The sequence below is a fragment of the Streptomyces sp. NPDC058373 genome (genome assembly GCF_042723275.1).
Classification (GTDB): domain Bacteria; phylum Actinomycetota; class Actinomycetes; order Streptomycetales; family Streptomycetaceae; genus Streptomyces.
Genome location: NZ_JBHXJE010000028.1, coordinates 1 through 84,395, shown reverse-complemented (window position 1 = coordinate 84,395; position 84,395 = coordinate 1). Strand labels below are relative to the sequence as shown.

73 protein-coding genes, 1 tRNA gene and 3 pseudogenes are annotated in these 84,395 nt (G+C 73.1%); 41 read left to right on the top strand and 36 right to left on the bottom strand.

Annotated features, from left to right (window positions below):
- The first annotated feature begins 322 nt into the window (after positions 1-322).
- Positions 323-1,195: an esterase/lipase family protein gene (locus ACFWMZ_RS17490; protein ID WP_383202447.1), complete on the top strand. Its 873-nt coding sequence runs from the start codon at positions 323-325 to the stop codon at positions 1,193-1,195.
- A 101-nt stretch (positions 1,196-1,296) separates the two neighbouring features.
- Here the strand turns inward: ACFWMZ_RS17490 and ACFWMZ_RS17485 are convergent, their stop codons facing one another.
- The 3 genes from ACFWMZ_RS17485 to ACFWMZ_RS17475 form a co-directional block, all read right to left on the bottom strand.
- Entirely contained in the window at positions 1,297-2,319 is a 1,023-nt protein-coding gene (locus ACFWMZ_RS17485; protein ID WP_383202444.1) for a lytic polysaccharide monooxygenase, read from the bottom strand.
- Between the two features lie 189 nt (positions 2,320-2,508).
- Positions 2,509-3,018, bottom strand: a complete 510-nt coding sequence (locus ACFWMZ_RS17480; RefSeq protein WP_383202441.1) for a DUF402 domain-containing protein — start codon at positions 3,016-3,018, stop codon at positions 2,509-2,511.
- Complete coding sequence (locus ACFWMZ_RS17475) at positions 2,999-3,916, bottom strand: GNAT family N-acetyltransferase (RefSeq protein WP_383182678.1); 918 nt, start codon at positions 3,914-3,916, stop codon at positions 2,999-3,001. The genes ACFWMZ_RS17480 and ACFWMZ_RS17475 overlap by 20 nt, the downstream gene beginning before the upstream one ends.
- A 173-nt stretch (positions 3,917-4,089) precedes the next feature.
- Here ACFWMZ_RS17475 and ACFWMZ_RS17470 point away from each other — a divergent pair, with 173 nt between their 5' ends.
- Positions 4,090-4,476 (top strand): GntR family transcriptional regulator, encoded by a 387-nt coding sequence (locus tag ACFWMZ_RS17470; protein ID WP_383182676.1) that lies wholly within the window; start codon positions 4,090-4,092, stop codon positions 4,474-4,476.
- A gap of 69 nt (positions 4,477-4,545) precedes the next feature.
- On the opposite strand, the gene ACFWMZ_RS17465 is transcribed toward ACFWMZ_RS17470, so the two are convergent.
- Positions 4,546-5,718, bottom strand: a complete 1,173-nt coding sequence (locus ACFWMZ_RS17465) for a DUF5925 domain-containing protein (RefSeq protein ID WP_383182674.1) — start codon at positions 5,716-5,718, stop codon at positions 4,546-4,548.
- A gap of 167 nt (positions 5,719-5,885) precedes the next feature.
- Between ACFWMZ_RS17465 and ACFWMZ_RS17460 the strand changes: the two genes are divergently transcribed.
- On the top strand, positions 5,886-7,007 hold the full coding sequence (locus ACFWMZ_RS17460; RefSeq protein WP_383202438.1) for a hypothetical protein: 1,122 nt from the start codon (positions 5,886-5,888) through the stop codon (positions 7,005-7,007).
- A gap of 316 nt (positions 7,008-7,323) precedes the next feature.
- On the opposite strand, the pseudogene ACFWMZ_RS17455 reads toward ACFWMZ_RS17460, so the two are convergent.
- Positions 7,324-7,889, bottom strand: a pseudogene (locus ACFWMZ_RS17455) (GNAT family N-acetyltransferase).
- Entirely contained in the window at positions 7,841-8,419 is a 579-nt protein-coding gene (locus tag ACFWMZ_RS17450; RefSeq protein ID WP_383202435.1) for a hypothetical protein, read from the bottom strand. Before ACFWMZ_RS17450 ends, ACFWMZ_RS17455 begins: the two are co-directional and overlap by 49 nt.
- A gap of 406 nt (positions 8,420-8,825) precedes the next feature.
- On the opposite strand from ACFWMZ_RS17450, the gene ACFWMZ_RS17445 reads away from it, so the two are divergent.
- Complete coding sequence (locus tag ACFWMZ_RS17445; protein ID WP_383182662.1) at positions 8,826-9,635, top strand: SGNH/GDSL hydrolase family protein; 810 nt, start codon at positions 8,826-8,828, stop codon at positions 9,633-9,635.
- Positions 9,636-9,832: 197 nt separating this feature from the next.
- Here the strand turns inward: ACFWMZ_RS17445 and ACFWMZ_RS17440 are convergent, their stop codons facing one another.
- Positions 9,833-10,969, bottom strand: coding sequence for a serine/threonine-protein kinase (locus ACFWMZ_RS17440; RefSeq protein ID WP_383202433.1), 1,137 nt, complete (start codon positions 10,967-10,969; stop codon positions 9,833-9,835).
- A 311-nt stretch (positions 10,970-11,280) separates the two neighbouring features.
- Here ACFWMZ_RS17440 and ACFWMZ_RS17435 point away from each other — a divergent pair, with 311 nt between their 5' ends.
- Entirely contained in the window at positions 11,281-11,550 is a 270-nt protein-coding gene (locus ACFWMZ_RS17435; protein ID WP_383202430.1) for a hypothetical protein, read from the top strand.
- A 175-nt stretch (positions 11,551-11,725) separates the two neighbouring features.
- Here the strand turns inward: ACFWMZ_RS17435 and ACFWMZ_RS17430 are convergent, their stop codons facing one another.
- From ACFWMZ_RS17430 to hmgA, 4 genes are all read right to left on the bottom strand, one after another.
- On the bottom strand, positions 11,726-12,874 hold the full coding sequence (locus ACFWMZ_RS17430; RefSeq protein WP_383202455.1) for a type ISP restriction/modification enzyme: 1,149 nt from the start codon (positions 12,872-12,874) through the stop codon (positions 11,726-11,728).
- 115 nt (positions 12,875-12,989) lie between these two features.
- A complete protein-coding gene (gene helR, locus ACFWMZ_RS17425; protein ID WP_383202426.1) occupies positions 12,990-15,167 on the bottom strand; it encodes an RNA polymerase recycling motor ATPase HelR in 2,178 nt (725 codons plus the stop codon).
- 296 nt (positions 15,168-15,463) lie between these two features.
- Positions 15,464-16,210 carry a GntR family transcriptional regulator gene (locus ACFWMZ_RS17420; protein WP_383182654.1) on the bottom strand — a complete coding sequence of 249 codons (747 nt, stop codon included), beginning with the start codon at positions 16,208-16,210 and terminating at the stop codon, positions 15,464-15,466.
- A 74-nt stretch (positions 16,211-16,284) separates the two neighbouring features.
- Positions 16,285-17,610: a homogentisate 1,2-dioxygenase gene (gene hmgA / locus ACFWMZ_RS17415; protein ID WP_383182652.1), complete on the bottom strand. Its 1,326-nt coding sequence runs from the start codon at positions 17,608-17,610 to the stop codon at positions 16,285-16,287.
- Positions 17,611-17,779: 169 nt separating this feature from the next.
- Between hmgA and ACFWMZ_RS17410 the strand changes: the two are divergent.
- The 3 genes and pseudogenes from ACFWMZ_RS17410 to ACFWMZ_RS17400 form a co-directional block, all read left to right on the top strand.
- A pseudogene (locus tag ACFWMZ_RS17410) lies at positions 17,780-18,301 on the top strand (hypothetical protein); the annotation flags it as partial.
- A gap of 62 nt (positions 18,302-18,363) precedes the next feature.
- Positions 18,364-19,005 carry a TetR family transcriptional regulator gene (locus ACFWMZ_RS17405; protein WP_383182650.1) on the top strand — a complete coding sequence of 214 codons (642 nt, stop codon included), beginning with the start codon at positions 18,364-18,366 and terminating at the stop codon, positions 19,003-19,005.
- 81 nt (positions 19,006-19,086) lie between these two features.
- Positions 19,087-20,166 (top strand): zinc-binding dehydrogenase, encoded by a 1,080-nt coding sequence (locus ACFWMZ_RS17400; protein ID WP_383202453.1) that lies wholly within the window; start codon positions 19,087-19,089, stop codon positions 20,164-20,166.
- Between the two features lie 152 nt (positions 20,167-20,318).
- Here the strand turns inward: ACFWMZ_RS17400 and ACFWMZ_RS17395 are convergent, their stop codons facing one another.
- On the bottom strand, positions 20,319-20,987 hold the full coding sequence (locus ACFWMZ_RS17395; RefSeq protein ID WP_383202423.1) for a PepSY domain-containing protein: 669 nt from the start codon (positions 20,985-20,987) through the stop codon (positions 20,319-20,321).
- Positions 20,988-21,283: 296 nt separating this feature from the next.
- On the opposite strand from ACFWMZ_RS17395, the gene ACFWMZ_RS17390 reads away from it, so the two are divergent.
- Complete coding sequence (locus tag ACFWMZ_RS17390) at positions 21,284-21,967, top strand: TetR/AcrR family transcriptional regulator (protein WP_383202420.1); 684 nt, start codon at positions 21,284-21,286, stop codon at positions 21,965-21,967.
- A gap of 72 nt (positions 21,968-22,039) precedes the next feature.
- Here ACFWMZ_RS17390 and ACFWMZ_RS17385 read toward each other — a convergent pair whose 3' ends face one another.
- Positions 22,040-22,501 carry a MaoC family dehydratase gene (locus ACFWMZ_RS17385; protein WP_383182644.1) on the bottom strand — a complete coding sequence of 154 codons (462 nt, stop codon included), beginning with the start codon at positions 22,499-22,501 and terminating at the stop codon, positions 22,040-22,042.
- Between the two features lie 155 nt (positions 22,502-22,656).
- On the opposite strand from ACFWMZ_RS17385, the gene soxR reads away from it, so the two are divergent.
- The 3 genes from soxR to ACFWMZ_RS17370 all read left to right on the top strand — a co-directional run bounded on the left by soxR (position 22,657) and on the right by ACFWMZ_RS17370 (position 24,863).
- The gene (gene soxR / locus ACFWMZ_RS17380) at positions 22,657-23,133 is read left to right on the top strand and encodes a redox-sensitive transcriptional activator SoxR (protein ID WP_383202417.1); all 477 of its coding nucleotides are present in this window, start codon (positions 22,657-22,659) and stop codon (positions 23,131-23,133) included.
- A gap of 76 nt (positions 23,134-23,209) precedes the next feature.
- Positions 23,210-24,175 (top strand): serine hydrolase domain-containing protein, encoded by a 966-nt coding sequence (locus ACFWMZ_RS17375; RefSeq protein ID WP_383202414.1) that lies wholly within the window; start codon positions 23,210-23,212, stop codon positions 24,173-24,175.
- Positions 24,176-24,359: 184 nt separating this feature from the next.
- Positions 24,360-24,863 carry a hypothetical protein gene (locus tag ACFWMZ_RS17370; RefSeq protein ID WP_383182638.1) on the top strand — a complete coding sequence of 168 codons (504 nt, stop codon included), beginning with the start codon at positions 24,360-24,362 and terminating at the stop codon, positions 24,861-24,863.
- Between the two features lie 51 nt (positions 24,864-24,914).
- Here ACFWMZ_RS17370 and ACFWMZ_RS17365 read toward each other — a convergent pair whose 3' ends face one another.
- Positions 24,915-25,493 (bottom strand): hypothetical protein, encoded by a 579-nt coding sequence (locus ACFWMZ_RS17365; RefSeq protein ID WP_383182636.1) that lies wholly within the window; start codon positions 25,491-25,493, stop codon positions 24,915-24,917.
- 295 nt (positions 25,494-25,788) lie between these two features.
- On the opposite strand from ACFWMZ_RS17365, the gene ACFWMZ_RS17360 reads away from it, so the two are divergent.
- A complete protein-coding gene (locus ACFWMZ_RS17360) occupies positions 25,789-28,623 on the top strand; it encodes a penicillin acylase family protein (RefSeq protein ID WP_383202412.1) in 2,835 nt (944 codons plus the stop codon).
- A gap of 74 nt (positions 28,624-28,697) precedes the next feature.
- Here the strand turns inward: ACFWMZ_RS17360 and ACFWMZ_RS17355 are convergent, their stop codons facing one another.
- Positions 28,698-29,957: an exo-beta-N-acetylmuramidase NamZ domain-containing protein gene (locus ACFWMZ_RS17355; RefSeq protein WP_383182632.1), complete on the bottom strand. Its 1,260-nt coding sequence runs from the start codon at positions 29,955-29,957 to the stop codon at positions 28,698-28,700.
- 121 nt (positions 29,958-30,078) lie between these two features.
- The gene (locus ACFWMZ_RS17350; RefSeq protein WP_383182630.1) at positions 30,079-30,720 is read right to left on the bottom strand and encodes a TetR/AcrR family transcriptional regulator; all 642 of its coding nucleotides are present in this window, start codon (positions 30,718-30,720) and stop codon (positions 30,079-30,081) included.
- Positions 30,721-30,887: 167 nt separating this feature from the next.
- Between ACFWMZ_RS17350 and abc-f the strand changes: the two genes are divergently transcribed.
- From abc-f to ACFWMZ_RS17325, 5 genes are all read left to right on the top strand, one after another.
- Entirely contained in the window at positions 30,888-32,507 is a 1,620-nt protein-coding gene (gene abc-f, locus ACFWMZ_RS17345; RefSeq protein ID WP_383182628.1) for a ribosomal protection-like ABC-F family protein, read from the top strand.
- A 45-nt stretch (positions 32,508-32,552) separates the two neighbouring features.
- Entirely contained in the window at positions 32,553-33,209 is a 657-nt protein-coding gene (locus ACFWMZ_RS17340; protein ID WP_383182626.1) for a CatB-related O-acetyltransferase, read from the top strand.
- 244 nt (positions 33,210-33,453) lie between these two features.
- Positions 33,454-34,227 (top strand): SDR family oxidoreductase, encoded by a 774-nt coding sequence (locus tag ACFWMZ_RS17335; protein WP_383182624.1) that lies wholly within the window; start codon positions 33,454-33,456, stop codon positions 34,225-34,227.
- The gene (locus ACFWMZ_RS17330; protein WP_383202409.1) at positions 34,224-35,921 is read left to right on the top strand and encodes a class I adenylate-forming enzyme family protein; all 1,698 of its coding nucleotides are present in this window, start codon (positions 34,224-34,226) and stop codon (positions 35,919-35,921) included. The genes ACFWMZ_RS17335 and ACFWMZ_RS17330 overlap by 4 nt, the downstream gene beginning before the upstream one ends.
- A 33-nt stretch (positions 35,922-35,954) precedes the next feature.
- The gene (locus ACFWMZ_RS17325; protein WP_383182620.1) at positions 35,955-36,569 is read left to right on the top strand and encodes a TetR/AcrR family transcriptional regulator; all 615 of its coding nucleotides are present in this window, start codon (positions 35,955-35,957) and stop codon (positions 36,567-36,569) included.
- An 83-nt stretch (positions 36,570-36,652) separates the two neighbouring features.
- Here the strand turns inward: ACFWMZ_RS17325 and ACFWMZ_RS17320 are convergent, their stop codons facing one another.
- Both ACFWMZ_RS17320 and ACFWMZ_RS17315 read right to left on the bottom strand, forming a co-directional pair.
- A complete protein-coding gene (locus ACFWMZ_RS17320; protein WP_383182221.1) occupies positions 36,653-37,867 on the bottom strand; it encodes an acyl-CoA dehydrogenase family protein in 1,215 nt (404 codons plus the stop codon).
- Between the two features lie 2 nt (positions 37,868-37,869).
- On the bottom strand, positions 37,870-38,934 hold the full coding sequence (locus ACFWMZ_RS17315; RefSeq protein WP_383182219.1) for a phosphotransferase family protein: 1,065 nt from the start codon (positions 38,932-38,934) through the stop codon (positions 37,870-37,872).
- A 192-nt stretch (positions 38,935-39,126) separates the two neighbouring features.
- On the opposite strand from ACFWMZ_RS17315, the gene ACFWMZ_RS17310 reads away from it, so the two are divergent.
- Complete coding sequence (locus tag ACFWMZ_RS17310; protein WP_383182217.1) at positions 39,127-40,062, top strand: NADP-dependent oxidoreductase; 936 nt, start codon at positions 39,127-39,129, stop codon at positions 40,060-40,062.
- 12 nt (positions 40,063-40,074) lie between these two features.
- On the opposite strand, the gene ACFWMZ_RS17305 is transcribed toward ACFWMZ_RS17310, so the two are convergent.
- The 4 genes and pseudogenes from ACFWMZ_RS17305 to ACFWMZ_RS17290 all read right to left on the bottom strand — a co-directional run.
- A complete protein-coding gene (locus ACFWMZ_RS17305) occupies positions 40,075-40,398 on the bottom strand; it encodes a DUF202 domain-containing protein (protein ID WP_383182215.1) in 324 nt (107 codons plus the stop codon).
- The gene (locus tag ACFWMZ_RS17300) at positions 40,395-40,784 is read right to left on the bottom strand and encodes a YidH family protein (RefSeq protein ID WP_383182213.1); all 390 of its coding nucleotides are present in this window, start codon (positions 40,782-40,784) and stop codon (positions 40,395-40,397) included. Before ACFWMZ_RS17300 ends, ACFWMZ_RS17305 begins: the two co-directional genes overlap by 4 nt.
- Entirely contained in the window at positions 40,781-41,323 is a 543-nt protein-coding gene (locus ACFWMZ_RS17295) for an NUDIX domain-containing protein (protein WP_383202406.1), read from the bottom strand. Before ACFWMZ_RS17295 ends, ACFWMZ_RS17300 begins: the two co-directional genes overlap by 4 nt.
- Positions 41,324-41,361: 38 nt before the next feature.
- A pseudogene (locus tag ACFWMZ_RS17290) lies at positions 41,362-41,511 on the bottom strand (SDR family oxidoreductase); the annotation flags it as partial.
- Positions 41,512-41,670: 159 nt separating this feature from the next.
- Here ACFWMZ_RS17290 and ACFWMZ_RS17285 point away from each other — a divergent pair.
- The 3 genes from ACFWMZ_RS17285 (at position 41,671) to ACFWMZ_RS17275 (ending at position 46,645) form a co-directional block, all read left to right on the top strand.
- A complete protein-coding gene (locus ACFWMZ_RS17285; RefSeq protein WP_383202403.1) occupies positions 41,671-43,326 on the top strand; it encodes an FAD-binding dehydrogenase in 1,656 nt (551 codons plus the stop codon).
- Between the two features lie 777 nt (positions 43,327-44,103).
- The gene (locus ACFWMZ_RS17280) at positions 44,104-45,057 is read left to right on the top strand and encodes a hypothetical protein (RefSeq protein WP_383182207.1); all 954 of its coding nucleotides are present in this window, start codon (positions 44,104-44,106) and stop codon (positions 45,055-45,057) included.
- A 43-nt stretch (positions 45,058-45,100) separates the two neighbouring features.
- On the top strand, positions 45,101-46,645 hold the full coding sequence (locus ACFWMZ_RS17275; RefSeq protein WP_383182206.1) for an APC family permease: 1,545 nt from the start codon (positions 45,101-45,103) through the stop codon (positions 46,643-46,645).
- Positions 46,646-46,740: 95 nt separating this feature from the next.
- Here the strand turns inward: ACFWMZ_RS17275 and ACFWMZ_RS17270 are convergent, their stop codons facing one another.
- A complete protein-coding gene (locus ACFWMZ_RS17270; RefSeq protein WP_383182205.1) occupies positions 46,741-48,138 on the bottom strand; it encodes a gluconate:H+ symporter in 1,398 nt (465 codons plus the stop codon).
- A gap of 111 nt (positions 48,139-48,249) precedes the next feature.
- Complete coding sequence (locus ACFWMZ_RS17265) at positions 48,250-48,777, bottom strand: gluconokinase (RefSeq protein WP_383182203.1); 528 nt, start codon at positions 48,775-48,777, stop codon at positions 48,250-48,252.
- Between the two features lie 165 nt (positions 48,778-48,942).
- Between ACFWMZ_RS17265 and ACFWMZ_RS17260 the strand changes: the two genes are divergently transcribed.
- Positions 48,943-49,665, top strand: a complete 723-nt coding sequence (locus ACFWMZ_RS17260; RefSeq protein WP_383182202.1) for a FadR/GntR family transcriptional regulator — start codon at positions 48,943-48,945, stop codon at positions 49,663-49,665.
- A gap of 34 nt (positions 49,666-49,699) precedes the next feature.
- Here ACFWMZ_RS17260 and ACFWMZ_RS17255 read toward each other — a convergent pair whose 3' ends face one another.
- Entirely contained in the window at positions 49,700-50,152 is a 453-nt protein-coding gene (locus tag ACFWMZ_RS17255; protein ID WP_383182200.1) for a YchJ family protein, read from the bottom strand.
- A gap of 139 nt (positions 50,153-50,291) precedes the next feature.
- Between ACFWMZ_RS17255 and ACFWMZ_RS17250 the strand changes: the two genes are divergently transcribed.
- Positions 50,292-50,648 carry a DUF488 domain-containing protein gene (locus ACFWMZ_RS17250; protein WP_383202400.1) on the top strand — a complete coding sequence of 119 codons (357 nt, stop codon included), beginning with the start codon at positions 50,292-50,294 and terminating at the stop codon, positions 50,646-50,648.
- Positions 50,649-50,722: 74 nt separating this feature from the next.
- On the opposite strand, the gene ACFWMZ_RS17245 is transcribed toward ACFWMZ_RS17250, so the two are convergent.
- Positions 50,723-50,810: transfer RNA gene (locus tag ACFWMZ_RS17245), tRNA-Leu, on the bottom strand.
- Positions 50,811-51,037: 227 nt separating this feature from the next.
- Between ACFWMZ_RS17245 and ACFWMZ_RS17240 the strand changes: the two genes are divergently transcribed.
- From ACFWMZ_RS17240 to ACFWMZ_RS17230, 3 genes are all read left to right on the top strand, one after another.
- The gene (locus ACFWMZ_RS17240) at positions 51,038-52,372 is read left to right on the top strand and encodes a M20/M25/M40 family metallo-hydrolase (protein WP_383182196.1); all 1,335 of its coding nucleotides are present in this window, start codon (positions 51,038-51,040) and stop codon (positions 52,370-52,372) included.
- Between the two features lie 235 nt (positions 52,373-52,607).
- Entirely contained in the window at positions 52,608-52,841 is a 234-nt protein-coding gene (gene chpH, locus ACFWMZ_RS17235; RefSeq protein WP_030696532.1) for a chaplin ChpH, read from the top strand.
- Positions 52,842-52,984: 143 nt separating this feature from the next.
- Entirely contained in the window at positions 52,985-53,728 is a 744-nt protein-coding gene (locus ACFWMZ_RS17230) for a chaplin (RefSeq protein ID WP_383202396.1), read from the top strand.
- A gap of 105 nt (positions 53,729-53,833) precedes the next feature.
- Here ACFWMZ_RS17230 and ACFWMZ_RS17225 read toward each other — a convergent pair whose 3' ends face one another.
- Positions 53,834-54,022 carry a DUF5703 family protein gene (locus ACFWMZ_RS17225; protein WP_003947232.1) on the bottom strand — a complete coding sequence of 63 codons (189 nt, stop codon included), beginning with the start codon at positions 54,020-54,022 and terminating at the stop codon, positions 53,834-53,836.
- Between the two features lie 47 nt (positions 54,023-54,069).
- Here ACFWMZ_RS17225 and ACFWMZ_RS17220 point away from each other — a divergent pair, with 47 nt between their 5' ends.
- A complete protein-coding gene (locus tag ACFWMZ_RS17220; RefSeq protein ID WP_383182191.1) occupies positions 54,070-54,813 on the top strand; it encodes a hypothetical protein in 744 nt (247 codons plus the stop codon).
- A 209-nt stretch (positions 54,814-55,022) separates the two neighbouring features.
- Here the strand turns inward: ACFWMZ_RS17220 and ACFWMZ_RS17215 are convergent, their stop codons facing one another.
- A complete protein-coding gene (locus ACFWMZ_RS17215; protein ID WP_383202392.1) occupies positions 55,023-57,341 on the bottom strand; it encodes a helix-hairpin-helix domain-containing protein in 2,319 nt (772 codons plus the stop codon).
- Positions 57,342-57,399: 58 nt separating this feature from the next.
- Between ACFWMZ_RS17215 and ACFWMZ_RS17210 the strand changes: the two genes are divergently transcribed.
- From ACFWMZ_RS17210 to ACFWMZ_RS17195, 4 genes are all read left to right on the top strand, one after another.
- The gene (locus ACFWMZ_RS17210) at positions 57,400-59,097 is read left to right on the top strand and encodes a recombinase family protein (RefSeq protein WP_383202388.1); all 1,698 of its coding nucleotides are present in this window, start codon (positions 57,400-57,402) and stop codon (positions 59,095-59,097) included.
- Between the two features lie 31 nt (positions 59,098-59,128).
- Positions 59,129-59,404 (top strand): hypothetical protein, encoded by a 276-nt coding sequence (locus ACFWMZ_RS17205; protein WP_383202385.1) that lies wholly within the window; start codon positions 59,129-59,131, stop codon positions 59,402-59,404.
- A gap of 757 nt (positions 59,405-60,161) precedes the next feature.
- Positions 60,162-60,887, top strand: a complete 726-nt coding sequence (locus tag ACFWMZ_RS17200; RefSeq protein ID WP_383202450.1) for a helix-turn-helix domain-containing protein — start codon at positions 60,162-60,164, stop codon at positions 60,885-60,887.
- Positions 60,874-61,344 (top strand): NUDIX domain-containing protein, encoded by a 471-nt coding sequence (locus tag ACFWMZ_RS17195; RefSeq protein ID WP_383202382.1) that lies wholly within the window; start codon positions 60,874-60,876, stop codon positions 61,342-61,344. Before ACFWMZ_RS17200 ends, ACFWMZ_RS17195 begins: the two co-directional genes overlap by 14 nt.
- Positions 61,345-61,351: 7 nt before the next feature.
- Here ACFWMZ_RS17195 and ACFWMZ_RS17190 read toward each other — a convergent pair whose 3' ends face one another.
- Positions 61,352-62,383 carry an aldo/keto reductase gene (locus ACFWMZ_RS17190; RefSeq protein WP_383202379.1) on the bottom strand — a complete coding sequence of 344 codons (1,032 nt, stop codon included), beginning with the start codon at positions 62,381-62,383 and terminating at the stop codon, positions 61,352-61,354.
- A gap of 179 nt (positions 62,384-62,562) precedes the next feature.
- Here ACFWMZ_RS17190 and ACFWMZ_RS17185 point away from each other — a divergent pair, with 179 nt between their 5' ends.
- Both ACFWMZ_RS17185 and ACFWMZ_RS17180 read left to right on the top strand, forming a co-directional pair.
- Positions 62,563-63,612: an LLM class F420-dependent oxidoreductase gene (locus ACFWMZ_RS17185; protein ID WP_383182185.1), complete on the top strand. Its 1,050-nt coding sequence runs from the start codon at positions 62,563-62,565 to the stop codon at positions 63,610-63,612.
- 287 nt (positions 63,613-63,899) lie between these two features.
- Complete coding sequence (locus ACFWMZ_RS17180) at positions 63,900-64,688, top strand: ferritin-like domain-containing protein (protein WP_383182183.1); 789 nt, start codon at positions 63,900-63,902, stop codon at positions 64,686-64,688.
- A gap of 20 nt (positions 64,689-64,708) precedes the next feature.
- Here the strand turns inward: ACFWMZ_RS17180 and ACFWMZ_RS17175 are convergent, their stop codons facing one another.
- A complete protein-coding gene (locus ACFWMZ_RS17175; RefSeq protein WP_383182181.1) occupies positions 64,709-65,707 on the bottom strand; it encodes a magnesium and cobalt transport protein CorA in 999 nt (332 codons plus the stop codon).
- An 88-nt stretch (positions 65,708-65,795) separates the two neighbouring features.
- On the opposite strand from ACFWMZ_RS17175, the gene ACFWMZ_RS17170 reads away from it, so the two are divergent.
- From ACFWMZ_RS17170 to mshC, 4 genes are all read left to right on the top strand, one after another.
- A complete protein-coding gene (locus ACFWMZ_RS17170) occupies positions 65,796-66,488 on the top strand; it encodes an MSMEG_4193 family putative phosphomutase (RefSeq protein ID WP_383182179.1) in 693 nt (230 codons plus the stop codon).
- A gap of 129 nt (positions 66,489-66,617) precedes the next feature.
- Complete coding sequence (locus tag ACFWMZ_RS17165) at positions 66,618-67,208, top strand: DUF3090 domain-containing protein (RefSeq protein ID WP_383182223.1); 591 nt, start codon at positions 66,618-66,620, stop codon at positions 67,206-67,208.
- Positions 67,172-68,149 (top strand): SCO1664 family protein, encoded by a 978-nt coding sequence (locus ACFWMZ_RS17160; RefSeq protein WP_383182177.1) that lies wholly within the window; start codon positions 67,172-67,174, stop codon positions 68,147-68,149. Before ACFWMZ_RS17165 ends, ACFWMZ_RS17160 begins: the two co-directional genes overlap by 37 nt.
- A 113-nt stretch (positions 68,150-68,262) precedes the next feature.
- A complete protein-coding gene (gene mshC / locus ACFWMZ_RS17155) occupies positions 68,263-69,492 on the top strand; it encodes a cysteine--1-D-myo-inosityl 2-amino-2-deoxy-alpha-D-glucopyranoside ligase (RefSeq protein ID WP_383182175.1) in 1,230 nt (409 codons plus the stop codon).
- 125 nt (positions 69,493-69,617) lie between these two features.
- Here the strand turns inward: mshC and ACFWMZ_RS17150 are convergent, their stop codons facing one another.
- The 6 genes from ACFWMZ_RS17150 to ACFWMZ_RS17125 form a co-directional block, all read right to left on the bottom strand.
- On the bottom strand, positions 69,618-70,805 hold the full coding sequence (locus ACFWMZ_RS17150) for a PAC2 family protein (RefSeq protein ID WP_383182173.1): 1,188 nt from the start codon (positions 70,803-70,805) through the stop codon (positions 69,618-69,620).
- A gap of 178 nt (positions 70,806-70,983) precedes the next feature.
- Positions 70,984-72,042: an LLM class flavin-dependent oxidoreductase gene (locus ACFWMZ_RS17145; RefSeq protein WP_383202376.1), complete on the bottom strand. Its 1,059-nt coding sequence runs from the start codon at positions 72,040-72,042 to the stop codon at positions 70,984-70,986.
- Positions 72,043-72,127: 85 nt separating this feature from the next.
- Positions 72,128-73,738: an FAD-dependent oxidoreductase gene (locus ACFWMZ_RS17140; protein ID WP_383182169.1), complete on the bottom strand. Its 1,611-nt coding sequence runs from the start codon at positions 73,736-73,738 to the stop codon at positions 72,128-72,130.
- A 62-nt stretch (positions 73,739-73,800) separates the two neighbouring features.
- Complete coding sequence (gene glpK / locus ACFWMZ_RS17135; protein WP_383182167.1) at positions 73,801-75,342, bottom strand: glycerol kinase GlpK; 1,542 nt, start codon at positions 75,340-75,342, stop codon at positions 73,801-73,803.
- A gap of 88 nt (positions 75,343-75,430) precedes the next feature.
- Positions 75,431-76,201 carry an MIP/aquaporin family protein gene (locus ACFWMZ_RS17130; RefSeq protein ID WP_383182165.1) on the bottom strand — a complete coding sequence of 257 codons (771 nt, stop codon included), beginning with the start codon at positions 76,199-76,201 and terminating at the stop codon, positions 75,431-75,433.
- Positions 76,202-76,609: 408 nt separating this feature from the next.
- Complete coding sequence (locus ACFWMZ_RS17125; protein ID WP_383182163.1) at positions 76,610-77,374, bottom strand: IclR family transcriptional regulator; 765 nt, start codon at positions 77,372-77,374, stop codon at positions 76,610-76,612.
- 414 nt (positions 77,375-77,788) lie between these two features.
- Here ACFWMZ_RS17125 and metH point away from each other — a divergent pair, with 414 nt between their 5' ends.
- The 3 genes from metH (at position 77,789) to ACFWMZ_RS17110 (ending at position 84,285) form a co-directional block, all read left to right on the top strand.
- Complete coding sequence (gene metH / locus ACFWMZ_RS17120; protein ID WP_383182161.1) at positions 77,789-81,313, top strand: methionine synthase; 3,525 nt, start codon at positions 77,789-77,791, stop codon at positions 81,311-81,313.
- A 162-nt stretch (positions 81,314-81,475) separates the two neighbouring features.
- A complete protein-coding gene (locus ACFWMZ_RS17115; RefSeq protein WP_383202373.1) occupies positions 81,476-82,177 on the top strand; it encodes an HAD family hydrolase in 702 nt (233 codons plus the stop codon).
- Between the two features lie 503 nt (positions 82,178-82,680).
- Positions 82,681-84,285: an ABC transporter substrate-binding protein gene (locus ACFWMZ_RS17110; protein ID WP_383182157.1), complete on the top strand. Its 1,605-nt coding sequence runs from the start codon at positions 82,681-82,683 to the stop codon at positions 84,283-84,285.
- Positions 84,286-84,395 lie beyond the last annotated feature (110 nt).

The following is an 84,395-nucleotide window of genomic DNA, read 5'->3' as shown; positions in this document are numbered from 1 at the left end:
GGCCGACACCCCAGCCCGGCCGGCGTTTGAGGCCCTCTTGTACCGGCGGGCGGAATCCGGGGCGGCGGCCTCGCTCTCAGCCCGGCCGGCGCTTGAGGCCATCCTTGACCGGCGGCCGGGAGCCGGACCGCACCCCACGTATCAAGCCCGGCCGGCGCTTGAGGCCACCCCGCCCAGCGCGCAAGGGGCGCGACTTTTTACCGGCACGTAACTTCCCCCGGAGGGCTACCCCTGCGTAACTTGACGGGAGCACGACACCTAGTGATCCGGATCACAGGGCTTTCCCGACCCGAACCCCACCGAGTCGCAAGGAGTCCGTCCGATGCTGCCCTGGAAGAGATGGCTGCGCCCCCTCGCCGCCCTCACCCTCACCGCCGCCGCGGTGCTGACCCCCGCCGCCACCGCCTCCGCCGCCCCCACCGCGCAGGCCGCGGTCAGCAGCGGCTGGAACGACTACAGCTGCAAACCGTCCGCCGCCCACCCCCGGCCGGTCGTCCTGGTCCACGGCACCTTCGCCAACTCCGTCGACAACTGGCTGGTGCTGGCGCCCTACCTGGTCAACCGCGGCTACTGCGTCTTCTCCCTCGACTACGGGCAACTGCCCGGCGTGCCCTTCATCCACGGCCTCGGCCCGATCGACAAGTCGGCCGAGCAGCTCCGTGACTTCGTCGACAAGGTGCTCGCCGCCACCGGCGCCCCCGAGGCCGACCTCGTCGGCCACTCCCAGGGCGGCATGATGCCGCGCCACTACCTGGAGTTCCTCGGCGGCGCCGACAAGGTGAACGCCCTGGTCGGCATCGCCCCCGACAACCACGGCACCACCCTGCTCGGGCTGACCGAGCTCCTGCCGTACTTCCCCGGCGCCGAGCAGTTCCTCAGCGACAAGACCCCGGCGCTGGCCGACCAGATCGCCGGCTCCCCCTTCCTCGACCGGCTCAACGAGGGCGGCGACACGGTCCCCGGTGTCCAGTACACCGTCATCGCCACCCGGTACGACCAGGTCGTCACGCCCTACCGCAGCCAGTACCTGGACGGCCCGAACGTCCGCAACGTCCTCGTCCAGGACCTGTGCCCGGTCAACATCTCCGAGCACGTCGCCATCGGCACCATCGACCGGATAGCCTTCCACGAGGTGGCCAACGCCCTCGACCCGGCCAACGCCACCCCCACCACCTGCGGCTCCGTCATCAACTGACCCGCACCCCGCGCACCCCGAAGGGCCGCCACCGCTCCCCGGCCAGGGAGACGGCGACGGCCCTTCGGCCCGTCAGGGCAGAGGGGGGGAGCCCGGTGAGGTCAGTGACGGGAGCCGACCGCGCGGCGGCGGGCGGAGGCGAAGAGGAAGGCGGCACCGAGCGCGAGCGCGCCCGCCCCGCCGATCGCCACGTAGGGAGTGGCGCTGTCGCCGCCGGTCTCGGCGAGGTTCTCGCCGCCCGCGGGCTTCTCCTCGACGGCGGCGCCGGCCGCGCCCTTCACCTCGGGGGCGTTGCCCTCACCGGCGGTCTCGTGCCCCTCGTGGCCTTCTCCGCGCTCGGCGTCGGCCGCCTTCTCCTCGGCGGTGTCCCCGCCGTGGCCCTCGTGGGAGACGGTGGACTTCTCCGCGCCCGCCTCGATCTGCTCCTCGGACGGAGCCTCCGCGGCCGGGGCGCCCGCCTGCTCGCCGGAGGGCGCCCCGCCGCCCGAGCCCCCGCCGAAGACCACGTCCGAGCAGGTGTAGAAGGCCTCGGGGCTGTCGGAGCGCTGCCACACGCTGTAGACGAGGTGGCGGCCGGACCGCTCGGGGACGGTGCCCTCGAAGACGTACTCGCCGCCGGTCGCCTGCGGCTGCTCGGCGGTGGCGAACGGCTTCTCCTCCAGGTCCGACCAGGCGAGCGGCTTCGTCGGGTCGTACCCCTCCTTCGTCAGGTACAGCTCGATGGTGCCCGCGTGCGGGGCCGTCGCCCGGTAGTGGAAGGTGTGCTTGCCCGCGCTCAGCGGCGAGGAGGGCCAGTCGGCGCGCGGCAGGTCCAGCCCCTGGTACTTCTCGCGGCCCGCGCTGCACAGCTTGCCGTCCGGGACGACCTCGCGGTGGCGGCCGGCCACGTCCGGGAGGTTGACCTCGTTCCAGTCGTAGAACGCCTGCGAACCGCCGGCCGCGACGGCGGCCTTGCAGGCGTCCGACGACGGGCTCTCCGGGCCCTCCGCGTAGCAGGCCGAGATCCGGCTGACCGGGTCGGTCATCGTGCCGTGCGCAGCGGCCGGGGAGGTACCGAGCGCGGTCAGCGCCAGCGGGACGGCGAGCAGGGCGGCGGTCCTGGCGGCGGTGCGGCGAACGGTCATGGGCGGGCTCCTAGCGGGTCGTCGATCGGGTGCGGCGCGGATCCGAGGACCGCGGCCGCCACCGAAAACTAGCCTCCCGGCCAGCCCGTTCCGCCCGGGAATCCGTGCTGGGGGCGATCTTTAGGGTGCCCTTAAGACCGCGCTAAGCGACCCATCGGACGCGGCCGCCCAAGCGCTCCCCGGACGGCCTCAACGAGCCGTCAGCTCCTCCAGCCGCCCCGCCCGCGCCCGCTCCTCCAGCGCGTCCAGCGCCGCCGACGCCGCCGCGGCCGCCGCCGGGTCGGTCCGCTCCAGGCCGCTCGCGGCGAACTCGTCCTCGTCCAGCCGCAGCACCTCGCTGCCATCGGCCGAGACCCACAGGTCCAGGTCGAGGTCGTCCACCACCAGCACGCCGTCCGCCACCTGCGCCGGGCGGGTCACGTCGCAGTACCAGCCCTTCAGCACGCCCGCGCCGTCCCGTACCTCCTTCACCGCGAACCAGCGGCCGCGCCAGAAGTGCTCGGTGAAGACGTCGCCCGGCTCGAACCGGACGAACCCGAAGTCGCGGACCCCCTCGCCGGCCCACGGCGCCCGCACGGTGACCCGCTCCCCGTCGTCGGCCAGCAGCCGCGCCGGGTACGTGATCTTCGTACGCCCGTGCTTGACCAGCCGTACGGCCACCTCGCCGATGCCCGGCGCCTCAGCCCAGTTCGCGGACATGCCGCACCTCCGTCGCACAGACCTCGTAGCCGAACTTCGCGTTCACCGCGAGCATCGGGGCGTTCTCCGCGTCGTTCCCCGTGAACGCCTCGCGCAGCCCCGCCGCCCGGGCCCGGTGCAGCGTGGCGGTCTTCACCAGGCGCGCCAGACCCTTTCCCCGGTGCTCCCGCAGGACGCCGGTCATCGCCGACGACATCCGGCTCACCCCGTCGGTCACCACCGCGCTGAACGCCACCGGCCGCCCGTCCACCACGGCGAAGGTGGCCAGTTCACGGGAGTTGCAGGGATGGCTCCAGGTCGTCCCCAGCCAGTGCGCGTAGTCGTCCAGTTCGGCGCCGACGTCGCTCGGCTCGTCGCGGGTCACCGCCGCGTCCAGCTCGAAGACCGCCCGCGGATCGTCCGCGAACGCCGTGCCCGGCACCAGCCCCACCCCCGCCGGGGGCTCCTGGAGCGGCGGCAGCGGCGCCGTCAGGTCCAGCCGCAGGAAGTGCGCCGAGCGGCGCGCCGCGTAGCCGTGGCGCGCGGCGAAGGGGAGGCCCGACCCGTCGTCCAGCACCCAGGAGTAGACGTGCCGCGCCCCCAGCTCCCGCAGGTACGCCTCGGCCGCGCCCAGCAGCGCCGCACCGGTGCCCCGGCCGCGGCGGTCCGGGCGGACGTAGAGGTTGGCGTAGGCGTTGCCCGGGGTCGGGCTCTCGTGGGCCAGCCCCACCTGGCAGCGGGCGACGACCTCCCCGTCCTCCTCGGCCACCAGCAGCCGGTGGCGGGCCGCCTCGGCGGCGTGCGCCGTCTCCCACACCTGCGCCTCGGCGGTGGTGAGCAGCGGCGGAACGGCCTCCCGCAGGACACGGACGACATCCTCGGCGTCGCCGGGCCGGAAATCTCTCACGGTCACAGTCACCTGCGCGACGCTAAGTGATCCCACCTTTGAAGTCGCGTCAATTTCCGTACGCCGGGAGCCCCCCGCACGCCCCTGCCGCTCCGCACCGCTCCGGCCCGAGCGTGCCCGCACCGGCCCGGTTCCGCCCGCCCGCGCCGTCCGCCCGGACGCCGCCGGTACGGGACAATCGCCGCGTGACAGCCGACGACATCAGCATCGAGATCGACCCCAGCGACCCCACCGCCCCCTACGAGCAGGTACGGGCCCGCCTTTCCGAACTGGCCCGCTCCGGCGCCCTGCCCGTCGGGCACCGGCTGCCGACCGTGCGCGGCCTCGCCGAACGCCTCGGGATCGCCGCCAACACCGCCGCCAAGGCGTACCGGGCGCTGGAGGCCGACGGGGTGATCGAGACCCGCGGCCGCAACGGCACCTTCGTGGCCGCCGCCGGGGAGGCCGCCGACAAGGAGGCCGCCGCGGCCGCCGCCGCCTACGCGCAGCGGGCGCGGCGGCTCGGGCTGGACGCCGAGACCGCCCGCACCACCGTCGAGGAGGCGCTGCGGGCGGCCTACCGCAGCCGCTGACGCGCCGGGGCGCCCACCACCCGACGGCCCGTCAGCACGGGTGGTACGTCAGGACCGGGCGCCCCGGCCTCACAAGTACAGCCCCGAGTCGGCCGCCGCACGCTGGTCGGGCAGGTCGGTGGGAGTGTTGCCGCGCCGCAGCGCGAACAGCTCCGCGAGGGTCGCCCCCTCCCGGCCGACGCCCTCGGAGGTGCCGAGCCAGGAGACCGCCTCGTCCCGGGTCAGCGCGCCGACCTCGATCCGGGCCAGGCACCGGCCGGGCCGCACCACGGCGGGGTGCAGCCGCTCCAGCGGCTCGTTGGTGGTGACGCCGACCAGGACGTTGCGGCCCTGGCCCAGCAGGCCGTCGGTGAGGTTGAGCAGCCGCGACAGGGCCTGGCCCGTCGAGCTCTTCGCCTCGCCGCGGATCAGCTCGTCGCAGTCCTCCAGGAGCAGCAGGCGCCACCGGGCCTCGCCCTCGTCGCCGTCCTCGCCGATGGCGATGTCCATCAGGTAGCCGACGTCGGTGAAGAGCCGCTCCGGGTCGAGGACGCAGTCGACCTGGCACCAGTCGCGCCAGGACCGGGCCAGGGTGCGCAGCGCCGAGGTCTTGCCGGTGCCGGGCGGGCCGTGCAGCAGGAGCAGCCGCCCCGACACCTCGTCCGGCGTGGTCTTCATCAGCCCGTCCATCGCCTCGGCCACCGGCGCCGTGTAGTTGCCCCGGACCTCCTCCCAGGTCCCGGCGCTGATCTGCCGGGTGGTGCGGTACGGGCCGCGCCGCGGCGAGAGGTACCAGAACCCCATCGACACGTCGTCCGGCTGCGGGTCCGGCTCGTCCTCCGCGCCGTCGAGGGTCTTCCTGACCAGTTCCTCCGCCAGCTCGGGACTGGTCGCGGTGACGGTCAGCTCGCAGCCCCGGGTCCACCGGGAGACGAGCATGGTCCAGCTGTCGCCCTCGGCCAGCACCCGGCCCCGGTCGCCGTCCTTGACGGTACGGACCACGGTGGCGCCCTCGGGCAGCGCGGGGGCGCCGGGCTTCAGCTTCTCCACCGTCCCGCTGTGGGCGTACGGCTGCTCCCCGGTGGCGAACCGGGAGAGGAACAGGGCGTCCACCACGTCGGTGGTCGCGCAGTCGCCGTCGAGGTTCAGCCGGGTCTCCAGCAGCCCGGCCAGCGGGGCGGGGACCGCGTCGGCCGCGGGTGAGGTGGGGGCGGGTGTCGTCGTCTCGATCGGGATCTCCTGGTGCTCGGCCATGTCCGCCATGGTCGGCGAGCGGAGGCCCGGAGCGCACACGGTTTTCCCCGCACCCCGCCCCACCTCGGCCGCGACGGCGTGTCGGCGTGTCGTCCTCCGGCCGCTTTCCGCCCCCGCCCGGCCACTTCGCGGCGGAACCTGTGCCACCACCCCTCCGGCTGCCTACTCTGAGGGCGATGCGACACCACGGCGGGCAGCACAGGCCGGCCGGCCGGGTGCGCCCCGCCCTCCTCGTCGCCGTGGCCGCCCTCGCCCTCGCGCTCCTCGCCGCCCTGCTCGCCGCCCGCTCCGGCGGACAGCCCGCTCCCCTGGCCCCGCCCGCCGAGGTCGGCTGGGGCTTCACCCACACGCAGTACAGCGCCGACGCGGGCGAGGACCGGGCGGTCCGCCGGGCCCGCGAGACCCTGAAGGGGACGGGCCTGCCGCAGGTCCAGCACCTGATGGGATGGGGCGCCGCCAACCCCGAACCCCGGCCCGGGCAGTACGACTTCGCCGCCATGGACCGCCGGATCGCCCTCGCCGCCGAGACCGGCGCCACCCCCGCCGTCACCCTGTGCTGCGCGCCCGACTGGATGAAGGGCGGCGACCAGGAGTCCGGACGCACCGACTGGAGCGCCGCGTCCCTGGAGCGCGCCCCCGCCCCGGAGCACTACGCCGACTTCGCCCGGCTCGCCGCGACCACCGCCCGCCGCTACCCGCAGGTCCGCCACTTCATCGTCTGGAACGAGTTCAAGGGCTTCTGGAACGAGGCCGAGGGCCGCTGGGACCACGAGGGCTACACGGAGCTGTACAACCAGGTCCGCCGCGCCCTCAAGGAGGTCGACCCCGCCCTCCGCGTCGGCGGCCCCTACCTCGTCATGGACAGCTTCGCCCCCGGCCGCACCGACGGCGCCTCCCGCGAGGTGCGCGGCGCCTGGGGCGCGCTGGACCGGCGGACCGTCGACGCCTTCCGCCACTGGAAGTATCCAGTCGGGCAGCGTCTTGAACAGGTAGGGCAGGTTCTCCGCCTCGTTCATGGCCGGAATGACCACGCTCACCGGCGGGGTGATCGCGAGATGCGAGGAGATACGGCGATAGGCGCCCGGAACGCGGGCGGTGGCGCTGTGCTCTGTGGAACCGTTGGGCGACGGTACGGTCAGCGGATTCCGGCCAGGTACTGCCGGCTGAAGAAAAGTCACGGGTCCGTTCCCTCTCGTCCGGCGGGCCGCCCGGCCGGGCGGCCCGGCACTGTGTCCGGTGCGAAAGGGGGCGTGGCCCACGCCGCCGTGCCCGTGGCGGACCGCGGACATCGTGCGTGAGCTGGTGATTCCGGCCGCGCGGCCCGCGACCGCCCCGTTCTCGGGACCGGCCGCGGCACCCCCCTGCCGCGCTCCGCCCCGATCCTCCACGACCGTGGGCCCTCCCCAGGAGCCCTGCGGCCGCCGACCGGCGCGGTGGTGCTTTCTGTCGGTGTCGACCTGTGCGTGAACGTGGGCGTGAACGTGTCGGTGCTCGCGCTACTTTATGGCAGGAACGGGACGCTATTCGGCTTTTCGGTATCCAGTCGGATGATTCGGTGGGAATGACGCGTTCTCTTCGCGGGTGGGCCTCCGGGATTGCGGCGGAATGAATTCCTCATCCGCCGTTACGGAGTTGGCCCATCCGTTTCAGCAGGGTGTCGGCGGGCCGGAAGAGCTCCGGCCGCCCCTGCACCGTGTTGCGCAGCGCGCGGACCGGTGCCCGCCGCATCCGGTGCCCCAGCGCCACCGGGTGCCGCCGCGTCATCCACGCCTCGGCCACGGCAAGTTCCGGTGTCTTCAGGGAGTCCTTGTACTCCTTGCGCCCCCGCCCGAGGTCGAGCAGGGCCATCCCGTCCTCCGCCGCGCCCCGGGCCATCCCCAGGTGCAGCACGAGCCCGGGGGAGTACTTGGCGTACGCCGGGTCGTACCCGGGAACCAGCAGGCCGGCACCGCCGGCGAGCGCAGCCCGAAGCGGGCGGCGACCGGCCGCTCGCCCGCGTACAGCACGGAGAGCAGGCCGCGCACCGGTCCCGGCCCGGTGTGGAAGAGGTGCTCCACCAGGCGGGTGATCCACGGCTTGGCGAAGCGGTCGCCGCGTCCGGTGCGCCGGTACTGCGCCGACTTCCACTCCATCAGCCTGCGCAGTACCTCCGGGTCGCGCTCGTCGTGGACGTACCGCAGCGGGCCGTGGTCCCGTTCGAGGCGGCGCTCCTTGGCCAGGGTGGTGCGGGTGAACTTCGATGAGCGCTATCCCGCAGACCGGCCAGGTAGTGGTCGTAACCCTCCGCCACGTCCATCACCGGCGAGCCGAAGCGGGCGGCGGCCCACCCCTCGAAGAGCGGCTGGCCGGCCGCGAGATGGTCGAACTCCCAGAGGGCGAGGCCCGAGGCGCGCAGCAGCTCGGCGGCATCGCCCGCGAACCGCGGCCCGTGGGCCAGCCCCTGGCAGTCGGAGAGGCCGAGGCCGACGGCGCGGCCGACCCCGGCGGGGGTGCGCTGGTGCGGGAAGAAGGCGGTCGGGACGCCGTCCTCGCGGACCACGGAGATCCGCACGTCCCTGCGGCAGGCGCCCACGGCGAGAGTGAACTCCGGCGCCAGGAAAGGGTTGTGGAGCCGCGGGGCCTCGGCGGCCGGGGTGGCGGTCTGGAGCGCGGACCAGGCGGCCCGGTCGGCCGCGGTCAGCTCGCCCGGGCGGTGCACGGTGATGTCCACCTCAGCCGCCCCGCTCTCGCGGGGCGCCGCGCCGGACCAGCCGCCCGGCGAGCGCGCAGCCCAGGACGAGGCAGCCGGTGGCGCCCACCGCGGCGTGGGCGGCTTTGCCCCCCAGCGCGCCGAATGCCGGACTTCAATGTGGCGCAGTGCCGCCGAGCCGTCAAGATGCGGAGAGAGTGTGCAGATGCTTCACCGCGCCAGGGGCGCCGAAGGGCACGCGTTCACGAACGAGTGATCTGTGTAAGGGGAATGACCAGCCGTCACTTCGCGATCACGCCTATTGCTTTCGCAAAGAGCGCAGCGCAGGCGTATCTCTCCGCGCGTAGATGTTTTGGCATGAACACTTCCGAGCCGCCTTCGGCCCGTGCTACCAAGTGCACGCCGACCCCCCGCTGATGGAGGCTTCATGAAACTGCGTAGAACCGCGACATACGTGACCTCGCTCCTCGCCGCCGCGGCCCTCGCCCTCACCGGGGCAGGCGCCGCGACCGCCGCCGACACCCAGGCCGCGGGCGGCTACGTGGCTCTCGGCGACTCCTACTCCTCCGGAGTCGGCGCCGGCGACTACGACAGCGGCAGCGGCGACTGCCGGCGCACCCCCAAGGCCTACCCCGCGCTCTGGGCCGCCGCCAACTCGCCCGCCAGCTTCGACTTCGTAGCCTGTTCCGGCGCCAAGACCGGCGACGTCCTGGCCAACCAGCTCGCTCCGCTGAACGCCTCCACCAGCCTCGTCTCCCTCACCATCGGCGGCAACGACGCCGGGTTCGCCGACGTCATGACCACCTGCGTCCTCCAGTCCGAGGCGACCTGCGTCAACCGCGTCAACGAGGCCAAAGCCTTCGTCGAGAGCACGCTGCCCGGCCAGCTCGACTCGGTCTACTCGCAGGTCCGCTCGAAGGCCCCCTCGGCCAACGTCGTCGTCCTCGGCTACCCGCGCTTCTACCAGCTCAACGGCACCTGCGTCGCCGGGCTGACCGAGGGTGAGCGCAGCGCCATCAACGGCGCCGCCGACCTCCTCAACTCCGTCATCTCCAAGCGTGCCGCCGACCACGGCTACGCCTACGGGGACATCGCCGCGGCCTTCACCGGCCACGAGATCTGCTCCGGCGACTCCTGGCTGCACAGCGTCAAGTGGACCGGCATCAACGACTCCTACCACCCCACCGCCGCCGGCCAGTCCGGCGGCTACCTGCCGGTGCTGAGCTCCAGGGCCTGACCCGCCACCGGTAACCGGCACCCACCCCCGCGCGGGCCCGCAGGGCCGGGCCCGCGCACCGGCCCCCGCGTCCGCCGAGGCCGCGCCGGAGGAGGTCCCGTTCCCACGGGACCTCCTTCCTGCCGTCCGCCCCACCCCCGCGGGCCGTTGCCCACGCCTTTTCCGCCCGGCCTCCCTTCTGGCCGCCCCCTCGGGGCTCAGGGGCCCAGCAGATACCCCATCCCCGCCACCACCAGCACCACCAGGGCCAGCAGCGCCACCACCGGCACCTTCCGCCCGCCCGGCTCCCCGGCCCCGCCGGACCGGGGAGCCCGCCCGGGGCCGGGCCTCTCGGACGCCCCGGGACCGCCCCCGTGCTGACGCCCCGCCGACTCCGCCTCCTCGCCGCCCGCGCCGACCCGCCGGACCCCCCGCGCCCCCGGCACCCCGGCGCCCGCATCGCCCCGCGTACGCGCCCCGCCCGCCACCCGGTGCAACAGCCGCTCGGCCTCCGCCGGGCCGAGCCGGTCGTCCGGGTGCTTGCGCAGCAGCCCCTCGATCACCGGCCGCAGCGGCCCCGCCCGGCCCGGCGCCGGAAGCGCGTCGTCCACCGCCGCGCCGAGGGTCGCCAGCGCCGTCTCCCGGCGGAACGGGGTGCGCCCCTCCACCGCGGCGAAGAGCAGCACCCCCAGCGCCCACAGGTCCGAGGCGGGCCCTGGTTCGCCCTCCAGAGCCCGCTCCGGGGCCAGGTACTCGGGCGAGCCCACCACCTCCCCGGCGTCCGTCAGTTCCTCCCCGCCCTCCACCAGCGAACTGCCGAAGTCGGTGAGGACCACCCGCCCGTCGTTGGTCAGCAGGACGTTGGCCGGTTTCACGTCGCGGTGCAGGACCCCGGCGCCGTGCGCGGCCCGCAGCGCCGAGAGCACCTCGGCACCCACCGACGCGGCCCGCTCCGGCAGCAGCGGCCCCTCCGCCTCCAGCACGTCCTGGAGGGTGAGGCCGGGGACCAGCTCCATCACGATCCACGGCCGCCCGTCCTGGCGGACGACGTCGAAGACCTCGGCGACGCCCGGGTGCTCGATCCGCCCGGCGGCCCGCGCCTCCCGCTCCAGCCGCGCGTGGAGCCTGGCCACGTCCTCCTCGGGCAGGCCGAACGGCACGCTCACCTCCTTCACCGCCACCTCGCGGCGGAGCGTCTCGTCCCGCGCCCGCCACACCGCGCCCATCCCGCCCCGGCCCAGCTCCCCGAGGAGCAGGTACCGTCCGGCGAGCAGCCGCCCGCCCGCGCCCGGTGGCGCCCCCTGTCCCTGGCCGCTCGCTCTGCTCGGCCTGCCCGATGTACCCGACGTGTTCATGAAGCCTCCGTGGGGGAGCGCCATTTCTCACACAAGTACCCCGTCAGGGCGTATCCGCAGCGCCGCCGCGCCGGTGATTCGTGCACGCGCCCGCCGTCGCGCGGGTGCGCCGGAGCCCGCTCCCCGCGCCCGCACGCCGCCTCACACAGCGTCACGGCCCCCCTCCGGCGGCATGTCCCGGACAGGTGTGGGTACCCGTCAACAACCTTGCGGGCAGGGCCGATCCCGTGCCCGGGATACCGGCCTGAACCCCGGGGACGATAGGGTTGTCCTGCCCGGGGCCGGGTGCCCTCGTACGGGTGGGGAGTGACATGGAACAGATAACTGTGCGCAGCAGGCCGCGAGTGCCTGCGATCACGTGCGGGAGCAGCGCGACCAGTTCGCGCCTCGACCGCCATCTCTCGGTGCTGGGCGGCCCCGCCGTCCCGCAGCGCGAGACGGTCGAGGCGACGACACTGATGCGTGAGCTCACCTCACGCGGTGCCGCGCACGATCGCACCGGCAGGGGTGCGCGGGTCAGTCGGGTAGCACTGTTCGCACCGCTCAGGCGGCTGCGCAGGTCGCTGTTCGGCGGCCACTGACCCCGGGCCGGCCGTAACCACTCCGGCCGGCCTCCCCCTCCCCCCTGTTCCAGACACCGTCCGGTACGGGGCGCAGCACCCTGTGCCACCACTCCCCGGCACCTCGTCGCGCCCCGCCCGGCGGTTTCTTTTTTTCCGGGCCCCGCTCAGGGACTTTCCCCCGGGGGCCCGCCGCTCACCAGAGGGCGGACTGCCCCTCGGGCCCCTCCTCGCGCACCGCCAGGACCGGCCCGGGCCGGCGCGCCGCCGCCGGGACCGGCAGCACCCCCGCCGCCCGCAGCTCCGCCTCGCCGACGACCGGCCCCGCCGCCTGCGGACGCACCGCCTCCGCCTCGCTCAGCAGCGCCAGCACCGTGATCAGCTCCAGCAGCTCCCGGGTCCGCTCCTGCGGCCACTCCCGGGGCGCCACCTCCTCCAGCGTGCCCGGCGCCCCCGCCGCCGTACGACGCGCCACCCAGTCGGCCAGCACCCGCGCCCCGCCGCAGGTGAACTCCCAGGCCCCGGACGGCACCGGCGCGATCCGCCCGCCGCCCACGCGCAGACTCCCGCTCTCCCGGTCGTACGCCACCGGGTACGGCCCGTCCTCACCCGTGCCGTCCGGGACGATCGGCGCCCGGACGTACGGCCGCCGCCCGCCGGGCAGCCGGGGGCGCTCGCCGTCGAGCGGGGCCAGCAGGCGCAGCCTGTCCGCGCCCCAGGCCGCACCCGCCTCCCACTCCTCGGCCCGCCGCGGCAGCGGGACCTCGCAGCCGCCGGGCCCGGCCACGGCGGCGTACACGATCCACGCGAAGACGTCCTCGGCGGCCACGGGCACGCCCAGCTCCCCGGCCAGGAACGGGACCAGGCCGGGGGCGAGGTTGGGATCGGCGTCGGGGCCACGGTGCAGGGGGCGGACCGGGCGGGCCCTGCCGTGCGGATTGCGGCCGGTCGGCAGCAGTGCGGTGGCGAGCAGGGCGGGGCCGCCCGGCCCGGGCTCCAGCAGATAGCGGGAGGAAGGGCCCTGGGCCCGCCACAGTTCGGGGCGGGCCGCGTCGAGCAGCCGGTGGTCCGGGAGCAGCCACCGCGTGTCGAACGGCCCGTCGAGGACGCGGACCGGCTCGGGGCAGGGACCCGGGTCCCGGGCCAGCCGGGCGGCGCCGGTGGCGCGGCCCGGCAGCGCGGCGACGGAGGACCGGGTGGTGCGGGCGCGGGTCGGCTCGAAGAGCACCTCGCGCCGCTCGACGCCGGCCTCGGCCAGCGCCCGCCAACGGCGCCGCAGCGTCTCCGGCTCGGGCGCCAGCGGCCAGTCGCGGCCGAGCCGCCAGGGCGCCACCGACCAGGGCATCAACTCCGCCAGTCGCACACCCCGCCGGGCCGCTCCGCCGCCCCCTCGCTCGCTCACCCCCGCATCGTACAAACCGTCTCCCCGCCCCCGCCGCCCGTCCGGCCGGGCGGCGCTGTCAGGGGCTGGTGAGGACGACCAGGCGCTGGGTGGCGCGAGTCATCGCCACGTAGCGGTCGACGGTGCCTTCGACTCCCTCGCCGAACCGCTCCGGGTCGACGAGGACGACCAGGTCGAACTCGAGTCCCTTCGACAGTTCCGGGGTGAGCGACCGGACGCGGGAGGTCGACTGGAAGGCCGGGTCGCCGATGACGCAGGCGATGCCCTCGGCGTGCTCGGCGAGCCACGTGTCGAGGATCGTGTCGCGTTCCGCGACCGACCCGTGGTGGACGGGGACGCCGCTGCTCCGCACCGAGGTCGGCACGTTGGCGTCCGGAAGCGCGGCGCGGATGACCTGCTCCGCCTCGGCCATGACCTCTTCCGGAGTGCGGTAGTTGACGCTGAGGGAGGCCACGGTGATCCGGTCGAGCCCAGCCTGCTCCAGCCGCTCCGGCCACGACAGGGCGAAGCCGTGGCGGGCCTGGGCGCGGTCGCCGACGACGGTGAAGCTCCGGGACGGGCAGCGCGAGCGCAGCATCTGCCACTCGGCGTCGGTCAGCTCCTGCGCCTCGTCCACGATGACGTGGGCGAACGGGCCCCGCAGCGGCTCCGGGCCGGCGCCGGGCAGCGCGCTCTCGTCGATCAGGGTGTCCTGGAGGTCCTGGCCGAGCAGCATCGTCACCGCGCCCTCGCCGTCGTCGTCGGCCCGCACGATGGTGTCGATGACGGCGGCCCGCCGCTCCCGTTCGGCGGCGACGGCGGCGTCCTGCCGGAGCTTGCGCACGGAGGACCTCGGGTCGCCGAGCCGCTGCCGGGCCGCGTCCAGGAGCGGCAGGTCGGAGACGGTCCACGCGTGCGGCTCCGCGCGTTGCAGCGCGCGGATCTCCTCGCGGCTCAGGTGCGGGGCGCATCGGCGCAGGTAGGCGGGGACCGTCCACAGGTCGCCGACGAGGTCGTACGGTTCGATGATCGGCCAGGCGCGGTTGAGGGTGCCGATCAGCTCGCGGTTCTGGAGGAGCGCCCTGCGCAGCAGCGCGGGCGGGGCCTCGGTCTCGTCCTGGTCCATGAGGAGGGCGAGCAGTTCGTCGCGGATCTGGCCGCGCGCCTCGTTGTGCGGGGTGCCCGGCTCCACCGCGTCGAAGGCGGCGGCCCAGTCGGCGCCGCTCAGCCGGAGCGTCGACCAGGGGGTGACGACCGCCATGCCCTCGGTGGGCGGCTCCTCGTAGAGGGTGACGGCCGGCTCGATCGCCGCCACCATGGCGGCGGAGGCCTTCAGCCGGCCCACCTCCGGATCGGTCTCGACCCTGGCGTCGGCGCCCTCGGGGACCAGGTCGCGCAGGGTGCAGGTCCGTACGCCCTCCTCGCCGAGGCTCGGCAGCACATCGGCGACGTAGGAGAGGTAGGGCTGGTGCGGGCCGACGAAGAGCACGCCTCCGCGCCGGTGGCCGAGGCGGGGATCGGCGTAGAGGAGGTGGGCGGCGCGGTGCAGGGCGACGACGGTCTTGCCGGTGCCCGGGCCGCCGTCCACCACCAGGGTGCCACGGGAACTCGCCCGGATGACGGCGTCCTGGTCCGCCTGGATGGTGGCGAGCACGTCGCGCATCCGCTCCGAGCGGGTGCTGCCGAGGGAGGCGATGAACGCCGACTGGTCGTCCAGCGCCGCGTGCCCCTCCAGCCCTTCGGCGGTGAAGACCTCGTCCCAGTAGTCGCTGACCAGGCCGCCGCTCCAGCGGTACCTGCGGCGGCTGGCCAGCCCCATCGGGTGGGCGTGGGTCGCCGCGAAGAACGGCTCGGCGGCGGGGGAGCGCCAGTCGATCAGCAGGCGGCGCCCGTCGCCGTCGGTGAGGCCGAGGCGGCCGATGTAGACGGGCTCCGGGTCGTCCTCGCGCACGAAGTGGCCCAGGCACAGGTCGAGGCCGAAGCGGCGCAGGGTCCGCAGGCGCGCACTGAGGCGGTGGATCTCCGTGTCCCGGTCCATGGCCTCCCGGCCGGCGCCGCCGGGGGACCGGCGGGCGGCGTCGAGGCTGCCGGTCAGCTCGGCGATGGTCCGCTCCAGGCTGGCCGAGATGGCGGCGAAGTGCCGGTCGTCACCGCCGGTCAGCGCCGGGTCGGCCTTGGCGGCGAGGCGGTCGGGGAGGGCGAACGCCGTGTGGGCGGTCGAGGAGTCCGTCGCGCGACCAGGCAAAGACGTACGCACTTCGTGGATCACTCATTTCGGCAGGATCTGACATCGGCCCGTGATTCTGCCCCGAAGAGGGGGCCTTGCGGCAAGGGCCCCCGTGCGCTATACGTTGAGAGTGGCAAGGAGCGGACCCCGCTCGTTGCCTTCTTTTTTGCCCTCGCACACCACCGGTCCAGCGGACAGGCGGCCGATATTCAGCCTGGTCGGCGTTTGGGGCCATCTGTGACCGGCACGGTCAAGCGGACAGGCGGCCGATATTCAGCCTGGTCGGCGTTTGAGGCCATCAGTGACGGCACCCCCGCCGGCAGGCGCTACGCGTCCAGGGTCACCGTGAACGAGAACCGGTCCCCCCGGTAGTGGATGCGGGTCACGTCGAGGGTACGCCCCTCCTCGTCCACGGTGACCCCGGTGTAGTGCAGGATCGGGCTGAGCAGCGGGACGTCGAGCAGGCGGGCCGTCTCCGGGTCGGCGAGGCGGGCCTCGACCGTGTCGGTGATGCGGGCGATGCGCAGGCCGACGATGTCACGCAGGACCTTGGTCATCGGCCGGTTCTCCAGGTCGGCCGGGTCGATCCGGGCCGCGATCTCCGCGGGCAGGTAGTTGCGGGCGTGGTTGGTGGGCTCGCCCGTCTCCTCGTCGTGGCGCAGCCGGTGGTAGGCGGCCACCTCGGCGCGGCCCGGGAAGTGCTCGGCCAGGCCGGCGGGGACGGGGGCCGGGCCGTGGTCGAGCAGGCGGGTGCGCATGCCGGACTGCTGGGCGACGATCGCGTCCACCGAGCCGAGCAGGCGGACCGGGGCGCCCTGGCGGGCGCTGGGCTCGATGAAGGTGCCGCGCCTGCGGTGGCGGGTGATGAGCCCCTCGTCCTCCAGCTCCTTCAGCGCCTGGCGCATGGTGAGGACGCTGACGCCGTAGTGGGCGGCGAGCTGCTCCTCGGTGGGCAGCCGCAGTGGGTCGCCGGGGGAGCGGCCGAGTATGGAGGCCCGCAGGGACTGCGAGACCTGGTACCAGAGCGGCAGTTTCCGGTTCAGGACGATGGAGTCCGGTGCGAATGCGGTCACGGCTTCTCCGGGAGGACGGGACGGGCGGGCCCGGCCGCCGGTGCGGACGGCCGGGCCACGGATGGTTCAGGGGATCATCCCGCAGTTCCCCAGTGCCGCTCCAGGCCCTGCCACACCTCGTCGTAACCGCGCTGGCGGTGGGCGGCGCCGGCCGCCTGCGCGGTGGGCAGGATCGGCCAGCGCGTCTCGAACATGAAGGCCAGCCCGTCGTCCACCTTCTGCGGCGCCAGTTCGGCCGCCGACGCCTTCTCGAAGGTGTCCCGGTCCGGGCCGTGCGCGGACATCATCGGGTGCAGCGAGCCGCCGCCGGGCACGAAGCCGCCGGCGCCGCCGCGCTTGGCGTCGTACGCGCCGTCGATGAGCCCCATGTACTCGCTCATCACGTTCCGGTGGAAGTAGGGCGGGCGGAAGGTGTCCTCGCCGACCAGCCAGCGCGGCACGAACGCCACGAAGTCCACCCCGGCCAGTCCCGGCGTGTCCGAGGGGGAGGTGAGCACGGTGAAGACGGAGGGGTCCGGGTGGTCGTAGCTGATCGAGCCGATGACGTTGAACCGCCGCAGGTCGTAGACGTACGGCACGTGGTTGCCGTGCCAGGCGACGACGTCCAGGGGGGAGTGGCCGAAGGTGGCCCGCCAGAGGTTGCCGCAGTACTTGGAGACGACCTCGACGGGCTCCTCGACCTCCTCGAAGGCGGCGACCGGGGCCCGGAAGTCCCGCGCGTTGGCCAGGCCGTTGGCGCCGATCGGGCCGAGGTCGGGGAGCTGGAAGGGGCGGCCGAAGTTCTCGCAGACGTACCCGCGCGCCACCGGGCCCGCCAGCTCCACGCGGAAGCGGACGCCGCGCGGGATCAGGGCGATCTCGCCCGGGCCCGCCAGCAGGACGCCGAACTCGGTGCGCAGCCGCAGGGTGCCCTCCTGGGGGACGATCAGCAGCTCGCCGTCGGCGTCGGAGAAGACCCGCTCCATCGAGGCGTCGGCCGCGTACAGGTGGACGGCCATACCCTCCCGGCGGGCCGGGTCGCCGTTGCCGCCGAGGGTCCACAGGCCGGCCAGGAAGTCGGTGCCGGGGGCCGGGTCGGGCAGCGGGTCCCAGCGCATCCGGTTGGGGTCGGGGGCGGCGTCGGTGAACGGGCCGCCGTGCAGCGTGCCGTTGTCCACGCGGACGAAGGCGGGGTGGCCGGCGGAGGGGCGGATGCGGTAGAGCCAGGAGCGGCGGTTCTGCGCGCGGGGCTCGGTGAAGGCGGTGCCGCTCAGCTGCTCGGCGTAGAGGCCGAGGGGGGCTCGCTGGGGCGAGTTGCGGCCCTCGGGGAGGGCGCCGGGGACCGCCTCGGAGCTGTGCTCGTTGCCGAAGCCGGTCAGGTAGGCCGGGTCCGTGGCCGGTGCGTGTCGCTCAGCGCTCATCTGGTGACTCCCTCGTCCGCCGATTCCTCTGCATCACCATAGGATTGTGCGGCACCCGTGACAAGCGCCCGGTGGGGCCGGCGGGGCGTCAGCTTCCGTTTGCCGGACGCCCGGTGGGCCGGGGCGGGCGGTCAGGGCGGGTATGTGGACCGGGGGCTCTCAAGAAACCCTGGCAGCCACCCTCTGCGTCCTCCTCGGCTCCGCCGCGTACGACGGCTTCTCCGGCACCGCCGGGTGGACCGGGACCCTCCATGCCTCGCCGCTGGGCTGCACCCCGACCGCCACCCTCGGGCCGCTCGCCGTGATCGGCCTCACCGGCGCCGTGTACGCGCTCTGCGTCGCCGCCACCCGGCTGAAGGGGGCCGGGGCCGTCTTCGCGCACAGCCTGGTGCCGGTGGCGCTCGGCTACCTCGTCGCCCACCACTTCACGCTCTTCACCACCGAGGCGCCGCGCGCCGCCGCCCTCGCCGTCGCCGCGGCGCCGGGCCCGGTCCCCGAACCGCCCCTGCCTCCGGGCACCCTGGCGGCCCTCCAGGTCTGCGCCGTCGTCGGCGGCCATGTGCTCGGCGTCGTCGCCGCGCACGACCGGGCGGTCCGCCTCCAGCCGCCCGAGCGCGCCGTCACCGGCCAACTCCCGCTCCTCGCCCTCATGATCAGCTACACCCTGGGCGGGCTCGGCCTCCTCGTCGCCTGGCGCCCCGCACCATGCCGGCCCCGTCCGACGCTCGCGCGGGCGGCCGACGGGAGGGCACCATGGACCCTGTGCAGCACCTCACCTCCCTGCGCCGCGCTCCCGTCCAGCAGCGCAGCGCCGAACGGCTCGTCCGCATCCTCGACGCCTGCGCCGACCTCCTCGACGAGGTCGGCTACGAACAACTCACCACCCGCGCCGTCGCCGACCGCGCCCAGGTGCCCATCGGCTCCGTCTACCGGTTCTTCGACAACAAGCGCGCCATGGCCGACGCCCTCGCCCACCGCAACCTCGACCGGTACGCCGACCGCATCACCCGCCGCGTCGCCCAGGTCGACGGCGACGACTGGCGCGGTGCCGTCGACGCCTGCATGGACGAGTACCTGACGATGAAGCGCACCGTCCCCGGCTTCACCCTCATCGACTTCGGCGTCCCCGCCCCGCCCACCCCCGACGAACCCCACGCCAACCACCAGGTCGCCGACCGCGTCGCGGCCCTCCTCGCCGCCCACCTCGGGCGGCCGCTGGACGAGGCCCTGCGCCGCGCCGTCCTGGTCGGCGTCGAGGCCACCGATTCCCTGCTCCACCTGGCCTTCCGCGCCGACCCGGCGGGCGACGAGGCGCTCGTCAGGGAGACCCGCACCCTGCTGCACGCCTACTTCGCCCACACCTTCGACCGGCCGCCCGAGGGACAGAACGGCTGAACCGTGACCCTGGTGCGGGCCGAGCGCGGGGCGTTAGGTTGGCCGCCGCCCACCCTCGCCCAGCAGCCGGGAGAACTCGACGTGGTCCGTGCCGCCTTCCTGCCCGCCACCGGCTCCGCCCTCACCACCGGTGAGATCGACCTGCCCGACCCCGGCCCCGGCCAGGTGCGGATCAGGCTCGCCGCCGCCGGGGTCTGCCACTCCGACCTGTCCCTGACCAACGGCACCATGGCCGTCCCGGTCCCGGCCGTCCTCGGTCACGAGGGCGCCGGAACCGTCGTCTCGGTCGGCGAGGGCGTCACCTCTGTCGCCCCCGGCGACGGCGTCGTCCTCAACTGGGCGCCCTCCTGCGGAGACTGCGCCGCCTGCGGCCGGGGCGAGGTGTGGCTCTGCCGCAACGCGCTGGCCGGGGCCGCCCGGGTCCACGCCCACCGGCCCGACGGCACCGTCCTGCACCCCGGGCTGAACGTCGCGGCCTTCGCCGAGGAGACCGTCGTCGAGGAGAACTGCGTGCTGCCCGTCCCCGACGGGGTGCCGCTCACCGACGCCGCCCTGCTCGGCTGCGCCGTCCTCACCGGCTACGGCGCCGTCCACCACAACGCCCGCGTCCGGCAGGGCGAGTCCGTCGTGGTCTTCGGCGTCGGGGGAGTGGGCCTCGCCGTCCTCCAGTCCGCCCGTATCGCCGGGGCCGGCGCGGTGGTCGCCGTGGACGTCTCCGAGGCCAAGCGGGACCTGGCCCACCAGGCCGGCGCCACCGAGTTCGTCCTCGCCTCCGACGCCACGGCCAAGGAGGTCCGCGCCCTGACCGGCGGCGAGGGCGCCGACGTGGCGATCGAGTGCGTGGGGCGGGCGGCCGCCATCAGGACTGCCTGGGAGTCGACCCGGCGCGGCGGCCGCACGACCGTCGTCGGCATCGGCGGCACCGACCAGCAGGTCACCTTCAACGCCCTGGAACTCTTCCACTGGGGCCGCACCCTCTCCGGCTGCGTCTACGGCAACTCCGACCCCGCCCGCGACCTGCCGGTGCTGGCCGAGCACATCCGCGCCGGTCGGCTCGACCTCGCCTCGATGGTCACCGACCGGATCGGGCTCGACGGCATCCCCGACGCCTTCGAGAGGATGATCACCGGACGCGGCGGCCGGGCCCTGGTGGAGTTCTAGGGGTTTGTCCGACACCCCCGAGGAGGTGCGGGGGCGCCGGGCCGGGGGTGGGAGCGGCCCGGTGCTTCCGCGGGCGCTCCGGGAGGCGCTTCGGTCACAGCCGTAGGCAGCGGCGCCCTGTCCGCCCCCGGCCCGCCCCTCTCAGGCCCGGCTCAGTCCTCGGTCTCCTCGCGCAGGATCCTGGCGTCGGTGCCCGCCACGTCGAGCGTCGTCTCGCGGAACGTACCGTCGGCGGCGACGCTCACCTCCCACACCGGCGAGCCGTCGTCCTCCTCCAGTTCGGCGTGCATCACCGTCCCCTTGACGCGGTCCGTGGCCGCTTTCACCGCGTCCGTCACGTCGGTCTTGGTCGTCTTCAGCAGCGCCGCCCGGTCCGCCCGGTCGTCGTCGTCGTTGTCCGGGCGGGAGCGGGACTCCGTCGCCTCGCCGGACTCCACGTCGACGTTCACCCGGTGCGCCGTGCCGTTCTCCTCGGCCAGCGTGAACTCCCAGCGGGGCTTGCTGTCGACGACCCGGTCCAGCTCCACCTCCACGACCCGCGTCCGCGGCTTCTTCTCGGTGGCCGCCTTGGTCGCGTCGGCCAGGGACACCTTCGTCTCGTCCAGCATCTCCTTGCGCTCGCGCGCGTCGCCGCCCAGCGGGCCGTCGCTGAGGCTGGGCGAGGGGGACGGCTGGCCCGCCACGGCCGACGCGCTCGCGTTGCTCGCCGGCGCGGCGCCGGAGTTCGAGCCGCCGCAGCCGGTGAGAAGGAGAGAGCCGGTGGCCACGGCGGCCAGCGCGGTCATGGCCGAGGAGGGGCGGGGTCGGGTGCTACGGGTCATCTCGTGCGTCCCTGTTCTGGTCGAGTTCGGTCGGGCCTGCCGGCCCGCCCTCACCCATACGAACCCAGGACGGTGGGGCTGTCCTGGCCGAAAGGCCCGGGCGCCCGCCGTTCAGGGGAAGCACGGGCCCGAACCGACAGGAAGGAGGGGTGGATCTCGCGGTTGACCGCGGTTGCCCCCAGGGAGCGGAGTGGGCCAGGGTGGTGACGCCCGCCGGGCCGGCGCCGAGGGCACGCTAAGCGCTTGCTCAGCGGCAGGGGTATGGTGTGGCTCCGGTACGGAGGGAAGGGCTGGGCATGAGCGCGGTGGAGCGGAGCCCCCAGGGGCCGGACGAGGTGGCCCCGGACGAGGGCGGACAGGGCGCGGGGGCCGGTGAGCCGGACGACGCGGCCTGGGCGGAGGTGACCCCGGACGCGGCGCGCAGGCTGCTGGTCGCCGCCGTCGACGCCTTCGCCGAGCGCGGCTACCACGCGACGACCACCCGGGACATCGCCGGGCGGGCCGGGATGAGCCCCGCCGCGCTCTACATCCACTACAAGACCAAGGAAGAGCTGCTCCACCGCATCAGCCGCATCGGCCACGACCGGGCGCTGAAGATCATGCGGGACGCGGCCGACAGCGAGGGCACGGCGGCCGAACGCCTGGACCGTGCCGTCCGCTCCTTCGTGGGCTGGCACGCGCTGCGCCACACCACGGCCCGCGTCGTCCAGTACGAACTGGACGCGCTCGGGCCCGAGCACCGCGCCGAGATCATCGAACTGCGCCGGGGCACCGACGCGGCGGTCCGCGAGATGATCTCCGACGGCGTCCGGGACGGCGAGTTCGAGGTCCCCGACATCCCCGGCACCACCCTCGCGGTGATCTCCCTCTGCATCGACGTGGCCCGCTGGTTCAAGGTCGGCGGCACCCGCACCCCCGAGGAGATCGGCGCCCTCTACGCGGACCTGGTCCTGCGCATGGTCGGCGCCCGCGCGGCCTGAACAGCCGTACGGCCCGGGGCGTGCGGGACGCCCCGGGCCGTACGCCCCGGGCCGCGCGGGGGCGGCGGACGCTCAGAGGTAGTAGCGGACGACCGCCTCGGCGACGCAGACCGGCTTGTCGCCGCCCTCGCGCTCCACGGTGAAGACGGTGGTGACCTGCACCCCGCCGGTGACCTCGCCCACCTCGGTGACCTGCGCGGTGGCGCGCAGCCGCGAGCCGACCGGGACGGGGGCGGGGAAGCGGACCTTGTTCACGCCGTAGTTGACGCCCATCCGTACGCCCTCGACGGAGATCAGCTGCGGGCCGAAGACGGGCAGCAGCGAGAGCGTCAGGTACCCGTGCGCGATGGTGGTGCCGAACGGGCCCTCCTTCGCCTGCTCGGGGTCGACGTGAATCCACTGGTGGTCGCCGGTCGCCTCGGCGAACTGGTCGATCCGCTTCTGCTCGATCTCCAGCCAGTCGGTGTGCCCCAGCTGCTCACCGACGGCCGCGCGCAGCTCGTCGACCGATGCGAAGATCCTCGGTTCTGCCATGTCCCGACCTCTCTCATCAACATGTCTAAGCGCTTGCTCAGCATGTCCCGGCGGCCTCCGGCTGTCAATGAATCCCCGCACCGGCCTCCCGGCCGCGAGCCGCCTGGGCCCGCCCGTAGGCCCTCCGTCCGCCTCCGCCGCGTAAGGTCGGGCGAGTGCCGCAGATTCCCCAGAAGGTCCACGAGCTCACCGTCGGCCAGCTCTCCGCGCGCAGCGGGGCCGCCGTCTCCGCCCTGCACTTCTACGAGGCCAAGGGGCTCATCTCCAGCCGCCGCACCACGGGCAACCAGCGCCGATACCACCGCGACACCCTCCGCAGGGTCGCCTTCGTCCGCGCCGCCCAGCGGGTCGGCATCCCCCTCGCCACCATCCGCGAGGCCCTCGCCGAACTGCCCGAGGAGCGCACCCCGACCCACGAGGACTGGGCCCGCCTCTCGGAGGCGTGGCGTACCGAACTGGACGAGCGCATCAACCAGTTGCACCGCCTGCGGGACCACCTCACCGACTGCATCGGCTGCGGCTGCCTCTCCCTGGAGACCTGCGTCCTCTCCAACCCGGACGACACCGTCGGCGCCTCGCTGACCGGATCGCGGCTGATGGCGGGGCGCCGGAAGGAGAAGCACTGTTGCTGAGGGGCGGCCTGCCGGTGGCGGAGGGCGCGGTGGTGCGGGCCCGCTGCGCGGCCCGCGAGAAGCCCGGCGGACGGTCATGACCGCCGCGACCTACGGCGACGAACGGCTCGCCGCCAGGCTCGGCGAACTGCTCGGCCCGTACCACCCGGTGGCCGCGGCGGGCGTCGTCTCGCCTCGCGGCACGGCGGTGGCGGGCCTCGGCGCCGGACCCGACGCCGACTTCGAGGTCGGCTCGGTCTCCAAGGGCGTCACCGGTCTGCTGTACGCCGACGCGCTCGCGCGGGGCGAGATCGGGCCCGGTACGACCCTGGGCGCACTGCTGCCGCTCGGCGACGTCCCCGCGGCGCGGGTGACCCGGCGGTCGCTGAGCACGCACCGCTCCGGCCTGCCCCGGCTGCCCGCGTCCGCCCAGCCCTGGCGGCGTACCGTCGCCCTGTGGCGGCACGGCACCAACCCGTACGGCGAGGACCTCGGCCAACTCCTCGATCAGGCCCGGGGTATTCCCGTGGGCAGCCCTCGCCCGCGCTACTCCAACCTCGGGTTCGAACTGCTCGGCCACGCCCTCGCCCGTGCCGCCACGACGACCTACGCCGACCTCGTCCACCGGCGCCTCGCCGTCCCGCTGGAACTCGACCGCTTCTACGTCCCGGCGGCGACCGGCCGGCTCCGCCCCGGGGCGCTCACCGGCCGAAGCCGCCGAGGACGGCCGCGCGCACCCTGGACGGGCGAGGCGATCGGGCCCGCCGGGGGTACCAGGGCCTCCGCCACCAGCATGGCCCGCTTCACGGCGGCGCTGCTCGACGGCAGCGCTCCGGGCACCGAAGCGCTCGACCCGCTCGCGCCGTTCGGCGTGGGCGCCCGCATCGGCGCCGCGTGGAACACGGTCGAGAGCGAGGGGCGGCCCGTCACCTGGCACAACGGCGGCACCGGAGGCTTCCGGTCCTGGCTCGGGCTGGACCGGGGCACCGGCACGGGCGTCGTCATCCTCTCGGCCACCGCCGCACCGGTCGACCGCCAGGGGTTCGCCCTGCTCGCCGAGTAGGAGGGGCGCCACCCTGGCGGCCGGACCGCCGCCGAGCGCCCGGACGTCACGCCGGCCCGACGGCGCGTACCCCACACCGCGCGCCCCGAGGCGTACCCCCCTGAGGCCGCCCGTGCCGGTGGCGTCCGGCGCCCCGCTGGGTACGTAAGGGGCGAGGTGCCGATCCTGAGGGAGGGAGAGCCGTATGGGACTGGCCATCTGCTCGCTGAAGTGGGAAGCCGACCGGACAGGGAACCAGCGAATCGTCTACGACAGCGACGGTTACCACCTGGTGCGCTTTCCGTACGAGGAGAGTGAGGAGTCGTACGACCCGTGGGGCATGCACGACCCGGGGAAGAAGTATCCCGACCCGGAGTCGGGGCTGATCGTGCCGAGCCACGACGGGTGGGGGACGCTCTCTGCGCTGGTCTTCTGGGCGCCGGACAGCAGGCCGGTGGAGTACCGGGCCCGGTTCGTGCGGGACCCGCTCGGCGCTTCCACCGGGTACGACTCGACGGCGACCACCGACTCGGCGCCGACCGGCGGGAACCAGTTCCGGTCGTACACGTGGCAGATCTTCGTCCGGAAGGACACCCCGCTCGGCCTGAAGGTCACCGCCCGGGCCGCGGGTGACGTGCCGGTGCCCGCGGCGCTGACCCTGGCCGAGTTCAAACTGGCCATCCAGCCGGACGTGTCCGTGCCGGAGTGACCGTCGGCGCGGCCCCCGCCGCCCTCGGGGCGCGGCTGGGGCCGGGTCGGTTCAGGCCGCCAGGAGGGGAGTGGCGACCTGGGTCAGCGCCCGGGGGGTGAGCAGTTCGCGCGGGACGCTGATCCCGCAGTGGACGCAGTGCGGCTCGGGTCCCTCGCCCCAGGCGAAGTGGGGGGTGGCGCAGACCGGGCAGTCGGTGCCCGGCTCCCGGTCGAGGGCGTCGAGGAGGCGGCGCAGCACCTCGGCGAGGGGGAGGGAGGGGTGCAGGCCCGGGTTGTCGCACCAGGCGAGGGCGTAGCCGCTGCCGGTGCGGCGCTGCCAGGTGTCGACCCCGGCCGGGCGGCGCAGCCCGTCGTGCTTCTCGCGGCGGCGCCGGGCGGCGAAGCGTGCCTCGTGGCCGAGCCAGAGGGCCCGCGCCTCCTCCAGTTCGGCGAGGGCGGCCACCAGCCGGCGGGGGTCCGGCGAGCGGTCCTCGGGGCCGAACCCGTGCCGGGAGCACAGGTGGTCCCAGGTGGCGCGGTGGCCGTAGGGGGCGAATCGTTCGAGGCACTTGCGCAGGGAGTAGCGGCGCAGGGCCAGGTCGCAGCGCGGGTCGCGAGCCTGTCTCGCCAGACTCCGGAAACCAGCCATGGTGGTGCACCTCCGTGTTCGGAACGCCGGCTCCACCCCGGACCGCCGCCGTCCGGGGACCGCCGCGAACGGGGTGCGGAGGGGCGCGGTCGGAGCGAGGTCGTTACAGGGACGTATGCGCCGTCGAAGCGGCTCCATTCGTCCCGACTTCCTTCGTTCCGCCTTCCTAGGGTCCCAGGGTCCGTTCCGAGACATCCCCGGCGTGTGGGGATTCGGCGAATGTGACGCATGTTCACCTTCAGCCCGCGGCATACCGGCGGTAACCTCCGGCTCACCATCGTCGGGAGGACCAGGTATGCGACGGCGCACCCCCAGATACGCCCCACGCACCTCACTGGCCGGCCGGGCGGGGGCCTTCACGGCCACCGCCGCGCTCGCCCTCACCGCGGGACTGCTCTCCCCGCTCCCACCGGCAGCGGCGGCCGACCCGCCGCCGGCCGCCGACCACTGCGGCGAGAACTGCCAGGACATCCTGCCGCCGGGCAACAACGGCAGCGCCACGCTCGCCGAGATCCTCGCCAACCGGGCGCTCGGCATCCAGCCCCGGCACGCCGCCGACCAGCTCGCGCCGTACGACGCGCTGGCCTCCGGGTACGACTCGCTCACCGACGAAAAGCTCTCCGACTTCTTCCACGACGCCTCCTTCGGCGTCCCCGAGGACCAGGTCGCCTCCGTCACCCGCCCCCGCGACGACGTGACGATCACCCGCGACAAGAAGACCGGCGTCCCGCACATCCAGGGCACCACCCGCTACGGCACCGAGTTCGGCGCCGGGTACGCGGCCGGGCAGGACCGGCTCTGGCTCATCGACCTCTTCCGGCACGTGGGACGCGGCGAGCTGACCCCGTTCGCGGGCGGCGCCGAGGCCAACCAGGGCCTGGAGCAGCAGTTCTGGCCCGAGGCCCCGTACACCGAGGAGGACCTTGAGGCGCAGGTCGCCTACATCCGCGACCACGGCGGCGAGCGCGGGCGGCAGGCCATGGCCGACGCCCAGGCCTACATCGACGGGCTCAACGCCTACCGCGTCAAGGCGAAGAAGAGCCGCACCTTCCCCGGCGAGTACGTGCTCACCGGCAAGATCGGCGCGATCACCAACATCGGCGAGATCGAGCCGTTCGAGCTGACCGACCTGATCGCGCTGGCCTCGGTGGTCGGAGGCCTCTTCGGCAACGGCGGCGGCGGAGAGGTCGAGGCCGCCCTCTCCCTCCTCGCCGCCCAGGAGAAGTACGGCCTGAAGAAGGGCACCGAGGTGTGGGAGGGGTTCCGCGGCCGCGAGGACCCCGAGACGGTGCTGACCATCACCGACGGCACCGCCTTCCCGTACGCGGGCAAGCCCGGGAAGGCGCGCGGCCAGGCCCTCCCCGACCCGGGCTCGGTCACCCGGGAGCAGGTCGTGCGCGACCGCACCGGCTCGGCCGCGCAGAAGAAGCCCGCCAAGGACCCGGTGAAGGCGCCCGCCGAACTGAAACCCCTCCAGGGCATGTACGACGGCGGCGTGCTCCCCGCCGACCTCTTCTCCACCGACAAGGGCATGTCCAACGCCCTCGTGGTCTCCGGCGAGCACACCGCCTCCGGCCACCCGGTCGCCGTCTTCGGCCCGCAGACCGGCTACTTCGCGCCGCAGCTGCTGATGATGCAGGAGCTCCAGGGCCCCGGCATCAGCGCCCGCGGCGTCTCCTTCGCCGGAGTGGGCATGTACGTCCAGCTCGGCCGCGGCCAGGACTACTCCTGGAGCGCCACCTCGGCGGGCCAGGACATCACCGACACCTACGCCGTCGAGCTCTGCTCCCCGGACGGCTCGGTCCCCGGCAAGGACGCCGTGCACTACCGCTTCCGGGGCGAGTGCCTGCCCATGGAGAAGCTGGAGAAGACCAACGCCTGGAAGCCCAGCCTCGCCGACTCCACCGCCAAGGGCTCCTACCGCCTCCAGGTGTACCGGACCAAGCTCGGCATCGTCACCCACCGCGCCACCGTCGACGGCACCCCCGTCGCCTACACCCAGCTCCGCTCCACCTACGGGCACGAGGCCGACTCCATCATCGGCTTCCAGATGCTCAACGACCCCGGACACGTCACCGACGCCGCCTCCTTCCAGGAGGCCGCCCAGCACATCAACTACGCCTTCAACTGGTTCTACGCCGACTCGCGCGACACCGCGTACTACAACAGCGGCGGCAACCCGGTCCGCGCCGAGGGCGTCGACCCGGCCCTTCCGGTGCGCGGCGAGCCGGAGTACGAGTGGCGCGGCTACGACCCGGCCACCCACACCTCCGACCAGACCCCGCCCGCCGAACACCCCCGGTCCGTCAACCAGGACTACTACGTCTCCTGGAACAACAAGCAGGCCAAGGGGTACTCCGCCGCCAACTTCAGCCACGGTGCCGTGCACCGCGGCGACCTGCTCGACGGGCGGGTGAAGAAGCTGGTCGAGGCCGGTTCGGTCACCCGCGCCTCGCTCACCCGAGCCATGGCCGAGGCGGGCGTCACCGACCTGCGCGGCGAGCAGGTGCTGCCCGGGCTGCTGAAGATCCTCGGCGGCGGCGACAGCCCCGAGACCGTCAAGGCCGTCCAGCAACTGCGGGCCTGGCAGGCCGCGGGGGCGCAGCGCAACCAGAGTTCCGCCGGGTCGAAGGCGTACGCCCACGCGGACGCCGTGCGCATCATGGACGCCTGGTGGCCCGAACTGGTGCGGGCCTCCTTCGAACCCGGCCTCGGGGGCGAGCTGTACACCGCCCTGACCGGTCAACTCACCGTGGACGAGGCGCCGTCCGCCGGGCACGGGCCGACCGGTTCGCACGCCGGGTCGGCCTTCCAGAACGGCTGGTGGGGCTATGTCGACAAGGATCTGCGCCGGGTCCTCGGCGAGCCGGTCGAGGGCGGCCCCGGCGTCGCCTACTGCGGCGACGGCGACCGGGACGCCTGCCGCAAGGTCCTGCTGACCACTCTCGCCGAGGCCGCCGCGACCCCGGCCGAGGAGGTCTACCCCGGCGACGACACCTGCGCCGCGGGCGACCAGTGGTGCGCCGACAGCATCGTGCAGCGCGCCGTGGGCGGCCTGACCCACGAGAACATCCAGTGGCAGAACCGGCCGACCTACCAGCAGGTGGTGGAGTTCCCGAGCCACCGCTGACCCGGTACGCCAGGACGGCGCCTCCGGCACCTCGCGCGCCGGGGGCGCCGCCGTCTCCCGCGAGCCCGTGCGGGTCAGCGGTACAGCAGGTACGTCCGCCGGGTCCGCCGGAACTCCGCCAGCTCGGACCGCCAGCCCGCCACCACCTCGTCCGTGGTGGCCCCCGCGTCGATCATGGTGCGGACCCGGGCGGAGCCGGTGAGCTTGTCGATCCACTGGTCCTCGCGCCAGGCGAAGCCCGGCCAGACCTGCCGCGCCGTCACCAGCAGCCCGATCCCGGTGCGGACCGGGTCGAAGGCGGCCCGGTCGTGGACGTGCACCTGCACCCCGCCGACGGTCACCCCCTCGAACTTGGAGAAGACCGGGGCGAAGTACGCCTCGCGGAAGTGCACCCCCTCCAGCCGCAGCGCGTTGGCGGCGGCCGCCCAGGTGTGGTCGATGCCCTCGGCGCCGAGCAGCTCGAACGGGCGGGTGGTGCCCCGCCCCTCGGAGAGGTTGGTGCCCTCGAAGAGGCAGGTGCCCGCGTAGACCACGGCGGTCTCGGGGGTCGGCATGTTGGGGCTGGGCGGCACCCAGGGCAGCCCCGAGGCGTCGTAGAAGTCGTCCCGGCGCCATCCGGTCATGCGGACGGTCTCCAGTTCGACGGGGCGGGTGAGGAACTCCCCGTTGAACAGCCCCGCCAGCTCGGCCACGGTCATCCCGTGCGCCTGGGAGATCGGCTCGCGCCCGACGAAGGTGGCGAACTCCTTGTGCAGCACCGGGCCGAGCGCCTCGCGCCCGGTCAGCGGATTGGGCCGGTCCAGCACCACGAACCGCTTGCCCGCGAGCGCGGCCGCCTCCATGCAGTCGTAGAGCGTCCAGATGTAGGTGTAGAAGCGGGCGCCGGCGTCCTGGATGTCGAAGACGACGGTGTCCACGCCCGACTCGGTGAAGATGTCGGCCAGCTTCTGCCCCGAGGTGAGGTAGGTGTCGTAGACCGGCAGCCCGGTCGCCGGGTCGTCGTAGCGGCCCTCGGAGCCCCCGGCCTGCGCGGTGCCGCGGAAGCCGTGCTCAGGACCGAAGACGGCGCGCAGGTCGACGCGGCGGTCGGCGTGCATCACGTCGACGATGTGCCGCACGTCGCGGGTGACGCCCGTCGGGTTGGTGACCACCCCGACCTTCTGGCCTGCCAGCACCCGGTACCCGCCGGCCGCCAGTTGCTCGAAGCCGGTCCGCAGGCCGCGCCCGCCCCGGCCCGGTGGGCCGCCCTGGGCCAGGGCGGGGGCCGCGGCGGTGGCCGTCAGGGCCCCGGCGGCTGTGGTGGCGGCGAGCAGACTGCGTCTGGTCAGGGTCATGCGCGGACCTCCGTGGTACCGACGGCTGTCATGTGCACGCACGCTAACGCGCCCGGCGCCGCCAGGGAACGAACCCGCGCCGGACGATCGCATTCCGCATCGCCCGGGGGCCCGGCCGCCCTCAGGCGCCGCCCGCCGGCGGGGGATCGGCGAAGACGCCCGCGGCCGCGGCGAGGGCGGCCGTCCTGGCGGCGCGCCGGGGCAGGTCCGGGTCGGGCGGCGTGCCGAGGAGCGTGAGCTGGTGGTAGAGCGGCGCGGTGGCCGCGATGAGCAGCGGGCGTGCGGCGGTCTCCGGCGGGAGTTCGCCGCGCCGCACGGCCCGGTCGACGACCACCTCGCAGCGCGCGTACCGGTCCTCCCAGAGCCGCCGCTGCGCGTCGGCGGCCTGCCCGGAGCGGAACGAGGCGGCGATCAGGGCCGGGACGACCGGCGGCCGTGCGGTCAGGGCGTCGTGGATCTCCTCGTTCAGCCCCGTCAGGTCGTCCTCCAGTGAGCCCGTGTCCGGCGGCCCCCAGTCGTCGTCGCCCGCCGCGTCGAGCACGTCGGCGAGCAGGCCGCCGACGTCCCCCCAGCGCCGGTAGACCGTGGTGCGGTGCACGCCCGCGCGGGCCGCGACGGACTCGACCGTGAGCCCGTCGTACCCGCGCTCGCCCAGCTCCGCGAGGACCGCGTCGAGCACCGCGCGCCGCGTACGGGCGGTCCGGCCGCCGGGGCGCGGGCGGGGCGGCGCGGGGGCTTCGGGCCCGGGCGCCGTGGGGGCCATCGCCGCCTCCTGTCGCTCGAATTCTGTTGCCGGGGGGTCTTCGGTGTGGCAGCATCCTAATGCATCAGTTGTCGCACTAGTGGAGTGGTCGATGATCCTTCGAAGCGTTCCCCCGGCTGTCCGGCCCCGCGAGGCCGCCCCGTCCCCGAATGCTTCGGAGTTTGCCCATGCCTGCGCAGATCGCCGCTCGCGCCGTCAGCGTGTCGTACAACGGCCGCACCGTCCTCGACTCGGTCACCTGCTCGCTCGCCGCGGGTGAGCGCACCGGGATCGTCGGGGAGAACGGCTCCGGCAAGACCACCCTGCTCCGCCTCTTCGCCGGGGCGGACCAGCCCGACCAGGGCGAGATCGTCGTCCAGGCGGCGGGCGGCGTCGGCCACCTCGCCCAGGAGGAGCGGCTGCCCCCGCACCTGACCGTCCAGCAGGTCGTCGACCGCGGCCTCGGCGAGCTGCGCGCCGTCGAGCGCCGCCTGCGCCACCTGGAGGCCGCGATGGCCGAGGGCGACGAGTCCGGCCTGGCCGAGTACGGCGACCTGCTGACCTTCTTCGAACTGCGCGGCGGCTACGACGCCGACGCCCGGGTGGAGCGCGCCCTGCACGGCCTCGGCCTCGGTCTGGTGGGGCGCGACCGCGCCGCGGGCACGCTCTCCGGCGGGGAGCAGGTCCGGCTGCGGCTGGCCGCGCTGCTGGCAGCCGCACCGGAGGTCCTGCTGCTGGACGAGCCGACCAACCACCTCGACGCGTCCGCCCTGCACTGGCTGGAGGAGCACCTGCGCACCCGGCGCGGCACCACCGTGGCGGTCTCCCACGACCGCGACTTCCTCGAACGCGTCACCACCAGCCTGCTGGAGGTGGACGCCGACCGGCACGGCGTCGTCCGGTACGGCGACGGCTACGCCGGGTACCTCGCCGAGAAGGCCGCCGCCCGGCGCCGCTGGGCCCAGGCGCACGAGCAGTGGCGCACCGAGGCCGACCGGCTCCGCGAGGCCGCCGCGACCACCGCTCGCCAGGTCGCCCCCGGCCGGGCGATGAAGGACGGCAACAAGATGGCCTACGACCGGGCCGGCGGCCGCGTCCAGCAGTCGCTGGCCAGCCGGGTGCGCAACGCCGAGGAACGGCTGCGCCGCCTGCTCGCCGACCCGGTCCCGTCCCCGCCGGAACCGCTGCGCTTCACCCCGGTCCTGCCGACCCGCCGCCCGGAGGGCGCCGTACTCGACGCCGCCGACGTGGCGGTCCCCGGCAGACTCGACCGCACGAGTCTCACCGTCGCGGCGGGTGAACGGCTGCTGGTCACCGGACCGAACGGGGCGGGCAAGAGCACCTTGCTCCAGGTCCTGGCCGGGAAGCCGGCGTCCGGCGGCGGGCGCGTCACGCGGCGCGGCCGGATCGGCCACCTGCCCCAGGAGTCGCGCCCGGGCAGGCCGGACGAGACCGTGCTGGCCGCCTTCGCCCGGGGCCGGGCGGGGGAGGCCGAAGCCCACGCCGAACACCTGCTGTCCCTCGGCCTGTTCCGCCCCGAGCAGCTCACGGTCCCGGTCGGCCGCCTCTCCACCGGACAGCGCCGCCGCCTCGCCCTGGCCCGGCTGCTCGGCGAGGCCTGGGACGTGCTGCTCCTGGACGAACCCACCAACCACCTCTCGCCCGCCCTGGTCGAGGAGGTGGAGGCCGCGCTGGACGGTTACGAGGGAGCCCTCGTCGTCGTCAGCCACGACCGCCGCCTGCGCCGCCGCTGGCGCGGCGACCAGCTGGCCTTGCGCGCCCCCGCGACGACCCCGGCCGAGACCTGAGCCCTCGACTCGGCCCACCACACCTCAGGAAGGAACCACGTCCTCATGCCCCCTGCCCCCGCCGACCCGACCGTGCTGCACCCGATGCCCGAGCAGCCGCGCGTGGTGCTGCTGAAGCCGCTCGTCACCTCCCCGCTGATCGAGGTCGGCGAGTTCTCCTACTACGACGACCCCGACGACCCGACCGCCTTCGAGACCCGCAACGTCCTCTACCACTACGGCCCGGAGAAGCTGGTCATCGGGAAGTTCTGCGCTCTCGGCGAGGGCGTGCGCTTCCTCATGAACGGCGCCAACCACCGCATGGACGGCCCCTCGACCTTCCCGTTCCCGATCATGGGCGGTTCCTGGACCGACCACATGGACCTCATCACCGACCTGCCCGTCCGCAACGACACCGTCATCGGCCACGACGTCTGGATCGGCTACGGCGCGACGATCATGCCCGGCGTCCGCATCGGCCACGGAGCGATCATCGCCTCCGGCTCCGTGGTCACCGACGACGTCCCCGACTACGCCATCGCGGGCGGCAACCCCGCCCGCGTCATCCGCCACCGCTACACCGACAAGGACATCGACCGCCTCCTGACCCTCTCCTGGTGGGACTGGCCCCTCGACCACCTCACCACCCACCTCCGCACCCTCATGTCCGGCCCCATCGACGCCCTGGAACAAGCGGCCCCGCCCCGCCAAGACCTGTCCTGAGCCCAATATCCACCCCGGCGGCGCTTGAGACCAACACTCGACCTGAGCCGAATCCAGCCCGGCCGGCGCTTGAGGCCAACACTCGACCTGAGCCGAATCCAGCCCGGCCGGCGCTTGAGGCCATCAGTGACCGAACCGGTCGAGTCCGAAAGCCCGGACAGGGCTTCACAACCACATACCGACTGGTTAGTCTGCCCAAGCAGCCGCAGGCAATTCGCGGCAACCTCGCCGAAAGGGAGCCCCAGTGGACACCCACACCGCCGTGCAGGGAACGGGCGTCGTCGTCACCGGAGCCGCCGGAGGCATCGGCGCCGCCCTCGCCGAGCGCTTCGTCCGCGAGGGCGCCCGCGTCGTCGTCAACGACCTCGACGAGGCCCGGACCAGAAAGGCGGCCGAGGAGATCGGCGCGATCCCGGTCTGGGGCGACGCCTCCACGGTGGTCGAGGCGGCCCGCGACGCCCTCGGCGGCACCGTCGACACCTGGTGCGCCAACGCCGGCCTCACCTCGCCCGGCGCCGAGGACGCCGACGAGGAGGTCTGGGCCGCGGCCTGGGACGTCAACGTCATGGCCCACGTCCGCGCCGCCCGCGCCCTGCTGCCGGGCTGGCTGGAGCGCGGCCACGGCCGCTTCGTCTCCACCGTCTCCGCCGCCGGGCTGCTCACCATGATCGGCGCCGCCCCCTACAGCGTCTCCAAGCACGGCGCGTACGCCTTCGCCGAATGGCTCTCCCTGACCTACCGCCACCGCGGTCTCAAGGTCCACGCCGTCTGCCCGCAGGGTGTGCGCACCGACATGCTCACCGCCGCCGGCTCCGCCGGCGACCTGGTCCTCGCCCCCACGGCCATCGACCCCGAGGACGTCGCCGACGCCCTCCTCGCGGGCATCGCCGAGGACCGCTTCCTCATCCTTCCGCACCCCGAGGTCGCCGGGTACCACGCGGCCCGCGCCAAGGACCCCGAGCGCTGGCTCGGCTCCATGAACCACCTTCAGCAGACCTGGGAAGGAGCAGGCCGATGACGACCGCTCCCCGCCACGGCTACGACACCAAGCCGTGGCTCGCACTCCTCGACGACATCCAGAAGGCGCCACTCACCCCGCCGCCCACCGTCGTCCACGCCTTCCGCGCCGGCGCCGCCCGCCACCCCGGACGCACCGCCCTCGCCTACTTCGACGGGCGCGTCGACTTCCGCGAGGCCGACCTGCTCAGCGACTCCGTCGCGGGGCACCTCGCCGCCCACGGCATCAGCGCCGGCGACCGGGTCGCGGTGATGCTCCAGAACAGCCCGCACTTCGTCCTCGCCGTCCTCGGCGTCTGGAAGGCCGGCGGCGTCGTCGTCCCGGTCAACCCGATGTACAAGACCGGTGAGGTCGCCCACGTCCTCGCCGACGCCGAGGTGAGCGGCCTGGTCTGCGCCGACCGCGCCTGGGAGGCGTACCTGCGGGAGACCGCCGCCGGGACCTCCGTACGCCTGGTCCTCACCGCGGACGAGCGGCAGCTCCAGAGCCGCGACGACAGCCGGGTCCTCACCTTCGAGCCGATACCGGCGCCCGCCGACACCGAGGACCTGCTCGCCGTCGCCCGCGCCGGGCACCGCGCCCCCGAGGGGCGCGAGCGCGCCGCCGCCGACATCGCCCTCATCAGCTACACCTCAGGGACCAGCGGCGCCCCCAAGGGCGCCACCAACACCCACGGCAACATCACCTACAACGCCGAACGCCAGCGCACCGGCTCCGGCATCCCCGAGGGCTCCACCTACTTCGCCCTCGCCCCGCTCTTCCACATCACCGGAATGGTGGCCCAGTTCGCCGCCTGCGTCCTCAACGGCGGCACCCTCGCCCTCGCCTACCGCTTCGAGCCCGGCGCCGTCCTCGACGCCTTCGCCGAGCACCGGCCCGCCTACACCGTCGGCCCGGCCACCGCCTTCATGGCGCTGGCCGCCCATCCCGCCGCCACCCCCGCCCACTTCTCCTCCTTCGTCCTCATCTCCTCGGGCGGCGCCCCGCTGCCGCCCGCCCTGGTCGAGAAGTTCCGCGCCGGATTCGGCCCGTACCTCCACAACGGCTACGGCCTCACCGAGTGCACCGCCCCCTGCGCCTCGGTCCCCACCGGCCGCGAGGCCCCCGTCGACCCGGTCTCCGGCACCCTCGCCGTCGGCGTGCCCGGCCCCGACTCGGTGGTGCGCATCCTCGACCACGAGGGCGACGAGGTGCCCTTCGGCGAGCAGGGCGAGATCGCGGTGCGCGGCCCCCAGGTGGTCCCCGGCTACTGGCGCCGCCCCGAGGCGACCGCCGAGACCTTCCCCGACGGCGAGCTGCGCACCGGCGACATCGGCTTCATGGACCACGAGGGCTGGCTCTACGTCGTGGACCGCAAGAAGGACATGATCAACGCCTCCGGCTTCAAGGTCTGGCCCCGCGAGGTCGAGGACGTCCTCTACACCCACCCGGCCGTCCGCGAGGCCGCCGTCGTCGGCGTCCCCGACCCCTACCGCGGCGAGACCGTCCGCGCCTACGTCAGCCTGCGCGCCGACGCCGACCCCGCCGACCTGGTCGCCCACTGCAAGGAACGGCTCGCCGCGTACAAGTACCCGCGCGAGGTCCGGGTCCTGCCCGAGCTGCCGAAGACCTCCAGTGGGAAGATCCTCCGGCGGGAACTGCGTTCACCCAGCGACGCCGGTTTTGGCGGTACCGAGACGAAGGGCCACGCGTAAGGCGTGACCAGGAGAGAGGAAGGTGGCGGCGGAGTGCCCCAGAACACGCCCGGAAACCCGGAGGGCGACGGCACGCCCGTACCCCGGCGGCTGCTGGCCGCCGCCACCCGCCTCTTCGCCGACCAGGGGTACGACCGGACCTCCGTCCAGGAGATCGTCGAGGCGGCCGGCGTCACCAAGGGCGCCCTGTACCACTACTTCGGCTCCAAGGAGGACCTCCTCCAGGAGGTCTACTCGCGGCTGCTGAGACTCCAGCAGGAACGCCTCGACATGTACGCGAACTCCCAGGACCCCGTCGAGGAGCGGCTGCGCGCGGCCGCCGCCGACGTGGTGGTCACCACCATCGAGAACCTGGACGACGCGTCCATCTTCTTCCGCTCCATGCACCAGCTCAGCCCCGAGAAGAACAAGCAGGTCCGGGCCGAGCGGCGGCGTTACCACGAGCGGTTCCGGGCCCTGGTAGAGGAGGGCCAGCGGACCGGCGTCTTCACCAGCGACATCCCCGCCGACCTGGTGGTCGACTACCACTTCGGCTCCGTCCACCACCTCTCCACCTGGTACCGCCCCGACGGACCGCTCACCCCGCAGCAGGTCGCCACCCACCTCGCCGACCTGCTCCTGCGCGCCCTCACCCACCCGGGCACCTGACCCCGGGACCCGCGTACGGCCGCGACGGAGGCCCCCGCCCTGACCGGGCGGGGGCCTCCGTCGCAGCCGGGACCGCTCCTCGCTCAGCGGTACTTCTTCAGCTCCCGGCGGGCCAGCGAGCGCTGGTGCACCTCGTCGGGGCCGTCGGCCAGCCGCAGGGTGCGGGCCGCCGCCCACAGTTCGGCCAGCGGGAAGTCCTGACTGACCCCGCCCGCGCCGTGCAGCTGCACCGCCCGGTCGATGATGTCCACCACCGCGCGCGGCGTCGCGATCTTGATCGCCTGGATCTCGGTGTGCGCGCCCCGGTTGCCGACGGTGTCCATCAGCCAGGCCGTCTTCAGCACCAGCAGCCGCAACTGCTCCACCGTCACCCGGGCGTCGGCGATCCAGTTGTGCACCACGCCCTGTGCCGCCAGCGGCTTGCCGAACGCCTCCCGCGCCACCGCCCGGCGGCACATCAGCTCGATCGCCCGCTCGGCCATGCCGATCAGCCGCATGCAGTGGTGGATGCGGCCGGGACCGAGCCGGGCCTGCGCGATGGCGAAGCCGCCGCCCTCCTCGCCGACCAGGTTGGCCGCCGGGACCCGGACCTGGTCGAAGACGACCTCGGCGTGGCCGCCGTGGTAGTGGTCCTCGTAGCCGTAGACCCGCATCGCCCGCTTCACCGTGACGCCGGGGGTGTCGCGCGGGACCAGGATCATCGACTGCTGGCGGCGGATGTCGGCGCCGTCCGGGTCGGTCTTGCCCATCACGATGAAGATCTTGCAGTCGGGGTTCATCGCCCCGGAGATGTACCACTTGCGGCCGGTGACCACGTACGCGTCGCCGTCCCGCTCGATCCGGGTGGTGATGTTGGTGGCGTCCGAGGAGGCGACCTCCGGCTCCGTCATGGCGAAGGCCGAGCGGATCTCCCCCGCGAGCAGCGGCTCCAGCCACTCCTTGCGCTGCGCCTCGTCGGCGAACTCGGCCAGCAGCTCCATGTTGCCGGTGTCCGGCGCCGCGCAGTTCAGCGCGGTCGGGGCCAGCTGCGGGCTGCGGCCGGTGATCTCGGCGAGCGGCGCGTACTGCAGGTTGGTGAGCCCGGCGCCGTACCGCCGGTCCGGGAGGAAGAGGTTCCACAGTCCCTGCCGCTTCGCCTCCGCCTTCAACTCGGCGACGACCGGCGGCTCGTCCCACGGGGAGGCGAGCGCGGCCCGCTGCTCCTCGACGACGGCCTCGGCCGGGTGGACGTGCTCGTCCATGAAGGAGAGCAGCCGGGTGCGGAGTTCCTCGGTGCGCGCGTCGTACGCGAAGTCCATGGTCAGCCTTCCTGGAGGGTGGTGAGACCGTGCTCGATGAAGACGGGGACGAGCTCCCCGATGCGGTCGAAGCCCGCGCCGACCGTCTGGCCGAGCGTGTAGCGGTAGTGGATGCCTTCGAGAATCACGGCGAGCTTGAACCAGGCGAAGGCGGTGTACCAGGCGACCGCCGAGGTGTCCCGGCCGGACCGCTCGGCGTACCGCTGGACCAGTTCGTCGGGGGAGGGGTGGCCCGGCGCCCCGGCGGTGGTGCTGATGGGGGAGCCCGGCAGTTGGAGTGAGGTGCTGTACATGACCAGCAGGCCCAGGTCGGTGAGCGGGTCGCCGAGGGTGGACATCTCCCAGTCGAGGACGGCCCTGATGCGGTCGTCGGGGCCGATCAGGGCGTTGTCGAGCCGGTAGTCGCCGTGGACCACGGTGGCCGGGCCCGAGGCGGGCAGCGCCTCGCCCAACGCGGCGTGCAGCTCGTCGATGCCGGGCAGGTCGCGGTTGCGGGAGGCGTCGAGCTGTTTGCCCCAGCGGCGCAGCTGCCGGCCGAGGAACCCCTCGGGCCGCCCGAAGTCGGCGAGGCCGACCGCCTCCGGGTCGACGGCGTGCAGGTCGACCAGGGTGTCGACCAGGCCGAGGACCGCGTTCCGGGTCCGTTCCTCGCCGAGCACGGCCAGCTCATCCGACGTGCGGTACGGGGTGCCCTCGACGAACTCCATGACGTAGAAGGGCGCCCCCAGCACCTCGGTGTCCTCGCAGAGCAGGACGGTCTCCGGGACCGGGACCGGGGTGTCGCGCAGGGCGCTGATGACCCGGTGCTCGCGCGTCATGTCGTGAGCGGTGGCCAGTACGTGGCCGAGCGGCGGGCGGCGCACCACCCAGCGCGAGGTGCCGTCGGTGACCGCGTAGGTGAGGTTGGAGCGGCCGCCCTCGATGAGTCTGCCGGTGAGCGGCCCGGCGACCAGCCCGGGCCGCTCCGCGTCCAGGCGCGCGCGCAGCCGGAGCAGGTCCAGGCCGCGCGGGGAGACGGCCTCGCCCGCCTGCGGTGCGGGGGTGTCCGGTCGGTCTGCGCTCATCATGGGCTCCTGGTGGTGCGGTACGGCAGGGTCGCCCCTCATGATGCCGACCAGTCGGTATGCCGTCCAGAGGCGGAGACCGACGTGATCGGGACCGCCTCCCCGCGCGCCCCGGCTCCGCCCGCTTGCGCCCCGCCTCCCGGCCCTTGAGGCTCGAAGCAGGGGGACTCGCCCGACCGGCCCGGGAGGCAGCCCATGCAGGGGATCAGCTACCGCACCTTCGGCGGCCCGGAGGTCCTGGAGTACGGCGACCTCCCCGAACCGAAACTGGCGCCCGACTGCGTCCTCGTCAAGGTGGTCGCCACCGCCGTCAACCCGGTCGACCTCGCCTGCCGCTCGGGGCTCCTCGCCCCGCTCCTGGACACCTCCTTCCCGGTCGTCCCCGGCTGGGACGTCTCCGGCGTCGTGGTGCAGCGCGGCTGGTCGGTCGACGAGTACGCGGTCGGCGACGAAGTGATCGGCTACGTCCGCAAGGACTCCTTGGGCCACGGCACCTGCGCCGAGTACGTCGCCTGCCCCGTGCGCACCCTCGCCCACAAGCCCCGCAACCTCGACTTCGACGCCGCCGCCGGGCTGCCGCTGGCCGGTCTCACCGCGCTCCAGGCACTCCGCCGGTGGCTGGAGCTGCGGCGGGGCGAGACGCTGCTGGTGCACGGCGCGGGCGGCTCGGTCGGCTCGCTGGCGGTCCGCATCGGCGTCGACCTCGGCGCCCGCGTCCTCGGCGCCTCCCGGGCGGACGCGGCCGACCGGGTCCGGGCGCTGGGCGCCGAACCGGTCTCGTACGAGGAGGGTTTCGTCCCGGCGGTGCGGGAGCTGGCGCCCGAGGGGGTCGACGCGGTGCTGGACACCGTGGGCGGTCCGGTGCTCATGGAGAGCCCGCCCGTGCTCGCCGAGGGCGGCCGGCTCGCCTCGGTCGCCGACGGCGAGGTGATCTCGCTGGGCGGGGCCTACGTCTTCGTACGCCCCGATCCGTACGACCTCGCCGACCTGGCCGGGCTCGCCGAGGCCGGGGCGGTCGACGTGACGGTGGCCCGGACCTTCCCCCTGGAGCGGACCGCCGAGGCGCACCGGCAGGCCGCCGAGCACCCCGGTTCGCAGGGCAAGACGGTGATCACCGTCGACTGGGGGTGAGCCGGGGCCCGCTCAGGCCGAGGAGGCGATCAGCACCCCCGCCGACACCGCGAGCCCGGCCGCGCAGACCACCGCCCCCGCCGCGACCGGCGCGGGCAACGGGGCCGGCCGCGCCGGGGTGAGCGAGCGGATGCGCCGGTGGGCCAGGGCGAGGAAGCCGATCCACAGCGCGCAGCAGCAGGCCAGCGCCAGCACGCTCGCGGCGCCGCCGGAGCGGTGCAGGGCGGCGCGGGCGGCGAGCACCGCGACGACGGTGAAGGAGAGGGTGGTCCGGCGCCAGGCCAGCCGGGTCCGCTCCGGCTGGAGCCCCGGGTCGCGCACGGCGGGCGTACTCACCCGGCCCAGCCGAAGACCACGACCACCACCATGGCCAGGGCGACCGCCGCCACCAGCAGGCTCAGCACCGCGGGGAAGCGGGAGACGGGCAGGTCCTCACCGCGCCGCATGGCCCGCTCGCACCGCACCCAGTGGTGGACGGCGCGCAGCGCGCAGAGGACCCCGGAGGCGAGCAGACCCAGCGCCAGCGCGATCCGCCACCCCTCGGGGAGCCCGGGCAGGAACTGGTCGACGGCGAAACCGCCCGCGATCAGCGCCAGCGCGGTGCGCAGCCAGGCGAGGAAGGTCCGCTCGTTGGCGAGCGAGAAGCGGTAGTCGGGGGTGTCGCCCTCCTCGGCGATCCGGCCCGGCGACCACCACAGCCTGAGGTCCCGTCCGAGGCTCACCGGCCCTCCCGCTCCGCCAGCAGCTCCCAGGCGGCGAGCCCGTCGGGCACCCACGGCCACTCCGGCAGCCGCGCCGCCAGCTCCTCGTCGGTGAGGAAGGCGTGCCAGGCCACCTCGGAGGTCTGCGGGTCCACGGGCAGGTCGCACCGGACCTCGTAGACCCGCGACCACCACGAGCCGTGGCCCTCCGGGTCCTCGTAGAGGAAGGAGAAGAGCGGGGTGGGGGCGGGCAGGCCGCTGACGCCCAGCTCCTCCTCGGCCTCCCGGAGCGCCGCCGCGTCGTAGCTCTCCCCGGCGCCGACCACGCCGCCGACGAAGAGGTCGTAGCGGGAGGGGTAGAGCAGCTTGGTGGCGGTGCGCCGGTGGACGAAGGTGCGGCCTCCCGCGTCGCGGGCGCGGACGAAGACGCACCGGTGCCGCAGCCCCCGGGCGTACACCTCGCCGCGCCGGGCCCGCCCGGTCACCCGGTCCTCGGCGTCCACCACGTCCAGCACTTCCTCGGCCGGGTCCTCGGGCTCCCCGCGCGGCTCAGTCTCCATGCACCCCATGTAACACCCAGCCCCCCGGCCCGGGCAGTTCAGGGGGCGGGGAGCGTCGGCCGCGGGACGGCTCCCCGGCCCATGACGTCCTTCACCGTCGGGCCGGTGGTCCAGCCGCCGTCCACCGCCAGTTCGGCGCCGGTGACGTAGGAGGAGGCGTCGGAGAGGAGGAAGACCACCGCGCCCGCGTCCAGCATTGATCGCGGCGGCCGGTCTTCGCGGCTGCCCGCCTCCGCCGGAGGCCCGCGGAGGGGAAGCGGACGCGGGCCGGCGCCGGGTGTTGACGCCCGCACCTGCGCCGCACAAGATCTGACCCACCGGTAACCCCAGGGAACGAGGACGTGGACATGGCGTACGACGCAGACGTGATCGTGATCGGCGCGGGGCTCGCCGGGCTCGCCGCCACGGCCGAACTCGTCGACGCGGGACGCAAGGTGATCCTGCTGGACCAGGAGCCCGAGCAGTCCGTCGGCGGCCAGGCCCACTGGTCCTTCGGCGGCCTCTTCTTCGTCGACTCGCCCGAACAGCGCCGCCTGCGCATCAAGGACAGCCACGCCCTCGCCCTCCAGGACTGGATGGGCGCCGCCGGGTTCGACCGCGACGAGGACCACTGGCCGCGCCGCTGGGCCGAGGCGTACGTCGACTTCGCCGCCGGGGAGAAGCGGGCCTGGATGCACGGGCAGGGCGTCCGGTTCTTCCCCGTCGTCGGCTGGGCCGAGCGCGGCGGCTACGACGCGGCCGGGCACGGCAACTCCGTTCCCCGCTTCCACATCACCTGGGGCACCGGTCCCGGCCTGGTCGCCCCCTTCGAGCGCCGGGTCCGTGAAGGCGTCGCCCGCGGCCTGGTCGAGCTGCGGTTCCGGCACCGGGTGACCGGGCTCGGCCGCAGCGCCGGCAGCGTCGACACCGTCACCGGGGAGATCCTGGAGCCGTCCGCCGCCGACCGGGGGCGGGCCAGCAGCCGCGAGGTGGCCGGCGCCTTCGAACTGCGCGCCCAGGCGGTGATCGTCACCTCCGGCGGCATCGGCGGCAACCACGACCTGGTCCGCCGCAACTGGCCGAAGCGGCTCGGCACCCCGCCGAAGAAGCTGCTCTCCGGGGTCCCCGCCCACGTCGACGGCCTGATGCTGGACGTGGCGGCGCGCGCGGGCGGCAACCTGGTCAACGGCGACCGCATGTGGCACTACACCGAGGGCATCGAGAACTGGAACCCGATCTGGGCCCGGCACGGCATCCGCATCCTGCCCGGCCCGTCCTCACTCTGGCTCGACGCCGCCGGCAACCGGCTGCCCGTCCCGCTCTTCCCCGGCTTCGACACCCTCGGCACCCTCGAACACATCATGCGGACCGGGCACGAGCACACCTGGTTCGTCCTCAACCAGCGGATCATCGGCAAGGAGTTCACCCTCTCCGGCTCCGAGCAGAACCCGGACCTCACCGGCCGCTCGGTCCGCGGCGTCCTGGAGCGGGCCCGCGCCGACGTGCCCGCGCCGGTCAAGGCGTTCATGGACCAGGGCGCCGACTTCGTGGTCGAGCGGGACCTGCCCGCCCTGGTGCGCGGCATGAACGCGCTCACCGAGGAGCCCCTCATCGACGAGGCGGCGCTGCACCGCACGCTGACCGCCCGGGACCGCGAGATCACCAACCCGTTCACCAAGGACTCCCAGGTCACCGCGATCCGCGGCGCCCGCGCCTACCTCGGCGACCGGCTCATCCGCGCCGCCGCCCCGCACGCCGTCCTCGACCCCAAGGCCGGGCCGCTCGTCGCGGTACGCCTCAACATCCTCACCCGCAAGTCCCTCGGCGGCCTCCAGACCGACCTCTCCTCCCGCGTCCTCACCGAGGCCGGGGTGCCCCTGCCGGGGGTCTACGCGGCGGGGGAGGCGGCGGGCTTCGGCGGCGGCGGCGTGCACGGCTACCGCTCCCTGGAGGGCACCTTCCTCGGCGGCTGCCTCTTCTCCGGCCGCACGGCCGGCCGAGCCGCCGCGAAGTCCGTCACCTGACGAACGGGCCTCCCCGACGTTTGCGGCTTGCCCGCCGCCTCGTGGTGTCCTCAAGCGCCGGACGGGCTGGATTGGTCGTCGGCTTGGCCGGGTTTGCGGCTTGCCCGCCGGGCAGGGGCGTCCTCAAGCGCCGGACGGGCTGAAGGGGGCGCCGAGTTGGTCGAGTTCTGCGGCGTACCCGGCGCTGAAGGCGACTGTGTCCTCAAGCGCCGGACGGGCTGGGTCTGTCCGCCCGAACCGGCCGTACTGCGTCCGGGTCGGCTTCGCCCATTGATGAGAGGAGCCGCCCGCCGCCAGATCCAGCCCGTCCGGCGCTTGAGGACATCTGTCGGGCCGCCAGGCCAGCAGATCAGGCCTGCCCCGGCGCTTGAGGACACCCGGCGGACGGTGGGGCCGACCAATCAAGCCTGTCCGGCGCTTGAGGACACCCGGCGGGCGGCGGGGCCGACCAATCAAGCCTGTCCGGCGTTTGAGGACACCTTGCCGGGCAGCCCGCTGGCCAATATCAGCCCGTCCGGCGTTCGAGGACACCGGCCTGGTGGCGGGGCCGGCCAGTCAAGCCCGTCCGGCGTTCGAGGACACACCCCGGGCGCGCAGGAGCCCCGGCGAACCCCGTCGAAAGGGAGGCGGCGTCAGGCGCGTACCCTTCAACTGGGGCCGGGGTCGCAGGGGTTGCCCCCTGCTATGGGCCCCGGTGGGCCTTGACGCAGCGGGCGCCCGCCCGCTTGACTGCGCGTGATCAGTCGCTCGCACGTCGTGTCGTGAAGGACCCACGCGGTGCCCCCACCCCCGCCCCCGTTCGGCCGCGCCCGCAAACGGGCCGCCAACACCCTCGACCCCGCACTCGGCGACGCTGACCTGATCGCCGCCCGCGCCGCGCTCGCCCAGGGCCGTTGGACCGCCGTCCGCGAGCTCCTCGCACGCACCGGAACCGACTGGGACCTGCGCGGCCACCGCCTCACCGTCCTCGCCGGGACGCAGGGCGCCGCCGCCTGGGGAGAGGAGTGGCGGATCGCCGAACCGGACAGCGCCGACGCCGCCGCCCTCATCGGCTGCGCCACCGTGGCCCGCGCCCTCGGCGACCGCCGCTACTGCCCCGAGGCCACCGACGCCTGCCACCGCGCCGCCGCCCTCGCCCCGGAGGACCCCACCCCCTGGCTCGCCCTGCTCCTGCTGGCCCGCAGACGCGGCACCGAGGACGAGGTGGTCCGGCTCTTCGACGCGGTCCGCCTGCGCCACCAGGATCACCACATGGCCCACCACCTGATGGTCGCCCGCCTCGCCGAGCGCCACCCCGAGGACGGCCGCGATCCGCTCCACGAGGTCTACGACTTCGCCGCCTGGTCGGCCGAACACGCCTCCCCGGACTCCCCGCTCGCCGTCCTGCCGGTGGTCGCCCACGCCGAGCGCTACCGGGTGCTGGCGGCCGCGGGCAGCGAGCCGGCGGACCCGGCCGCCTCCGGCCACTGGCGCTCCCGCCGGGCCGGCCAGGTGCTGCGCACCGCCTTCGACTGGTGGCTGGAGTGGGAGGCCCGGCTCGACCGGGGCCGCATCCGCACCGACCTCAACTACCTGGCGCACGCCAAGTTCTGCGAGGGCCGCCCCGCCGAGGCGGCCGCGCTCTTCCACCGCATCGGTCCGCACGCCACCCGCGCGCCGTGGGCCTACCCCGACCGCGACCCGTACGACGCCTTCCACGCCGCCCGCAGCGCGGCCCTGGGCACCGGCTGAAGCACCGCGCCACCGTCCACCCCCCTGAGAGGACCCCGAACCGATGACCGCCGAGACCCCCTCGTCCGAGGGAATCCGCACCTACAAGGGCGAAGAGCGCGCCCTGCGGGCCGACCGCCTGGGCACCACCGGGCTGCTGCTGTCCGTCCTCGCCGCCAGCGCCCCCCTCATGGTGGTCGCTGGTGTCATGCCCACGACATTCGGGGTGATGGGGATCACCGGGCAGCCCCTGCTCTTCGTGATCCTCGGCATCGTCCTCGCCCTCTTCTCCCTGGGCTACGCCGAGATGAGCCGCCACGTCCACAACGCGGGCGCCTTCTACGCGTACATCTCGCGCGGCCTCGGCGGCACCGCGGGCGCCGGGGCCTCCCTGGTCGCGCTCGTGGCGTACAGCGCGATGCAGGTCGGCATCTACGGGATCTTCGGCTTCGAGGTCTCGGTCATCTGCTCGACCTACCTGGGGCTCGACGTCGCCTGGTGGATCTTCTCGCTCGCCTCGGTGGCCGCCGTCGCCGTCCTCGCCTGGCTGAAGATCGATCTCAACGCCCGCGTCCTCGGCGTGCTGCTGCTGATCGAGTGCGTCCTCGTCGTCATCTTCGACGTCGCCGCCATCGCGGACCCCGGCCCCGAGGGGCTCTCGCTGCACGCCTTCAACCCGGAGACCCTCACCGGCGCCGGACTCGGCACCGCGCTCTGCTTCTGCATCGCCGCCTTCGTCGGCTTCGAGCAGGCCCCGGTCTACGCCGAGGAGACCCGGCGCCCGCACATCGTCGTCGCCCGCGTGATGTTCCTCGCCATCGGCTTCGTCGCCTTCTTCTTCATGATCAGCTCCTGGGCGCTCACCGTCGCCTCCGGGCCCTCCGCCATCGTCGGCGACGCCCGCGAGCAGAGCGCGGGGCTCCTCTTCCACCTCACCGAGACGCGGCTCGGCACCACCTTCACCGACGTGCTGCACATCCTCTTCGTCACCGGCATGTTCGCGGCGATGCTCAGCTTCCACAACGTCGTCGCCCGCTACGCCTTCGCCATGGGCCGCGAGGGCCTGCTGCCCGCCGCCTTCGGCCGTACCAACCCCGGCAGCGGCGCCCCCGGCACCGGCTCGCTGCTCCAGACCGGCATCTCGGTGGTCCTCGTCGCCGCCTTCGCCCTCACCGACGACAAGCCGGCCGGGGACCCCACCGCGCCCGTCCTGCGGATGTTCACCTGGATGGGCAACGTCGGCGCGCTCGGCGTCATCGTCCTGATGGCCGCCGCCTCCCTCGCCGTCATCGTCTTCTTCGCTCGCCGCGGCGCCGTGCGCGCCCAGCTCTGGCGGCTGCTCGCCTCCGGCGCCGCCGGACTCGCCCTGCTGACCATCGCGGGGTACACGGTCAAGGACTTCGACGTCCTGGTCGGCGCCGAGGCCGGCTCGGCGCTCAGCTGGGTGCTGCCCGGCGTGATCGGCCTCGCCGCCGGCGGCGGGATCGTCTACGGCCTGGTCCTGAAGCGGACCCGCCCCGAGGTGCACGCCCGCATCGGCCAGGGCAACGAGGCCTTCCAGCTGGAGAAGGCCGCCGGCGAGGCCGACCACCCCGCCACCACCGGCTGACCGCCCGGCCCGCGGGCCGACGGGAACGGCGAAGGGGCGGGGCACGCGGTACGAACCGCGTGCCCCGCCCCTTCGTGCACTCCGGCGGCCAGGCGCTACAGCACCAGCGAGAGCAGCAGGACGAAGATGAGCGAGACGACGGAGATGATCGTCTCCATCACCGACCAGGTCTTGATCGTCTGGCCGACGTTCAGTCCGAAGTACTCCTTCACCAGCCAGAAGCCGGCGTCGTTGACGTGGCTGAAGAAGAGCGAACCCGCGCCGATCGCCAGCACCAGCAGGGCCATGTGCGAGGCCGACATGTCGGCCGCCAGCGGGGCCACCAGACCGGCCGCCGAGATGGTCGCCACCGTCGCCGAACCGGTCGCCAGCCGGATCGCCACCGCGATCAGCCAGGCGAGCAGCAGCGTCGGGATGGCCCAGCTCTCGGAGAAGTCCAGGATCATCTGGCCGATGCCGACGTCGATCAGGGTCTGCTTGAAGCCACCGCCGGCGCCGACGATGAGCAGGACGCCCGCGATCGGGGCGAGCGACTTCTCCACCGTGGTGGAGAGGCGGCCCTTGGTGAACCCGGCCGCGCGGCCGAGGGTGAACATGCCCACGATCACGGCGGCGAGCAGCGCGATCATCGGCGAACCGATGACGTCGAAGACCCGCTGGACGCCCGCCTCCGGGTTGTCCACCACGATGTCGACCAGGGCCTTGGCGAGCATCAGCACGACCGGCAGCAGCACGGTGGCCAGCGTCGCGGCGAAGCTGGGCCGCCGGTCGGTCTCGTCGGTGGCGCGCTCCGGGATCATCTTCTCGGGCGCCGGCACGTCCACCCAGCGGGCGGCGTACTTGCCGAAGACGGGACCGGCGATGATCACCGTCGGGATGGCCACGACGACGCCGAGCGCCAGCGTGATGCCGAGGTTGGCGCCGATCGCGTCGATGGCGACGAGCGGACCGGGGTGCGGCGGTATCAGGCCGTGCATGACCGACAGGCCCGCCAGCGCGGGGATACCGATCTTCATCAGCGAGTAGTTGCCGCGCTTGGCGACCATCAGGACCACCGGGATCAGCAGCACGATGCCGACCTCGAAGAAGAGCGGCAGGCCGATCACGGAGGCGATGAGCACCATCGCCCACGGCATCGCCCGGCCGCTCGCCCTGGCGAGGATCGTGTCGACGATCTGGTCGGCGCCGCCCGAGTCGGCGAGGAGTTTGCCGAGGATCGCGCCGAGCGCGATCAGCACACCCACGCCCGCCACGGTCGACCCGAGTCCGGCGGTGAAGCTGGTGATGGCCTTGTCCAGCGGCGCTCCGGCGAGGGCGCCGAGGGCCAGCGAACCGATGGTCAGCGCCAGGAAGGCGTGGACCTTGAACTTCGTGATGAGCAGGACGATGACGGCGATACCGGCGAGAACGGCGATCCCCAGCTGGGCGTTGCCCGCAGAAGTGATCGGTTCCGCCGCGTCCGCTGCCAGCATCTCGACGCTGAGACGGGTCACGGGTTTCTTCCCTCGTGTGAAAAGTGGGTGGGGGAGGGGGTGGAGCCAAGGGGGACGTGCGGGGTGTCCACCCGCGCGGCCCCCGGCGGTCCGGGGTCAGGACGCCCGGGGTCAGGAGGTCTGCGCGCGGCCCCGGTCATAGGCGGCCAGCGCCGCGCAGGCGCGGTCGGCGATCTCCTCGGGGGTGCCCGACACGTCCACGGCGACCCCGGCCTCGTCCTCCTGGAGCGGCTGGAGCGTCGCGAACTGCGAGTCGAGCAGCGCCGTCGGCATGAAGTGGCCCTTGCGATCGGCCATCCGCTCCTCGATCAGCGACCGGTCCCCGGTGAGGTGGACGAAGACCACGCCCGGCCCGGAGGCGCGCAGCCGGTCCCGGTAGGAGCGCTTGAGGGCCGAGCTGCTGACGACCCCGCCGAGCCCGGTGCGCCGATGGGCCCAGGCGCCGATGGCGTCCAGCCACGGCCAGCGGTCGTCGTCGTCCAGCGGCGTACCGGCCGACATCTTGGCGATGTTCGCCGGGGGGTGGAAGTCGTCGCCCTCGGCGTAGGGGACGCCGAGCCGTTCGGCGAGCAGGGGGCCGATCGTGGTCTTGCCGGTTCCTGCGACGCCCATGACCACGACGACGTGGGGGGTGTTCATTGCTGCCTCGCTCGCTGTCTTCGTCGACATCGTTCGCCTGTCGAGCCCCGGATCGAGCCCCGGAGAGTCACGACACTGAAACCCATTAGATACGACTAATTCAAGAGGCTGTGACATAAAAGTCTGACTTTTTGTTCTCGCTGGGAGCCTCGTAGGCTGATCGACATGACCACACAGGGCGGGGGACTCCACGCGCGGGTGCTGGACCGGCTCGGCCCCGCGATCACCGAGGGCCAGTACCCGGCGGGCAGCGTGCTACGCACCGACGAGCTGGCCCAGCGGTACGAGGTCTCCCGCTCGGTCATGCGCGAGGCGGTCCGGGTCCTGGAGTCGATGCACCTCGTCGCCTCCCGGCGCCGCGTCGGCGTCACCGTCCTCCGGGCCGAGGAGTGGAACGTCTACGACCCGCAGGTCATCCGCTGGCGGCTGGCCGGTGCCGACCGCCCACGCCAGCTCCGCTCGCTGACCGTGCTCCGCTCCGCCGTCGAGCCGGTCGCCGCCGGGCTCGCCGCACGCCACGCCACCTCCGCGCAGTGCGCCGAGCTGACCGAGAACGCCCTCGGCATGGTCGCCCACTCCAGCGGCCACCAGCTGGAGGGGTACCTGCGCCACGACATCGCCTTCCACCGCGTCGTGCTGCGCGCCTCGGCCAACGAGATGTTCGCCCGCCTCGGCGACGTGGTCGCCGAGGTCCTCTCGGGCCGCACCCACCACCAGGTGATGTTCCCGGACCCGGACCCGGCCGCCGTCACCCTCCACGTCCGCCTCGCCGAGGCCGTCCGCGAGCGCGACGCCGACCGCGCGGAGGCGCTCACCCGGGAGATCACCGTCGGCGCCCTCCAGGAACTCGACATCCTGGACCCGCCTCCGGCCCCGGCGGAACGCTGAGGCCGGCCACCCCGCCCGCCCGCCCGCCGGCGGCTCAGTCCCGGACGTCCCCGTCCACGTAGAGCCACGCCCCGGTCCCGTCCGCCCGCGTGAAGCGGCTGTGCTCGGCCATCACCCCGGACTCGCCCCCGGCCAGGTAATGGGCGCGGAAGGTCACCGTGCCCGCCGTGTGGAACGCGCTCCCCTGCGAGGTCCTGGTGATCTCCAGCCCCGTCCACCGCATGCCGTCGTCCAGGTCCAGCGCCGCGGGCCGGGTCCGCGGGTGCCAGGTGCGCAGCAGGTAGGCCGCGTCGCGGACCACGAAGGCCGCGTACCGCGAGCGCATCAACTGCTCGGCAGTCGCCGCCTCGGCGTTCCCCGCGTGGAACGTGCCGCAGCACTCGCCGTACGGCCGACCGGTGCCACAGGGGCACGGATCGGTCCCGCGTACGGAGGGAGCGGGGCGGCGGGTGGCGGCGGAGCGGCTGCGGGCGGCGCGACGGGACATGGCCCCATTCTCCACGGCCCCCTACTCCGGTCGGCGCAGACCGCCGGGCCGCCCGCCGCACCCGGTGATCTCATCGCGGGTACGGGCCCCTCAGTGAAGGACGCCGCCGTGACCGACGAAGCTCCCCCGGGTGCGCCGGGTGCACGAACCCGCCGAGCCCTCCGACGGGACCCGCGTCCTCGTGGACCGGCTGTGGCCCCGGGGCGTCTCCAAGGAGCGCGCCGCCGTCGACGTCTGGCTGAAGGAGATCACCCCCTCGACCGAGCTGCGCGACTGGTACCACCAGGATCCGTCCGACCGGTACGACGGCTTCACCGAGCGGTACCGGACGGAACTGGGCGACCCGGCCCACACGGCGGCGGCCGGCGAACTCCTCGACCTCATGGGGCAGGGCACCGTGACGCTGATCACGGCCGTCAAGGAGGTCGACCACAGCCACGTACCGGTCCTGGCCGACCACCTCCGGTACCTGCGGAGCCAGCGGGAGAGGGGGTGAACGGGGCGGCGGAAGCGGCTCGCCGCGCCCGCCCCGGAACAGCAAAAAACCCCAGCTCAGCTGGGGTTTTTCTCTGGTGTCCGAGGGGGGACTTGAACCCCCACGCCCGATAAAGGGCACTAGCACCTCAAGCTAGCGCGTCTGCCATTCCGCCACCCGGACAAGGTGTCTGCCGTCCGCCGGGGCTTCCCTGCGGCGACGTGGAAAACCATAGCAAACATCTGGGGGCCCTCGATCACCCCCGGCTCCCGGGCCCCCCTGGCGCGGGAGTGCCCGGGAACGGGGTCAGTGTGTGACGGGCGTATGTCGCCCGGGACCCGGTCTTGGGCGCGGGGCGCGGCCGGGGTGAGGATGAGAGGACCCAACACGGCGACAAGCCAAGGAGCAGCGTGAGCGAGTCGAACACGGACCACGGGACCGGGAACCTTCGCGGCGAGGACGAGGTGGTCGACCTCTGCCGCGACCTCATCCGGATCGACACCAGCAACTACGGCGACCACTCCGGTCCCGGCGAGCGCCTGGCCGCCGAGTACGTGGCGGAGAAGCTCGCCGAGGTCGGCCTGGAACCGGAGATCTTCGAGTCCCACCCGGGCCGCGCCTCCACCGTGGTCCGGATCGAGGGCGAGGACCGGTCCCGCCCCGGCCTGCTCATCCACGGCCACACCGACGTGGTCCCCGCAAACGCCGCGGACTGGACCCACGACCCCTTCTCCGGGGAGATCGCCGACGGCTGCGTCTGGGGCCGCGGCGCCGTCGACATGAAGGACATGGACGCGATGACCCTCGCGGTCGTCCGCGACCGGGTGCGCTCCGGCCGCAAGCCCCCGCGCGACCTCGTCCTCGCCTTCCTCGCCGACGAGGAGGCGGGCGGCACCTGGGGCGCCCGGCACCTGGTCGACAACCACCCCGGCCTCTTCGAGGGCGTCACCGAGGCGATCGGCGAGGTCGGCGGCTTCTCCTTCACCGTCAACGAGAAGCTCCGCCTCTACCTGGTGGAGACCGCCCAGAAGGGCATGCACTGGATGAAGCTGACCGTGGACGGCACCGCCGGACACGGCTCGATGATCCACCGCGACAACGCCATCACCGAACTCTCCGAGGCCGTCGGCCGTCTCGGCCGGTACGAATTCCCCATCCGCGTCACCAAGACCCTCCGGCACTTCCTCGACGAGCTCTCCGACGCGCTCGGCACCGAACTCGACCCGGAGGACATGGACGAGACGCTGGCCAAGCTCGGCGGCATCGCCAAGCTCATCGGCGCCTCCCTGAAGAACACCGCCAACCCCACCCAGCTCGGCGCCGGGTACAAGGTCAACGTCATCCCCGGCCAGGCCACCGCCCACGTCGACGGCCGCTTCCTGCCCGGGCACGAGGAGGAGTTCCTCGCCGACCTCGACCGCATCCTCGGCCCGCGGGTCCGCCGCGAGGACGTGCACGCCGACAAGGCCCTGGAGACCACTTTCGACGGCGCCCTGGTCGACGCCATGCAGACGGCGCTCTCCGCCGAGGACCCCATCGCCCGCGCCGTGCCGTACATGCTCTCGGCCGGCACCGACGCCAAGTCCTTCGACGACCTCGGTATCCGCTGCTTCGGTTTCGCCCCGCTCCAGCTCCCGCCGGAGCTGGACTTCGCCGGGATGTTCCACGGCGTGGACGAGCGGGTTCCGGTCGACGGACTGAAGTTCGGTGTCCGGGTGCTCGACCGGTTCCTCGACGCCTCCTGAAGCCCTTTCGGGTGAGCTTGGGCCCGGCCGGAGCCTGAGCCGGTTGCCGCAGCCGGGGCGCGGGCAGTCTCACCGGCGCCGCACCCCGGCTGACGAGCCTCTTCCTTAATCGGCCGTGCGTACGCACGCGACTGGGAAGAGTGAACGTCCGTTGCCCCGCGTACCCCCTCCTTGGGTCCTTCGTTACACGTGGTGCGGTCCGCGGCTGGGATCGCATTGCCAACAAGGAGGAATCATGATCAAGAAGGTCGTCGCCGCTGCGGCAGCCACGGGTGGCCTCGTTCTCGCCGGTGCGGGCATGGCCGTCGCCGACGCCGGTGCCCAGGGCGCCGCTGTCGGTTCCCCCGGCGTTCTGTCCGGCAACGTGGTCCAGGTTCCGGTCCACGTCCCGGTCAACGTCTGTGGCAACACCGTCTCCGTGATCGGTCTGCTGAACCCCGCCTTCGGCAACACCTGCGTCAACGCCTGACGTTGCGCCTCGCCCCGCCTCACGTGGGGCTGAAGTCCGCCGGCCTCGGAGCGCGCGCCATGCGCTCCGGGGCCGTCGGCATCTACGGGCGCCACCCACTCGGGTGGCGCACACTCCGGAAGGTCAAAGGCAGGGAACAACCTATGCGACAGGTCATGCGCAAGGGCCTGATCACGGTGGCCGCGGCCACCGGCGTCATCGCCGTCACCGGCGGTTACGCACAAGCCGACGCGGGCGCGGGGAGCGCCGCCACCAACTCGCCGGGCGTGCTCTCCGGCAACTCCGTCTCCGTCCCGGTCCACGTACCGGTCAACGCCTGCGGCAACAGCGTCGACGTGGTGGGTCTCCTCAACCCCGCTTTCGGCAACAACTGCGCCAACGGCGCAGGGAGCCAGGCAGGCGCCGAGGAGCGCGCCGTCCAGCCCGCGTCGGACGGCTCCACCCGGGCCGCCGACGCCGGTGACTCCCCCTCGGGGGCCACCGCCGAGGGCGTCGCCGCCGGATCGCCGGGCATCCTCTCCGGCAACGTGGTCCAGGCGCCCGTCGACGTGCCGGTCAACGTCTGCGGCAACACCGTCTCCGTGGTCGGGCTGCTGAATCCCGCCTTCGGCAACAACTGCGCCAACGCGGCGCCGGAGAAGCCGCAGGAGCCCCCGGTCACGCCGGAGGAGCCGCAGGAGCCCGAGGAGCCGCCGGTCACGCCGGAGGAGCCGGAGGAGCCGCCGGTCACCCCGGAGAAGCCGCAGGAGCCCCCGGTCACGCCGGACGAGCCGGAGGAGCTGGCCGAGACCGGCAGCTCCGCGCCGCTGGGTCTCGGCGGCGCCGCTGCCGCCGGGATGCTGCTCGGTGGGGCGGTCCTCTACCGCAAGTCCCGCCAGGCCGCCTGACCCGGTCCGGGTAACCACCCGGCCGGTGCCAGGACGGCACGGCACACGACGGAGGGCGGCGACCGCGTGTCGCCGCCCTTCGGCGTGCCCGGGCTCACCCGCGGCTCACCAGGTGGCCCGCAACTGGCGGATGATCCGCCGCCGCAGCCGCACCCGGCGGCTGCCGTCCGGAAGCAGCACCAGCCGGTCCAGCTCCCAGTGGCCGTACTCCGCGTGGTCGGTGAGCAGGCGGGTCGTATCGGTGCGAGTGATCCCTCGGGGGACATACACGTCAGTGAATTCGTATTCCGGCATCGCATCTATTGTGCGGGAGCGGCCCCGGTACGGATAGCGTCAGCACCATGTCTGATGCTGAGCAGCCCACGGCTGCCGAGGTACGGGCCGCCGCCGAGGCGGTCAAGACCGCGCTCGACCGCCACCTGGCCGCGGTGGAGCGCAGGACCGGTGAGGACGATCCGGCTGTCCACGCCGCCTTCAACGACCTGGCCGCAGCCGCCGAGGAATACGACGAACTGCTCTACGAGCGTTACGACGAGGTCACCCCCTTCGACATCCCCGATGCCGAGGAGGCCCTGCCGCCGTACGCCGGGCCCGACGAACCCAGCGCGCTGAGCGTCCTCATCCGCCGCGACTACGCGGTCGCCGAACCCCGGCGGCTGCTCTCCCAGGCGCAGCGCATCGCCGACCAGGACCGGGGCGGGGCCGCCGCGCCGCCCGGCTCCGGCGGGGGCGCGCAGGGCGTGGTCGGCGACAGCGTGCACGCCGCCCTCGGCATCCTGTTCGGCGAGTACGAGGCGGACGAGGTCGCCTCCCGCCACAAGGAGTTCGGGCTGGAGGAGGGCGACTCCACCCTGTGGGTGGTGGCCGCCGAGGAACCCGCCGAACCGGGGGAGTGGCTCGACGCTCCCTTCGAGGACGCCGACCCGGAGCTGGTGGTCTGCCGCTTCGACATGAGCGCCGTCTTCGACGACGACCCGGACGACGCCGACGAGCCGGACGACCGCGAACTCGACGACGTCATGGACATCGACGAGGACGCCGCCGAGGGGCTGGGCGGGTACCAGGAGTACCGCGGGCGCATCTGACGCGCCCGGTGCGGGGGAGGGCCGGGCCCTCGGGGTCCGGCCCTCTGCCCGGTCCGGCCTTCCGGCCGGACCGACGGCCGCGGGGGTGATCGACAAGGGCGGTACGCGCCGTGTCGACCAACGGTGCCTGGCGGGTCCGACGCGCAGGCCCCGACGAGGCCGGCGAGCTCGAAGGGCTCCAGGAGCGGTCCGGGTGAGGACGCGCGGGCTCAGGCGGGCGCCGGAAGCTGGGGCCTGAGCAGCAGCGGGAGGCGGGTCGTGCGGGGTTTGGCCGGGCGTTCCGCCACGGCCGACGCCAGGGCCGGGCCCACCCCCTGCACCACCGACAGGTGGCGTTCGGCGCGGCCGAAGGCCGTGTAGACCCAGTCGCGGGCCAGGCTCGCCCCCGCGTCACCCGGGACGACCACGACGGCGGCCGGGGCGCGCAGGGCCACCGCCTGGTGGGCGGTGACCGCCCAGCCGTGGCGCAGCGTGCCCGCCACCCGGTCGCGGGCGACCAGGACCTCGCCGCCCGCACAGCGCAGCCGCAGCCCTTCCTGCTCGGCGCCGGCCACCTGGCCCAGCTCGGTGCGGCCCGGCGCCGGGCTGTACGCCACCCGGTCGCCCGGGTCGAAACCGGCGAACCGCCCGGGCCCGGGGTTGCACTTCTCCTTCAGGGCGGCGTTCAGCACCCTCGTGCCGGCCGCCCCGCCGTGGCCCGGGGTGACGACCAAGGTCTCCCCGGGAGGCACCTGGAAGGCGCGCGGCACGGACTCGGTGACCAGTTGCACCGTGCGGTGCACCGCCTCGGCCGGGTCGCGCACCGGGACGATCGCCACCTCGTGGCCCGGGGCGTCCACCGCCACCAGCTCGCCCGCGCCGACGCCCGACACCAGCTCGCCCACCGGGCCGGGGTCGGGGGTGCGGGAGACGACGACCGGGCAGGCGCGGGCTGCCAGCAGGTCGCCGAAGACCCGGCCCGGCCCGGCCGATCCCAGGACGCCGGGGTCGCCGCTGAGCACCAGCCGCGCCCCGTCGGGCAGCGCCTCGATCAGCACGGCGGCGCTCTCCACGTCGAGTTGCGGCGCGTCGAGGACGACCAGCAGGTCCAGGGCGAGGGAACCCTCGGCGTCCCGCCCGGGGCCCTCGGCGCCGGAGAGCAGCCCCGCGACGGTGGCCGACCCCGCGCCCCCGCCCTCGGCACCCGAGAGCGCCGCCGCGAGGCGGGCCCGGCTGTCCGGCCCGTGCGCGGCGCCCCACGCCCGCAGCCCCAGGGAGGCGGCGGCGGTGAGCAGCGCGGCCGGTTCCGAGCGGGCCGCCTCGCCGCCGGAATGGAGCACAAGGCCGTGTCCCGCGGCGGCCCGGATCAGCTCGGCCGCCGAGCCCCGCCCCTCGCCCCCGGCGCTCTGCCAGGCCTCGGGCCCGGGGCCGGCCGCCGGAGCCGTGTTCACCAGCCCGGCCAGTCCGTCGGCGAGGCTCTCCTCGGCCAGGGCGTACCGCTCCAGGCCGATCAGCACCCGCACTGGGGTCTCGGCCTGCTCCTCGGCGTCGTCCGCGCCGGACTCGGCCGCCGGAGCCGCCGGGGCGGCGGGTGCGGCCGAGTCCAGGGGGTCCTGGAAGACGAGGACGTCCCCCTCGGCCACCGCGTCCCGCAGGGTTCCCTCCGGGTCCGGGACCGCGCGCTGGGCCAGCGCCGCGCGCAGGGCGTCGGCCTCCAGCGCGGTGTGCCCGGCGAGGGCGGCCTGTTCGAGGAGCCAGCCCGTGACGGCGCGGCCGCGCCGCGCGTCGTCCGGCCTGGCCTCGGCGCCCAGCAGCGCGCGGGCGAAGCCGTCGGCCTGCTCGGGGCGGACCGCTCGGGCGTGCAGGAGCTGCCACGGGTCCTCGCGGAGCAGCTCGGCCGCGCCGTCCCCGAGTGCCTCGGCGACGGCGGGGGCGAGGGCGGCCGGGGCGCCGCCGTCGGCGAGCACCGCCGCGATCTCGTCCACGGCCCGGTCGGAGGGGCCTGCCGGGGCGGTGGGGGCGGCGGGTGCGGGCGAGGGTCGTACCGGTTCCGGTGCGGGCCTGCGCGGTGCGGCCGGGGCCGTCTCGGGGACGTAGGCGGTCGGGGCGGCCCCGCCCTCCACCGCCTTCACGGCGGCCAGCAGGTCGGCGGCGACGCCCTGGAGCTTGCCGCCCGCTGTGACCGGCGCCTCCCGCCCGGCCTTGCGCTCCTCGATACGCCGCCGCAGCTCGCGCTGGGCCGCCAGCTCGGCCTCCGCCTCGGAGAGGACGGGCGCGCCGCCTTCGTCCTGCCCGGCGCCGCCGGAGGCCTCGGTCCCGTCCTGTCCGTCACGGGAGGCGTCGGACCGGGCAGCCTGCCCGTCGGCGCCGGAGGTCCCGGACTCGGCCTGCTCCTCGGCACCGGGAGCCGGAACGGCGGCGTCCTCGCCCGAGGGCGCCCCCTCGGCCCCGGACTCGGGGCCCTGCGGGGCGGTCCCGGGGCCGGGGGCCGCCGCCTGGGGGGCGGGCGCGTCCTCGGGGGTGGGCGCGGCGGCGGGGTCCGTACTCACAGCGTGCTCCAGTCTGGTCGGGATAGTCTGGCGATGGAACGGAGAGGACACACCCACCATGAAGCGCATCCTTGGCGTTGTACGCCTGTCTCAACTGACTGACGAGAGTACGTCCCCGCTCCGACAGAAGGAGACAATCCAGCATTGGGCCGACGCTCCCCACGTAGAGGGAGAGGTCATCGGCTGGGCTGTGGACCTTGATGTCTCCGGGGGTCTCTCTCCGTTCAAGAGGCCGGAACTGGGTCCCTGGCTCACAGAACGAGCCGACGAGTTCGACACCATCGCTTTCATGAAGATTGACCGTATTAGCAGGCGGTCAGCTCACTTCTCCGAACTCATCGAATGGTGCCAGACCAACGGCAAGACCATGCATTCGGTGCAAGAGGGATTCGACCTCGACAACGCCTACGGCAAAATGCTGGCTCAGATGATTGCTGTGTTCGCTGAGGGGGAGCTAGACGTAATCAAAGCCAGGATCAAGGACGGAGTGGCTACCCGACTGGCACAAAGGGTCTGGATTGGCGGACGCCCCTCTATGGGGTACACGCTGGAGAAGGCTTCTGACGGAGTTGGTAAGCGGTGTGTGCAAGACAAGGACTACGCCCCGAACGTCCGGAGGATCTTTGATCTCCTGATGCAGGATTGGACCCCGTTCCGGATTGCGGCACAACTCACTGAAGACAAGGTTCTCACCTGGGTTGACCGTCAAAGGGAGACAGCGGGGAACAAGGTACGCAATGCCGCATGGCGGGCGGATAGCGTGATCTCTGCATTGTCTAATCCTCGGGTGGCAGGGATCTACACCTATCAAGGGGAGATCGTGGAGGACGAGAATGGGACTCCTGTGCTCATCACGGATGAACCGATTCTCAGCTACCACGAGTGGGAGAAGGCCGTAATAAAGCTAGGTGAGCTTGCCGGTGCTACGCCTGCCAAGAAGTCCCAAAGCATGCTGGCTGGGGTGGGCTCTTGCTCCGTGTGCGGCCGAAGCCTGGCTGCTGTATACGGCACTGGAAAGCTGGCTTCCGGGGAAGTGAAGAAATACCCCCGGTACCGTTGCTCAACGTACAGCGTGCCCGGTGGCAAGTGTCCGCAGAAGCTTTTGGTTGACCGGCCTACGCTGGAATCCCTCATCAACACGATGTTCCTGGGGACAGTGGGAAGCCTTGAGATCCACGAGAAGGTTTCCGGTCCGACCAACGACTACGAGTCAGAGCTAAAGGCCGTCACCGCTCGCTTGTCCAAGCTGGAAGGGGATTTCATCAAGGGCAAGTATGACGGTGACGAGAAGGAAGCTTCCTACTGGCGAATGCAGGAGTCTTTGACTTCTCGCATTACGGTTCTCCGTAAGAAGGCTAAGGAGCAGCAGAACAAGACTCCTGGCTTCCGGCCTACTGGTCAGACATTCGCTAAGGTTTGGAAGCAAAAGGATGACGACCAGAAGCGGACGTTCATGCAGAAGCATGGAGTCTCGGTAAAGGTACTGAACCGGAAGACCAACGATGACCCGGTTACCGTGGTGCTGGATTTGGGAGACATCATCGGCATGGCTCGGTCAGCCGGTCTTCAGTTGCCTACCGGGGTTAAGGACAAGTGGGTTGTTCTCAACCTAGCGCCTGGAGAGGTTGAAGGGTTCGTGTCGGATCTTAAGAGCGGAACGTGGTGGACAGGGGAACTGCCGCGTTTCGTAACGGCTAGGGAGCTTGCGGAGGTAGCAGCAGAGGAATGGGTGGATAGGCACCGGGACGACTACTAGTCACCATAGCGGTTCGGCCCTCGACTGTCGCATGGACCCCTTTAGCCCGTCGAGTAATCCGATTACCACTGACAGTGCCTTGGATCACCTGCATTCCAAGTCGGTTCCTGGTGACGGTATCCGTAAGTGGAAGCTTGATCAGCTCGATGAGCAGGAGAAGAAGAACTATGCCAAGCGTGCCGCTAAGGCGAAGGTTGACCGTGAGGACGGAGTGACCAAGCAGCAGCGTGTGGAGCGTGAGCGGAACGCTGCACAGGTGGCACACATGCAGGCCGTGCTTGATGACGGGCGTCTTCCTAATGTCTGAGCCGGAAGAGATAGTGAGGATCTACCAGAACAGGCAGCGGGGATTGCCTGACGATTACGGACGCCCGCCGGACGATGATGATGGCGGAGTGGTTGGGTCTCTTGGTATTGGTGGATTGGACCCGACAGGGGGTTGGTCTCCTATCGACCTATCCATTGAGCTGGACAAGAACACTCCGATTAGGTGGTTGTAAACGAGAGAGAGGTCCCCGCCGAGGGGTCCTCTCCTCACCATCTGATTGGTTCTCCCGTGCCCCCGGCACAAGCAGGGCAAGGTTCCTTCTCTGTCCGCTTGCAGGACTTGCAGCCTCCGAACCCACAGCATTCGTTACACCAAATGGTTCGGTGCCCTGTGCAGATGCCGCAGTAGGTATCACTACTGGGCTGGGGTGTGTTGGTGGTTCCTGAGTTCCCTACTCGTCTCGATTGCCTTGTTGCGGTCGCCACGGGCCAATGCCTCCTTGCGTTCCCTGGCAAGGGCCAAGCACACCTTGCAGCCGTTTACCGGAGTTCCCTCCAATAGCCATGTATCGATGGGGAGTTCCACTGGTGCTTCCGGATAGGTAGGAGGTTTGGTCATGTGGTCCCTGCCTCGTCGTGCTGCTGCCTCACAGAGGGCACATGGTCGGCCTGTTCGCTGGGACGTAGGAACCTCGCCCAAACCCCACTTGGGGACGTCCCGACAGGGGTAGAACGTCCCTACGGAGCGACTGGGAGGGAGCGACACCACGGCTGGCAACGAGCGGCTACGGGCAACGCTGGTAGCAGGGGGCTGGACACATGCAAAGCTGGCTGAGGCAACAGGAGTTGACCCCAAGAGCGTCGAGAGGTGGGTGAACCTGGGGAGGATTCCCGGAAGGGCTACCGCGATCACGGCGGCTGAGGCTCTGGGGGAGGACGTTCACGCACTGTGGCCAGCGTTGAGGCAGCCCCGTACAGCACGGGCGGTGAGCCCTGAGCTAGTGGCCCTGTACGAGCAGCGGGCAGATATTCCGGTGTCCATCTTTGTTGACCTTTTGTCGTCGGCACAAGAGCAGGTAGACGTATTGGTCTATGCAGCTGTGTTCCTGCATGAGGCGTATCCCCGGCTCAATGAACTACTGAGGGAGAAGGCAGAGGCAGGCTGCCGGGTCCGCATCTGTCTGGGCGACGCCAACTCTCCCAATGTGCAACTCCGGGGTCAGGAAGAGAAGTTCGGGCACGGCATTGAGACACGATGCCGTCTGGCGCTGCTCCATTACCGGGCCTTGGTCGGAGTCCCAAGAGTGGAGATCCGGACCCACGGAACCACCCTCTACAACTCGGTCTATCGAGTGGATGATCAAGCCTTGATCAATGCTCATGTCTGGGGTGTGAACGCTTACGGTGCGCCGGTGTGGCACTTGAGGCGCGCTGAGGGCGGGTCCATGTTCGACACCTACGCCAAGTCGTTTGATGCCGTCTGGTCGACGGCCCAGGAGGTAACCCCCGATGGCACGAACTGAGTTCTACGACGACCCTTCGGCCCCAGAGCCCAACAGCATGGTTGTAGCGGCATCTGCCGTAGTCACCGACAATAGGGGCCGCATCCTTCTTCAGAAGCGGTCAGACAGCGGCCTGTGGGCTCTGCCGGGTGGCGGTATGGAAATGACCGACTCCCTTCCCGGTGCAGCCGTCCGAGAGGTCAAGGAAGAGACTGGCCTAGATGTAGAAGTGACTGGACTTGTCGGCACGTACACCGACCCCCTACACGTCATCGCGTACAGCGACGGGGAAGTGCGGCGACAGTTCAACGTGTGCTTTCGAGCCCGACTCGTCGGCGGAACCTTGGCTATCTCAGACGAATCCCTGGAACTTCGGTGGGTGGCCCCTGGCGACCTGGATGACCTGCCCATCCACCACACCCAGCGGCTCAGGTTGCAGCATGCGACCGAGGAGCGAGGTACCCCCCACCTGGGGTGACTTGGCTCTAGCTGGTCTGACAGCCCCAGTACCGGTAGCCTGTCTCCGTTACGCCAGACGAAACATCGTCGGGATAGCGGTGCACGGGCGCCGACACGTCGTCGAGCGCCTGGCAGATCTCGTCCGGAAGCGTAAGGGCTTCCGCCGACAACGCCGCGGCCAGCTGCTCGGCCGTGCGCGGCCCGATGACGGGGGCGCAGACGCCGGGCCGGTCCCGGACCCAGGCCAGCGCCACCTGGAGCGGGGTGGCGGCCAGGCCGTCGGCGGCGGTGGTGAGGGCGTCGACCACGCGGTCGCCCGCGTCGTCCAGGTAGGGGGCGACGAACCCGGCCAGATGCTCGGAGGCGCCGCGCGAGCCCGGCGGGCCCGGGGGAGCGGAGTGGCGGTACTTGCCGGTCAGGACGCCCCGGCCGAGCGGCGAGGAGGGCAGCAGGCCCACGCCCAGGTCGAGGGCGGCGGGCAGCACCTCGCGCTCCACGCCGCGCTGGAGCAGCGAGTACTCCATCTGCGTGCTGGCCAGTCGGGTGCGCCCGGCGGGCAGCGCCAGCTGCCAGGTGGCGGCCTTCGCGAGCTGCCAGCCGGAGAAGTTGGAGACGCCGGCGTACCGGGCCCGGCCGGTGGTGACGGCGATGTCGAGGGCCTGGAGGGTCTCCTCCAGCGGCGTCAGAGGGTCGAAGGCGTGCACCTGCCACAGGTCGACGTGGTCGGTGCCCAGCCGGTGCAGGGAGGCGTCCAGCGCGTCGAGCAGGTGGCCGCGGGAGCCGTCGAACCGCCGCTCCGGGTCGGGGACGCTGCCCGCCTTGGTGGCGATCACCAGGTCCTCGCGGGGAACCAGCCGCTCCACGATCCGCCCGAGGAGGTGCTCCGCCTCCCCGTCCGCGTACACGTCGGCGGTGTCGACCAGGGAGCCGCCGGCCTCCCAGAAGGTCTTCACCAGATCGGCGGCGTCATGCTCGTCGGTGCCCCGGCCCCAGGTCAGGGTGCCCAGGCCGATGCGGGACACGCGCAGGCCGGTGCGGCCCAGATGCCTCTGCTCCATGGTCGCCGAGAGTACTGGCCGCACCCCAGTTCGTGGTGGCCTGTGGACAACCACCGCCGCACGGCGCGCCGCGGCCCGCCACGTGACGGGAGCGACCCGCCCAGGCATACCGTCCGGACGGGTGAGAGCGCTAGAGTCCCCCGGAACGGGACGTTACCGATGGGTAAGGGGATTTGCGCATGCAGCTCGGCATCAACCTCGGCTACTGGGGCGCCGGTATGGACGCGGACAACCTGGCGGTCGCCAAGGAGGCCGACCGGCTGGGCTACTCGGTCTGCTGGGCCGCCGAGGCGTACGGCTCGGACGGCCCGACCGTCCTCTCCTGGGTCGCCGCACAGACCGAGCGGATCGACATCGGCTCCGCGATCATGCAGATCCCGGCGCGCCAGCCCACCATGACCGCCATGACCGCGGCCACCCTCGACTCGCTCTCCGGCGGCCGCTTCCGCCTGGGCCTCGGTGTCTCGGGCCCGCAGGTCTCCGAGGGCTGGTACGGCGTCAAGTTCGACAAGCCGCTGGCCCGCACCCGCGAGTACGTCGAGATCGTCCGCAAGGCGATGAGCCGCGAGCGGGTCTCCTTCGAGGGCGACCACTGGACCCTGCCGCTGCCCGGCGGCCCCGGCAAGCCGCTGAAGCTCACCGTCCACCCGGAGCGCGAGCGCATCCCGCTCTACATCGCGGCGATCGGCCCGAAGAACCTGGAGCAGACCGGCGAGATCGCCGACGGCGCCCTGCTGATCTTCCCCGCCGCCGAGCACCTGGAGGAGACGGCCGTCCGCCACCTGCGCGCGGGCCGCGAGAAGGCCGGGCTCACCATGGAGGGCTTCGACGTCGTCCCGACCGTCCCGATCGCCGTCGGCGAGGACGTCCACGGGCTCGCCGACTTCTTCCGCCCGTACACCGCCCTGTACGTCGGCGGCATGGGCAGCCGCAAGCAGAACTTCTACAACCAGCTCGCACAGCGCATGGGGTACGAGGAGGAGGCCGCCGAGATCCAGGACAAGTACCTCTCCGGCGACAAGGACGGCGCCGCCGCGGCCGTCCCGCACCAGCTCATCGACTCCACCACGCTGCTGGGCACCGTCGACCGCATCGCCGACCGGATGCAGGCGTACGCCGCCGCCGGTGTCACCACGCTGACGCTCTCCCCGGCCGGGTTCACCCTCGACGAGCGGATCGCCGCGCTCCGCGCCGGCACCGAGGCCCTGGAGCGCGCGGGCCTCGCCTGACCCGCCCCAGGACTCGGCGAGCACACGACGACGGCCCCCCTGCGCGCAGCAGGCGGGGCCGTCCGGGTCTGCGGCCGCGGTGGGGGCTCGGGGGTCTTCCCCGCCACGGCCGTCACCAGGACAACGCCCCAGCGCCGCCGGGGTTACGCCCCCCGGCGCACCGGACCGCCACCGGGCCCGTCGCCCGTTCGGCCCAGCCGCCCGGGCGGTGGCGTTGCCGGGCCCCGCGGCCGACCCTTGACTGGCCTTCTGCGGACGACTGTCCGGCGACGTACGGAGGTTTGCGGATGCTCTCGGCCCGGAGTCTCTTCCAGGAGATCCTCGACAACGACGACGCCTACCGGCTCTTCTGCTCCATCGCCGCCAGCGGCGAGGCGCAGGGCGGCTGGGAGAACGCCCGGATCGCCGCACTCGTCCCCGAGACACAGCGCGACCTCGCCCCCAAGATCGCCCGGCACGGCGCCGACGAGGACAAGCACGGCCGGATCTTCCGCGCGCTGCTGAAGAAGCGCGGCCTCGAACCCTGCGAGGTCCCCGAGGACACCGACTACACGATGCTCCTGGAACGCCATGGCATCGGCCTCGCCCACGCCCGGCTCCAGGCCGGCACCCCGCTCAGCGAGCAGGACATCATCACCTACCTCGCGCACAGCCGCGTCACCGAACAGCGCGCCTCCGAGCAGATGCGGATGCTGGTGCGGTACTTCGGCGACCACCCGGAGCTGGGCCGCGCGGTCCGCATGATCTCCGACGACGAGGACAACCACCTCGCCTACTGCCACGAGGAGTTGCTGAAACTGGCCCGCGCCGGACACGGCCGCGCCGTCCAGCGGGCCCTGCACACCTGCGTACGCGCCGAGCTCGCTGTCTACCGCGACGTCAGCCTCGCCGTGATGGCCCGGATGGGCGAGGTGCTGGGCTGGTCCCGGGCGCGGGGCGCGCTGCTCGCGGCGGGCATCCGCGCCGCCTACCTCTACGAGCGGGCCGCGGGCCGGCGGCGCATGGTCTCCCTCAGCCCGCCCGAGCGGCGCGACCCGCTCGGCGGACCGGCCACCACCGCGCCCGAGTTCGCCTGAGCGCGGGCGGGCGAGGGTGGTCAGAGCCAGCCGCGCCGTTTGAACTGGCGGTGCAGGGCGAAGGCGATGCCGACCATCACCAGGATCACCACCGGGTAGCTGCCCACCCAGTGCAGCTCCGGCATCGCGTCGAAGTTCATCCCGTAGATCCCGGCGATCATCGTCGGCACCGCCGCCATCGCCGCCCACGCGGAGATCTTCCGCATGTCGTCGTTCTGCCGGACGCCCATCTGCGCCAGGTGCGCCGAGAGGATGTCCGAGACCAGCCGGTCCAGGCTCTCCACCGACTCGTTGACCCGCAGCAGGTGGTCGCCGACGTCCCGGAAGAAGGGCTGGGCGGAGTCTCGGACGAACGGCACGCCGTGGCCGAACGGGCCGTTCCCGGCCAGCCGCCCCACCGGCGCCGCCAGGGGGCCCGTGGCCCGGCGGAACTCCACGATCTGACGCTTGAAGGTGTAGATCGACTCGGCGGTGTCGCGGTTGCCGGAGGAGTCGGGGGAGAAGACGTCCGTCTCCAGCTCCTCCAGGTCGGTCTGGAGCTCGGCCGCCACCTCCAGGTAGTGGTCCACGACGGCGTCGGCGATCGAGTACAGCACCGCTGTCGGTCCGTGGGTCAGCACCTCCGGCTCGTGCTCCAGGCGCTCGCGCACCTGCGCCAGCGGGGCCCCGTCGCCGTGCCGCACCGACACCACGAACCCCTCGCCGACGAAGACCATCACCTCGCCGAGCGAGACCCGGTCGCTTCTGGGCTCGTACACCACCGGCTTCAGCACCATGAAGAGCGAGTCCTCGTACACCTCCAGCTTCGGCCGCTGGTGCGCCTTGAGGGCGTCCTCCACCGCCAGCGGGTGGAGCCCGAACTCCTCACTGACCCGGCCGAACTCCTCCTCGCTCGGGTCCAGCACGCCCAGCCAGACGAAGGCGCCGTCCGAGGTACGGGCCTTCGCCAGCGCCTCGGTGAAGTCGCCGGTCCGCTCGCTGCGGCGGCCGGCTCGGTAGATGGCACAGTCCACGATCACCGGGTCAGTCTTCCCCGCGTCGGCCCGTCCTCACCTGCCACTTGCCGCGTCCGCAGGGGAGCTCCGGGCAGCGCTTACCCTGGCACGCATGCCCACCCTGATCCTCGTCCGGCACGGACGCTCCACCGCCAACACCGCGGGAATCCTCGCCGGACGCACCCCGGGGGTCCGCCTCGACGACCACGGCCGCGCCCAGGCCGAGGCGCTGCCCGCCCGGCTCGCCGCCGTACCGCTGGCCGCCGCCGTCAGCAGCCCGCTGGAGCGCTGCCGGGAGACCCTCGCTCCGCTGCTGGCCGCCCGCCCCGGCCTCGCGGTCCACGAGGAGCCCGGGGTCAACGAGTGCGACTACGGGGACTGGTCGGGCCGCAAACTCTCCGAACTCGGCGGCGAGCCCCTCATGGAGATCGTCCAGCAGCACCCGTCCGCCGCCGCCTTCCCCGGCGGCGAGTCGATGCGCCACATGCACCACCGTGCCGCCGAGGCGGTCCGCGACTGGAACGCCAGGATCGCCGCCGAGCACGGTGAGGACGCCGCGTACGTCCTGTGCACCCACGGCGACATCATCAAGTCCCTCGTCGCCGACGCCCTCGGCCTCCACCTCGACCTCTTCCAGCGCGTCTCGGTCGAACCCTGCTCGGTCACCGCGATCCGCTTCACCCGGCTGCGGCCCTTCCTGGTCCGCCTCGGAGACACCGGTGACCTGGACTCCCTCGCCCCCCGCCCGGCGCCCGCGGCCGACGCCGGACAAGCCACGGTCGGGGGCGGTACGGGCGCACCGTGATCGCCCGCAGCAGTAGGGTGAAACCGAGACGGTGACACCGGCCCGGACGCGTACCCAGACCCACGCGGCCCGAGCGGGCGTCGCCCCTCCCCACCGCCGTTCGCCACCGAACCTCTGGAGATGCAGGACGTGTCCCGTCAGGTGTTCCTCTTCGACCCGCCCGAGCGCTTCGTCGCCGGGACGGTCGGTCTCCCCGGGCGCAGGACCTTCTTCCTCCAGGCGTCCTCCGGGGGCCGGGTCACCAGCGTGGCCCTGGAGAAGACCCAGGTCGCAGCGCTCGCCGAGCGTATGAACGAACTGCTGGACGAAGTCGTACGCCGCAGCGGCGGCAACGCCCCGGTGCCCGCCGTCGTCCCCGCCGACATCGCCGACAGCGCCCCCCTCGACAACCCGGTCGAGGAGGAGTTCCGGGTCGGCACCATGGCGCTCGCCTGGGACGGCGAGGACCAGCGGATGATCGTCGAGGCGCAGGCCCTGGTCGAGCTGGAGGGCGACTCCGACGAGGACCTCGCCGCCGCCGAGGAGCGGCTCCTCCAGGACGAGGAGAACGGCCCGCCGATGCTGCGGGTCCGCCTCTCCGGAGCCCAGGCCCGGGCCTTCGCCAAGCGCGCCCTGGACGTCGTCAACGCCGGCCGGCCGCCCTGCCCGCTGTGCAGCCTGCCGCTCGACCCGGAAGGACACGTATGCCCGCGCCAGAACGGGTACCGTCGCGGCCTGTGACCGCCCCCTCCGGCTCCGCCGCCTCCGTCGACACCACCGCCCTGCTCACCGAGGGCGAACTGACCGTGCGCGGCCACATCCCCGAGGCGTCCAACGCCGTGCTGCACTGCACCGTCGTCCACCAGGGCCGCCGGGCCGCCTGCGTCTACAAGCCGGTCGCGGGGGAGCGGCCGCTGTGGGACTTCCCCGACGGGACCCTCGCCCAGCGCGAGGTCGCCGCCCACGAGGTCTGCGCCGCCCTCGGCTGGGAGCTGGTCCCGCCCACCGTGCTCCGCGAGGGACCGTACGGGACGGGCATGGTCCAGCTCTGGATCGACCAGGTGGACGACGAGCCCGACGAGCCCGACGAGCCCGAGGGGGCCGGGGCGGGGGAGGCGGTACGGGGCGCCGGCACGGCCGCGGCGCCGACCGCGGGTGCGGCCGTCGCCGCCGACGCCCCCGGCCTGGTGCCCCTCGGCCGGCTGCTGGCCCTCGCCGACGCCGAGCGGCCCGCGCCCGCCGGATGGCGCCCGATCGGGCTCGCCGAGGTCCCCGGCGGCGGCACCGCGCTGCTGGTCCACGCCGACGACCCCCGGCTGCGCCGCCTCGCCGTGCTGGACGCCGTCATCAACAACAGCGACCGCAAGGGCGGTCATCTGTTGACCACCGCCGACGGCCGCCTCTACGGCATCGACCACGGCGTCACCTTCCACACCGAGGACAAGCTGCGCACCCTGCTCTGGGGCTGGGCCGGGGAACCGCTCACCGAGGAGGCGCTGGCCGCGCTCGGCCGCCTCGCCGCCGCCCTCGGCGAGGAGGCGCCGCTCGCCACCCGTCTGGCCGCCCTCGTCACCCCGGCCGAACTGACCGCGTTGCGCGCCCGCGTGGCCGCCCTGCTCTCCTCCGGCACCCACCCCGTGCCCGGCGGCGAATGGCCCGCGATCCCCTGGCCGCCGGTCTGAGCCGTTCCGCTCGCGACCTGCACAGGAGCGCCCGAGGCGCAAGAGTGCCCTCCCGGCCAAACAGCCGCCATCCGGTTCGTATCCGGATGCCACGTCCGGTTAGGCTCAGTCCCATGCATGCCTGGCCCGCTTCCGAGGTCCCCGCCCTTCCCGGCAAGGGTCGCGACCTGAGGATCCACGACACCGTGACCGGGGGGCCGAAGACCCTCACCCCCGGCCCCGTCGCCCGTCTCTACGTCTGCGGCATCACGCCGTACGACGCGACCCACATGGGTCACGCGGCGACCTACAACGCGTTCGACCTCGTTCAGCGCGTGTGGCTCGACACCAAGCGGCAGGTGCACTACGTCCAGAACGTCACGGACGTGGACGACCCGCTCCTGGAGCGCGCCCTGCGCGACGGCGTGGAGTGGACCGGCCTCGCCGAGCGCGAGACGGCCCTCTTCCGCGAGGACATGACCGCCCTCAGGATGATCCCGCCGCGCGACTACATCGGCGCCGTCGAGGCCATACCCCGCATCATCCCGCTGGTCGAGCGGCTGCGGGACGCGGGCGCCGCCTACGAGCTCGAAGGCGACCTGTACTTCTCCGTCGAGGCCGACCCGCACTTCGGCGAGGTCTCCCACCTGGACGCCGAAGCCATGCGCCTGCTCTCCGCCGAGCGCGGCGGCGACCCCGAGCGCCCCGGCAAGAAGAACCCGCTCGACCCGATGCTCTGGATGTCGGCCCGCGAGGGCGAGCCGAGCTGGGACGGCGGCAGCCTCGGCCAGGGACGGCCCGGCTGGCACATCGAGTGCGTCGCCATCGCCCTGGACCACCTCGGCATGGGCTTCGACCTCCAGGGCGGCGGCTCCGACCTGGTCTTCCCGCACCACGAGATGGGCGCCTCGCACGCCCACGCCGCCACCGGCGAGTACCCCTTCGCCCACTCCTACGTGCACGCCGGGATGGTCGCCCTGGACGGCGAGAAGATGTCGAAGTCCAAGGGCAACCTGGTTTTCGTCTCCGCGCTGCGCCGCGAGGGCGTCGACCCGGCCGCGATCCGGCTCGTCCTCCACGCCCACCACTACCGAGCCGACTGGGAGTGGACCGACGCCGGTCTCCAGGAGGCCGTGGAGCGCCTCGCGCGCTGGCGCGCCGCCGTCTCCCGGCCCGACGGCCCGGACGCCTCCGCCGTCGTCGAGCAGGTGCGCGCCGCGCTCGCCGACGACCTGGACGCTCCCGCCGCGCTCCGCGCCGTGGACGCCTGGGCCCGGCTCCAGGAGACCGAGGGCGGCACCGACGAGGGCGCCCCGGGCATCGTCTCGCGCACCGTCGACGCGCTGCTCGGCGTCGCGCTCTGAGCGGCCACGCGCCGAGAAGCTGAGCACGGCCGGCCGGCCGGCCGCGCCGGCCAGGCATAACGAAGGACCCCGCCACGGAGATCGTGGCGGGGTCCTTCGCGTGCGCTCGTGGCCGGTTACGCGGCTCAGTCGCCGGAGCCGGAGCCGGAGCCGGAGCCAGGGTCCGAGTCCGGGCCGTCCGACGGCCGACCGCGGCCGTCGTCCCCCCTGCTGCCGCCGCGCCCGCCGGAGTTTCCGTCCTCGGCGTCCTCGCCGTCGCCCCGGCCGCCCGCCGGGGCGGAGTCCGGGCCGTCCTCCGTCGAGCGGGGCGTCTCCCGGCCGGCGGGCCCCTCGCCCGGTGTGCCCGGGAGCTGGCCCGGGGGCGGGCCGGTGCGCTTGGGGTGCGGGCGGTTGCGGTCGCCGTCGCGCAGGAAGGGGCCCTCGCCCTCCGCCGCGCGGCCGCCGTCGGTGGCGTGGCCGCCCGGACCGCCGGAACCGTCCCGGCGCCGCAGGTACCGCTCGAACTCCCGGGCGATGGCCTCCCCCGAGGCCTCGGGCAGCTCCGCGGTGTCGCGCGCCTCCTCCAGCGACTGGACGTACTCGGCGACCTCGCTGTCCTCGGCGGCCAGCTGGTCGACCCCGAGCTGCCAGGCCCGCGCGTCCTCCGCCAGGTCGCCCAGCGGGATGCGCAGGTCCAGCACGTCCTCCAGGCGGTTCAGCAGGGCGAGCGTCGCCTTCGGGTTGGGCGGCTGGGAGACGTAGTGCGGGACGGCCGCCCACAGGCCCACCGCCGGCACCCCGGCGTGCGCGCACGCCTCCTGGAGGATGCCGACGATGCCGGTCGGGCCCTCGTACCGGCTCTCCTCCAGGTTCATCGTGCGGGCCAGGTCCGGGTCGGAGGTGACGCCGCTGACCGGGACCGGGCGGGTGTGCGGGGTGTCGCCGAGCAGCGCGCCGAGGACGACGACCAGTTCGACGCCCAGCTCGTGGGCGAAGCCCAGGATCTCGTTGCAGAACGAGCGCCAGCGCATGCTGGGCTCGATGCCGCGCACCAGCACCAGGTCACGCGGCTTATCGCCGCCGATCCGGACCACCGACAGCCGGGTCGTCGGCCAGGTCACCTTGCGGACCCCGCCGTCCATCCACACCGTGGGGCGGTTGACCTGGAAGTCGTAGTAGTCCTCGGCGTCCAGCGCCGCGAACACCTCGCCCTTCCACTCCTGCTCCAGGTGCTCGACCGCGGTGGAGGCGGCGTCACCGGCGTCGTTCCAGCCTTCGAACGCGGCCACCATGACCGGGTCGACCAGCTCGGGTACCCCTTCGAGCTCGATCACCCAGCGCCTCCTTCCGACGTGCCCTCGCGTACCGGCCCAACCTTACGGCGTCCGCGGGGCCCTCCCGCGGCCCCTTGTGGGGCCGCGACGCTCGGAAGACTGCCCCGGACCGGGGCCGCGCACTCCCCTCCGTACGGCTCCGGAGGGGAGTGCGCGGCCGGTCCCGGGACGGCCCGGCTCAGGTCCAGAGAGTGGTGGGCGCCTCCCGGCGCACCACCGGCGCGATCTCCTCGGCGAACCGCTCCAGCAGGGCTCGCTGCTCCGCCCGCTCCAGGCCGAAGCCGTCGACCGTCACCGACTGGAGGTCGTGGCCGTAGACCGCGTGGTGGCCGAGGAGCTTCTCGATGCTCCGCTCGGGTGAGCCGATGAGCTGCGGCCCCTCCGCCATGGCCTCCTCGATGGTCCGGTACGGCGTGTTGTACCCGGCCCGCCCGGTCAGCGCGGGCTTGAAGCTCTGCCGCACCTGCGCCTCGTAGACGTCCTTGTAGCGCGCCACGGCCTCCGCGTCGGTGCCGGCGATCAGCAGCCCGCCCGAGCCCGCGCCCACGTAGGCCCCGGCCGGGTCGTGGCCGTGCGCCTCGAACCGCTCGCGGTACAGGTCGATCAGGGCCGCGTACGCCGCCCGCGGCTGGACGGCGTTGGCGGTGAAGAGCGGGTCTCCGTGGAGCGCGGCCAGTTCGGGGGAGCGGGGGCTGGTGGCCGAGCCGTGCCAGACGCGGGGCGGTCCGGCGTACGGGCGCGGCACCGTCGTCACGTCCTTCAGCGGGGCGCGGAACTCGCCCGTCCAGTCGACGTGCTCCTCCCGCCAGAGCCGCCGCAGCAGCTCGTACTTCTCCCGCTGGAGGTCCCACTGCCGCTCCTCCTCCAGGCCGAAGAGGGCGAAGTGGGCGGCGTCCGCGCCCTTGCCGACGACCAGTTCGATCCGGCCGCCGGAGAGCTGGTCGAGGGTGGCGTAGTCCTCGGCGACCCGGACCGGGTCCAGCACGGAGGGGACCGTGACGCCGGTCAGCAGGCGGATGCGGGAGGTGCGGGCGGCGAGCGCAACGAGGACGGCGACCGGTGCGGAGGAGAGGGAGGGGCCGGCGTGCCGCTCGCCGACCGCGAACGCGTCCAGGCCGAGGCGTTCGGCCGCCTCGGCCTGGGCCAGCACGTCGCCGAAGCGGTCGGCGGGGCGCGGGGTCCGTCCGGTCAGCGGGTGCGGGCCGTGGCCGATGAGGGAGAGCACCTGGAATCTCATGGCGACCAGCGTGCGCCCGCGGTGTTGCCGCGGTGTGGCGGGCGTACGAAGCGCCCGCCGCACCGCTCCTCGCGCCTTTGCGCGGTCAGTCGGGACGGACCGCCAGCAGCTTCGCCACGTCGTCCCGGACCTCGGGCGTGTCGAGCCCGCGCACCGTCAGCGTGGTGCGGCGGCGCAGCACGTCCTCGGCGGTCTCGGCCCACTCGCGGTCGCGGGCGTAGACGATCTGCGCCCGGATCTCCGGCGCGTCCGGGTGGACGCGCTCGGCCAGGGACGGGTCCTCGTTGGCGAGGCGGGCGATGTCGAAGGCGAGCGAGCCGTAGTGGGTCGCCAGGTGGCGGGCGGTGTCCGGGGCCATCCGCGGCCCGGGCGCGGGCCCGTCGACCAGCAGCCGGTGCGCGACCGCCTGCGGGTTGGCGATGCCGGGCAGCGGCATCCGGGGCAGGCTGCGCATCGGCTCCATGTCCTCGGTCAGCGGGCGGCCGGGGAGCTTGGACAGCTTGTCGATGACGGTGCGGCCGATGTGCCGGAAGGTGGTCCACTTTCCGCCGGCCACCGAGAGCATGCCGCCGGGACCCTCGCTGACGACCGTCTCGCGCTTGGCCTTCGAGGTGTCGCCGGGGCCGCCGGGCAGCACCCGCAGTCCGGCGAACGAGTAGGTGATCAGGTCCCGGGAGAGCTGCTGGTCGCGGACGGAGAAGGCGGCCTCGTCGAGGATCTGCGTGACGTCCTGGTCGGTGACCGACACGTCGCGCGGGTCGCCCTCGTACTCCTCGTCGGTGGTGCCGAGCAGGAGCATGTCCTCCCAGGGCAGGGCGAAGGTGATGCGGTACTTGTCGATCGGGGTGGCGAGCGCGGCCTTCCACGGGGAGGTGCGGCGCAGCACCAGGTGGGCGCCCTTGGAGAGGCGGACCGACGGCGAGGCGGCCGGGTCCTCCATGGCGCGCAGGTGGTCGGTCCAGGGGCCGGTGGCGTTGAGGACGAGGCGGGCGTCGATGCCGAACTCGGTGCCGTCCAGGCGGTCCCGCAGCTCCGCGCCGGTGACCCGGCCGCGGGTGAAGCGCAGGCCGGTGACCTCGGCGTGGTTGAGCACCTCGGTGCCGGCGTCGACGGCCGCGCGGACCGTCATCAGCGCCATCCGGGCGTCGTTCATCTGGTCGTCGCCGTAGACGGCGACCGCGCGCAGCCCGTCGGTGCGCAGCTCGGGCACGTCGCGGCGGGCCCGCTCGGGGCTGATGACGTGGCCGACACCGTCGCCGAAGGCGGAGAGCGCCGAGTAGGCGAAGACGCCCGCGCCGAGCTTGGCGGCGCCGTGCGGGCCGCCCTTGTAGACGGGCAGGTAGAAGGTGAGCGGCCGGGCCAGGTGCGGGGCGACCTGCTTGGAGACGGCGCGCCGCTCGAAGTGGTTCTCCGCGACGAGCTTGACCGCGCCGGTCTGGAGGTAGCGCAGGCCGCCGTGGAGCAGCTTGGAGGAGGCCGACGAGGTGGCCCCGGCGAAGTCCCCCGCGTCGACCAGGGCGACCCGCAGGCCGGACTGCGCGGCGTGCCAGGCGGTGGAGATGCCCAGGATGCCGCCGCCGATCACCAGGAGGTCGTAGGTCGCCCGGGACAGCAGGTCCCGGGTCTCGGCCCGGCCCGGGTTGGGGCCGGCTGCCGGGTGCGTCCCGAGGGCCGGGACGCTGTGCGGGGTGGTCATGACGTGCTCCTCATCGGTGGGTCCGGGGGGCCGCCGCGCAGGCGGCCCCCCGGGGTGGTGCGTCAGTTCTCTTCGTCGTCGAGCCAGTCGAAGGTGCGCTCGACGGCCTTGAGCCACTTGCGGTACTCGTGGTCGCGGAGTTCCGGGTCCATGTCCGGGGTCCACTCGGCGGCCCGGCGCCAGTTGGCGCGCAGGGTGTCGGTGTCGGGCCAGAAGCCGACCGCCAGGCCGGCCGCGTAGGCGGCGCCCAGACAGGTGGTCTCGGCCACCATCGGGCGGACCACCGGGGCGTCGACGAAGTTGGCCATGGTCTGCATCAGCAGGTTGTTGGAGGTCATGCCGCCGTCGACCTTGAGCGAGCTCAGCTCGACACCGGAGTCCTTGGTCATGGCGTCGGTGATCTCGCGGGTCTGCCAGGCGGTGGCCTCCAGCACGGCCCGGGCGATGTGCGCCTTGGTGACGTAGCGGGTCAGGCCCGCGATGACACCGCGGGCGTCCGGCCGCCAGTACGGGGCGAAGAGCCCGGAGAAGGCGGGGACGAAGTAGGCGCCGCCGTTGTCCTCGACCGAGGAGGCGAGCGTCTCGATCTCGGCCGCGGAGTTGATCAGGCCCATCTGGTCGCGCATCCACTGGACGAGCGAGCCGGTGACGGCGATCGACCCCTCCAGGGCGTAGACCGGGTCCTGGTCGCCGATGCGGTAGCCGACGGTGGTCAGCAGCCCCGAGTAGGAGTTGATGATCTTCTCGCCGGTGTTCATCAGCATGAACGTGCCGGTGCCGTACGTCGACTTGGCCTCGCCCTCGGCGAAGCAGGTCTGGCCGAAGAGGGCGGCCTGCTGGTCGCCGAGGGCCGAGGCGACCGGGATGCCGCCGAGCAGCTCGCCGAGGCGCCCGCCGCTGACCTCGCCGTAGACCTCGGCGGAGGAGCGGATCTCGGGCAGCACCTCGGTGGGCACGCCGATCGACGAGCAGATCCGCTCGTCCCACTCCATGCGGTGCAGGCTCATCAGCATGGTGCGCGAGGCGTTGGTGACGTCGGTGACGTGGACGCCGCCCTCGGTGCCGCCGGTGAGGTTCCAGATGACCCAGGAGTCCATGGTGCCGAAGAGGATGTCGCCCGCCTCGGCGCGCTCGCGCAGCCCCTCGACGTTGTCGAGCAGCCAGCGGGCCTTGGGCCCGGCGAAGTACGAGGCGAGCGGCAGGCCGGTCTCCCGGCGGAAGCGGTCCTTGCCGACGTTGCGGCCGAGCTCGCGGCAGAGGGCGTCGGTACGGGTGTCCTGCCAGACGATGGCGTTGTGGACGGGCTCACCGGTGTGCCGGTCCCACAGCAGCGTCGTCTCGCGCTGGTTGGTGATGCCGACGGCCTTGATGTCGTCGCGGGTGATCTCGGCCTTGGCGACCGCCCCGGCGACCACCTCCTGGACGTTGGTCCAGATCTCGGCGGCGTCGTGCTCGACCCAGCCCGGCTTGGGGAAGATCTGCTCGTGTTCCTTCTGGTCCACGGCGACGATCCGGCCGTCCCGGTCGAAGATGATGCAGCGGCTCGACGTGGTCCCCTGGTCGATCGCGGCGATGAAGGGGCCTGCGGTGTGTGCGTCGGTCACGGTGTGTGCTCCTGCTCCAGGAAGTGCGGTGCGGGTCGGTGCGGGGCGGCCCGGGCGGCGGTGCGGGCCGCCCCGCCGGGCCCGCCGGTCAGGCGAACGCCAGCTGGTAGATGCCGCCGGCGAGGGCGCCGCCGATCAGCGGCCCGGCCACCGGGATCCAGGCATAGTCCCAGGCGGAGCCGCCCTTGTTGGGCAGCGGCAGCGCCGCGTGCACCAGCCGGGGTCCGAGGTCGCGGACCGGGTTGATCGCGTACCCCGTGGGGCCGCCCAGAGACAGGCCGATGCCGACCACGACCAGAGCGGTGACGAGCGCGCCCAGGGGGCCGAGGCCGTTGCCCTCGTCGTTGAGTCCCTGGGTCAGGATCGCCAGCACCAGCACCGCGGTGGCGATGATCTCGGTGCCGAGGTTCTGCACCGTGTTGCGGATCTGCGCGGTGGTGGCGAAGATCCCGAGGACCGGGCCCGGCTCGCGCTCGGGCGTGGCCGCCGCCTCCGCGACGACCGCCTCGTCCTTCAGGTGCGCCTGGAAGTGGCCGTAGTACGCCACCCAGACCAGCGCGGCGCCGATCATCGCGCCGAGCAGCTGCGAGCCGAGATAGAGGGGGACGTCCGACCACTCGGTGCCGCCCTGGACCGCCAGGCCTATGGTCACGGCCGGGTTCAGGTGGGCGCCCGAGACGCCCGAGGCGATGTAGGCGCCGGTGAGGACGGCGAAGCCCCAGCCGAAGGAGACCACGAGCCAGCCGGCGTCCTTCGCCTTGGAGCTCTTGAGGGTGACGGCGGCGCAGACGCCGACGCCGAGCAGGATGAGTACGGCGGTACCGATCGTCTCGCCGATGAAGATGTTGGAGCTGGACACCCGCGACTCCTTTGTCCTTCGTCCAGATGGACACCGCGCGTGTCCCTCCGCCGGGTCCCAGCCGACCGGACACGTCCGCGGTGCGGGGGCGTGTTCTGGTCGGCGTCCTTCACACCGTAACGCGTGTTTGCCGTTAGGTGTTCGACAATGCCGACCGTGGAACGGCAGTGTTCCGCCCGTGTGCTCACCCAGTCAAGGGACTGTGCCCGCAAAGCTCCCCAGGATTCGCCGGCCGGAACCGCCTCGGCGGGCAACGGCTGTGACGCACGCCTCGTCGTGGGCGTGACAAAAGCCTGGCCGGGGACGAGAGCGCCACGAATCGGCCGGGAAGGGGCGTGTGGGCGACGGAGCGGGGTTCGCCGGCGGCCGCTCGGCCGGTGGCCCGCCGCGGGGCGGGGACCGCCGGGGTCAGAACCGCCCGGCGCCCAGGTCCCGGGAGACCGCACGGGCGCAGTCGCGGACCGCCGTCACCAGTTCGGTGCGGAGCGTGGAGTCCGGGCACAGCCGCTCCACGGCGCCCGTGACGCCGACCGCCCCCACCGGCATCCGGCGCCGGTCGTGGATGGGCGCCGCCACCGAGGCCACGCCCTCCCAGGTCTCCTCCAGGTCGAAGGCCCAGCCCCGGGCGCGGGTCAGGTCCAGGACGCCCTCGAAGGCGTCCGCCTCCGTCACCGTGCGGTCGGTGAGCGGCTCGCGCGCGCTCTCCAGCACCTCGCTGTGGGCCACCGGGTCGAAGGCGGAGAGCACCTTGCCCAGCGCGGTGGAGTGCAGCGGGTGCATCGCGCCCACCTCCAGCACCTGCCGCGAGTCGTCCGGGCGGAAGACGTGATGCACGATCAGGACGCCCTGCTGGTGCAGGACTCCGAGGTAGACCGCCTCGCCGCTGGAGCGGGCCAGGTCGTCCGTCCAGACCAGCGCCCGGGCCCGCAGCTCGTGCACGTCCAGGTAGCTGTTGCCCAGGCGCAGCAGTTCGGCGCCGAGCTGGTAGCGGCCGGAGGCCGGATCCTGCTCGACGAACCCCTCCGCCTGGAGGGTGCGCAGGATGCCGTGGGCGGTGCCCTTGGCGAGGCCGAGCGTCGAGGCGATGTCGGAGAGCCCGAGCCGCCGCTCACCCCCCGCCAGCAGCCGCAGCATCGCCGCGGCCCGCTCCAGCGACTGGATGTTCCGTGCCATCCGTGGTCCCTTCCTGAGGCCGTGTGCCGATGCGGCCATTCGACAATGCTGAACACTAGCGGCCTTGGCCGACCGCGAGCCAACACGCGAAGCCTCCACCTCCGGCGAGTTTCCGCCACGCCGCGGCCCACGCCTCGACACGCCCGGTCCCGGCCCGCCCGCGCCGGTCATCCTCACCCGGCGCGCCGGGTGGCCCGCACCGCCCGGGCATCGGCCACCGGTCCCCGTACGTCCCCTGCCAGGCGTTCCGGCCGCCGCCCGCCGACGGCGGATCCGGCCCGCTCCGGCGCCCGCCCCAGGTCCGGACCGTGGACGCCCGAGCCGCGAGGCGATCCCGGCAGCTACGCTGACCGCGTGCGCCTTCGGCACCGGAGGCGCAAAGCCGACAGCCGTCGCACTCCAGGGAGCTCTCTCATGGCCTCGTCGCCGACCCATCGGACCGCACTCTCCGCCGCCGCCCGCGCGGACGCCCTCCGTGAAGCACTCGCCACCCGCGTGGTGGTCGCGGACGGGGCCATGGGCACGATGCTCCAGGCGCAGGACCCGACGCTGGACGACTTCCAGCAGTTGGAGGGCTGCAACGAGATCCTCAACCTGACCCGGCCGGACATCGTCACCTCCGTCCACGACGCGTACTTCGCGGTGGGCGTCGACTGCGTCGAGACCAACACCTTCGGTGCCAACCACGCCGCGCTCGGCGAGTACGACATCCCCGAGCGGGTCTTCGAGCTCTCCGAGGCCGGTGCCCGCGTCGCCCGCGAGAGCGCCGACCGCTTCACCACCGAGACGGGGCAGCAGCGCTGGGTGCTCGGCTCGATGGGCCCGGGCACGAAGCTGCCGACGCTGGGCCACGCCCCGTACGGCACCCTGCGCGACGCCTACCAGCGGAACGCCGAGGGCATGATCGCGGGCGGCGCCGACGCGCTGCTGGTGGAGACCACCCAGGACCTGCTCCAGACGAAGGCCTCCGTGATCGGCGCCCGCCGCGCCCTGGAGGCGACCGGCGCCAATCTGCCGGTCATCGTCTCGGTGACCGTCGAGACCACCGGCACCATGCTGCTCGGCTCGGAGATCGGCGCAGCGCTGACCGCGCTGGAGCCGCTGGGCATCGACATGATCGGGCTGAACTGCGCCACCGGACCCGCCGAGATGAGCGAGCACCTGCGCTACCTCGCCCGCCACTCCCGCGTCCCGATCTCCTGCATGCCCAACGCCGGCCTGCCCGTCCTCGGCAAGGACGGCGCGCACTACCCGCTGACCGCCCCGGAGCTGGCCGACGCCCAGGAGGGCTTCGTACGCGACTACGGCCTCTCCCTGGTGGGCGGATGCTGCGGCACCACCCCCGAGCACCTGCGCCAGGTGGTGGAGCGGGTGCGCGGCGCCGCCCCGGCCGAGCGGGCCCCGCAGCCGGAGGCGGGCGCCGCCTCGCTCTACCAGACGGTGCCGTTCCGCCAGGACACCTCGTACCTGGCGATCGGGGAGCGGACCAACGCCAACGGCTCCAAGAAGTTCCGCACGGCGATGCTGGAGGGCCGCTGGGACGACTGCGTGGAGCTGGCCCGCGAGCAGATCCGCGAGGGCGCCCACCTGCTCGACCTGTGCGTCGACTACGTGGGCCGCGACGGCGCCGCCGACATGGCGGAGCTGGCCGGGCGGTTCGCCACCGCCTCGACGCTGCCGATCGTGCTGGACTCCACCGAGGTCGACGTGTTGCGCGCCGGGCTGGAGAAGCTGGGCGGGCGGGCCGTCATCAACTCCGTCAACTACGAGGACGGCGACGGCCCCGACTCGCGCTTCGCCAAGGTCACCGCGCTGGCCAAGGAGCACGGCGCGGCCCTGATGGCGCTGACCATCGACGAGGAGGGCCAGGCCCGTACCTCCGAGCACAAGGTGGCCGTCGCCGAGCGGCTGATCGAGGACCTGACCGGCAACTGGGGCATCCACGAGTCGGACATCCTCATCGACACCCTCACCTTCACCATCTGCACCGGGCAGGAGGAGTCCCGCAAGGACGGCGTGCACACCATCGAGGCGATCCGCGAGCTGAAGCGCCGCCACCCCGACGTGCAGACGACGCTGGGCCTGTCCAACATCTCCTTCGGCCTCAACCCGGCCGCCCGCATCGTCCTGAACTCCGTCTTCCTGGACGAGTGCGTGAAGGCCGGTCTCGACTCGGCCATCGTGCACGCCTCCAAGATCCTGCCGATCGCCCGGCTGGAGGAGGAGCACGTCCAGGTCGCCCTGGACCTCATCCACGACCGGCGCGCCGAGGGCTACGACCCGCTCCAGAAGTTCCTTCAGCTCTTCGAGGGCGTCGACACCAAGTCCATGAAGGCGGGCAAGGCCGAGGAACTGCTCGCCCTCCCGCTGGACGAGCGGCTCAAGCGCCGCATCATCGACGGCGAGAAGAACGGCCTGCACGAGGACCTGGACGAGGCCCTGACCGAGCGCCCGGCCCTGGACATCGTCAACGACACGCTGCTGGACGGTATGAAGGTGGTCGGCGAGCTCTTCGGCTCCGGCCAGATGCAGCTCCCCTTCGTCCTCCAGTCCGCCGAGGTCATGAAGGACGCGGTGGCCCACCTGGAGCCGCACATGGAGAAGGCCGAGGGCGACGAGGAGGGCAAGGGCACCATCGTGCTCGCCACCGTCCGCGGCGACGTCCACGACATCGGCAAGAACCTCGTCGACATCATCCTCTCCAACAACGGCTACAACGTCGTCAACCTCGGCATCAAGCAGCCCGTCTCCGCCATCCTGGAGGCCGCCGAGGAGCACCGCGCCGACGTCATCGGCATGTCCGGACTGCTCGTCAAGTCCACGGTGATCATGAAGGAGAACCTGGAGGAGCTGAACCAGCGCGGCCTGGCCGCCGGCTACCCGGTGATCCTCGGCGGCGCCGCCCTCACCCGCGCCTACGTCGAGCAGGACCTCCACGAGATCTACCAGGGCGAGGTCCGCTACGCCCGCGACGCCTTCGAGGGCCTGCGGCTGATGGACGCCCTCATCGCCGTCAAGCGCGGCGTCCCCGGCGCCGCCCTCCCCGAGCTGAAGCAGCGCCGGGTGCGCGCCACCGCGTCCGCCACCGTGGTCGAGGAGCGGGAGGAGGGCCCGGTCCGCTCCGACACCGCCACCGACAACCCGGTGCCCACCCCGCCGTTCTGGGGCACCCGCGTCGCCAAGGGCATCCCGCTCAAGGACTACGCCTCCTGGCTGGACGAGGGCGCCCTCTTCAAGGGCCAGTGGGGCCTGAAGCAGAACCGCGCCGGTGACGGCCCCAGCTACGAGGAGCTGGTGGAGACCGAGGGCCGCCCCCGGCTGCGCGGCTGGCTGGACGAGCTGCACACCAAGAACCTGCTCGAAGCCGCCGTCATCCACGGCTACTTCCCCTGCGTCGCCAAGGGCGACGACCTGATCGTGCTGGACGACGCGGGCAACGAGCGGACCCGCTTCAGCTTCCCCCGCCAGCGCCGCGGCCGCCGGCTCTGCCTCGCCGACTTCTTCCGCCCGGAGGAGTCCGGCGAGACCGACGTCGTCGGCTTCCAGGTCGTCACTGTCGGCTCCCGCATCGGCGAGGCCACCGCCGAGCTGTTCGCCGCCAACTCCTACCGCGACTACCTCGAACTCCACGGCCTCTCCGTCCAGCTCGCCGAGGCCCTCGCCGAGTACTGGCACGCCCGCGTCCGCGCCGAGCTGGGCTTCGGCGGGGAGGACCCGGTGGACGTCGAGGACATGTTCGCCCTGAAGTACCGCGGCGCCCGCTTCTCGCTGGGTTACGGCGCCTGCCCCAACCTGGAGGACAGGGCGAAGATCGCCGACCTCCTCCAGCCCGAGCGGATCGGCGTGCACCTCTCGGAGGAGTTCCAGCTCCACCCCGAGCAGTCCACCGACGCCATCGTCATCCACCACCCCGAGGCCAAGTACTTCAACGCCCGCTGACCCGCTCCCGGCGCCCCGGGCCCGCCCTGAGGCGCCGAAGGGCCCGGAGCCGTACACTGGTCGGCCCTGTTCAGGCCGGGTGAGAGCCGCCCGCCGCGACGCCCCCGGGCGCCCCGGCGGACGGCCCCCGCCCGGCCTTCGAGTCCCTTAGGAGGTACGCAGGTGACCAGTACGGTTCCCCGCAGCGGTACCCGTTTGGCCGAAGGCTCCGCGTTGCAGGCCGTCCTCCTGGACATGGACGGCACCCTCGTCGACACCGAGGGCTTCTGGTGGGAGGCCGAGGTCGAGGTCTTCGCCTCCCTCGGGCACCGGCTGGACGAGTCCTGGCGGCACGTCGTCGTCGGCGGCCCGATGAGCCGCAGCGCCGGCTTCCTCATCGACGCCACCGGCGCCGACATCAGCCTGGAGGAGGTCAGCCTGCTCCTCAACGACCGCTTCGAGCGCCGCCTCGGCTCCACCCTGCCCCTCATGCCCGGCGCCGCCCGCCTGCTGAAGGCGCTCGCCCACCACCAGATCCCGGCCGCCCTGGTCTCGGCCTCGCACCGCCGCATCATCGACCGGGTCCTCACCTCGCTCGGCACCGAGCACTTCGCCCTCACCGTCGCCGGGGACGAGGTCGAACGCACCAAGCCGCACCCCGACCCGTACCTGCTCGCCGCCCAGGGCCTCGGCGTCGACCCGGCCCGCTGCGCCGTGGTGGAGGACACCGAGACCGGCGTGACCGCCGGGGAGGCCGCCGGGTGCCAGGTCATCGCCGTCCCCTCGGTCGCACCCGTGCGGGCCCTGCCCGGCCGGCGGATCGTCAGCACCCTCGAAGAGATCGACATGCCCTTTCTGCACGGCATGATGACGGGAATCCACTGACCGGAAACCGCCGTTCGCGGAAATAGCCGAGCCCTGGAAATGGGGGTTCCGGCGTGAATTCACCAGCGAGAAAGGCGAATTCACGCCGGTGCCTCCGCGGCCGGTGACGCTCCGTGTCCCTACCGGTGAGGACGGGTACCCCCGCCCTCGGCGCTCGCGCCGCCCGCCCGCCCGATCTCACCCGTTTCAGGTGACCTTTCTCACGCGTGTCGCTGTCGACGCCGTGGAGAACCTGTGTGGACGTCCGTTTTCTTCCCTGCGGCGCGAGGCCTATGTGTCCCGATTGGTGGACCCGTGCGGAAAAGCTTCCCCACGGTGGAATTCGGTGCGTCCGCACCCGGTTCCACAGCGTGATTGCCCTCAACTCCGGCCGCATTCCGAGGTACTGGCACAGGCGGACTAATGTCGTCGCGAGAACATCGCCGTACCCCCTCGCGCCGCCCCCGGCCCCACCCCTGAGCCGCGGACGCGTGCGAGATCGACTGCTGTGGAGAACTGCGCGCATGAACCGCAAGACATTGGTGCTGCCGGTCGTCGTCGGCCTGCTCGCCCCCGTACTCGCCGCCTGCGGCGGATCGGACGGCGCGGACCAGGGCGGCGACGCCATCGTCGTCGGCACCACCGACCGGTTCGCCGCCTCCCAGGACGCCCCGGCCCCCCTCGACCCGGCCTCCGCCTACGACGCCGGTGCCTGGAACGTGCTCCGCCAGACCATCCAGACCCTGCTGACCATGCCCCGCGGCGGCGGCGAGCCGGTGCCCGAGGCGGCCGAGAACTGCTCCTTCACCGACGCCGGGAATGAGCGCTACAGCTGCGAGCTCCGTGAGGGGCTGACCTTCGCCAACGGCGACGAGCTCACCGCCGAGGACGTCAAGTACTCCATCGACCGCATCGTCCGGATCAAGGACGGCAACGGCCCGGTCGGCCTGCTCGCCAACATCGACACCGTCGAGACCCGGGGCGAGCGCGAGGTCGTCTTCCACCTCCACAGCCCCGACGCGACCTTCCCGTACAAGCTCGCCACCCCCGCCGCGGGCATCGTCAACGAGGCTGACTACCCGGCCGACAGGCTCCGCAAGGGCTTCGACGTCTCCGGCTCCGGCCCGTACAGCGTCCAGACCGAGGCCGAGGACAACCAGGTCGTCAAGGTCTCCTTCAGCGCCAACCCCAGCTACAAGGGCAGCCTCAAGCTGAAGAACCAGAAGGTCGAGATGCGCTCCTTCGCCGACCCCGACACCATGGGGACGGCGCTGGAGAAGGGCGACGTCGACCTGATGACCCGTACGATCTCGCCGCAGCAGATCAAGAAGTACACCGGCGACCAGGTCGAGAAGATCCGCCTCGTCGAGATGCCCGGCCTGGAGATCCGCTACCTGGCCTTCAACACCGACGACCCCAAGGCCGACAAGGCGATACGCCAGGCGATGGGCTACCTCATCGACCGCGGCACGCTCACCTCGAAGGTCTACGGCACCGCGGCCGAGCCGCTCTACTCGCTGGTGCCCACCACCATCACCGGGCACACCAACTCGTTCTTCAACCAGTACGGCGAACAGCCCGACCCGGCCAAGGCCAAGGCCGCGCTCCAGCAGGCGGGCATCGACACGCCCGTCGAGCTGACGCTGAACTACACCACGGACCACTACGGTCAGGGCACCGAGGCCGAGTTCAAGGAGATCAGCCGCCAGCTCAACGCCAGCGGCCTCTTCAAGACCGAGGTCCAGGGCACCGGCTGGGACAAGTTCCGCGCCGCCCAGATCAAGGGCGACTACCCGGTCTTCGGGATGGGCTGGTTCCCCGACTTCCCCGACGCGGACAACTTCCTCGCGCCCTTCCTCGACAAGGACAACTTCCTGTCCTCGCCGTACAGCAACAAGGACATCCAGAACAAGCTGATCCCGGCCTCGCGCCGTGAGGCCGACCGCCTCGCCGCCGCCGACCCGATCAAGCGGATGCAGGACATCGTCGCCCAGGACGTCCCGGTGCTGCCGCTCTGGCAGGGCAAGCAGTACGTCGCCGCCCGCGACGACATCATCGGTGTCGAGTGGGCCCTCGACTCCTCCTCCAACCTCCAGCTCTGGGAGCTCGACCGCGGCGTCAGCAGCTGACCCGGCGCCCCACGCGCGACGGCGGCCGCCCGCCCCCCCCCCGGGGGGGGGGGGCGCCCGAGTCGGACGGGGGGGGGGGCGGCAACATCCCCGCGGCGCCCCGGCGGGCC

Excerpts from the sequence above, each read along its gene's own strand:
- chpH (WP_030696532.1), top strand. The coding sequence starts at position 52,608 with ATGATCAAGAAGGTCGTCGCCGCTGCGGCAGCCACGGGTGGCCTCGTT.
- ACFWMZ_RS17465 (WP_383182674.1), bottom strand. The coding sequence starts at position 5,718 with ATGGCGGACATGGCCGAGCACCAGGAGATCCCGATCGAGACGACGACA.
- ACFWMZ_RS17395 (WP_383202423.1), bottom strand. The coding sequence starts at position 20,987 with ATGACCCGTAGCACCCGACCCCGCCCCTCCTCGGCCATGACCGCGCTG.
- ACFWMZ_RS17220 (WP_383182191.1), top strand. The coding sequence starts at position 54,070 with ATGTCTGATGCTGAGCAGCCCACGGCTGCCGAGGTACGGGCCGCCGCC.
- hmgA (WP_383182652.1), bottom strand. The coding sequence starts at position 17,610 with ATGAGCGCTGAGCGACACGCACCGGCCACGGACCCGGCCTACCTGACC.
- ACFWMZ_RS17460 (WP_383202438.1), top strand. The coding sequence starts at position 5,886 with ATGCGACACCACGGCGGGCAGCACAGGCCGGCCGGCCGGGTGCGCCCC.
- ACFWMZ_RS17125 (WP_383182163.1), bottom strand. The coding sequence starts at position 77,374 with ATGGCACGGAACATCCAGTCGCTGGAGCGGGCCGCGGCGATGCTGCGG.
- ACFWMZ_RS17180 (WP_383182183.1), top strand. The coding sequence starts at position 63,900 with ATGCTCTCGGCCCGGAGTCTCTTCCAGGAGATCCTCGACAACGACGAC.
- ACFWMZ_RS17440 (WP_383202433.1), bottom strand. The coding sequence starts at position 10,969 with ATGAACACGTCGGGTACATCGGGCAGGCCGAGCAGAGCGAGCGGCCAG.
- mshC (WP_383182175.1), top strand. The coding sequence starts at position 68,263 with ATGCATGCCTGGCCCGCTTCCGAGGTCCCCGCCCTTCCCGGCAAGGGT.
- ACFWMZ_RS17445 (WP_383182662.1), top strand. The coding sequence starts at position 8,826 with ATGAAACTGCGTAGAACCGCGACATACGTGACCTCGCTCCTCGCCGCC.
- ACFWMZ_RS17295 (WP_383202406.1), bottom strand. The coding sequence starts at position 41,323 with ATGGAGACTGAGCCGCGCGGGGAGCCCGAGGACCCGGCCGAGGAAGTG.
- ACFWMZ_RS17205 (WP_383202385.1), top strand. The coding sequence starts at position 59,129 with ATGGACCCCTTTAGCCCGTCGAGTAATCCGATTACCACTGACAGTGCC.
- ACFWMZ_RS17355 (WP_383182632.1), bottom strand. The coding sequence starts at position 29,957 with ATGACCCTGACCAGACGCAGTCTGCTCGCCGCCACCACAGCCGCCGGG.
- ACFWMZ_RS17225 (WP_003947232.1), bottom strand. The coding sequence starts at position 54,022 with ATGCCGGAATACGAATTCACTGACGTGTATGTCCCCCGAGGGATCACT.
- ACFWMZ_RS17265 (WP_383182203.1), bottom strand. The coding sequence starts at position 48,777 with ATGAACACCCCCCACGTCGTCGTGGTCATGGGCGTCGCAGGAACCGGC.
- ACFWMZ_RS17365 (WP_383182636.1), bottom strand. The coding sequence starts at position 25,493 with ATGGCTGGTTTCCGGAGTCTGGCGAGACAGGCTCGCGACCCGCGCTGC.
- abc-f (WP_383182628.1), top strand. The coding sequence starts at position 30,888 with ATGCCTGCGCAGATCGCCGCTCGCGCCGTCAGCGTGTCGTACAACGGC.
- ACFWMZ_RS17275 (WP_383182206.1), top strand. The coding sequence starts at position 45,101 with ATGACCGCCGAGACCCCCTCGTCCGAGGGAATCCGCACCTACAAGGGC.
- ACFWMZ_RS17340 (WP_383182626.1), top strand. The coding sequence starts at position 32,553 with ATGCCCCCTGCCCCCGCCGACCCGACCGTGCTGCACCCGATGCCCGAG.
- ACFWMZ_RS17185 (WP_383182185.1), top strand. The coding sequence starts at position 62,563 with ATGCAGCTCGGCATCAACCTCGGCTACTGGGGCGCCGGTATGGACGCG.
- ACFWMZ_RS17195 (WP_383202382.1), top strand. The coding sequence starts at position 60,874 with ATGGCACGAACTGAGTTCTACGACGACCCTTCGGCCCCAGAGCCCAAC.
- ACFWMZ_RS17370 (WP_383182638.1), top strand. The coding sequence starts at position 24,360 with ATGGGACTGGCCATCTGCTCGCTGAAGTGGGAAGCCGACCGGACAGGG.
- ACFWMZ_RS17315 (WP_383182219.1), bottom strand. The coding sequence starts at position 38,934 with ATGATGAGCGCAGACCGACCGGACACCCCCGCACCGCAGGCGGGCGAG.
- ACFWMZ_RS17320 (WP_383182221.1), bottom strand. The coding sequence starts at position 37,867 with ATGGACTTCGCGTACGACGCGCGCACCGAGGAACTCCGCACCCGGCTG.
- ACFWMZ_RS17435 (WP_383202430.1), top strand. The coding sequence starts at position 11,281 with ATGGAACAGATAACTGTGCGCAGCAGGCCGCGAGTGCCTGCGATCACG.
- ACFWMZ_RS17310 (WP_383182217.1), top strand. The coding sequence starts at position 39,127 with ATGCAGGGGATCAGCTACCGCACCTTCGGCGGCCCGGAGGTCCTGGAG.
- ACFWMZ_RS17390 (WP_383202420.1), top strand. The coding sequence starts at position 21,284 with ATGAGCGCGGTGGAGCGGAGCCCCCAGGGGCCGGACGAGGTGGCCCCG.
- ACFWMZ_RS17110 (WP_383182157.1), top strand. The coding sequence starts at position 82,681 with ATGAACCGCAAGACATTGGTGCTGCCGGTCGTCGTCGGCCTGCTCGCC.
- ACFWMZ_RS17145 (WP_383202376.1), bottom strand. The coding sequence starts at position 72,042 with ATGAGATTCCAGGTGCTCTCCCTCATCGGCCACGGCCCGCACCCGCTG.
- ACFWMZ_RS17255 (WP_383182200.1), bottom strand. The coding sequence starts at position 50,152 with ATGTCCCGTCGCGCCGCCCGCAGCCGCTCCGCCGCCACCCGCCGCCCC.
- ACFWMZ_RS17190 (WP_383202379.1), bottom strand. The coding sequence starts at position 62,383 with ATGGAGCAGAGGCATCTGGGCCGCACCGGCCTGCGCGTGTCCCGCATC.
- ACFWMZ_RS17405 (WP_383182650.1), top strand. The coding sequence starts at position 18,364 with ATGGACCCTGTGCAGCACCTCACCTCCCTGCGCCGCGCTCCCGTCCAG.
- ACFWMZ_RS17330 (WP_383202409.1), top strand. The coding sequence starts at position 34,224 with ATGACGACCGCTCCCCGCCACGGCTACGACACCAAGCCGTGGCTCGCA.
- ACFWMZ_RS17285 (WP_383202403.1), top strand. The coding sequence starts at position 41,671 with ATGGCGTACGACGCAGACGTGATCGTGATCGGCGCGGGGCTCGCCGGG.
- ACFWMZ_RS17350 (WP_383182630.1), bottom strand. The coding sequence starts at position 30,720 with ATGGCCCCCACGGCGCCCGGGCCCGAAGCCCCCGCGCCGCCCCGCCCG.
- ACFWMZ_RS17260 (WP_383182202.1), top strand. The coding sequence starts at position 48,943 with ATGACCACACAGGGCGGGGGACTCCACGCGCGGGTGCTGGACCGGCTC.
- ACFWMZ_RS17485 (WP_383202444.1), bottom strand. The coding sequence starts at position 2,319 with ATGACCGTTCGCCGCACCGCCGCCAGGACCGCCGCCCTGCTCGCCGTC.
- ACFWMZ_RS17490 (WP_383202447.1), top strand. The coding sequence starts at position 323 with ATGCTGCCCTGGAAGAGATGGCTGCGCCCCCTCGCCGCCCTCACCCTC.
- ACFWMZ_RS17480 (WP_383202441.1), bottom strand. The coding sequence starts at position 3,018 with ATGTCCGCGAACTGGGCTGAGGCGCCGGGCATCGGCGAGGTGGCCGTA.
- ACFWMZ_RS17360 (WP_383202412.1), top strand. The coding sequence starts at position 25,789 with ATGCGACGGCGCACCCCCAGATACGCCCCACGCACCTCACTGGCCGGC.
- ACFWMZ_RS17430 (WP_383202455.1), bottom strand. The coding sequence starts at position 12,874 with ATGCCCTGGTCGGTGGCGCCCTGGCGGCTCGGCCGCGACTGGCCGCTG.
- ACFWMZ_RS17230 (WP_383202396.1), top strand. The coding sequence starts at position 52,985 with ATGCGACAGGTCATGCGCAAGGGCCTGATCACGGTGGCCGCGGCCACC.
- ACFWMZ_RS17385 (WP_383182644.1), bottom strand. The coding sequence starts at position 22,501 with ATGGCAGAACCGAGGATCTTCGCATCGGTCGACGAGCTGCGCGCGGCC.
- ACFWMZ_RS17140 (WP_383182169.1), bottom strand. The coding sequence starts at position 73,738 with ATGACCACCCCGCACAGCGTCCCGGCCCTCGGGACGCACCCGGCAGCC.
- ACFWMZ_RS17375 (WP_383202414.1), top strand. The coding sequence starts at position 23,210 with ATGACCGCCGCGACCTACGGCGACGAACGGCTCGCCGCCAGGCTCGGC.
- ACFWMZ_RS17210 (WP_383202388.1), top strand. The coding sequence starts at position 57,400 with ATGAAGCGCATCCTTGGCGTTGTACGCCTGTCTCAACTGACTGACGAG.
- ACFWMZ_RS17160 (WP_383182177.1), top strand. The coding sequence starts at position 67,172 with ATGCCCGCGCCAGAACGGGTACCGTCGCGGCCTGTGACCGCCCCCTCC.
- ACFWMZ_RS17170 (WP_383182179.1), top strand. The coding sequence starts at position 65,796 with ATGCCCACCCTGATCCTCGTCCGGCACGGACGCTCCACCGCCAACACC.
- metH (WP_383182161.1), top strand. The coding sequence starts at position 77,789 with ATGGCCTCGTCGCCGACCCATCGGACCGCACTCTCCGCCGCCGCCCGC.